General features: G+C 36.3%; 76 protein-coding genes, 2 tRNA genes and 3 rRNA genes (2 of these 81 running past the window's edge). 37 read left to right on the forward strand and 44 right to left on the reverse strand.

The features are described 5' to 3' along the window. The 3 genes from rpoB to NBT05_RS10565 form a co-directional block, all read left to right on the forward strand. A protein-coding gene (gene rpoB / locus NBT05_RS10555; protein WP_265769828.1) for a DNA-directed RNA polymerase subunit beta crosses the window boundary here: on the forward strand, positions 1-1680 show its final stretch. It extends 2130 nt beyond the left edge of the window; 1680 of the gene's 3810 nt are visible here — the last part of the coding sequence; its start codon lies beyond the left edge, outside the window; it ends in the stop codon at positions 1678-1680. Positions 1681-1817: 137 nt separating this feature from the next. Next, positions 1818-6119, forward strand: coding sequence for a DNA-directed RNA polymerase subunit beta' (gene rpoC, locus NBT05_RS10560; protein WP_265769829.1), 4302 nt, complete (start codon positions 1818-1820; stop codon positions 6117-6119). A 77-nt stretch (positions 6120-6196) separates the two neighbouring features. Next, positions 6197-6517, forward strand: a complete 321-nt coding sequence (locus tag NBT05_RS10565) for a DUF3467 domain-containing protein (protein WP_265769830.1) — start codon at positions 6197-6199, stop codon at positions 6515-6517. A gap of 49 nt (positions 6518-6566) precedes the next feature. Here NBT05_RS10565 and NBT05_RS10570 read toward each other — a convergent pair whose 3' ends face one another. After that, positions 6567-8147, reverse strand: coding sequence for a peptide chain release factor 3 (locus NBT05_RS10570; RefSeq protein WP_265769831.1), 1581 nt, complete (start codon positions 8145-8147; stop codon positions 6567-6569). Positions 8148-8397: 250 nt separating this feature from the next. Between NBT05_RS10570 and NBT05_RS10575 the strand changes: the two genes are divergently transcribed. The 5 genes from NBT05_RS10575 (at position 8398) to NBT05_RS10595 (ending at position 20566) form a co-directional block, all read left to right on the forward strand. Continuing rightward, a complete protein-coding gene (locus tag NBT05_RS10575) occupies positions 8398-16371 on the forward strand; it encodes a gliding motility-associated C-terminal domain-containing protein (protein ID WP_265769832.1) in 7974 nt (2657 codons plus the stop codon). 55 nt (positions 16372-16426) lie between these two features. After that, complete coding sequence (locus NBT05_RS10580) at positions 16427-17383, forward strand: type IX secretion system membrane protein PorP/SprF (protein ID WP_265769833.1); 957 nt, start codon at positions 16427-16429, stop codon at positions 17381-17383. Positions 17384-17428: 45 nt separating this feature from the next. Beyond that, positions 17429-19393: an OmpA family protein gene (locus tag NBT05_RS10585; RefSeq protein WP_265769834.1), complete on the forward strand. Its 1965-nt coding sequence runs from the start codon at positions 17429-17431 to the stop codon at positions 19391-19393. 165 nt (positions 19394-19558) lie between these two features. After that, entirely contained in the window at positions 19559-20092 is a 534-nt protein-coding gene (idi, locus tag NBT05_RS10590; protein ID WP_265769835.1) for an isopentenyl-diphosphate Delta-isomerase, read from the forward strand. A 6-nt stretch (positions 20093-20098) separates the two neighbouring features. Continuing rightward, entirely contained in the window at positions 20099-20566 is a 468-nt protein-coding gene (locus NBT05_RS10595; protein ID WP_265769836.1) for a peroxiredoxin, read from the forward strand. On the opposite strand, the gene NBT05_RS10600 is transcribed toward NBT05_RS10595, so the two are convergent. Together NBT05_RS10600 and NBT05_RS10605 are read right to left on the reverse strand one after the other, a co-directional pair. After that, on the reverse strand, positions 20563-22497 hold the full coding sequence (locus NBT05_RS10600; RefSeq protein WP_265769837.1) for a hypothetical protein: 1935 nt from the start codon (positions 22495-22497) through the stop codon (positions 20563-20565). The genes NBT05_RS10595 and NBT05_RS10600 overlap by 4 nt on opposite strands. A gap of 55 nt (positions 22498-22552) precedes the next feature. After that, positions 22553-23512 carry an alpha/beta hydrolase family protein gene (locus NBT05_RS10605; protein WP_265769838.1) on the reverse strand — a complete coding sequence of 320 codons (960 nt, stop codon included), beginning with the start codon at positions 23510-23512 and terminating at the stop codon, positions 22553-22555. 119 nt (positions 23513-23631) lie between these two features. Between NBT05_RS10605 and NBT05_RS10610 the strand changes: the two genes are divergently transcribed. After that, positions 23632-24411, forward strand: a complete 780-nt coding sequence (locus NBT05_RS10610) for a S1/P1 nuclease (RefSeq protein ID WP_265769839.1) — start codon at positions 23632-23634, stop codon at positions 24409-24411. A 75-nt stretch (positions 24412-24486) separates the two neighbouring features. Here the strand turns inward: NBT05_RS10610 and NBT05_RS10615 are convergent, their stop codons facing one another. Genes NBT05_RS10615 through NBT05_RS10625 form a run of 3 tightly spaced genes read right to left on the reverse strand, consistent with a single transcriptional unit; the run spans position 24487 to position 26312 of the window. Beyond that, a complete protein-coding gene (locus NBT05_RS10615) occupies positions 24487-25071 on the reverse strand; it encodes an alpha-ketoglutarate-dependent dioxygenase AlkB family protein (protein WP_265769840.1) in 585 nt (194 codons plus the stop codon). Continuing rightward, a complete protein-coding gene (locus tag NBT05_RS10620) occupies positions 25071-25427 on the reverse strand; it encodes a MauE/DoxX family redox-associated membrane protein (protein ID WP_322874174.1) in 357 nt (118 codons plus the stop codon). Before NBT05_RS10620 ends, NBT05_RS10615 begins: the two co-directional genes overlap by 1 nt. A gap of 18 nt (positions 25428-25445) precedes the next feature. After that, the gene (locus NBT05_RS10625) at positions 25446-26312 is read right to left on the reverse strand and encodes a DUF6503 family protein (RefSeq protein ID WP_265769841.1); all 867 of its coding nucleotides are present in this window, start codon (positions 26310-26312) and stop codon (positions 25446-25448) included. A 211-nt stretch (positions 26313-26523) separates the two neighbouring features. Here NBT05_RS10625 and NBT05_RS10630 point away from each other — a divergent pair, with 211 nt between their 5' ends. Continuing rightward, complete coding sequence (locus tag NBT05_RS10630) at positions 26524-28824, forward strand: alpha/beta hydrolase family protein (protein ID WP_265769842.1); 2301 nt, start codon at positions 26524-26526, stop codon at positions 28822-28824. Between the two features lie 122 nt (positions 28825-28946). On the opposite strand, the gene NBT05_RS10635 is transcribed toward NBT05_RS10630, so the two are convergent. From NBT05_RS10635 to htpG, 3 genes are all read right to left on the reverse strand, one after another. Next, positions 28947-29447, reverse strand: coding sequence for an IS630 family transposase (locus NBT05_RS10635; RefSeq protein ID WP_265769843.1), 501 nt, complete (start codon positions 29445-29447; stop codon positions 28947-28949). Between the two features lie 10 nt (positions 29448-29457). Then, the gene (locus NBT05_RS10640; protein ID WP_265769844.1) at positions 29458-29775 is read right to left on the reverse strand and encodes an IS630 transposase-related protein; all 318 of its coding nucleotides are present in this window, start codon (positions 29773-29775) and stop codon (positions 29458-29460) included. 112 nt (positions 29776-29887) lie between these two features. Next, the gene (gene htpG / locus NBT05_RS10645) at positions 29888-31774 is read right to left on the reverse strand and encodes a molecular chaperone HtpG (RefSeq protein ID WP_265769845.1); all 1887 of its coding nucleotides are present in this window, start codon (positions 31772-31774) and stop codon (positions 29888-29890) included. 199 nt (positions 31775-31973) lie between these two features. Here htpG and NBT05_RS10650 point away from each other — a divergent pair, with 199 nt between their 5' ends. The 3 genes from NBT05_RS10650 to NBT05_RS10660 all read left to right on the forward strand — a co-directional run bounded on the left by NBT05_RS10650 (position 31974) and on the right by NBT05_RS10660 (position 35357). After that, the gene (locus NBT05_RS10650; RefSeq protein ID WP_265769846.1) at positions 31974-32639 is read left to right on the forward strand and encodes a TetR family transcriptional regulator C-terminal domain-containing protein; all 666 of its coding nucleotides are present in this window, start codon (positions 31974-31976) and stop codon (positions 32637-32639) included. Between the two features lie 33 nt (positions 32640-32672). After that, a complete protein-coding gene (locus NBT05_RS10655; protein ID WP_265769847.1) occupies positions 32673-33980 on the forward strand; it encodes an ABC1 kinase family protein in 1308 nt (435 codons plus the stop codon). 357 nt (positions 33981-34337) lie between these two features. Continuing rightward, positions 34338-35357 carry a 3-oxoacyl-ACP synthase III family protein gene (locus tag NBT05_RS10660; protein WP_265769848.1) on the forward strand — a complete coding sequence of 340 codons (1020 nt, stop codon included), beginning with the start codon at positions 34338-34340 and terminating at the stop codon, positions 35355-35357. A gap of 280 nt (positions 35358-35637) precedes the next feature. Here NBT05_RS10660 and NBT05_RS10665 read toward each other — a convergent pair whose 3' ends face one another. Beyond that, positions 35638-37155 (reverse strand): T9SS type A sorting domain-containing protein, encoded by a 1518-nt coding sequence (locus NBT05_RS10665; RefSeq protein WP_265769849.1) that lies wholly within the window; start codon positions 37153-37155, stop codon positions 35638-35640. A 490-nt stretch (positions 37156-37645) separates the two neighbouring features. Between NBT05_RS10665 and NBT05_RS10670 the strand changes: the two genes are divergently transcribed. After that, on the forward strand, positions 37646-38008 hold the full coding sequence (locus NBT05_RS10670; protein WP_265769850.1) for a CoA-binding protein: 363 nt from the start codon (positions 37646-37648) through the stop codon (positions 38006-38008). On the opposite strand, the gene NBT05_RS10675 is transcribed toward NBT05_RS10670, so the two are convergent. From NBT05_RS10675 to NBT05_RS10700, 6 genes are all read right to left on the reverse strand, one after another. Then, positions 37985-39424, reverse strand: a complete 1440-nt coding sequence (locus NBT05_RS10675) for a sodium:solute symporter (RefSeq protein ID WP_265769851.1) — start codon at positions 39422-39424, stop codon at positions 37985-37987. The genes NBT05_RS10670 and NBT05_RS10675 overlap by 24 nt on opposite strands. A 36-nt stretch (positions 39425-39460) precedes the next feature. After that, positions 39461-40021, reverse strand: a complete 561-nt coding sequence (locus NBT05_RS10680) for a hypothetical protein (protein WP_265769852.1) — start codon at positions 40019-40021, stop codon at positions 39461-39463. A 12-nt stretch (positions 40022-40033) separates the two neighbouring features. Continuing rightward, positions 40034-41908 carry an ABC-F family ATP-binding cassette domain-containing protein gene (locus tag NBT05_RS10685; RefSeq protein WP_265769853.1) on the reverse strand — a complete coding sequence of 625 codons (1875 nt, stop codon included), beginning with the start codon at positions 41906-41908 and terminating at the stop codon, positions 40034-40036. An 84-nt stretch (positions 41909-41992) separates the two neighbouring features. Next, on the reverse strand, positions 41993-43579 hold the full coding sequence (gene lnt / locus NBT05_RS10690) for an apolipoprotein N-acyltransferase (RefSeq protein ID WP_265769854.1): 1587 nt from the start codon (positions 43577-43579) through the stop codon (positions 41993-41995). A 275-nt stretch (positions 43580-43854) separates the two neighbouring features. Then, entirely contained in the window at positions 43855-45591 is a 1737-nt protein-coding gene (locus NBT05_RS10695; protein ID WP_265769855.1) for a T9SS type A sorting domain-containing protein, read from the reverse strand. Positions 45592-46042: 451 nt separating this feature from the next. Beyond that, positions 46043-47146, reverse strand: a complete 1104-nt coding sequence (locus NBT05_RS10700; RefSeq protein ID WP_265769856.1) for a PorV/PorQ family protein — start codon at positions 47144-47146, stop codon at positions 46043-46045. Positions 47147-47272: 126 nt separating this feature from the next. Here NBT05_RS10700 and NBT05_RS10705 point away from each other — a divergent pair, with 126 nt between their 5' ends. Continuing rightward, entirely contained in the window at positions 47273-48040 is a 768-nt protein-coding gene (locus tag NBT05_RS10705) for a CDP-alcohol phosphatidyltransferase family protein (RefSeq protein WP_265769857.1), read from the forward strand. Here NBT05_RS10705 and lptB read toward each other — a convergent pair. From lptB to NBT05_RS10725, 4 genes are all read right to left on the reverse strand, one after another. After that, positions 48037-48777 carry an LPS export ABC transporter ATP-binding protein gene (gene lptB, locus NBT05_RS10710; protein WP_265769858.1) on the reverse strand — a complete coding sequence of 247 codons (741 nt, stop codon included), beginning with the start codon at positions 48775-48777 and terminating at the stop codon, positions 48037-48039. The two genes, NBT05_RS10705 and lptB, sit on opposite strands and share 4 nt — an antisense overlap. Before the next feature lie 410 nt (positions 48778-49187). Further along, the gene (locus tag NBT05_RS10715) at positions 49188-49532 is read right to left on the reverse strand and encodes a carboxymuconolactone decarboxylase family protein (RefSeq protein ID WP_265769859.1); all 345 of its coding nucleotides are present in this window, start codon (positions 49530-49532) and stop codon (positions 49188-49190) included. After that, the gene (gene tatC / locus NBT05_RS10720; RefSeq protein ID WP_265769860.1) at positions 49529-50368 is read right to left on the reverse strand and encodes a twin-arginine translocase subunit TatC; all 840 of its coding nucleotides are present in this window, start codon (positions 50366-50368) and stop codon (positions 49529-49531) included. Before tatC ends, NBT05_RS10715 begins: the two co-directional genes overlap by 4 nt. A 2-nt stretch (positions 50369-50370) precedes the next feature. After that, positions 50371-51336, reverse strand: a complete 966-nt coding sequence (locus NBT05_RS10725; RefSeq protein WP_265769861.1) for a KpsF/GutQ family sugar-phosphate isomerase — start codon at positions 51334-51336, stop codon at positions 50371-50373. A 226-nt stretch (positions 51337-51562) separates the two neighbouring features. Here NBT05_RS10725 and recQ point away from each other — a divergent pair, with 226 nt between their 5' ends. Next, positions 51563-53764 (forward strand): DNA helicase RecQ, encoded by a 2202-nt coding sequence (gene recQ / locus NBT05_RS10730; RefSeq protein ID WP_265769862.1) that lies wholly within the window; start codon positions 51563-51565, stop codon positions 53762-53764. A gap of 111 nt (positions 53765-53875) precedes the next feature. Here the strand turns inward: recQ and rplT are convergent, their stop codons facing one another. The 4 genes from rplT to thrS form a co-directional block, all read right to left on the reverse strand. Then, positions 53876-54220, reverse strand: coding sequence for a 50S ribosomal protein L20 (gene rplT / locus NBT05_RS10735; protein ID WP_265769863.1), 345 nt, complete (start codon positions 54218-54220; stop codon positions 53876-53878). 139 nt (positions 54221-54359) lie between these two features. Further along, positions 54360-54557 (reverse strand): 50S ribosomal protein L35, encoded by a 198-nt coding sequence (gene rpmI / locus NBT05_RS10740; protein ID WP_265769864.1) that lies wholly within the window; start codon positions 54555-54557, stop codon positions 54360-54362. Positions 54558-54617: 60 nt separating this feature from the next. Beyond that, complete coding sequence (gene infC / locus NBT05_RS10745) at positions 54618-55112, reverse strand: translation initiation factor IF-3 (protein WP_265773236.1); 495 nt, start codon at positions 55110-55112, stop codon at positions 54618-54620. Between the two features lie 99 nt (positions 55113-55211). Next, a complete protein-coding gene (gene thrS, locus NBT05_RS10750) occupies positions 55212-57155 on the reverse strand; it encodes a threonine--tRNA ligase (protein ID WP_265769865.1) in 1944 nt (647 codons plus the stop codon). Positions 57156-58191: 1036 nt separating this feature from the next. Here thrS and NBT05_RS10755 point away from each other — a divergent pair. Then, positions 58192-59714: ribosomal RNA gene (locus NBT05_RS10755) — 16S ribosomal RNA — on the forward strand. A 37-nt stretch (positions 59715-59751) separates the two neighbouring features. On the opposite strand, the gene NBT05_RS10760 is transcribed toward NBT05_RS10755, so the two are convergent. Continuing rightward, the gene (locus tag NBT05_RS10760) at positions 59752-59967 is read right to left on the reverse strand and encodes a hypothetical protein (RefSeq protein WP_265769866.1); all 216 of its coding nucleotides are present in this window, start codon (positions 59965-59967) and stop codon (positions 59752-59754) included. 54 nt (positions 59968-60021) lie between these two features. Between NBT05_RS10760 and NBT05_RS10765 the strand changes: the two genes are divergently transcribed. From NBT05_RS10765 to rrf, 4 genes are all read left to right on the forward strand, one after another. Then, positions 60022-60095 (forward strand) — tRNA-Ile (locus tag NBT05_RS10765). 190 nt (positions 60096-60285) lie between these two features. Next, positions 60286-60359 (forward strand) — tRNA-Ala (locus tag NBT05_RS10770). A gap of 340 nt (positions 60360-60699) precedes the next feature. Further along, positions 60700-63561, forward strand: a 23S ribosomal RNA gene (locus NBT05_RS10775). 311 nt (positions 63562-63872) lie between these two features. Beyond that, a 5S ribosomal RNA gene (gene rrf / locus NBT05_RS10780) occupies positions 63873-63981 on the forward strand. The 16S, 23S and 5S rRNA genes sit together here with 2 tRNA genes alongside, the layout of an rRNA operon. 590 nt (positions 63982-64571) lie before the next feature. Here the strand turns inward: rrf and NBT05_RS10785 are convergent. Both NBT05_RS10785 and dinB read right to left on the reverse strand, forming a co-directional pair. Next, positions 64572-67577: a DNA polymerase III subunit alpha gene (locus NBT05_RS10785; RefSeq protein WP_265769867.1), complete on the reverse strand. Its 3006-nt coding sequence runs from the start codon at positions 67575-67577 to the stop codon at positions 64572-64574. Between the two features lies 1 nt (position 67578). Further along, complete coding sequence (dinB, locus tag NBT05_RS10790) at positions 67579-68790, reverse strand: DNA polymerase IV (protein ID WP_265769868.1); 1212 nt, start codon at positions 68788-68790, stop codon at positions 67579-67581. A 394-nt stretch (positions 68791-69184) separates the two neighbouring features. Between dinB and NBT05_RS10795 the strand changes: the two genes are divergently transcribed. From NBT05_RS10795 to NBT05_RS10815, 5 genes are read left to right on the forward strand one after another with little or no spacing between them, the layout of a single operon-like run. Further along, complete coding sequence (locus tag NBT05_RS10795; protein WP_322874175.1) at positions 69185-69427, forward strand: riboflavin synthase subunit beta; 243 nt, start codon at positions 69185-69187, stop codon at positions 69425-69427. Between the two features lie 7 nt (positions 69428-69434). Beyond that, on the forward strand, positions 69435-71321 hold the full coding sequence (mutL, locus tag NBT05_RS10800; protein WP_265769870.1) for a DNA mismatch repair endonuclease MutL: 1887 nt from the start codon (positions 69435-69437) through the stop codon (positions 71319-71321). Position 71322: 1 nt separating this feature from the next. Continuing rightward, positions 71323-72075 (forward strand): rhomboid family intramembrane serine protease, encoded by a 753-nt coding sequence (locus NBT05_RS10805; protein WP_265769871.1) that lies wholly within the window; start codon positions 71323-71325, stop codon positions 72073-72075. 5 nt (positions 72076-72080) lie between these two features. Beyond that, the gene (locus NBT05_RS10810) at positions 72081-72968 is read left to right on the forward strand and encodes a rhomboid family intramembrane serine protease (protein ID WP_265769872.1); all 888 of its coding nucleotides are present in this window, start codon (positions 72081-72083) and stop codon (positions 72966-72968) included. Positions 72969-72971: 3 nt separating this feature from the next. Next, positions 72972-74012, forward strand: a complete 1041-nt coding sequence (locus NBT05_RS10815; protein WP_265769873.1) for an endonuclease/exonuclease/phosphatase family protein — start codon at positions 72972-72974, stop codon at positions 74010-74012. Positions 74013-74030: 18 nt separating this feature from the next. Here the strand turns inward: NBT05_RS10815 and NBT05_RS10820 are convergent, their stop codons facing one another. From NBT05_RS10820 to scpA, 9 genes are all read right to left on the reverse strand, one after another. Continuing rightward, entirely contained in the window at positions 74031-74357 is a 327-nt protein-coding gene (locus NBT05_RS10820; protein ID WP_265769874.1) for a DUF6122 family protein, read from the reverse strand. A gap of 2 nt (positions 74358-74359) precedes the next feature. Then, on the reverse strand, positions 74360-75007 hold the full coding sequence (locus NBT05_RS10825) for a WbqC family protein (protein ID WP_416346193.1): 648 nt from the start codon (positions 75005-75007) through the stop codon (positions 74360-74362). 20 nt (positions 75008-75027) lie between these two features. Beyond that, positions 75028-76593, reverse strand: a complete 1566-nt coding sequence (gene lepB / locus NBT05_RS10830; RefSeq protein WP_265769876.1) for a signal peptidase I — start codon at positions 76591-76593, stop codon at positions 75028-75030. Between the two features lie 70 nt (positions 76594-76663). After that, positions 76664-77368, reverse strand: coding sequence for a 4-hydroxy-tetrahydrodipicolinate reductase (gene dapB / locus NBT05_RS10835; RefSeq protein WP_265769877.1), 705 nt, complete (start codon positions 77366-77368; stop codon positions 76664-76666). A 106-nt stretch (positions 77369-77474) separates the two neighbouring features. Further along, on the reverse strand, positions 77475-78161 hold the full coding sequence (locus tag NBT05_RS10840; RefSeq protein ID WP_265769878.1) for a DUF5683 domain-containing protein: 687 nt from the start codon (positions 78159-78161) through the stop codon (positions 77475-77477). Then, positions 78151-79056 carry a ParB/RepB/Spo0J family partition protein gene (locus NBT05_RS10845; RefSeq protein ID WP_265769879.1) on the reverse strand — a complete coding sequence of 302 codons (906 nt, stop codon included), beginning with the start codon at positions 79054-79056 and terminating at the stop codon, positions 78151-78153. Before NBT05_RS10845 ends, NBT05_RS10840 begins: the two co-directional genes overlap by 11 nt. 6 nt (positions 79057-79062) lie before the next feature. Continuing rightward, positions 79063-79827 carry a ParA family protein gene (locus tag NBT05_RS10850; protein ID WP_265769880.1) on the reverse strand — a complete coding sequence of 255 codons (765 nt, stop codon included), beginning with the start codon at positions 79825-79827 and terminating at the stop codon, positions 79063-79065. 467 nt (positions 79828-80294) lie between these two features. Next, positions 80295-81176, reverse strand: coding sequence for an SDR family oxidoreductase (locus NBT05_RS10855; protein WP_265769881.1), 882 nt, complete (start codon positions 81174-81176; stop codon positions 80295-80297). Positions 81177-81400: 224 nt separating this feature from the next. Further along, a complete protein-coding gene (scpA, locus tag NBT05_RS10860) occupies positions 81401-83500 on the reverse strand; it encodes a methylmalonyl-CoA mutase (RefSeq protein ID WP_416346161.1) in 2100 nt (699 codons plus the stop codon). Between the two features lie 214 nt (positions 83501-83714). Here scpA and NBT05_RS10865 point away from each other — a divergent pair, with 214 nt between their 5' ends. Continuing rightward, positions 83715-83984, forward strand: a complete 270-nt coding sequence (locus NBT05_RS10865) for a hypothetical protein (RefSeq protein WP_265769882.1) — start codon at positions 83715-83717, stop codon at positions 83982-83984. 187 nt (positions 83985-84171) lie between these two features. On the opposite strand, the gene NBT05_RS10870 is transcribed toward NBT05_RS10865, so the two are convergent. After that, entirely contained in the window at positions 84172-84816 is a 645-nt protein-coding gene (locus NBT05_RS10870) for a peroxiredoxin-like family protein (protein ID WP_265769883.1), read from the reverse strand. A gap of 318 nt (positions 84817-85134) precedes the next feature. On the opposite strand from NBT05_RS10870, the gene NBT05_RS10875 reads away from it, so the two are divergent. The 3 genes from NBT05_RS10875 to NBT05_RS10885 all read left to right on the forward strand — a co-directional run bounded on the left by NBT05_RS10875 (position 85135) and on the right by NBT05_RS10885 (position 92836). Continuing rightward, entirely contained in the window at positions 85135-87537 is a 2403-nt protein-coding gene (locus NBT05_RS10875; RefSeq protein WP_265769884.1) for a T9SS type A sorting domain-containing protein, read from the forward strand. A 253-nt stretch (positions 87538-87790) separates the two neighbouring features. Next, the gene (locus tag NBT05_RS10880; protein WP_265769885.1) at positions 87791-90181 is read left to right on the forward strand and encodes a T9SS type A sorting domain-containing protein; all 2391 of its coding nucleotides are present in this window, start codon (positions 87791-87793) and stop codon (positions 90179-90181) included. Positions 90182-90445: 264 nt separating this feature from the next. Next, complete coding sequence (locus NBT05_RS10885) at positions 90446-92836, forward strand: T9SS type A sorting domain-containing protein (RefSeq protein WP_265769886.1); 2391 nt, start codon at positions 90446-90448, stop codon at positions 92834-92836. 104 nt (positions 92837-92940) lie between these two features. Here the strand turns inward: NBT05_RS10885 and mnmE are convergent, their stop codons facing one another. Further along, positions 92941-94350, reverse strand: coding sequence for a tRNA uridine-5-carboxymethylaminomethyl(34) synthesis GTPase MnmE (mnmE, locus tag NBT05_RS10890; RefSeq protein WP_265769887.1), 1410 nt, complete (start codon positions 94348-94350; stop codon positions 92941-92943). Between the two features lie 227 nt (positions 94351-94577). On the opposite strand from mnmE, the gene NBT05_RS10895 reads away from it, so the two are divergent. The 3 genes from NBT05_RS10895 (at position 94578) to NBT05_RS10905 (ending at position 101449) form a co-directional block, all read left to right on the forward strand. After that, entirely contained in the window at positions 94578-96485 is a 1908-nt protein-coding gene (locus NBT05_RS10895) for a trypsin-like peptidase domain-containing protein (RefSeq protein WP_265769888.1), read from the forward strand. A gap of 405 nt (positions 96486-96890) precedes the next feature. Beyond that, on the forward strand, positions 96891-98816 hold the full coding sequence (locus NBT05_RS10900) for a trypsin-like peptidase domain-containing protein (RefSeq protein WP_265769889.1): 1926 nt from the start codon (positions 96891-96893) through the stop codon (positions 98814-98816). A gap of 698 nt (positions 98817-99514) precedes the next feature. Further along, positions 99515-101449 carry a trypsin-like peptidase domain-containing protein gene (locus NBT05_RS10905; protein ID WP_265769890.1) on the forward strand — a complete coding sequence of 645 codons (1935 nt, stop codon included), beginning with the start codon at positions 99515-99517 and terminating at the stop codon, positions 101447-101449. A gap of 115 nt (positions 101450-101564) precedes the next feature. Here the strand turns inward: NBT05_RS10905 and NBT05_RS10910 are convergent, their stop codons facing one another. The 5 genes from NBT05_RS10910 to NBT05_RS10930 form a co-directional block, all read right to left on the reverse strand. Further along, on the reverse strand, positions 101565-102179 hold the full coding sequence (locus tag NBT05_RS10910; protein WP_265769891.1) for a low molecular weight phosphatase family protein: 615 nt from the start codon (positions 102177-102179) through the stop codon (positions 101565-101567). A 363-nt stretch (positions 102180-102542) separates the two neighbouring features. After that, entirely contained in the window at positions 102543-103010 is a 468-nt protein-coding gene (locus tag NBT05_RS10915) for a DUF6428 family protein (RefSeq protein ID WP_265769892.1), read from the reverse strand. A gap of 23 nt (positions 103011-103033) precedes the next feature. Then, on the reverse strand, positions 103034-103366 hold the full coding sequence (locus tag NBT05_RS10920; RefSeq protein ID WP_265769893.1) for an ArsR/SmtB family transcription factor: 333 nt from the start codon (positions 103364-103366) through the stop codon (positions 103034-103036). A gap of 173 nt (positions 103367-103539) precedes the next feature. Further along, complete coding sequence (locus NBT05_RS10925; protein WP_265769894.1) at positions 103540-104808, reverse strand: ammonium transporter; 1269 nt, start codon at positions 104806-104808, stop codon at positions 103540-103542. A gap of 45 nt (positions 104809-104853) precedes the next feature. Continuing rightward, positions 104854-105192, reverse strand: coding sequence for a P-II family nitrogen regulator (locus NBT05_RS10930; protein ID WP_265769895.1), 339 nt, complete (start codon positions 105190-105192; stop codon positions 104854-104856). Positions 105193-105617: 425 nt separating this feature from the next. On the opposite strand from NBT05_RS10930, the gene gltB reads away from it, so the two are divergent. The 4 genes from gltB (at position 105618) to NBT05_RS10950 (ending at position 115153) form a co-directional block, all read left to right on the forward strand. After that, positions 105618-110120: a glutamate synthase large subunit gene (gene gltB, locus NBT05_RS10935; protein WP_265769896.1), complete on the forward strand. Its 4503-nt coding sequence runs from the start codon at positions 105618-105620 to the stop codon at positions 110118-110120. 96 nt (positions 110121-110216) lie between these two features. Next, positions 110217-111680, forward strand: coding sequence for a glutamate synthase subunit beta (locus NBT05_RS10940; RefSeq protein ID WP_265769897.1), 1464 nt, complete (start codon positions 110217-110219; stop codon positions 111678-111680). A gap of 419 nt (positions 111681-112099) precedes the next feature. Continuing rightward, entirely contained in the window at positions 112100-113299 is a 1200-nt protein-coding gene (locus NBT05_RS10945; protein WP_265769898.1) for a choice-of-anchor I domain-containing protein, read from the forward strand. 120 nt (positions 113300-113419) lie between these two features. Beyond that, the gene (locus tag NBT05_RS10950; protein ID WP_265769899.1) at positions 113420-115153 is read left to right on the forward strand and encodes a choice-of-anchor I domain-containing protein; all 1734 of its coding nucleotides are present in this window, start codon (positions 113420-113422) and stop codon (positions 115151-115153) included. Positions 115154-115277: 124 nt separating this feature from the next. Here NBT05_RS10950 and NBT05_RS10955 read toward each other — a convergent pair whose 3' ends face one another. Then, positions 115278-115343, reverse strand: the end of a protein-coding gene (locus tag NBT05_RS10955) for a BLUF domain-containing protein (RefSeq protein WP_265769900.1). Its footprint extends 1383 nt past the window's final position; only the last 66 of its 1449 coding nucleotides appear in the window; its start codon lies beyond the right edge, outside the window; the stop codon is at positions 115278-115280.

Here is a 115343-nt window from a genome sequence, read left to right on the forward strand (position 1 = left end):
GATTCAAAAACCTATAACCTTATTAAATTCCGTAAAACGAATCAAGGAACTTCTATCAACTTAAAACCTATTGTAAAAGTAGGAGATCGAGTAGAAAGAGGTCAGGTGTTATGTCAAGGTTATGCTACCGAAAACGGTGAATTAGCATTAGGTAGAAATATGAAAGTTGCCTTTATGCCTTGGAAAGGGTATAATTTTGAGGATGCTATCGTAATTTCTGAAAAAGTAGTTCGGGAAGATATTTTTACCTCTATTCATATTGACGAATACTCGCTGGAAGTACGAGATACTAAATTAGGAAATGAAGAATTGACAAATGACATTCCTAATGTATCCGAAGAAGCTACCAAAGATTTAGATGAACACGGTATGATCAGAGTGGGAGCTGAGATCAAACCTGGAGATATCTTAATTGGTAAGATTACACCGAAGGGTGAAAGTGATCCAACTCCTGAAGAAAAGCTATTACGTGCTATATTCGGAGATAAAGCGGGTGATGTTAAAGATGCATCATTAAAAGCTTCCCCTTCTTTAAATGGAGTAGTAATCGATAAGAAGTTGTTTGCGCGAGCTGTCAAAGACAAACGTAAACGATCTCAGGATAAAGAAGATATTGCAATCTTAGAGAGATCTTATGATATCAAGTTCGATCAATTAAAAGAAGAATTGGTTGACAAACTTTTCGCCATTGTAGGAGGTAAAACATCGCAGGGGGTTATGAATGACCTGGGCGAAGAAGTCTTGCCTAAAGGTAAAAAGTATACCTTAAAAATGCTAAATAGTGTAGATGACTATACGCATTTAACCCAAGGTACCTGGACTATGGACGACGATTTAAACAAAATGGTTGCAGATCTGGTTCATAATTATAAAATCAAGGAGAATGACCTTCAAGGTAATTTAAGAAGGGAGAAATTTACTATTTCTGTTGGAGACGAATTACCAGCGGGTATTATTAAACTTGCCAAAGTATATATCGCTAAAAAGCGTAAGCTAAAAGTAGGTGATAAAATGGCAGGTCGTCACGGTAATAAAGGTATTGTTGCCCGGATTGTAAGAGAAGAAGATATGCCTTTCTTAGAAGACGGAACTCCGGTTGACATCGTATTAAATCCATTAGGGGTACCATCTCGTATGAATATCGGACAGATATACGAAACTGTACTAGGATGGGCAGGTCAGAAATTAGGTAGAAAATATGCTACTCCGATTTTTGATGGAGCTTCTTTAGATCAAATTAATGAATATACTGATGAAGCTGGAATCCCTAGATTCGGACATACGTATCTGTATGATGGTGGTACGGGAGACCGATTTGATCAGCCAGCGACCGTAGGTGTTATTTATATGCTGAAATTAGGACACATGGTAGATGATAAGATGCACGCACGTTCTATAGGTCCGTATTCTTTGATAACACAACAGCCTTTAGGTGGTAAAGCACAGTTTGGGGGTCAGCGATTTGGAGAAATGGAAGTATGGGCCTTAGAAGCATACGGAGCATCTAGTACCCTAAGAGAAATTTTGACGGTTAAATCTGATGATGTTATTGGTAGAGCTAAAACATACGAAAGTATTGTAAAAGGTGAACCAATGCCGGAACCAGGTCTTCCTGAATCATTCAATGTATTGATGCATGAATTAAAAGGTTTAGGTCTGGATATCAGATTAGAAGAATAATATTTTCCGCGCATGCGGAAAACTCTACTAAAACTATCTTGATTTATACAGTGGAGATAGTTATAAAATAGAGCTAAAAATTCTTCATGGGACGTAAAAAGTCCTACAGTTAATTTTAAAGATTAGATTAGAGCATTATGGCTAGAAATAATGATAAAAATACCGTAAAGAAATTTGATAAAATTTCTATAGGTTTAGCTTCTCCGGAGTCAATATTGGCTGCTTCTCAGGGGGAGGTTTTAAAACCTGAAACTATTAACTATCGAACACATAAACCGGAGCGGGATGGTTTGTTCTGTGAGCGTATTTTTGGTCCTGTAAAGGATTTTGAATGTGCCTGCGGTAAATACAAGCGTATCCGGTATAAGGGAATTGTTTGTGATCGATGTGGGGTAGAAGTAACAGAAAAAAAGGTAAGAAGGGATAGAGTAGGACATATCAATTTGGTTGTTCCTGTAGCTCATATTTGGTATTTCCGTTCGTTACCCAATAAAATAGGATATTTATTAGGGTTACCTTCTAAGAAACTGGATATGATTATTTACTACGAAAGATACGTAGTAATTCAACCTGGTATTGCCAAGAATGAAGAAGGGGAAGCCGTTAAAAAGATGGATTTTCTAACGGAAGAAGAATATCTGAACATTCTGGATAGCTTACCACAAGAAAATTTGTATTTAGAAGATACAGACCCAAATAAATTTATCGCAAAAATGGGGGCGGAATGCCTTATCGAAATTTTGCGTAGAATTGATCTTGATGAATTGTCTTACGAATTAAGGCATAAAGCTAATAACGAAACTTCAAAGCAACGTAAAACAGAAGCGTTAAAGCGTCTACAGGTTGTGGAAGCTCTTAGGGATGCTAATAAAAACCGTGAAAATAATCCGGAATGGATGATCTTAAAAGTGATTCCTGTAATTCCGCCGGAATTAAGACCATTAGTACCTTTAGACGGAGGACGTTTTGCTACTTCGGATTTAAATGATCTTTACAGAAGGGTTATTATAAGAAACAATCGTTTAAAACGATTAATGGAAATTAAAGCTCCGGAGGTAATATTACGTAATGAGAAGCGTATGTTGCAGGAGTCTGTAGATTCATTGTTTGATAATACACGTAAAGCTTCTGCAGTTAAAACAGATTCGAATCGTCCGTTAAAATCACTTTCCGATTCTTTAAAAGGGAAGCAAGGACGTTTCCGTCAAAATCTATTAGGTAAGCGAGTGGATTATTCAGCTCGTTCGGTAATTGTAGTAGGACCCGAACTAAAATTATTCGAATGTGGTCTTCCTAAAAATATGGCTGCCGAATTATATAAACCTTTTGTCATCAGAAAATTGATTGAAAGAGGAATTGTTAAGACGGTAAAGTCAGCTAAAAAAATTATTGATAGAAAGGAACCGGTAGTTTGGGATATTTTAGAAAATGTATTAAAAGGACATCCTGTATTATTGAACCGGGCGCCAACTTTACACCGTTTGGGAATTCAAGCTTTTCAACCTAAATTAATTGAAGGAAAAGCAATTCAGCTTCACCCATTGGTATGTACTGCATTTAATGCGGATTTTGATGGGGATCAAATGGCGGTACATTTGCCTTTAGGTCCGGAAGCAATTCTGGAAGCGCAACTATTAATGCTAGCTTCTCATAATATTTTAAATCCGGCTAACGGTTCTCCAGTAACAGTTCCTTCTCAGGATATGGTTCTTGGTTTATACTATATGACCAAATCCAGAAAATCCACACCGGAACTAGAAATTAAAGGAGAAGGTCTTACTTTTTATTCACCCGAAGAGGTAGTAATTGCCTATAATGAAAAGCAGTTGCATATCAACGCGAATATTAAAGTTAAAACACAGGACCTAGATGAAAACGGAGCTCTGGTATCAAAAATAATCGAGACTACAACCGGTAGAGTATTATTTAACGATAAAGTTCCGGAAAAAGCAGGTTATATTAATGAAGTACTGACTAAAAAATCCTTAAGAGATATTATTGGGGATATTTTAAAAGTAACCAGTGTGCCGGAAACCGCAGCATTTCTTGATGAAATTAAGACTTTAGGATATAATTTCGCCTTTAGAGGTGGATTATCTTTTAGTTTAGGGGATATTATTATTCCTGAAGAAAAGCATACCATGATTGCCGATGCAAATAGCCAGGTAGATAATATTGTAGCTAACTACAATATGGGGCTTATTACAAATAATGAGCGATATAACCAGGTTATTGACATATGGACTTCTACTAATGCAGAGTTAACAGAATTATCTATGAAGCGTATCCGTGAGGATCAACAAGGATTCAATTCTGTATATATGATGCTTGATTCGGGGGCAAGGGGATCCAAAGAACAAATCCGACAGTTAACGGGTATGCGTGGATTAATGGCAAAACCGAAAAAATCGAATTCTGCCGGAGGAGAAATTATTGAAAATCCGATTCTTTCCAATTTTAAAGAAGGTCTTTCTATTTTAGAATACTTTATCTCAACCCATGGTGCCCGTAAAGGTTTGGCAGATACTGCTTTAAAGACGGCAGATGCTGGATATCTTACAAGACGACTAGTAGATGTAGCGCAAGATGTAATTGTTAATGTTGAAGACTGTGGTACCTTAAGAGGTGTGGAAGTCTTTCCGTTAAAAAAGAATGAAGAGGTTATTGAATCATTAAGTGCACGAATTGTAGGTAGAACTTCTTTAATGGATGTCATTGACCCTATAACTCAAGAGGTACTTATTGAAGCCGGACAGGAAATTTCAGATTTAGCCGCCAAAAAAGTGGAAGAGTCAGCGATTGAATCCGTAGAAGTAAGATCAGCATTGACTTGCGAAGCTAAAAAAGGTATTTGCGTGAAATGCTATGGTCGAAACCTTGCAACCGGTAAAACGGTACAACGAGGTGAAGCAGTAGGAGTTGTTGCGGCACAATCTATTGGAGAGCCCGGAACACAGCTTACTTTAAGAACTTTTCACGTAGGAGGTATCGCCAGTAACATATCCGAAGAAAACCAATTGCGTTCCAAATTTGCCGGTAAAGCGGAAATTGAAGAATTAAAAACGGTTAAAGGAGAGGATAGCGAAGGAAATCTGAACGATGTAGTAATATCACGAACTTCTGAAATTAAAATAATTGAGCCGAAGACTAAGATTGTTCTTAGTACCAATTTAATACCTTACGGTTCTCAGTTATTCATCAAGGATGGTGACATGCTAAAGAAAGATCAGGTTATTTGTCAGTGGGATCCTTATAATGGGGTTATAATTTCGGAATTTGCCGGAAAGGTAAAGTATGAAAATGTAGAACAAGGAATTACATATCAAGTTGAAATTGATGAACAAACCGGTTTCCAGGAGAAAGTAATTTCAGAATCCCGTGATAAGAAAAAAATCCCTACGCTATTAGTAATGGGTAAAGGTGATGAAGTACTACGTTCTTACAATTTACCTGTTGGAGCCCATTTAATGGTCGATGATAATGATAAGATCAAAGTTGGTAAAATTTTAGTAAAAATTCCTAGAAAATCAGCTAAAGCCGGGGATATTACCGGAGGTCTGCCAAGAGTAACCGAATTATTTGAGGCACGTAATCCTTCAAATCCTGCGGTAGTATCAGAAATCGATGGAGTTGTATCTTTTGGTAAAATCAAAAGGGGTAACAGAGAGATTATCGTAGAATCAAGAATAGGTGAGATCAAAAAGTACCTGGTTAAACTTTCTAATCAGATTTTAGTACAGGAAAATGATTATGTCCGTGCAGGAATGCCATTATCAGACGGGTCTATTACCCCAGAAGATATTTTAAAAATTAAAGGGCCTTCTGCAGTTCAACAGTACTTGGTAAATGAAGTACAAGAAGTTTACCGATTACAAGGAGTGAAGATTAATGATAAACACTTTGAAGTCGTAGTACGGCAAATGATGCGTAAAGTACGTATTCAAGATCCAGGAGATACTATTTTCTTAGAAAATCAACTAGTTCATAAATCTGACTTTATTGAAGAAAATGATGCTATTTTTGGAATGAAAGTAGTTGAAGATGCAGGGGATAGTGAAAACTTGAAACCAGGACAAATTATTTCACTTCGTGATTTAAGAGATGAAAATTCTATTTTACGAAGAGAAGATAAAAATCTGGTCACGGCAAGAGATGTAACTACCGCCACGGCAACTCCGATACTTCAGGGTATTACAAGGGCTTCGTTACAGACTAAATCCTTTATATCTGCAGCCTCTTTCCAGGAAACTACTAAGGTATTAAACGAAGCTGCGGTAAGTGGTAAAGTTGATAAATTAGAAGGGCTTAAAGAGAATGTAATCGTAGGTCATAGAATTCCGGCTGGTACGGGTATGAGGGACTACGAAAATATTATTGTAGGTTCTCAAGAGGAATTTGATGAACGCGTAGAACAAAGGCAAGAAGTTAATTTTAATTAATAGAATATCGAAGTTGTCTTGATTATCTATTCTTATGGCTAGAGTAGATATCGAGACAACTTTTTTAAATAAAAAACATGGCAGATCAAAAGAAGGATATTAAAAACAATAATCAGTTAAATATTGAATTAGATGAAGCTATGGCAGATGGGGTGTATAGTAACTTGGCTATTATCAACCATTCCGTCTCAGAATTTGTTGTGGATTTTATTAATGTAATGCCTGGTAGGCCAAAGAGTAAGGTAAAAAGCAGGATAATTTTAACTCCTCAACATGCCAAAAGATTTTTAAAAGCATTACATGATAATGTAACTCGTTTTGAAGCTGCTCACGGAGAAATTAAAGATTATGAACAACCGCCAATTCCTATGAATTTTGGTCCTACGGGTCAAGCATAAGTTTTTAAAAAATATTAGAAGCCGAATTGAAAAATTCGGCTTTTTTAGTTTAAAATTCCGAGGTATAGTGAAATTTAATAGAAGTATACTTTTGTTCTGTCATTTGAAGACTAAAAGAGGAATCGGCAAGAAACACTAATTGACCACGTTTATCCTTTGCTAAGAATTTATTTTTAACCCTTTTAAATTCTTTAAACTCTTCATTATCTTCCGCTTCAATCCAACAAGCTTTATGCACGTTTAAATTTTCATAGGTACATTTCGCACCGTACTCATGTTCTAATCGATATTGTATGACTTCATATTGAAGCGCACCTACGGTTCCTATAACTTTTCTTCCGTTTAGCTCCAGAGTAAAGAGTTGTGCAACTCCTTCATCCATTAACTGATCAATACCTTTAGCTAATTGCTTGGATTTCATAGGGTCAGCGTTGTTAATGTATCTAAAGTGTTCGGGAGAAAAACTGGGAATTCCTTTATACAATAACTGTTCCCCTTCCGTAAGGGTATCACCAATTTTAAAATTACCAGTGTCATGTAAACCTACGATATCTCCAGGGTAAGAGATATCTACTATTTCTTTCTTTTCCGCAAAAAATGCATTGGGACTGGAAAATTTTATCTTTTTTCTATGACGGGTATGTAGATAAGGTACATTTCTCTCAAAGGTACCTGATACTATTTTTATAAAAGCTAAGCGGTCGCGATGTTTTGGATCCATGTTCGCATGAATTTTAAAAACAAATCCGGTAAAATCCTTTTCATCTGGTTTTACCAGGCGCGAATCACTTTCTTTCGGTCGGGGTGTCGGTGCAATTTCAATAAAACAATCTAATAACTCCCGAACCCCAAAATTATTTAAAGCTGAACCAAAGAATACTGGTTGCAAGTTTCCTTCTTCATATTTTTTTTGTTCGAATTTAGGATAAATACCCTCTACTAATTCAACTTCTTCACGTAAAGTGTTAGCCGCAATACTTCCTATAAGTCCTTTTACTTTCTCATCCTGAAGATTTTCAATTTTTATAGTTTCTTCAATATTCTTACGACTATTTCCACTAAACAAGTTAATGTTTTGTTCCCAAATATTATAGATTCCCTTAAAGTCGTACCCCATGCCAATAGGAAAACTTAAAGGAGTAACGGTAAGCTGAAGTTTCTGTTCAATCTCGTCCAGTAATTCAAATGCATCTTTACCTTCACGATCCAGTTTGTTGATAAAGACAATGATTGGAATATTACGCATTCTACAAACTGAAACTAATTTTTCCGTTTGTTCCTCAACTCCCTTAGCTACATCAATAACTACAATTACACTATCCACAGCGGTCAGAGTTCTGAAAGTATCTTCCGCAAAGTCTTTATGTCCGGGAGTATCTAAGATATTTATCTTTATATTCTTGTATTCAAAGGCTAAAACCGAAGTAGCTACGGAAATTCCTCTTTGTCTCTCTATCTCCATAAAATCACTGGTAGCCCCTTTTTTGATTTTATTAGATTTAACCGCCCCTGCTTCCTGTATAGCTCCTCCGAACAGTAGTAACTTTTCTGTTAATGTAGTTTTCCCGGCATCAGGATGTGAAATAATACCAAAAGTTCTTCTTCGTTTAATTTCATCAATAAATTTCATAGATAATTTTTAACCGGCACAAAGATAATGCTTAAAAAATATAATATACTACTGTTAAAATATATAGATTTATGGTATTATTGTATAAATTCATAGTTGTATATCGATTAATTGTGTATTATGTCGAAAATTATTGCATTAATATATCTACATATGTTAAATAAGAAAATCAATTACGATATTTACCGGGAATTAAATGAAAATAAGTTTATATCTATTTTCAGTTGAAAATATCCGCAACCTTCAAACTATGAAAAAAAATACGCTCGTTTCTTTTGACTTTACACGTAAAATCTATTTATTTTCATCTTTATTATTCTTATTTGTTTGCAATTTATTACAGGCTCAAACCTGTGGCGTGGTTACTACTTTATATCAAACAGAAGGTCAGGCAACTACCGACGCACGGGTTTTACGTTATAATCCCTTTATTAATGAATATGTTCCTATTGGAGTTTTAGAAGGTGCTGCTTCTGGATCGGCTAATAACTCAGCATACAATATTAATACTCGGTTAGTATATTCAAGACCACCTGGAGCCACAAATAATTTTACGTTGAGAGCATATGATCCAGCTAATAATTTTGAGTTTGTAGGTTCTATTAGTTTAATTAATGTTCCCGGAGGTACGGGAGGCTTTAATACCAATTTATTTGCTCAAAATAATTTTGTAGGAAGGGTAGGAGATAATAATGTATTATTAGTGGATGTTAGCGGACTTACTCTATCAACAACTGCAACAACAAGTGTGGATGCTTCTGATCCCAGTCGTGTACGTATCGTCCCGCTTAACAACGCTAACCCTGGCGCCACTCCTGCGTTTACCAGAGCAAACGATTATTCATATCTAGGTGATTTTATATATGGTATTCGTACAAATCAATTGATTATTATTGATGTAAGTACTAATGCTACAGCAGGTAATGTAATTACAAGAGCAGTAAATTTTGATGTTCCCCGTGCAGGTGCAGGATTTGGAGCTGCCTGGCAAGATAGGGAAGGTAATTTTTATGCCTTCAATAACAATACAGGAAATATCTATCGTATTGCTGATATTGAAAACGCAGTGGCAGCAACTGGTTTACCAACAGATCAAATAAATGCTATTCGAGTATTTACCGCAGCAACTTCAGGAACCAATGACGGATTTGCCTGTGAACTTCAAGCGGACCCTTTTGATTGGGATGGAGATACGGTTCTAGATGATATGGATATTGATTCTGATGATGATGGAATTTTGGATACCGTGGAGAATGGGGGTGAGGATCCTTCGGCAGATGGAGATGGGGATGGCATTCCAGCGTTGATTGATGATGATGATACGGATAACATGATTGGAGATGTAGATGGAAATATTGAAAGAAGATTTGATTTGGACGGTGATAATATCCCAAATGCTTTTGACCTGGATAGTGACAATGATGGAATTATTGATAATATAGAGGCACAGCTAACAACAGGCTATATAGCACCAAGTAATATGGATAGTGACGGGGATGGTCTTGATGATGCTTATGAACCAACCGGAGGTATTACTCCTATAAATACCGATGGTACTTTTACCATATCGGATGTCTTGCCGGACTATTTAGACCCGGATAGTGATAACGACGGATTTCTGGATACGGTAGAGGCTTATGATACAAATGGTGATAATATTTCTGAAATTGCGGCTAGTGGCAACGATGTTGATTTTGACGGTCTAGATGATAATTTTGACCTTGTAAATGGCGGAGCTTCTAATCCGGATGCATCCGATAATTTAAATCAAGTTCCTACCGATTTCCCTGACGATGCTAGTCCTGGTAATGATCGGGATTGGAGGGATCCTTCGGATGTGGATAACGATATGATACTTGATTTTGATGATCTTGATGATGATAATGATGGTATTCTTGACGAAGTTGAATATGAAGCGAGCCTGGATCCATTTGGAGATGAAGATGGTGACGGAATCCCAAATTTCTCCGATAGTATGTCTTCCGGACTAGTTGGTGACGGATCTGTTACGGATTATACGGATGCAGATGCCAATGGCATTCCTGATGTCTATGATTTTGATGGTGATGGTGTCCCAAATCATTTGGATTTGGATTCTGACAATGATGGTATTCCGGATACTGTGGAAGCTCAAAATACAGATGCTCCTTTTTTAGCATATAGTGCCGCCGATGCAAATATGAACGGCTTAGCAGATGTATACGAAAATGTTAGCCCTACAGGTTTAACCCCGGAAAATACAGATGCGGATTCTTTTCCGGATTTTCTGGATACTGATAGCGACAACGATACTTTATCTGATACTGAAGAAGCTGGGATTACACTTTCAAATCCTTTAGATGTAGGAATTAACGGATTGGATGCCAATTCTGAAACTACAGATGATTATTCGGATCCATCAGGAACTATCGGAGCACCCAATACACTTCCGGATACCGATGGTGATGAACCTAATGTAGATGGAGATGTGGATTTCAGGGATACTGACAGTGATAACGACGGTATAGCGGACGGAACTGATACAGATCCTTTGGATCCTAATGTTTGTGCGGATGCGGATAGTGACGGATGCGATGACTGTTCAGTAGGAACTGATGGTTTTGGGCCTATGGCAGATAACTTGGTGGACAATGATGGGACCGATGATGATTTTGACGGTATTTGTAATACAACGGATACAACTTTTAATGACAACGATCTTGATGGTGTTCCTGATGCAACAGATCAGGACGATGATAATGATGGAATATTAGATATTGATGAAGGCCTGTGTGAATTAATTGATAATTCTGATGTAGTAAATACGATTCAAACTACAGATATTACTCAGGTACCAACAAATGTTTCCACTAATAGTACGGCGAACAGTGAAAATCCGTTTCCAAATAATTCGGCTGTAGAATTACTTTATGGTAGAGGTGTAGGAAGAAGGTTAACCGGACTGGAATTTGGTTCCGGAAAAAGCATTGAATCTGTAACCGGAGTACCTCAGGGAACGGTATCTATACGTAGAAATACCGTAGGTAGTAGTAATGATATTGTATGGACTCAAAATGACGAGACTCAAGCTACTAATTCCGATCAGGGTAGAACCTTGTTTTCTGAAGAGTTTTCTTCTTTAGAACAATTAGTATCCCAAGGTTTTACTAACGTAGGAACAGATAACATATTTAACAATGTTTCATCATCAGCTAATAATTCCAATATTGAAAGGGTTGATGTAGTATATGCTGCGGGTATACGATCTAGTATCCCAAGTTCAGAATTCTTTTTGTTTGGAGAGCGTGGAACTAATAATACCATTACGGTTGCTGCCATTCTGGATATAGACCCGGTTACTGAAGAGCCTACTTCTTACGGTCCGCCGGTTGTAATAAATACAACGGATTATGCAATTACTACCAATAGTATACAATTTACGATTTTAAGAAAAGAACCGACGGATGCTACATTTCGGCCATTTGCTGGTAAATTAAATCAAAATGTAGGTATTGCTTTTGTAAGCCTGGCAGATTTAGGTATAACTTCTAATGGAAGTGTTTTTTATGGTTATTCCGTTTTACCACCGGATTTTAATACGGCTAATATTGTTGATTGGAACTCTTATCCTACGGATACTCCTGAAACTATTGGCGGATTGGATCTAGTTCTATTTAATACCTTTTTTAGTTCTTGTACTTCAGTTAATGATACGGATGGTGATGGAATTGCTGATAGTTTTGACTTGGATAGTGATAATGATGGTATTCCGGATGTAATAGAAGCCGGAGGCACAGATGCAGATAGAGATGGTAGAGCAGATGATGCAGATGGTGATCCTACTAATAATAATGGAATACCGGATACTGCCGGAACGGGTATTACCGTACGGGATAGTGATACCGACGGTATTCCTGATCATTTAGATATTGATGCGGATAATGATGGTATTCCTGATAATATAGAAGGTCAGACTTCTGACGGTTATATTGATCCGTCCGGACAGGGAACAGGAATAACCGATGCTAATAACAACGGTCTGGATGATAATTATGAAAACGGGACAATTCTTGGAATAGATCCTGAAAATACTGATGGAACTGATGAACCTGATTATTTAGACGCAGACAGTGATAATGACGGGTTATTAGATATTATAGAAAATGGGGATGTGGAAACTACGGTTTCCGGTAACGATGCGGATAATGACGGATTAGACGATGTCTTTGATAATAATGATGATTCCGGAATTACGGGAGCAACTGTCAATGATGGAACTATAACTCAAACCACTGTTACTACTATTGGTGAGTTAGAAACCGCTTTTGGTGACGAAGATGATGACTTTGATCCGGGTACAGGTGATTTAAATTATAGAGATACTACAAACGATTTAGATACTAACGATAATGATGGTGATGGTGTTGTAGATAGCGTAGACTTAGATGATGATAATGATGGAATATTAGATACTGATGAAAACTGTATCAATTCTGATATTGCAAACACTATTGGTATCTCTAACAGAAATGATAGTAGTATTAAAAATTCTAATATTGATCTTACAGACGGTGTTGATAATGATAATATAATTAGGCTTGATGGTGTTTCTATCACCTATACAGAAAGCGGTAGTGCATTTGTTAGAGGATATGACGCCGGACCTCAAGGTCCTTCTATTCGGATTGGGGGAGCACCTTCTGATACTCCTCCAGATCCTATGGGGAGTTTTGATACGGAACTTTCCGTTCCCATTTATAACGTTCGGTTTAAACTAACTGATTTTGATGATGGCGAACAGTTTACGGTAAGTATTTTTGATGAAAACGGAAATATTTATGATTTGGCTACAACAGACCTGGTCACAGTAGGTAGTTTTATTAGTCAAACCGGTAATACGTTTACTTCTATGGTCTTTACCGAGCTGGTGGATGATCCTGCAAATGATAATTTAGGTTCTTTAGTATTCAGAATTCCAACAGCAGTAACCAGAATTCTTTTAGAATATGAGACTACGCAACCGGGCGGTTCTTCAATCCGTTTTACTCAATTAAATTTCTGTTTAGATTCAGATGGAGATGGGATACCGGACAGTTTTGATTTGGATAGTGATAATGATGGAATTACTGATGTAGTAGAAGCAGGTGGGACAGATACTAATAATGACGGTCTTGCCGATGATAACGATGGTGATACTACAAATGACGATGGTATTCCGGATACTGCCGGAACGGGTATTACCATACGGGATAGTGATACCGACGGTATTCCAAATCATTTAGATATTGATGCGGACAACGATGGGATACCAGATAATATAGAAAGCCAAACTTCTGTTGGTTACGTTGATCCGTCCGGACAAGGGACTGGGATAACTGATGTTAACAATAATGGGCTGGATGATAACTACGAAAGCGGTACGGTACTGGGAATTGATCCTGTAAATACGGATGGTACGGATGATCCAGACTACCTGGACGATGATAGTGACAATGATAGTATTCTAGATATTTTTGAAAACGGAAGTACTACTAATTCTTTATCTGGTACGGATACAGATAATGATGGATTAGATGACGCTTTTGATGATAATGACGACTCCGGAATCAATGGAGCTACAGTGAATGATGGTGGAAATACCAGTACTACAGTAAGTAATGCCACTGACCTGGAAACTGCCTTTGGAGACGAGGATGATGACTTCAATCCGGGAACCGGAGATCTGGATTATAGGGATTCACCTATCATCATTATTCCCAATGACAATGATGGTGATGGTGTTGTAGATAGCGTAGACTTAGATGATGATAATGATGGAATACTAGATACGGATGAAAATTGTATAGATTCTGATATAGCAAATACCATTGGGGTTACAGATAACAATGATAGTCAAATTGGTAATTCTAATATTAATACTACAGATGGGGTTGATAATGATAATATAGTTAACATCAATGGTTTATCTATTACCTATACAGAAAGCGGATCAGGATTTGTAAGAGGTTATAACGCTGGTTTACAAGGACCTTCTATTCGAATTGGAGGAGATCCCGCAAGAACTCCAGATCCAAGCGGAGTTCTAAATACTGAATTTTCCAGTCCGATCTATAATGTTCGGTTTAAATTAACGGATTTTGACGATATGGAAATTTTTACTGTTTTGATTTACGATGAAAATGGTACGGTCTATGACTTAGAAACAACTAATTTCGTAACCGTAGGAAGTTTAATTAATCAATCTGGTAATACTTTCAACTCAACTGTTAATATGGAGATTGATGGCAATGATCCGGCAAATGACGGTCAGGGTTCTCTTGTATTCGATATTCCTGTAGCGGTATCAAGAATTCAGTTGGAATACTCATTTAGTAAGGTAGGCGGTTCTTCAATCCGTTTCACCCAGTTAAACTTCTGTTTGGATACAGATGGAGATGGAATTCCGGACAGCTTTGATTTGGATAGTGATAATGATGGAATTACTGATGTAGTAGAAGTGGGTGGAACAGATACAAATAATGATGGTCTTGCCGATGATAACGATGGTGATACTACAAATGACGATGGTATTCCAGATACTGCCGGAACGGGTATTACCGTACGGGATAGTGATACCGATGGTATTCCTGATCATCTGGATATTGATGCGGACAACGATGGGATACCAGATAATATTGAAAGCCAAACTTCTAGTGGTTACATTGATCCGTCGGGACAGGGGACTGGGATAACCGATGCTAACAATAATGGGCTGGATGATAACTACGAAAGCGGTACGGTACTGGGAATTGATCCTGTAAACACGGATGGTACGGATGATCCGGACTACCTGGACAATGATAGTGACAATGATAGTATTTTAGATATTTTTGAAAACGGAAGTGCTACTAATTCTTTATCTGGTACGGATACGGATAATGACGGACTAGACGACGCTTTTGATGACAATGACGACTCCGGAATCAACGGAGCTACAGTGAATGATGGTGGAAATACCAGTACTACAGTAAGTAATGCCACTGACCTGGAAACTGCTTTTGGTGACGAGGATAATGACTTCAATCCGGGAACCGGAGATCTGGATTATAGGGATGTTACAATTCCGGCTCCAAATTTAGCGCTTATCAAAACAGGTATATATGAAGATAGTAATGCTAATAACCGGGTAGATGTTGGTGATGAAATCGTATATACCTTTACTATTGAAAATAATGGAAATGTAGCGATAAATAATATAACCATCTCAGATACGCTTCTGGTAGCACCAAACGGTTCGATTACCGGAGGGCCTATTACACTAGCAGCTGGACAAATTGACTCAACTACCTTTAGTGGACGTTATAGTATACAACAGTTAGATATTACAAATAATAGCGTAACGAATCAAGCAACTGCAATTGGACAGGATATCACTGGAAACGATGTTACCGATCTATCAGACGATCCGGATGATTTAAATAATGATGATTTAGACGGAGATGGGGATTTTGAGGATTTAACTATTACCTTTTTACAGGGTATAACGGATGCTAATCTTGAATTAATAAAGGAAAGTAGTTTTGACTTGGGAGCTGATAATATTCCTAATACCGGAGATGTGATTACGTACACCTTTAACGTTCGTAATAACGGAAGCGTTCCTATAACCGATATTAGGCTTGAAGATGTATTAGAAGGAATTGAAATTGATGATGCACTTCGTATTGCGAGATTAGAACCTGGAGAGTTAGATAATACAACTTTTACCGCAACTTATCGTATCAATAGTAGTGATTTATTAATAGGAAGAGTTGAAAACCAAGCTACGGTAATTGGAAAAGATCCTTTAGGGATTGATGTTAGCGATATGTCTGATGATCTAAGTGATACGACTAATATTGATAATGATTCGGATGGTGATTTTGAAGATATAACTATTACTCTACTCGTGCCAGAAGACGATATTTTTATCTATACTGGTATTAGTCCGAACGGGGATGGGCAAAATGATGAGTTTATTATCACCGGACTGGAGAAGTTTGAAAATAACACATTAAGAATTTATAACAGATGGGGAGTCTTAGTTTTTGAAGAAGATGGCTATGCAACTGATGGAGTTGAAAATTTTAAGGGAATAAGTAATGGAAGAGTAACTATTGCAGAAGATGAAAATCTACCTGCGGGAACATATTATTATACACTGGATTACCAGGTTAACCCGGGTTCTATCAAGTCTAGAGCTGGTTACCTATATATTAACAGATAATAATTATTTAGAATAACCTATATTTGTTATTCCCTGAATTTAATTTACAATACTGATGAATAAACAACTACAGATAATTTTAGCCTTCGGACTACTATTAGTATCCATCTTAACCTATAGTCAGCAAGATGCGCAATATACCCAATATATGTACAATACTATTAGCGTAAACCCTGCATATGCAGGTAGTCGGGGTGTAATGAGTATCAATGGCCTACATCGAAGTCAATGGGTGGGATTAGAAGGCGCTCCCCGTACACAAACTGTATCTTTGCATACTCCTATCGGAGATAATAATAAAGTCGGTTTAGGTTTAAGCGTAGTAAATGATGAAGTTGGTCCGGTTAACGAATCGTACATCGATGCTAATTTTTCTTATACTATTAGGACTTCAGAGTCCGGTAAGTTAGCTTTTGGTTTAAAAGCCGGAGTACATTTATTAAATATTGATTTGCAAAGTTTAAGCCAGTTTAATCAGGGTGATCAGTTTTTTGCTAATAATATTGATAACAAAACCAGTCCTCAGGTTGGGATAGGGCTATACTACCATACGGATAAGTTTTATGCTGGATTAAGTGCCCCTAATGTTTTAGAAACTGATCATTTTGATGATAGTTCCTTATCAAGCAATAGTGATGGAATTAGTTTTCTTGCTGAAGAACGTATCAATTACTATTTGATCACAGGTTATGTATTTCACCTGAACGACCAGATAAAGTTCAAGCCTGCTTTACTTAGTAAATTAGTTTTAGGAGCTCCTCTTCAAGTAGATGTTTCCGCTAACTTTCTGTTTTATGAACGTTTAATTCTAGGTGCTGCTTATCGATGGAGTGCGGCTTTAAGTGCCATGGCTGGATTCCAAATTTCGGATTCTTTGATGATTGGATTTGCATATGATAGAGAAACGACAGAATTAGGTAATACTTTATTTAACGATGGGAGTTATGAAGTAATGCTTCGCTTTGAACTATTTAGAAAATACAATAGAATGTTAACTCCACGATTCTTCTAAATTATTAAATCAACACCGTTTACTAATACTTTCAATTAGCTCAACATGAAGAAAATTTTACAATACTCTTTATATTTTATCTTTTTTACTACAGGATTTTTTAGTACGATTACCGGTCAGGAGAAAAGACTGGAAAGGGCAAAAAAGCAATATGACAAATATGAATATATCAATGCTCAGGAAACGTACTTAAAAGTAGTAAATAAAGGGTACCGTAGTGCAGATCTTTTTAAAAATCTAGGAAATAGTTATTATTTTAATAGCGAATTTGAAGAGGCGGCTAAGTGGTATAAAGAATTGGTAGATTCGTATCCTAGTGAGGTAGAACCTGAGTATTATTTCAGATATGCTCAAACTTTGAAATCAGCAGGAAAGTATGAAGAGTCTGATAAATATATGATCAAATTTACTGAATTGAAGGGAGATGATCAACGCGCTCAATTGTTTACTAAAGAACAAAATTACCTGGAAAGAATTGATTTTCAATCCGGTAGATTTGAAATCAAAAATATTGCCTTAAATACTGAGTTTAGTGACTTTGGTGGAAGTTTTAATAAGAAACAAGTGGTTTTTAGTTCCTCAAGAGATACTTCTATTGTCAATAGCCGGGTGCATCAATGGAATAATCAGCCTTTTTTAGACTTGTTTATAGCAGAGTTTAATGAAGAAAATGGTGAATTAACCGGCTATCGGGAAATGAATGGAACTATCAATACAAAATTCCATGAATCTTCGGGAATATTTACAAAGGATGGTAATACCTTATATTTTACCCGTAATAATTATGCAAACGGGCAGTACAAAAATGATCAGGAAGGAACTAACAAACTAAAAATCTTCAGAAGTTATAAGAACGCAAACGGAGGCTGGACAACTCCGCAAAACCTGAATATTAATAGTGATGAATTTTCTACTGCTCACCCAGCTTTAAGCCCGGACGAAAGTTTTTTGTATTTTTCATCCGATCGTCCCGGGGGTGAAGGTTTTTCGGATATTTACAAAGTTGCTATCAATAGCGACGGAAGTCTGGGAGAACCTGAAAATTTAGGAAATAGAATCAATACACCGGGGAAAGATACTTTTCCTTTTGTAAGTGAAAGCGGAGATCTTTATTTTGCTTCGGATGGGCATCTTGGATTAGGAGGACTAGATATTTATGTTACTGCGCTTGAACCTTCAACAACTGAAGAAGGCTTGGTAGTTAATATTGGAAAACCAGTAAATAGCCGACAAGATGATTTTGCATTTGTAGTAGATGAAGCTACTAAGCGAGGATTGTTTTCATCTAATAGAGATGGAGGAAAAGGAAGCGATGATATTTATAGCTTTTTACAACTGGAAGACTTAAAAAACTTCTGTCAAATTACAATGGAAGGTTTGATTACGGATGCAGATACCGGAGATTTATTATCCGGAGCTACCGTCTCTCTTTTAAACAGCGAAAATGTTGTGGTAGAAACTGTTATAACGGATGATACTGCCAGCTATTCTTTTGAAGGATTGGATTGTTCTACCAGTTATTTTGTAAGAGCAGAAAAAGAGGAGTATAATACCAATGAAAAATTAGTAACTACGCCGGGAGAGACACAAACTTTAAATCAACCGATTGCCATTGAAAAAACAGTTAAGACTGCTACCATTGGTGATGATTTATCTAAGATTCTTGCTCTTAATATTATTTACTTTGACTTTGATAAATATTATATTAGGGAAGATGCAAAGGTTGAACTGGCTAAAGTGGTTGAAATCATGAAGCAATATCCTAATATGAAAATTGACGTTAGATCTCATACGGATAGCCGAGGAGATGATGCATATAACCTATGGTTATCTAACCAGAGAGCAAAAGCGACTATTAATTTTATTGTAGCGCAGGGCATTGATAAAGATCGATTATCCGGTAAAGGATATGGTGAAACAGAATTAGTAAATGAATGCGGTAATGGTTCACGCTGTACTCAAGAACAGTACGAATTAAGCAGACGAAGCGAATTTATTATCCTGGATTAATAAGTCTGTAATTATTGATGCTTAACATTATAGAGACCGGCTTCTGCCGGTCTTTTTAATATCGATATTTAAGTTGTTTTATGTTGGTTTGTATAATTATAAATTAATTCTTAAGTAGTATAAAAATTAAATGCTAAACCTTAATTTTACTATCTGATTTTTAACATGGAAGAGCGGGTAATACTAGTTGATGAAAATGATAATGAGATTGGCACTATGCCAAAAATGGAAGCTCATGAAAAGGCATGTTTGCACCGGGCATTCTCAGTATTTATTCTAAATGAAAAAGAAGAAGTAATGCTACAGAAAAGGGCCTTACATAAATATCATTCTCCGGGCTTATGGACCAATACCTGTTGTAGTCATCAACGCGTAGGAGAAAGCAATCTTGAAGCTGGAAAGCGAAGATTACAGGAAGAAATGGGATTTACTACAGATCTAACGGATAGTATTTCTTTTATTTACAAAGCACCTTTTGACAATGGATTAACCGAGCATGAGTATGATCACGTGCTTATCGGTAGCTATACAGATAATCCCATTATTAATAAAGAAGAAGTAGCAGATTGGAAGTGGATGGCTATAGATGATATACGACAGGACATTAAAGAAAATCCAAAGACATATACAGTGTGGTTTAAAATAATTTTTGAAAAATTTGACGAGTTTATAACTCTTAATAATACATTAGATAAGTAGTTATATATGGCTAATACAAGAATTCAGGTGGGTGATAAAGCGCCGTCTTTTAAAGGAGTGGTAGAAGAAGATGTTATTTTTGACACATCAGACCTGATCGGTAAAAAGCCTTTTGTTTTATATTTTTATCCTAAGGATTTTACCCCAGGTTGTACAAAAGAAGCCTGTCAGTTTAGAGATAGTTACGAAGACTTTACAGAAGCCGGTGCCGAAGTTATAGGAGTTAGCAGTGACTCGGTAAAATCACATGAAAAATTTAAAGAAAAACACCGACTGCCTTTTATCTTATTATCAGACTTAGATGGTGCTATTAGAAAAGCTTATGGGGTTAAATCCAGTTTATTCGGTTTATTACCCGGTAGAGAAACTTTTGTTATTGACCAAAATGGAATTATACAAATGCAATTTAATAACTTGAATGCTTCTGATCATATGAAGAAGGCGCTTAAAATTGTTAAAAAACTTAAAGATTAATTGTTTAACCATTTCTTTCTGAGTTTATTCTTAAAGACAGTGAGGTTATCTGATAACTGAATGGTTTTTTCGATATGGAAAGCTTGTTCCATGTTTACTTCTTTTTCTTTAATAATACCGTTTCTTTCTATTTTAAAAACGACATGATGTCCTTCTTTCCAGGTTCGGGATGTTTTGATTAATTCAATTATATCTTTTGCATAGTATTTCTTTTCATTTACACTTACTAAAATATCTCCTGGTAGAATATTCTGCTCTTTGTAAAAAGTATTATCCAAACATGCCATTGTAAAAAGCAAAGTTTCATCATCTGATGATTTACGGATATAGCTAAGAGTGTTGTACTGAAAATAGGAAGCAGGAACCTTTTTACGTTCCAGGTCTAGTCCTACTAATTGCAAAATTGATTTATAATCAATAGGTTCGTTGTTAATAATATGCTTTTTAATAAAAGAAGTAATTACCGGAAAAGTTAATTTTTCAAGTTCTTTAAATAGATGATCTTCTTTAAAAGGTTGATTTTGATGCTTATTTGCTAAAATTTGAATGATGTCTAATAAACTTTTTTCTCCACTGGTACGATCTCGTATGAGTAGGTCAAGACACATGGCAACCAAACAACCTTTGGCATAAAAATTAGGATATTCCTTTTTATATGGAGTCTCTAAGATATGCTTACTTATGGTAACTAACGAACTATCTAATTCATATTGTTGGGCAATATTTATTTTTTTAGTTACTATTTGATAAAATTCTTCGGTATCAAGTAGTGCTCCTTGTATTTGAGAGAGTATTGCCATATATTCAGTCACGCCTTCATATAACCAGAGATGCTGTGAGGATAGAAGCGCATTATATCCAGAACCTTCTAATAAATCTGAGTGTAATTGTAACGGGGTAATAGTATGAAAAAATTCATGTGAGATAATACTTTGAAGTTCTTCTTTTATTTTTTCTTCTGTAGCCGCTGCAGGAAGCACGATGGTTGTTGTATTTCTATGTTCCAGGGCACCATAACCTCTACCATTTGTAAAAGAACTATTTGATAGATATAATTGTAAGTGGTAAGTTTGAGGAATATTAAATTCAGATAAAAAATGTTGCTGAACGCTTAGTGTACGTTCTATAGTGGGTATGTACGATTTTAATCTTTGATATTTTATATCACTATGTAATTGAACGGTAGCAGTTAAAGTAGATAATTTAATTGTATCTAGTTTAGAATTGGCAACTATAATAGGGTTGTCCACCATTTCGTTATAGGAATCAAAAGAATAAGTAGTTTCTTTTTTGTTTTCGTATTCAATAGTTTTTTTGTTGATTTCAGCCGAAGAACCTTCTTTCATAAATTTAGGATAGGTAACTGTAACCACATTTCTGTAATTCTCAGAATTATCAACATACCCAATGCAGGCATATAAATTTAGGAGATACGTTTGGTTCTTCTCAAAACTAGTTCCGGTAGGAGAGAAGATAGTTTCATTTTTAGCAGTGTCAAAAGTATCTTCTACTTCATAAGTTATTACCCTGATTTGATTAGCTTTAAGTATTTTCCATTCATCTTTTGAAATTTTTTGAACCGGCAGTGAATTACCATTAATATCCAAGGCTTTTAAATTTTCTAAAAATGTACCGAAATGTTGTACTTGATAAGTTCCCGGGATTAAAAAGGGTATTTTAAAAATCACCTCTTCGGTAGAAATTTGAGGTACTGCAATGCGTACTTTAATTTTGTCTTCTGTTGAGTTTACCAGGTTTATATAAGTTGTAACTATAGGATCTTCTTTGTTTATTTCTTTTAAAGTACCGCAACTAATTGAGAAAAGAAGTATACTTACCACCAGGAAAAAAGGAAAGTGGGAAACGATCTTATGAATTGAGAAATTGGTAATAATCTTTTTTAGTAAAAATAAGTAGTATCCTTCTGGCATAAAAATAAGTCCTACCCTTATTTATTAAACGTTAGTATTTATCATTTTCTTTATGTTATTGCTTTTGAGCATCTGTTTCACTTATAAAATTTGTAATTTTTTGCAAAACTTCGGGCATAATTGGGGTCCAGTGTTCATTATAGGATTTATGATTGGCGATACGACCTGCTTTAGTTTCACGTAAAATGTGATTCATGTCTTTAATAATATGAAGTTCTGCATCAGGATTAGCTTCTTTTAATAAAAAGGCCTGATCCGTACTGACCTGCAAATCTTTATCACCTTGTAGAATGAGTACAGGTATGGATAAGTCTTTAATAATATCAGCGGGATTGAGTTGCATCCAGGTTCGCATAAAAGGTTGAACTTCATAGGCAAAAATAGAAGATAATGCAGGGTCAAAAGTAATAGCTCTCCCTTTTACTTTTAATTCGGCAAAAGCACGTGCTGCATTTTTATCCAGACCGGGTGCTTGTTCCTGTAATTGTGCAATGATTATCTGATCGATAGTATTCGCGTTTCCGCCTATGGATATAAACCCATCTACCTTTTCGGTCATCGCATGCATGGCAACTAAGGAACCCTGTCCGTGACCGGTTAAAATGATACTGGAATATTCGTTGTTTTTATAAAAGTAATCCACCACTGTCTTTACATCATCCGTAAAATTTTGAATACTTAGGTCTCCAATTTGGATTCCTAGTCTATCCATAATCAGTAAGCGCTTATCATACCGAAAGGTAGCGATCCCTTTTTTTGAAAGTTGTACCGCTAATTTTTTAAACGTATCATTACGAGATAACCGATCGTTACCATCTCGATTGATCTCGCCACTATCCATCACAAAAATAACCAGAGGTACAAGACTATCTGAATATGGGGTGACTAAAGTGCCTTCTACAAAACGATTAACTTTAACATTGGTCTCTATATATTCTTTCTCCTGAAAGTATCCGGTAAAAGGTATGAGTAACGTTAAAAAAATACCGATAAGTTTATTATTAGAACTCAACATAAAATTGTACCTAAAAATTTTAAGTCTACCTTTCATCTTTGGGGAATTACTTTCAATAGAAATTAATATATACCTAACATAGCCTTTTATATCTTTGTTTCAAAATATAACTCGAAATTATGCGTAATAAATTTCTTTTTTTTGGTTGTCTTTTGTTTGCATTTCAATTTGTTTTGGGTAGTCCGAAATGGGGAAAGACCGGCCATAGGGCAACCGGTCAAATTGCGACGACTTATTTATCTCCTAAAGCAAAAAAAGAGATTGCTAAAATACTTGACAGACATACCTTAGCCTTTGTTTCTATTTATGCTGACGAAATTAAAAGCGATCATGCTTATGATAAATATAGTCCCTGGCATTACGTTAATTTTCCTTTTGGAAAGAAGTACGGTGATGAAACCCCTAGCGAGAAAGGTGATTTAATCAAGGGAATACAAAAGGCAATCAAAATCCTAAAAGATGATAAGGCTTCAAATGAAGATAAAAGTTTTTATTTAAAACTACTGGTACATTTTATAGGAGATTTACATCAACCCTTACATGTAGGGAGATCAGAAGATAAGGGGGGAAATATGGTACAGGTACGATGGTTTGATGAAGGTTCTAACCTACATAGGGTTTGGGACAGTGATATGCTTAATTATTATGGAATGAGCTATACGGAGTTATCAGAAAACTGCGATGAATTATCTTTAGACCAGATTAATGCTATTGAGAAGGGAACCGTATTAGACTGGGTTTATGAGTCGCAAGACTTAGCAAAACAAGTATATGAAAGTGCAAAAAGCGGAGAAGAGTTGGGATATGCTTATGTGTATCATTATTTTCCGTTAGTTCGAAAACAATTACAAAAAGGAGGCATACGTTTGGCTAAAATCTTAAATGAAATTTACGGTTAGTTCTCGAATATTAATGTTATTATTGTAAAAGTTGTTGGTTAATTTGGTATTTAAAGATTGATTGAATTTTGGCTGTTACTTTATAATTCTAAAGGTTAAATTGATTCTTGGACCTACCTCTTTTTTAGTTTTAGGTATTTGATGCAACCAGTATTTTTGAGTAAGCCCTTTCATCAGTAGTAAACTTCCTGATTCTAGATTAATTTTTGCTTTTTGATCTTTTTGATAGCGATGTTTTAAATGAAATAATCGTGAAGCTCCCAAACTTACGGAAGCAATAATTGGATGTTCGCCTAGTTCTTTTTCGTTATCTGCATGCCAGCCGTTACTATCATTTCCATCTCTGTACAAATTAAGAAGACAGGTTGTAAAACCAACAGGTATGATCTGTTCCACCTGGTTTTTAATAGTAAGAAGCGTAGGGGTAAAAGCTAAAGGTTGCATAGTTAGCGAAGAGTACGAGTATGGCTTATTATTATTAGCATACAATGCAGTTAGCCGGGGTTGTAAATACGTTTTTCCAAAGACTTTGATAGCATCTTGTTGCCAGGGAGTTTCTTCTTTTAAAGTAGTAAATTGTTGTAGTGCTACTTCCGGAAGGATAAAGTTAGGGTAGTAGGTCACATCCGCATCTAAAAGTTGTAACGTATGACTTTCCATTATGGATGCTTTATTAAATAGTACACCCAATAAATACATAGGAATTGCAAGGCTAAACGTGACCAGAGAACATAACCAGGTAAGTTCAGGCTCGCTTTTTTGTTTTGAATCATATATATATGTACTGGTATGAATAATATCAGAAGTATAAGTACTAACCAAAGTCCGATACTTCTTGTAGCTGCTAATAAAAGTAAAATAGCAGCGATAATTTCTATTCCTCCACTTAAATAAACTAAAAACCGATGAAACGGAAGGTATAACGGCATGATCCTCATAAATGCTTTTGGCTTTACAAAATGAAAAATACCACTGGTAAAAAAGATGATACTAATAAGATAATGGGGCCAAAGCATGTAATAAAATTTTAACTATTACGGCATACTTACCTTTTTAGCATTGTCCGGTATTACAAAAGTACCTGGATTTGCTTGTAAAAATTTAATATTTGATAAGGTAGCTTCTCCTAATTCTTTACCTAAACCTTTATCTTCTGACCATTCATAAAATTTCCAGGAAGTTGCGATAGGTATGTTTTCTACCATCTCATAATTGTCGTATACAATGGCATGCGGATCAGCTTCGGCTTTTGCAATATCTCCCTTACTACCAAAGGTTACAATATATACGGCTGCTTTAATTAATTGAGAAGCAGGATCCCGATAAACCAGGTACCAATCATCTGGTGCATCTCCTACACCCTCACCAAAGGTCAATTTGGCCGTAGCATATTCTACATCATCTTTATACAAAGTACGATCTTGTTCCATAGCCCATTTAGTTCCCGGATCATTTAATTTATAAGGTAGTGCAAAAAAATAAGACCAGGTAAAAATATTGAACCGCGCTCCTTTATCTTTAGCATCTTCAGGAGAAAGGTATACTTCTTTGCCATCAAAAAGAACTTGGTCTCCATTGCTTTCGGTCAATATGATCTTTGAAGAATTCGTCAATTGTAAAACAGTACCATTAAATCGTTCTTTACCTCCGAAAGAAATTTTAATATTAAAAGAAACTGCTTTTTTATTTAAAAAGGTCTCTTTTTGATGAGCTTTTTCAATAGTTTTTACAAAAAGATCTTCAACAGAAGCTACACTTTCAGTAGAAGTTACCGGTTCTATGGTCGGAGTACCTTCTTCTACATTGTCAATTGGTTCGTTGTCAACAGAATGATCAGTTTTTTTTTCATTTTTACAACTTATTATAGTGCAGATTCCTATGATTGCCAGAATTCTCTTCATTTGATAGTTTTAGGTTATTAAATAAATGTACTAAATCCCAGTGCATATTTCCCATTTTTAATAAAACTGTAACATTAGTTGTGTTGAAAAGTCCTAAGTTTAAAAGTCATTTTTTCTGTAACAAAATTAGGGTTTGGTATACTAATAGTACGGATGACTTCCCTTTACGCTAAATAGAGGGAAAATTTATTAACATTTTAATTTAAGAAATATGCGCAAACTAATTTACACACTAGCGATCATGTTTATGATTACTACATTTGTTCAGGCTCAGGATATTACCGGAGCCTGGAAAGGAACCTTAACAGTACAAGGTACCGATATCCCACTGATCTTTAAAATCGAAGAAAAAGATAAGGTAATGTCAGCAACTATGGATAGTCCGAGTCAGGGAGCTACCGGAATACCTGTTGACAAGGTTTTATTTGAAAACAATCAATTAACTTTGTCCGTTCCAACTGCGGGAATAAAGTATGTCGGAGAACTAAAAGAAAAACAACTAACAGGAACATTTTATCAAGGCGGCATGGAATTACCTTTGAAATTAGAAAAATCTGAAATTACCCTACCTGGGGATCCTTCATTAGTAACTCCAGAAACAGAACTGCTGGAAATTGCAGCACTAGATAAAGGAGATTACAAGTATAAAGTAGAAGACTATTTTGCAAAGCCCAAAGCAAGAACTTTTCAATTATCTCCTGATGGTATTTATTTGTCTTATCGTGAGAAAGATGATAAGCTAAAGAACCATGTGTACGTAAAGAATACAACTACCGGAGAGGTTAAAAAAGTAATTGAAGAAAAGGACGAACTTATCCGAGGATACGGATGGGCCAACAAAGGAAAACTTATCTATGTCATGGATAAAGGCGGAAATGAGGATTACCACCTGTTTGCAGTGAATATTGACGGTTCTGATAATAAAGAGTTAACTCCATTTGAAGGGGTAAAAGTTAATATTTTAGCCCTTTTAAAAGAGGATAAAGATCATATGATTATTTCTATGAACAAGAATAATCCTCAAAATTTTGAGCCGTATAAAATTAATATCAATACCGGAGCGATTGAGTTGCTTTATGAAAACAAGGACCTAGTGAATCCAATTACGGACTACACTTTTACGAAAGATGGAGAATTAAAAGCGTTTACCAAACTACGGGATGGTGTATTTGTAGATCACTACTACCAACAAGAAGACGGATCTTATAAAATTATTAAAAAATTAAATTGGAAGGATAGTTTCGGAATAATCAATTTTAACTATACTTCTGAAAATAAAGACGATGCTTATGTTGTATCGAATTTAGATTCTGATAAAACAGAAATTTATCTGTATAATCTAAAAGAAGATAAACCCATCAAAAAATTATTTGCTAACGATCAGTATGATATTAGTAATATCTCTCTGTCTCGTAATCGAAATTATGAACTAGATTATTATTCTTACGAAGGGGATAAGGAAATCATAGTTCCAGTGAGTGCATACTATAAAAAGCTACACGATCGTATTACGAAAGAATTTCCGCAATATTCTTATAGTATTATAGATCGTACTGATAATGAAGATCAATTTCTATTACACTTCCAAAGTGATAAAAAATATGGAGTATATTATTTGTATAATGTAGAAAAAGATGCATTTACTTTATTATACGATCTAATGCCTCAGTTAAGGGAAGAAGATATGGCGGAGATGAAACCTATTACTTTTACTTCCAGAGATGGGATTGTACTACATGGCTATATCACTCTACCTAAGAATATGGCTAAAGGTGAAAAAGTACCGGTTATTGTAAATCCGCATGGCGGACCACAAGGAATCCGAGATTCCTGGGGGTTTAATCCGGAAGCACAATTATTTGCCAGTCGTAACTATGCTACTTTGCACGTAAACTTTCGTATTTCCGGAGGCTATGGTCGTAAATTCTTAGAGTCAGGCTTTAAGCAAATCGGTAGAAAAGCGATGGATGATGTAGAAGACGGTTTACAATACATCATTGATCAGGGATGGGTAGATCCGGAAAGAGTTGCTATTTACGGAGGAAGTCATGGAGGATATGCTGTACTAAGAGGACTTACTAAAACCCCGGATTTATATACTTGTGGAGTAGATTATGTAGGAGTATCCAATATTTTTACGTTTATGAAAACCATCCCACCTTACTGGAAGCCTTATCTTAAAATTATTAAAGAAGTTTGGTATGACGAAGATGTGCCGGAAGAGAAAGAAATTATTAAAGAAGTTTCACCAGTCTATCAAATTGACAAAATAAAGAAACCTTTATTAGTCATTCAGGGAGCAAATGATCCTCGTGTAAATATTGACGAATCCGATCAAATTGTAAAAGCTTTAAGAGCTAAAGGATTTGATGTTCCTTATATTGTTGCTTATGATGAAGGTCATGGATTCGGAAAAGAAGAGAATTCTATACCAATGTATAAAACCATGATGGGATTCTACGCAGAGCACTTAAAAAAGAAACCTAAAAATGAAAAAGTAAAAGGACAATAAATCTTTAAACTTCAACCATTACAAAACCCTTCTGTTATTTGAAATCAAATAACAGAAGGGTTTATTTTTTGTAAAATTTTACCTTTATAACAGATTTGATATAGTCAAATCAAAATAAAATGTCATAGTTTGGCGTAAATAAAAAGTTGCTCCGGGGTATAGTTAAACTTTCTTCTAATGCTCTTAGCTTGTGCCCATTTCTTTTCTATAGGGTTTAATTGTGGACTATAGGGTGGTAAGAATTCTAAAGTATGCCCTTGTTTGTCTATAGCTTGTATAGCATCATTTCTTTTATGAAAGGTTGCGTTGTCAAGGACAATAACCGCTTTTTTAGGGGTGTTAGGCAATAATTCCTGAGTGACCCAAGCATAAAAGACGTCTGCATTGATGGTCCCATCAAATAAACATACATTAAATAATCTAAAATTAGTAATGGCACCAATAGCATTTACCCTCCCCCTGGCATGCCAGTCTTTACCAGCATAGCACCTTTGCCCTTTTTGACTATAGCCATGGTTTCTAGGGGCATCAAATGCAAAACCACTTTCATCTAAGTAAACGATAGGGCGTTTCTCTACAAACTCATAACGAAAAATCTTTAGTTGGAATATAAGCTGTGACAACCAATCGGCCTTAGGATGGAAAAGCGTTTTTTTTATTACTAATGTTCAAACGCTTTAAAGCATAGTATATACTACTTTGGGTAACACCAAACTTCTTTGCTCTTTCATATTGATAGTGATCCGGATGATCCGCTACATCCTTGGCTAATGCCCCCATATCTATTTTTGTGGCAGGTTTATTACGCTTAACCTTGGGTTCGATACACTTTTGCCACCTGAAAAGGGTTCGTGTTGTAACTCTAAAACGATCACTGAGTTCTTGGAAGCTGAGCCCTTCTTCTTCCTTTACTTTGAAAACTCGTTGACGGAAATCTAATGAATATGCCATCTTTAAAATTAACTAAAAACTATGACAAATTATAATGATTTAGCTATATCAACAACAAAGCTGCTTTAATACAAGATTAAAACAGCTTTGCTTAGATTATTAAGTAATCAAATTACTTAATCATTTCAAAACTTCTTTGAACAAAATTAGTTAACTCTTCACCCTTTAATAAGTTTTGAGAAAGTCTTGCTAAATCCAGCGACTGTTTGATCAACCTTTCTTTTTTCTTATCAGTTTTAGTTTCTCTGATTTGTCCGATCAATTCATGATTCGTATTTACAATAAGGTTATACATTTCAGGCATTCCCCCCATACCAAACATACCGCCACCGCCGGTTTGCTGCATCTCTTTCATTCTACGCATAAATTCCGGTTGGGTGATCATAAAAGGAGCTGCATTGCTATCCATAGCTTCTAATTGTACCGTATATTTTTCTTTAGGAATTACTTTCTCAAGATCTTCTTTTAAAGCCTCTTTTTCTTCATCAGATAATTTAGAGATAGCCGTATCTTCCTTTTTGATCAAATTATCTACATGATCAGAATCTACTCGTACAAAAGAAATTTTCTCTTTACTGGTTTCTAATTTCTGAATTAAGTGAGAAACAATTGGTGAGTCTAGCAACAGCACTTCATATCCTTTATCCTTTGCCGCACTAATATAGGAGTGTTGTTCATCCTTATCAGAGGCATAAAGAATAATGGTTTTTTCATCTTTGTCAGTCTGATTTTCTTTGATTTTGTCCATCAATTCCTCATACGTAAAGTAGGTATTATCAACAGTAGGATACAATGCAAATTTATCTGCCTTTTCAAAGAATTTATCTTCTGATAACATCCCGTATTCAATAACAATCTTGATGTCATTCCATTTTTTCTCGTAATCTTCCCGGCTGTTTTTGAATAGCGAACTTAATTTATCGGCTACCTTACGAGTAATATAACTGGAAATCTTTTTTACATTTCCATCAGCTTGTAAATAAGAACGAGAGACGTTTAAAGGAATATCAGGAGAATCAATCACCCCACGTAGCATGGTTAAGAATTCCGGAACAATACCTTCTACATTATCAGTTACAAAAACCTGGTTCTGATAAAGTTGAATTTTGTCCTTTTGAATATTCATATCCTGTCCCATCTTAGGGAAATAAAGAATCCCGGTAAGGTTAAACGGATAGTCAACATTTAAATGAATATGAAATAAAGGCTCCTCAAACTGCATTGGGTACAATTCCCGGTAGAAACTTTTGTAATCCTCATCCTTTAAGTCCGTAGGTTGCTTTGTCCAGGCGGGTTCCGGGTTATTAATTATATTATCTACCTCTTGTGTAGGAGCAGGATCTTCTTCTTTTGCATCTTCCGGCTTTGGTAAAGTTTCGGTTTTAGTACCAAACTTGATAGGAATTGGCATAAATTTATTATACTTCACCAATAACTCCCGTATCTTACTTTCTTCCAGGAATTCGACTTCATCCTCTGCGATATGAAGAATAATTTCAGTTCCTCTTTCTTTTTTATCAGACTCTTCAATAGTATAAGAAGGAGAACCATCACATATCCAATGTACGGCAGGTTCCTCTTTAAAGGATTTGGTAATAATTTCCACCTTTTCCGCAACCATAAAGGCAGAATAAAAACCAAGTCCGAAGTGACCGATAATACCTGAATCTTTTGCGGAATCTTTATATTTTTCAAGGAACTCTTCAGCACCCGAAAAAGCAACCTGATTGATGTATTTTTCAACTTCTTCACCTGTCATTCCGATCCCCTGATCGATGACGTGTAGAGTTTTATTTTCTTTATCTATTTTAACTTCGATTCGTGGATTACCGTATTCTACACTAGCTTCCCCTATACTTGTCAAATGTTTTAACTTTAAAGTTGCATCCGTAGCATTCGAAATTAATTCCCGTAAAAAGATTTCGTGGTCAGAATACAAAAACTTCTTGATCAACGGAAAAATATTTTCTACCGATACATTAATACTTCCTGTGGCCATTATTTTTAATTTTTAGAATTATCATTTTCTCGTTAAAGTCAAAAAAAGTACCAATACAACCAATATGACAAACTGACATTTTTGTAAATTATACGTTTCTAAAATCTTGTAAGACAGGAAGAAGTTTAACATTTATTTTGTTTAAGTATTTTTTATAAATATTAAACAAAAACGTATATTTGTATCAAATAATAAGTGAATGGCTGGTACAAAAGCAAAGAAAACGGAAAAGGTTGATAAGAAATGGATTGTTTCTCGTTTTATGCATTTTACCCTGGAGCATGACGGGTATCCATCCTCTGTTTATAAATTTTGTAAAGCAGAAAAGATTGAAGAAGAAGCGTTTTACAAATATTTTGGGAGTATAGAGCGAGCAAAACAAGGCGTTTGGGAAGTATTTTTTACCAATGCCATGGATGTTATGAACGCTAATAAGGAGTATCAGGATTTTTCGAGTCGCGAGAAGATGCTTACTTTTTTCTATACGTATTTTGAACTCCTTACTTTAAATAGAAGCTATATTTTACTGGCTTCATCTCAAGGTGAACAGCCTTTGAAGAACTTAGAGCAATTAAAAACGCTGCGACGACACGTCAAAAGTTTTGCAGCGGACCTAATTGAGGATGATAATCAGGATAAACAATTTGCTTTAATTAAAAATCCGGTTGCCATTTTTTCTGAAGGAGCCTGGTTACAGTTTTTGTTCCTATTAAATTTTTGGAGAAAAGATAATTCTGCTGGTTTTGAACAAACCGATGTAGCCATTGAAAAATCGGTAAATACCATATTTGATGTTTTTGATAATACTCCTTTAAATAATGTATTGGATTTCGGAAAATTTCTCTGGCAACAAAGATCGATGTAAGGAATCAAATTTAATAAGGACTAAAAAGTAAGAATGAAAACTTTAGATAAAATACCAACTTCAAAACTAGGGCGTACTACTGAGTTAGTAAAGACCGGAGTAAAAATAGGTGGAAATTATCTAAAATATTATAGTAAGAAGGCGGTTAACGGGAATGTAAGTAGGGATGAATTAAATGAAGATAATGCTGCTGATATTTATGACGGATTAAAAAACTTAAAAGGAAGTGCGTTAAAGGTTGCTCAAATGTTGAGTATGGAAAAAAATATACTTCCAAGCGCATATGTGGAGAAGTTTTCTTTATCACAATTCAGTGTTCCTCCTTTATCAGCCCCTTTAGTAAGAAAAACATTTAAAAGATATCTGGGTTCATACCCTGAACAAATATATGATACGTTTGCAACTCAATCTATAAATGCCGCGAGTATCGGTCAGGTACATAAAGCGACTAAGGATGGGAAAAAACTTGCTGTGAAAATCCAATACCCCGGAGTTGCAGACAGTATTAGTTCTGACCTGGCGATGGTAAAACCCATCGCCACCAGAATGTTTAACTTAAAAGGAAAGGATTCTGAAAAGTACTTTAAAGAATTAGAAGATAAGTTACTTGAAGAAACAGATTATAATCTGGAACTGAAACAAAGTCAGGAAATCACCGAGGCTTGTTCGATTATACCAAATTTAAAATTTCCTAAGTATTATCCGGAATTGTCAGGGGAGCGAATTCTCACGATGGACTGGATGGAAGGGAAGCATCTTAGTGAATTTGCTGAGAGCAATACGGATCAGGACGCTGCTAATAAAGTAGGACAAACTTTATGGGACTTTTATATGTTCCAGATGCATAAATTGAAAGCAGTACATGCAGATCCGCATCCCGGTAATTTTTTAGTGGATTGTGAAAATAATCTGATTGCTATAGATTTTGGATGTATAAAAAGAATTCCGGATGCATTTTATACACCGTATTTTGAACTGGCGGTAAAAGAAAATATTGATAATCCGGATTTTTTCAGGCAAAAGATGTTTGAACTTGAAATTTTGCTGGAGAATGATTCAAAGAAAGATCAGGAGTTTTTTACCGAGTTATTCTATGAGATGTTGTCATTGTTTACTTCACCCTTTAATAGCGAATTTTTTGATTTTGAAGATGCTACCTTTTGGGATAAGATATCAGAATTGAGTGAGAAATATACGAATGATACCGAATTACGAAAGATGAACGGAAATAGGGGAAGTAAGCACTTTCTCTATATTAACCGAACTTTCTTTGGATTATATAATTTATTACATGACTTGAAAGCAAAGGTTCATGTAAAACAATATCAAAAGTACCTATGATCGGTCACTCGACCGGTTAGGTTGTTTATTTATTGGTTAGGTTGTTAGAAAGGTGTGCTGTGGTTGGCGCACCTTTCGCTTTTTCATGAAGAAGTAAGTTGATTTATTATGCACGCATATATTATCAAGGTATTTTTCTTCAGCAACTCTTATGGAATTTCTATCTTTCACAACTTTATTTAACTATCAAACAATTTAAAGCACCAAGACTTATTTTAAATTTTAATAGCATCTAATCAGTTGAAAGTAAAGAGATTTTACACTTACTATTAGGAAGTGCCTCTTTTTCTCCAAGCTCGTGATTTGATAAGCTAAAATTTATTCTAAGACATTTGTTAAGACTTACTTATAAAATTTATGTTATATACTTCAAGAATAACCGGATTAGGAAGTTACGTACCGGAAAACGTAGTTACTAATGATGATCTATCCAAAATAATGGATACTAACGATGCCTGGATTCAGGAAAGAACCGGTATTAAAGAACGCAGACATATTAAGAAAGGAGATGGCAACAGCACTTCTATTATGGGAGTTAAAGCAGCTAAAATTGCTATAGAAAGAGCAAACCTAACAAAGGATGATATTGATCTTATCATTTTTGCCACACTAAGTCCGGATATGTATTTTCCAGGTGGGGGCGTTCGGGTGCAGGATATGTTAGAAATGGGTACCGTACCTGCCCTGGATGTAAGAAATCAATGTAGTGGTTTTATCTATTCTCTATCTGTTGCTGATCAATTTATTAAAACAGGTATGTACAGACATATATTGATTATCGGTAGTGAAAACCATAGCGGAGGTCTGGATATGACTACTCGTGGTCGATCTGTTTCGGTAATCTTTGGAGATGGGGCAGGGGCAGCTGTATTATCCAGAAATGAAGAAGAGAATGGTAACGGAATTTTATCTACACATCTACATAGTGAAGGGGCTTATGCTAAAGAATTAGCTCTGGAGGGACCAAATACAGGACAATGGGTACCGGAACTGGCAGAAACAATCAATCCTGACCAGGAGCAGATACCTTACTTCCCGTATATGAACGGTCAATTCGTATTTAAAAATGCAGTAGTTCGTTTTACAGAAGTAATTCAGGAAGGGCTTCAAAAAAACCATTTACAGTCTACGGATATTGATATGTTGATACCACATCAGGCCAATCTACGTATTTCTCAATTTGTTCAAAAACAATTTAAACTGTCAGATGATCAGGTATTCAATAATATCCATAAATATGGCAATACTACGGCAGCTTCAATCCCTATAGCGTTGACAGAAGCCTGGGAGGCTGGAAAAATAAAAGAAGGGGATACGGTAGTACTTGCTGCCTTCGGGAGTGGGTTTACCTGGGGAAGTGCTATTATAAAATGGTAAAAAAAAATCGCGAAGTTTTTACTTCGCGATTGGTAACTCCCCGATAATTTTAAAGGCTAATTCAAATTTTTTCTTCGGTTATGTTTCTATATTATAGACGTATCAAAAATGAATTCGTTACAGAATTAATGATATTTTTTTAATTTTTTTGTTATCCTTAAATCCACTTAACAAAATTTTACTAATTAAACAAATATTGTGAAACCATACGTTTTTCAATTATAGGTATTTGTAGATAAAAAAAGCTGCTTTTTCAAACAGCCTTTTTAAAATCGAAAATTTATAGAATAATCTTTTTGGTAGTTACTGCGTTGTTATTTTCGACTTTAATTATATACAATCCTGAAGTTAAATTTACTGTCGAGATCGTTGCTTCTTTAGTTGATATTACAGCGACTCCTGATAAATTGTAAATTTTTGCTATTCCATTAGCATTTGATATGGTAATTATTTTATCATTAGTGTTATAAATAATAGATACTTTTTCTTTTGAAGAATCTATTGGTAGCCTATTTTTTCCAAGCGTATTACATTTTACCGAAACTGGAGACACACCACGCAAACCTTTAACCGTATAGCATCCGGGCCCGTTACAGTTTGCGGTATATCTTAATTTACCAATTGGGAAACCAAGCGCACTTTCTTCATCAGGGTTAAGCTTATTGTTTTCAAATCTATTGATCAAATCCTGAGCTTGATTACAAGGTAATAGTTCAGCTAATTTTTTTCTCAACTGTGCCTTCTTTTTGTTTCCACTTGCTGTCAGACCACTAACGTGTGAATCCGGCGAAAATACTCCAGCATTGTTTTCCGCACTACCTTCTCCGCCTTTTCTATCTACAAATCCGGCAACTATGTTTGCGGCAAAGCCTGAGTTTACAGCAATAATATTTCTAACATCAATACAACCCTGATCAATCCTATGCGGATTTAAAAACAGTGCGGAACTTCCGTTAAAAACCCTGATTTTTCTACCCACCACTTCATCGATGGTAGCTCTTTTTGATTTTATCCCTCCCGGAATACCGGATTCCAGACGAAGCGTGATACCGCCACCGCTATTTAAATTATTGAAGAAAATTCTTTTTCCTCCTCTTACCTGTATAATACCATAGCCTGAATGATTTTTAGTAGACCTTATATTTTCTACAATTCCCCGGTAAGGTATGTTCTCTCCATTTACCCGATCCTCAGCTTCGGTTTGAGTAAATAATAATTCGACGTTACAAAAAGTAGTATTATTATCGCTTAAATTAAAATTACCTACATAAAAGTTTTTAACACTTCTTAACTTTATAAAAGCAATTCTTCTATTTACGGCAACATCCCTAAAATCAACTGTAAACCTACCACCATTAGAGGTAATTTGCACATTTCTAACCTTTTCATTAATGGTTTTTCCCATGGTAAAAATGGTAATTTTTGGATCACTACCTGGTAACAATGGTTTTATAATAACAGATTTATCAAACTTTAAGCTCACATTATCCCTCAAATAAATATCTCTCAAATAAATAACATTAGTTGCTGCTTTGGATTTAATATACAGCGTTCCGCCACCGCTATTACTTTCTTGATCGATTCTATTGTTTAAAGTATTAGAATCAACGATAGTTTCTTTTCCGGTAAGATTGAGTACTTCATTTGCCTTTACCCAATCATCATAAAAATAATGACTTCGATTACCAGCGGGATCTGGTGGGCAGTTTTGAGCACATACGGTGATAGATATAAAGAGTATAAATCCGTAAAATAGGAAACAAGTTCTTTTTAAAGAACCTTTTGTTGTAGTTATCATAATAAGTTGTTTGTGTAGTTATTTATCAAATATAAAAAATAACCATTACTAATTTAACTAAACAACTATCAGTTAAACATCTATACAAGCTTAAAAACCATTTGATCTTATATTCGATAAGTACTCATTTAATTTTTTTAGAGAATGAAGACAATTTTTAACCTAACCAGATAGTCTTACCTGAACTGTAATTAATTTAATACTATAAAAGTTTTCAAATTAGTTTTAATAAAAAAAGACCGCCTTTACAGACAGTCTCTCTTTTTTATAATAATCAAACAATGCTATTAACCATCCACTATAAAAAGGTTTGATTATTATAAGAATTAACTACTAAACTTAAATTATATAAAAAATTATTTCTATTAATATAGACGTAGTTGTTTCTAGTCAATTACACTAAAATGTGATTTTAACAGTTCAACAAAATAATTTAACTTTTGACATTATCTTTAACTTTTTAAAACCAGTATTTTTCTTTTAAAAAAACATGTCGAAGAAAACAGTAGTCCTGGGTGCTTCTTTAAAACCCGAACGATATTCTTATAAAGCTGTAAAAGCACTGTCTAATAATAATCACGAAGTCATTGCCATTGGTTTACGTAAAGGTGAAGTAAACGCAGTACCGATTGTTACTGAAGAGGTTATTGAAAAAGATATTGATACGGTAAGTCTTTACTTAAACCCGGCAAGGCAGGAACAGTATTACGACTATATTTTACAATTAAAACCTAAACGGGTAATCTTTAATCCCGGAACTGAAAATCCGGAGTTGTACAAACTATTAGATAAAAATCAAATAGAAAAAGAGATTGCTTGTACGCTAGTCTTACTTAGAACGAATCAGTATTAGTCCTAAAAAGGTTAGAAATCCATTTAGAATTAAAATAAAAAACCCGAAGTCAAAATCAAATTTGGATTTACTGAAAGTAGAAATTACATAAGATAGTATAGGGGATACAATGGCAACTACTGGTACCCATGTGTCTTTAATCTTCCATTTAGTAAACAGCCCAAAAGCGTATAAACCAAGCAGCGGACCATAGGTGTATCCGGCAAATACAAATAGTTTTGCAATCACACTCTCGTTTTTAATCACATATTTAAAAACAATAATGACCAGGATGAGTATGATAGAGAATAAAATATGAATCTGCTTTCTGATTTTGACCTGATCAGCCTTCTCATATTTTTTTTCAATATTTAAAATATCCAGGCTAAAGGAGGTGGTTAAAGAAGTCAATGCGCTATCCGCACTACTATAAGCAGCAGCAATCAACCCTAAAATAAAAAATAAAGCAATACCAATTCCAAGTCCGCTTTGTGTCGCTATATGTGAAAACAATTGATCCTTTTGTGCATCAATTCCATTAATTTCAGCATAATTGGTAAGAAGTAAGCCTAAACTTAAGAAAACAAAATTTACAATAGTAAGTACAATAGTAAACCAAAACATGTTTTTTTGTGCATCTTTTAAGCTACGACAGGTTAAATTCTTTTGCATCATATCTTGATCCAGTCCGGTCATTACGATTGCAATAAATGCTCCTGAAAAAAACTGCTTCCAGAAGTAGCTTGCACTTTTTATATCATCAAAAAAGAAGATTTGAGATAAATCACTTTCCATAATATATGGTAGTAAATCCTGAATAGAAATTTGTAAATCCACAGATACATAATAGATCGCTACGCCTACGGCAACCAGCATAAATAAAGTTTGTAAGGTATCTGTCCAGACAATGGTTTTTATTCCGGATTTAAAGGTGTATAACCAAATCAGTAAAATGGTAATAATTACGGTTAACCAAAAGGGAACAGAAAGTGCGTCAAAAAGAATACTCTGCAATACATTTGCTACCAGGAACAACCGAAAACTTGCTCCAATCACCCTGGAAATTAAAAAGAAAGAAGCTCCGGTTTTATAAGAATAGTCGCCAAACCGGGTTTCTAAGTAAGTGTAAATAGAGGTGAGGTTCAATCGATAATACAGGGGTAATAAAACAGTTCCGATTACTAAATAACCTAAAATATATCCAAATACCACTTGCATATAACTAAACTGCGAAGCCTCTACCCATCCGGGTACGGATATGAAAGTGACACCGCTTAAAGAAGCCCCAATCATCCCAAAAGCCACTACATACCAGGGAGATTGACGGTTAGCCTTAAAAAAAGCATCGTTTCCTTCATTTCTACCAGTAAGATAAGAGATTAGAATTAATATACTAAAGTATCCGACGATCAGTAGTAATACGTAAATAGGTTGCATGAAACAGGTTTTAAAAAGGAAAATACGAATTTTGACCTAATACCTAACCATAAAATGTTCCTTTACTTGTTGCGGACGTATAAATAGCAAACCTGCATAAAACAAATCAATGGAAACAGTAATTTTAGGCTCCTGAATCCATTCTTGCCATAGCGAATAACTTTTTTTATTTTGATGAATATTATTAACAAAAACAATCTTATTTTCTAAAACCAAATCAGAAAGTGGTATTTCTAATATTCCTGTAACACATTTTTCTCTTAGGTTTAAATAAAAGAGCTCACTTTTTGTAGATGAATTTTGAACATCTACATGAAAACTATTTTGTATATCGTATAAAAATTTTTCGGGGTTTACTAAACCCGAACAAGTTACCGAATGAATTTTAAGGAAGTTAATGGTCTTTACAAACAATTCTAAGCTTTTATAAGGTGTCTTATTATTCTTTGCCAGACTCTTTAAATGTAAAATCTCACTTTTAGCTATGGTTTCAGGATATAATCCTTTAGTAACCAGATCGTACACAAAAGGGGAGTGGATACCATGCTGATTAGTAGAAGCCAAAAGAAATTTTAGATACGAATGAGCAGCAAACATAACCGATTTTTGCTAGGCTTTGTCTGCAAGTTCCATCCATCTCATTTCTTTTTCTTCAATAATATTTGTTATTTTTTGTAGCTCCTTTGATTTCTCCGCAATTTGATTAGGGGTAAGGCCTTCTTCTAAAAATGCGTTTTCTAAAGTAGTTTTTTCAGTTTCTAATTTTTTTAGCTCCCTTTCTATTTTTGAAAACTCTTTTTGTTCATTAAAAGACATTCCCTCATTAGCATCTTTTTTCCAGGTTTTTTTAGCTTCTTTTTCAACGGGCGTAGTAGTTACTTCTTTAGGAGCAACATCGGGCGTTCTACTATTTTGATACACCCGGTAATCCGTATAATTCCCTGGAAAATCTTCAATCTTACCATTTCCTTTAAAAACAAAAAGGTGATCCACAATTTTATCCATAAAATAACGGTCGTGAGAAACTACCAATAAACAACCTGGAAAATCTAAAAGGAAATTTTCCAACACGTTTAACGTAACAATGTCCAGGTCATTAGTAGGTTCATCCAGAATTAAAAAATTAGGATTTTGAATAAGAACCGTACATAAGTACAAGCGTTTACGTTCTCCACCACTTAATTTTTCAACAAAATCGTATTGTTTTTTACGGTCAAAAAGAAAACGCTCTAACAACTGTTGTGCGGATATCTGCCTTCCCTTTTTTAATGGAATATATTCCCCAAATTCCTTAATAACTTCTATGACTTTTTGTCCTTCTTTAATTGTAATTCCCTTTTGTGTATAATACCCAAACTTAACGGTATCTCCTACGATAACCTTGCCTGAATCTGGCTGGATACCGCCGGTAATTAAATGAAGAAATGTTGATTTACCCGTACCATTTTTACCAATAATGCCAATACGTTCGCCCTTTTTAAATACATAATCAAACTGGTCTAGTAAAGTAAGATCAGTAAAAGATTTTGAGACTTTATGCAACTCAAGAATCTTACTCCCTAATCGTTCCATATTAAGCTCGAGCTGTACCGTATGGTCATTACGTCTCTGATGAGCACGCTCTTTTATTTGATGAAAATCTTCAATACGGGATTTAGATTTAGTCGTTCTGGCTTTAGGTTGCCTACGCATCCAGTCCAGTTCTTTTTTATAAAGTTGTTTTGCCTTATCTGTTTCAATTTCCTGATTAGCAATCCGGGCTTCTTTATTTTGTAAGTAATACGCGTAGTTTCCTTTATAACTATATAATTTTCCGTGGTCTAATTCAATAATTTCATTACACACATTTTCCAGAAAGTAACGGTCATGAGTCACCATAAATAAGGTAAAATTCTCCTTTGCAAAGTATTCTTCCAGCCATTCGATCATTTCTAAATCCAGGTGATTGGTAGGCTCATCCAGAAATAGAAGTTCAGGCTTACTTAACAGAATATTTGCCAGTGCCAGTCTTTTTTTCTGTCCGCCGGATAGTTGTTGTACCTTTTGATCCAGCTGCTCTAATTTTAACTTGAATAAAATTTGCTTGTATTGCGTTTCAAAATCCCATGCATTTAAAGCATCCATTTTTTCAAAAGCTAATTGGTAATTTTCAGCATCTTCCGGATTTTCCAGCGCTTTTTCATACTGGTTGATTGCCCGTAAAATTTCGTTATCCGAAGCAAATACCGTTTGTTCAACAGTTAACGTCGGATCTAGATTCGGCTCCTGGGGCAGAAAAGCAAGCTTTACATCTTTACGAAAAATAACCTGACCTTCGTCCGGTTGGTCATCTCCCGCAATAATTTGTAATAATGAAGTTTTTCCGGTACCGTTTTTTGCAACAAAACCTATTTTCTGGCCTTGATTGATACCAAAAGAAATATTTGAAAATAGAATTCGTTCACCAAAAGATTTGGCTACATTTTCAACCGAAACATAATTCATAGAAAGGATCTTATTTTAGAAAAAGTAAAGATATAGCAACTATACCTTCACTCAAAATAAAGCTTGTAAAATAGCACACTCATTTTACAGACCAACTGCTCCTCTCCTTCGGGTTACTGCATATAAGAAAATAAAAACCATCATAAAGATGGCAACTCTGGCCAGATAATCCCCTGCCTTTACATAAAACGTAATGGTATCATTAGTAAATAAAGAACCGGTTAGAACTCCTTTATCTTTATAAGGCAGAGAAGCTACAATTTCACCTTTTTGATTAATAATTGCAGAAATTCCGGTATTGGCGCTTCTGGCAATAGAACGTCGGGTTTCAATAGCCCGTAATTTAGCATAAGCCAGGTGTTGCTGGTGTCCTTGCGTATTACCCCACCAGGCATCATTGGTAATAATAGATAAAAAGTCAGCACCATTACGAACATAACCCGTCACATATTCGCCATAAACACTTTCGTAGCAAATAATCGGGGCAGCACCGATACTATCTCTAGTAAAAAATACTTCTCTGTCATCCTGGGTGGTTTTCTTAGCAACTGTTCCCCCCAGGTCAATCATAGCATCGCCAAGGATAGGTTTTAAAAATTTTTGATATGGAAAATTTTCAACACCTACCACCAGTTTACTTTTATGGTACAATTCATAGGAATAGTCAGGTCGTATAAAAAAAGCCGAATTGTAATCGTCAAAATATACACCTTCCTTAAATTCATTGGTTTGCTTCCTGATTTTTTTTTGGTCAGAAAAAACATCAATCATCGAAATTCCAGAAAGAAAATAAGATTCCTTTGACCCTTTAATAATCTTATTTGCCGTTCGTTTAGCTTTTGAAAATTCAAACTTACGCAACCGGTTATTATCTGCAAAGACAGTTTCTGGCGCAATATAGAACTGAATATTATCTTTAGCCAGTGTATCGGTCATTTCAATTAGTAATTTACCTACTACTTTGTCATTTGTAGCGTATTTTTCAAGGTAAGGATCAATATTAGGCTGTAAAATAGCAACTTGTACCTGATCCCCTTTTTCCTCATAAGAATAAAATAGGAAAAGGGATAGGAGCATAGGTACAATAATAAAAGAACCATTGGTTAAAGCCGATCTTTTAACAATCGATATATCTCGATGCTGTAAATATAAAAGTAGCGATTTAAAAATTCTGAAATTTAAAATAAGTATCCATAATGAACCTCCGGAAACCCCCGTATATTCATACCACTGAACCAGTGAAGTAAAATTGGCAAAGCCATTACCCAGATTAAGCCAGGGCCAGGAAAACTCCCAGTGTAAATGTAAATATTCAAAACTAAGCCATAGACAGCATAAAAAAATAGCGCTCATTTGAAAACTAACCCTTCTGGCTACCACGTGATATAACCAGAATACACTACTCATCAATATAGTATTTGCAATTTCAGCAAACCACATCCCAAAAGCTGTTGAATTATAAATCCACCAGGTAGTACTTACATTCCAAACAAAAAAAGCAATAAACGCATATCCGAAAGCTAGTAAAGCATGTTTTTTAGTATCTCTAATTTGCTTTTCAACATATAATAAAGGGATAAACCCGAAGAATAATAGTAACGGAAACCCATAGGTAGGCCAGCTTAACGCTAAAATAACTCCTGATAAAAGAGAAAGCAGTATGAATCTCATGCTTTAGTAGCCTTTAAGGTTAAGAATAAATTATTAAAAGATTCCATAAATAGATTAGTAAATTCTTTTAGCTTCAACAAAAATAAATATTACCCTATAAGCAACCTAACAAAGTAAAGATAGTTGTGAACTTTAAAACACTTCCAGGCATAAAGTAAAAATGCATCATTTCTAAAAAGAAATGATGCATTTTAAAAAAGCAAACTTAACAAATTTATTGACTTTAAGAATTTCTAGTAATCTTAAAATAAATACGATGCTATTTTTATGAACTGCTAGTTTACAACTAACTTCTTAATAACTGTTTCCTGTGCATTGTTAAACTTAACAATATAATGTCCGGAGCTTAAGCTGGTTAAATTTAAATCATGCGTACCAGAACCTGCACTAACAATTTCTTTTAAAACGCTTTTTCCGGCAAGTGTAAAAAACTCAACGATATACTCACTGTTTCCAATAGTTTGAATAGTAGTAATGTCCGTAGCCGGATTTGGATAAAAAGCAAGTTCGGATAAACTGTCGGTAATTCCATCTTCAGCTATGGCACTTCTGTTAGTACCACCACATCCGGTCAGGTTAGCTCCGTTTAATTTGACGTTGGATTTATTTTTCTTAAACCAGATATCACCTTTAATATTAATTTGACACGCCTTTAAATTATCGTTAATAATAACATTCTTATTTCCTAAATCTCCACGGTTAATTACAATTCTACCAGAACTAAATTTACCAGAATAGGTATTTTTAGCCTTTCCTTTTCCTGCATTACCTACATAGAAATCTTCAGCATCTCTTATTTGAAGTGCTGTTTTCACATTATTTCCTACAGCATTAAATCTGTTCCCATAGATATTGAAATTTCTAGGACCATAGGAATGTACATCACGCTTACAGGTTTTTCTACTTGACATAAAGGGCCTGTTCTGAGTACATCTGGGACTGGCTTCTGCAAACGAATGTGCTCTACCACCCTTATTATCAAATAGCCTTATTGGTGTTTCTGTATATCTCTTATATCCCTCTTTTGCGGCAAAGGCAATTCCAAAAAGTCTTTTGATGTTAAAAGTGTTGTTTTTAATAGTAATATTTGTACAAAACTGTTCAATATGAAAACAAGCTCCACTTCCTTTTCCGGTAGTACCGCCCCCTTCAAAAGTATTATCTGCAAAGGTTGCTCCTGATACCTGAACCATCCCAATATTCCATCGTACGGTAGCACCAAAAAAGTTATTTCGTATAGTAGCATTTAAATCAGTAGATTGTCTATATCGACGTACGCCTTGTTCTCCTGGTATCTTATAAAAATCATTTCCACAATCGGATCGGATAGCAACACTATGCTTTCCTGTAAAACGGCTATTTTCAATAACAACCGGACTAGAAAAGGAAGCAAGTGCATTTTTCTTACCACCTATAAGGTTTCCTTTTCCATCACGTTTGTTAGTTCTCCTGTCAATTAATAAAATTACAGAGTTTCCACTAATGTTACTAAAGTTACAGCCTTTTACAACCAAACCATCCGTATAGTTTGGTATAGATGGTGATCTTGAAGCAATTCCAATTCCGTTAAAATTCCGCATGTCACAGTTAATGAATTGAACGTTCTTAGTGTTATTCACATTAACCAGTATTCCGTAACTATTAGAAGATGTGTTACCACCTCCGTCAATAATAATGTTATTAAAACGAACAACCCTATTTAGTGTGATCAAATTACCAATCCTATTGGAAGTCACTTTTAGAATGGCTTTTTTATTTGAGTTGTTGCTAGTCTTAAAAACGATTCGTTTACCGGCAGGAATATTTAATGTTCCCTTCAATCCATAAACCTTGCCTGGTAAAAATTCGATTTCATTATCCTTTGGAGAAAGTGATTTAATAGCGTTCAGGATTTCCGCTCTGTGGTCTGCATTAGCTCCTTTATAAGGAACTTGTTTTGCATGAACGTATTGAACTGTGACTGCGATTAAGAAGCAGAGCAATACTTTCATTGAGTTGTTTAATTGTGTCATAATATTATAGTTTATAATTATATTTTAAAATTATCATAAACTTTCTTAAAACGACAGGCAGTATGTACTTAAATATAGACTAAATGGTTAAGGATGTATGACAAATGTACTTTTTGTAAAATGCCAATAATCTAGAAATGAATAGGTATATTAAAGATACATTAGCAAAAGGTTTATATTAATTTGAGGAGAAGAATCCCGGTAGACAAGATTAGGATTGACTTTATATGCTAACAATCTGAAAATTTAAAATATTTTACCAACAGATTGAGATATGATTATCTGCTCATAAAGCTATTCAGTGATAGAAATTAAAGATTTGTTATAGAAGGATAATTTCTAATGATCTTAATTCGTAGTATGACAAAAGCTTTATCAAAAAAGTATAGAATTAGAAATATTTATGAAGATGTAAGACTAAGGAAGGTTTGTTTAGAACTTAAAATCATATTTAAAAATTCTTCTTTGAAAAAATACTCCAATCCACTTTTAAAGAAAAAATGTTTGAATAGATAGCAGCACTTTGATCTCCTATGTCTGTAAGAGCATAATCGATAGAAATTCCTTTATAATGAAAACCAACTCCAAAATTCGGTTGAAAGCCAATCTCATTCGTACCGTCGAATTGTTGAATGTTTTGAAAATTACCTACACCGCCCCTTAAAAAAATCAATTTATTGTAATCCAGTTGAAAACCGAAAGCAGGAACCGCACTAAAACTTGAAGTGGATATGATATCATTAGTTTCAGCAAATCGTACGTTCATATTAAGTTCAGCTAATAATTCAAATTTATTGCTGATCTCAAAATATTTTGCTGCCCCAAGTTGTAATTTTGGTAGCGTAATCTCTGTAGTCTCCGGTAATTCCTGATCTCTTAATTGTTCGATTTCTTCTTCATCCGGAGTGCCGTTACCATTTAAATCTCCTATTGCAAAATCTTCTATACTCCAGGTATTATAAGTTGTAGTAACATCCCTGACCATTAATCCAAAACGCCAGGAGTTTACAGCATATTGGATACCAAGGTCAAAACCAAATCCCCAAGCTGAAGCAAAATCACCAATTACCCGTCGAATTACTTTTGCATTAGCTCCATAAGATAATCCGTCCCAACGAGTAGTTCGGGCATAAGAAAAAGTAAAAGCATAATCTGCCGCCGAAAATAAATTAATCCGAGTGTAGTCTATATTTCCATCCGCATCTACCAGGCTGGTTGTATCTAAAATATCATCAACTCCAAACCGAATGATAGAAATCCCCAAAGCACTACGTTCATCTATAGGCATGGCGTAACCCAGGTAATCATAATTGGCAATATTAGCAAAGTATGCCGCGTGCATAAAAGAAATTTGATTATCCTCAAGCAACGTTAAACCGGCCGGATTCCAGTACCCGGAGTTGACATCCTCAGAAGTGGCAACCACAGCATTAGCCATTCCTAACGCTGCCGCATCTACACCAATATTTAAAAATTCGTTAGAATATTTACGAGTAGTCTGTGCGGTCAAAGAATAGAAACAGGTAAGAATAAATATAATCGCAACTTTATTCAACCTTAACAATTTTTTACAAATATCTTACTATTTTTTTATTTTATAAACTTTATTTCCATGTTCATATTGTATTCGACAATGATTTAGACGAAAATTGTTTACTACATTTACTAAAAATTTGGTTTTATGCAATTAAAAAAACAAATTCCTAATTTTATTACTCTTTTAAACCTGTTTAGCGGATGTATCGCAGTATTGTTTGCTGTACAAGGGCAATTGCCCTTAGCTGCTGCATTTGCCCTGTTAGGGATTGTATTTGATTTTTTTGACGGATTGGCAGCTAGAGCCCTGCAAGCCTATAGTGAATTGGGGTTACAATTAGATTCGCTAGCAGACGCCGTTACCAGCGGAGTAGTACCCGGGATTGTGATGTATCAGCTACTAACCCGTTCGTTTGGACAACCGTTCTATATAGATTCGGGAAACTGGCAGGAAGCGCAGGTTTATACTAGTTTTGATATTTCCTATGTATCCTTTTTCGGTTTATGTATCACTTTAGCCTCTGCCTACCGTCTGGCTAAGTTTAATATTGATACCCGACAGACCGATAGTTTTATCGGCCTCCCCACTCCGGCAAATACTCTATTAATTCTAAGTTTACCTTTAATTTTAGAATATCAACCGTCCGCAATAGTCACTAGTATAATAGAAAATAAAATAGTACTTCTATTAATAACCATAATCAGTTGCTATCTCTTGAATGCCGAAATAAAATTATTTGCCTTAAAATTTAAAACCTGGGGTTTTAAAGAAAATGCGATGCGCTACGTATTTTTAATTTTATGTTTAGGTTTATTAATAACACTTAAATTTATAGCAATACCCATTATTATCCTACTTTACATCATATTTTCTGCGGTGTATAGTTTTAGGAATAGGGGAGTAGTAGTTTAAAAATTTAACTTCTTTTTACGTAGTTCGAAGTTTTGCCCCAGGTACACTTTACGTACCATTTCATCTTCTGCTAATTCTTCGGGGATACCTGCTTTTAAGATACTTCCTTCAAACATAAGATAGGTACGATCGGTAATGGCAAGTGTTTCCTGTACGTTATGATCCGTAATTAAAATACCAATATTCTTGTTCTTCAACTGTGCTACGATACGTTGAATATCTTCTACTGCAACTGGATCTACTCCGGCAAAAGGTTCATCCAGCAAAATAAAATTAGGGTCTGTAGCCAGTGCTCGTGCAATTTCCGTTCGCCTGCGTTCCCCACCACTTAGTAAGTCTCCTCGGTTTTTTCGGATATGTCCTAAACTGAATTCATCAATTAAAGATTCCATTTTATGTTGCTGTTCCTTTTTAGAAAGCTTAGTCAGTTGTAACACACTTAAAATATTATCTTCAATACTCAATTTTCTAAAAACCGAAGCTTCCTGAGCCAAATATCCAATTCCATTTTGCGCCCGTTTATACATTGGGAATTTGGTAATATCTGTTGTATCTAGTGAAATTTTTCCGCCGTTAGGCTTTACAAGTCCTACGATCATGTAAAAAGAAGTAGTCTTACCTGCCCCGTTAGGACCCAGTAACCCAACGATTTCACCCTGGTTTACTTCTAGTGAAATTCCTTTAACCACCTTCCGGCCCTTGTAGGATTTCATTAAATTATCTGCCTTTAACTTCATATTTAAAATGACTTATGTTCAAAACCTATGTTACGAATTTACAGTATTAAAAGACAATTCAAGTAGGATAAAAGAGAAGTTCGTTAAGTTTAGTAAATAAGGCAAAAGCCAAAAGTAACTAGTAAAATTTTCTCTCAAAATACTACAACGTTATCCTATGCTGCTTTTAAAAAAAGAATCTCAAAATTCGCAATCTAGCATCTATTTTCCATTTTCCATCAACTATCAACTAACACCTATCAACCATCAACAAAAATCTCAATACTCAATACTAACTACTCAATACTAAAAACCACCAACAACCTCTATTCTCTAGCTTCTATTTTCGAACCTCTATTTTCTAACCTCGATTCTCTATCAACAAACAACCCCAAACAAAAATCTCAATACTCAATACGAACTACTCAATACTAAGAATCACCTTCCAACGCATCCCAAAACTCATACGCCTTACGTAAATGCGGAATCACAATCGTACCACCCACTAACGTAGCAATACCTAAAGCTTCAATCACCTCTTCCTTTTGCAAACCTTCTTTATGACAGGTCTCCAAATGATATTTCACACAATCATCACAACGTAACACCGCCGAAGCAACCAAACCTAGAAGTTCTTTGGTTTTAACATCCAAAGCACCAGGCATATATGCATTTGTATCCAGGTTAAAAATACGTTTGATAATCTTGTTGTTATCTTCCAAAATTCGGGAATTCATTTTCTCCCGATACTCGTTAAATTCTTCTACCATACTCATGTAACAGATACCTTTTTTTGTTTTTTATTATTATTTCGAACTACAATTTTAGAAATCAAAATGCTAACCTCATATAAAATCAATATGGGAATCGCCACAATAATCTGACTTACAATATCGGGTGGAGTGATAATAGCCGAAAGAATTAAAACAATGACCAAAGCAAATTTCCGGTATTTTCTTAAAAATTCAGGAGTAACTAAACCAACTTTTGCTAAAAAATACATGATAATTGGAAGCTCGAAAATTAATCCGCAAGCAATAACGGAAACACGCACCAGGCGGATATAATCATCAACATCAAATTCATTTAATACCAATTCACTTACCTGATAGCTTCCTAAAAAGTTCAAAGAAAGTGGCGTAATTACATAATACCCAAATAAAACACCTAAGAAAAACAATAGCGAACTAATAAAAATAAAACCCTTTGAATATTTTCGTTCGTTTTCATAGAGGGCAGGGGCTATAAACTTCCAGAATTCGTATAATACAAAAGGAAATGCGGCAATAAAACCAGCAGTAATTGACGTCCAAATATGAACGGAAAACTGCCCGGCAACCTTACGGCTTTGTATACTAAAAGGAGATTGTTCAAAACATAAACTATTATCCATACCTGATAATTGGGATAGCCAACATAATCCTCGATACGTAGGAAAGTCTGCGTTTCTAGGGCCAAAAATTAAGACATCAAAAATAAATCCCTTAGCAATAAAAGCTATGATCCCCATAATCAAAACAGCCGTAGTTGCTCTTATTAAATGCCATCGTAACTCCTCCAAATGATCCAAAAAAGACATGGTTTGCGGATCTTTCGTTTTCTTTTTTGCCATAATTATAGAATTCCTTCTCTCATTAAATCATGAATATGAACAAGACCGGTATATACCCCGTTTTCGCTTGCTAACACCTGAGAAATATGATTGTTCTCTAAGACCTCTAGAGCATCAACTGCAAGGGCATCGTTTTCAATTTGCTTTGGATGTACAGACATAATATCCGATGCTTTTAACCCTTCAAAAGATTCAGAAGTTGTTAACATTCGTCTAATATCCCCATCGGTAATAATACCTATTATTTTATTGTTTTCCAAGACTGCCGTAGCTCCCAGGCGTTTTTCAGTAATTTCAAAGATAACTTCATTAATACTTGAATCCGGATGAACTACCGGTTTTTCATTAAGGGCAGTAATGTCACTAACACGTAGGTAAAGTTTTTTACCTAAAGTCCCGCCGGGATGATATTTAGCAAAATCCGTGCTGGTAAATCCTCTTAAATTTAATAAACTGGTAGCTAGCGCATCTCCAATCACCATTTGTACCGTAGTACTGGTCGTAGGAGCCAGGTTATTAGGGCAAACTTCTTTTTCAACATAAGCCTTAAGGACAAAATCAGCTTCCTTTCCTAAAAATGAATCGCGATTTGAAGTAATACCAATAATCTTATTTTTAAATTCCTTAATAAAAGGAACTAGCACCTTTATCTCAGGAGTATTACCGCTTTTTGAAATACAGATAACAATATCATCTTTTAAAATAGAACCCAAATCCCCGTGAATGGCATCTGCCGCATGCATAAAAACGGCAGGAGTACCGGTTGAGTTCATGGTAGCTACTATTTTTGTGGCAATAATAGCACTTTTTCCAATTCCGGTAACAATTACCCTTCCTTTAGATTGATGGATATGTTGTACAACTTCGGCAAACTCGGTGTCGATAAAAGATTCAATGGTAGCAATAGCTTTGGCCTGTTCAAGTATTGTGGTTTTTGCAAAAGAAATTATAGATTCTTGTGTATCCAAAATTTTAGAATTTCGCTCGTTATAATAAAGAATTTGTTATCTTTAAAAGTACAAAGGTAGAGAATACCGTAAGATTATCAGATAAGACAAAAAAAAAGCTTTTAATTTTCGGTATTTTTTATATTTGTACGTTATAAAATACAGAACGACAAACCTTTCTAAATTTTTTATTGGGGAATACAAATAAGAGGGTTGTTAAATATGGAAATTTAATGGAATTGATTGGATGGATGTAACAGAAATGGAATTACAGAAAGCCCTGAAAAAATACTTTGGGTTTGGGCAATTTCGTGGATTACAGGAAGACGTCATAAAGAGTGTTTTAAATAAGGAAAATACGTTTGTAATTATGCCTACTGGCGGTGGTAAATCGCTTTGTTATCAATTACCGGCACTTATGTTAGAAGGTACGGCAATTGTAGTATCACCACTTATTGCCTTAATGAAAAATCAGGTAGATGCCATTAGGAGTATCTCTGAACATAGAGGGGTAGCACACGTACTCAATTCCTCTTTAAATAAATCCGAAGTAAAACAAGTAAAAGAAGACATCCTTTCCGGGATTACTAAATTACTATATGTAGCACCAGAATCTCTAACTAAAGAAGAGTATGTCGAATTTTTAAAAGAGCAAAGTATATCGTTTCTTGCCATTGACGAAGCCCATTGTATTAGTGAATGGGGTCATGATTTTCGTCCGGAATATCGGAATTTACGTAGTATTATTGAGCGAATTGGTCAGAATATACCAATTATAGGCTTAACTGCCACCGCTACACCTAAGGTACAGGAAGATATTTTAAAAAACCTTAGGATGCATAAAGCCAATACTTTCAAAGCATCCTTTAACCGTCCAAATTTATACTATGAAATTCGCCCGAAAACTAAAAATGTAGATGCGGATATCATTCGTTTTGTAAAACAAAACAAAGACAAAAGTGGTATTATCTATTGCTTAAGCCGAAAGAGAGTGGAAGAACTTGCACAAACCCTGGAAGTTAATGGGATTAAAGCAGTTCCTTACCATGCAGGATTAGATGCAAAAACCCGGGCAAAACATCAGGATATGTTCCTTATGGAAGATACGGATGTCGTAGTAGCAACAATTGCCTTTGGTATGGGGATAGACAAACCGGATGTCCGTTTTGTCATTCACCACGACATCCCTAAAAGTATAGAAAGTTATTACCAGGAAACCGGTAGAGCTGGTAGGGATGGAGGAGAAGGACACTGTCTGGCGTACTACTCGTATAAAGATATTGAAAAACTTGAAAAATTTATGAGTGGAAAACCTGTTGCCGAGCAGGAAATAGGGCATGCCTTGCTTCAGGAAATTGTAGCTTTTGCTGAAACTTCTATGTCTCGTAGAAAGTTCATTCTTCATTATTTCGGAGAAGATTTTGATACGGTAAATGGGGATGGCGCAGATATGGACGACAACGTTAGGAACCCTAAAAAACAACAGGAAGCTCAAGATGAAGTTCGTACGTTGCTAAAAATTGTAAAAAAGACCGGAGAAATCTATAAATCCAAAGATTTAGTCAATGTTCTAACTGGTAAAAGCAATGCACTCATTTCTTCGCATAAAACTAATACCCAAAAATTTTTTGGTAGCGGTTCAGATAAAGATAAAAACTACTGGATGGCACTAATCCGACAAGTGTTAGTGGCCGGATACCTTAAAAAAGATATAGAAACTTACGGAGTAATCAGAATAACAAAGGCAGGAAAAAAGTTTATCGACAATCCTGAAAGTTTTATGATGACTGAAGATCATATTTATTCCGAACATAATGATGATCAGTCGATTGTAACGGCAAAGTCCGGAGGTGCCTGTTTAGATAAGGTGTTAATAAAATCCTTAAAAGAATTACGTAAAAAAGTGGCTAAAAAGCTAGGAGTTCCTCCTTTTGTAGTTTTTCAGGATCCTTCTATAGAAGATATGGCTTTAAAATATCCGGTCACGATAGAAGAATTAGGGAATGTTCATGGAGTTAGTGAAGGAAAGGCCAAGAAATACGGTCGAGAATTTATTCATTTAATTTCGGCTTACGTCGAGGATCATAATATAATTAGACCGGATGACTTAGTTGTAAAAAGTACCGGTGCTAATAGTGGTCTTAAACTTTATATTATTCAAAGTGTAGATAGAAAACTTCCTTTGGATGATATTGCTGCCGCCAAAGGTATGGACATGGAGCAATTTCTTAAAGAAATGGAAGTTATTGTCTATAGCGGAACCAAATTAAACATTTCTTACTGGTTAGACGAGATTTTGGACGAAGAGCAACAGGAAGAAATACATGAGTATTTTATAGATGCTGAAAGTGATGATATAAGTCTTGCTATGGAAGAATTTGATGGGGATTATGATGATGAAGAATTAAGAATGTACCGAATTAAATTTATTAGTGAAGTAGCAAATTAAATTGATTTGTAAACTACTATTTGTAATTTAGAAACAAAATATAAATCTAAAAAGCCATCTGAAAAACAGATGGCTTTTTTAAGTGAGAAATATTAATATTAAATATTGTAATTAATTTATTTTATCTACGATTGCTTTAAAAGCTTCCGGATGATTCATAGCTAAATCTGCAAGTACTTTACGATTTAGTTCAATACCATTTGCCTTTACTTTTCCCATAAATTGAGAATAGGACATTCCGTGTTGTCTGGCGCCCGCATTAATACGAGTTATCCATAAAGCACGAAAGGTTCTCTTTTTATTTCGTCGGTCTCTGTATGCGTATGACATAGCTTTGTCAACTGCATTTTTAGCAACGGTCCATACATTTTTTCTTCGTCCGAAGTAACCTTTGGCTTGTTTTAAAACTTTTTTTCTTCTGGCTCTTTTAGCAACAGAATTTACTGATCTTGGCATAATTTTAAATTTTTAGTAGTAGGCGGCCGATAATCGGCACTTGATTTTTTACATAAGATACTGAACTCATAACTCTGAACTCATTACTTCATAAAAGCCTAACTCCTGGGTTTATTAATAAAGTAACCTTTTGAAAATATTATTTAAGGCGTAATTGCTCCTTAATACTACTTTCATCGCTTTTGTGCACTAACGTCATTTTAGTTAATGCAAGCTTACGCTTCTTAGACTTTTTTGTCAAAATATGACTTTTAAAAGCGTGCTTTCTTTTAATTTTTCCGGTACCGGTAAGCTTAAAACGCTTTTTAGCACTGGATTTGGTTTTCATTTTAGGCATTGTATCCTTTTTTAATTCTCACTTATATAATAAAACTTTAACCTATTACAGACTAAAGTATTACTTCGTTTTTTTGGGAGCGATAAACATAATCATACGCTTACCTTCCAGTTTTGGCATTTGTTCTACCTTACCGTACTCTTCTAATTCCTGAGCTAGGCGTAATAGTAAAATCTGACCTTGATCTTTATAAATAATAGACCGTCCCTTAAAGAAAACATAGGCTTTGAGCTTTGCTCCTTCACTCAAGAATTTAACCGCATGTTTCTTTTTAAATTCATAATCATGCTCATCCGTATTGGGACCAAACCTGATTTCCTTAATAGTTACTTTAGAAGCTTTATTCTTAAGAACCTTATCCCTCTTTTTCTGTTCGTAAAGGAATTTTTTATAATCCATTATCTTACAAACAGGCGGTACGGCTTTAGGCGAAATCTCGACTAAATCCAGTTCTTGTGCTTCGGCAAGATCTCTTGCTTTTCTTATGGGATATACCCCAACTTCAACATTATCTCCAACCAGACGCACTTCATCAACCCGTATTTTATGGTTAATTCTATGAGCATCCTCTTTAATAATTCGGGCTGGCTTTTGGGACCTTCTTCTTCTTATTGCTATGGCTTATAATTTTTAATTAAACGTACTATTTATTTTTTAAGGATTAAAAGATTTTAAAGAAGTAGCGATTTCATCTTTGATAAGACTAGAAAACGATTCAACAGATAAAGTACCCAGATCTTCGCCTCCATGCTTTCGTACTGAAATCATACCCTCTTCCTCTTCTTTTTCTCCAACTATTATAATATACGGAATTTTTTTCATTTCCGCCTCACGAATTTTCTTGCCAATAGTTTCATTGCGATGATCCGAGAGGCTGCGAATTTCGTTATTTTCTAACAAATTTAAAACTTTTTCAGCGTATTTTTCATACTTCTCGCTGATAGAGAGTATAATAACCTGTTCGGGCATGAGCCAGAGCGGAAAGTTGCCTCCTGTATGTTCCAGTAAAATAGCAATAAAACGTTCCATACTCCCAAAAGGAGCTCTATGAATCATTACCGGTCGGTGTAATTCATTGTCATTTCCCTTATAAGTAAGGTCAAATCGCTCCGGTAAATTATAATCTACCTGTATCGTACCTAATTGCCAACTTCTACCCAAAGCATCCCTTACCATAAAATCAAGTTTGGGTCCGTAAAACGCAGCTTCTCCGGTTTCAACTACATAAGTAAGATCTTTATCCTTAGCCGCATTAATAATAGCTTGTTCTGCCTTATCCCAATTTTCGGTAGTACCTATGTATTTCTCAGGCGTTTCCGGATCTCTTATAGAAACCTGAGCGGTAAAGTCTTCAAACCCTAAAGATCCAAATACATATAATACCAGGTCAATTACTTTTTTAAATTCTTCATCCAGCTGGTTAGGAGTACAAAAGATATGCGCATCATCCTGCGTAAATCCACGTACTCTTGTTAATCCGTGTAACTCGCCACTTTGCTCATATCGATAAACTGTTCCAAATTCTGCATATCTTTTTGGTAAATCCCGGTAAGACCAGGGACTATCATTATAAATTTCGCAATGATGCGGACAGTTCATGGGTTTTAATAAAAACTCTTCTCCTTCATTAGGGGTATGAATAGGTTGAAAACTATCTTCCCCGTATTTCGCATAGTGACCTGATGTTACATAAAGGTCTTTTTGACCAATATGCGGAGTTACCACCATTTCATAACCTGCTTTTTTCTGTGCTTTCTTTAAAAATTGTTCCAGGCGGTCTCGTAAAGCAGCACCATTAGGTAACCATAAGGGTAATCCCTGGCCAACTTTCTTTGAAAAAGTAAAAAGTTGTAATTCTTTTCCTAATTTTCGATGATCTCTTTGTTTTGCTTGTTCCAGAAGTTCCAGATATTCTTTTAAATCCTTTTGCTTCGGAAAAGTAATACCATAAACTCGGGTCAGTTGTTTGTTATTTTCATCTCCCTTATGATAAGCTCCGGCTACACTCATAATTTTTACAGCCTTCACAATTCCTGTATTAGGAATATGGCCTCCACGGCATAAATCCGTAAAAGTATCATGATCGCAAAAGGTAATAGTTCCGTCTTCAAGCCCTTCAACCAATTCTACTTTATATTCATTAGTACCTTTATAATAAGAAAGTGCTTCGTCTTTAGATACTTCCCGCATTACAAATTCGTGTTTTCCACGGGCAATTTCCAGCATCTTATCCTCTATAGCTTTAAAATCTTTTTCTGAAATTGTTTGATCTTCCAAGTCAACATCATAATAGAAACCATTTTCAATGGCAGGACCCACCCAAAGCTTTACCCCAGGATATATAGCTTCTAAAGCTTGTGCTAATATATGAGCAGATGAATGCCAAAACGCTGTTTTTCCTTCCGGATCTTTCCAGGTAAACAAAGTCAAACTTCCATCCTTGGTAAGTGGAGTTTTAGTTTCAATAGTCTTCCCATTAAATTTTGCAGAAATTACGTTTCTGGCAAAACCCTCACTTATATTTTTAGCTACATCTATTGGAGTAGCTCCGGATTCAAACTCCCGAACAGAAGCATCAGGCAAAGTAATCTTGATCATGTGATTTTAATTAAAGAACGCAAAGATAGCGTAGTCAAAACATCCTTACAATAGGAAATGAGTAATAGTTGTAGTAGATAGAAATACATTACAAAGTATCGAAGGAAAATAGTAATAAGGTTTAAGTTTAAGTCAATATCATAAGTGCAAATCCACGTAGAAATACTTGTTGTAAGTTTTATTGAGATTACTATTAAACATTACTAGTAGAAATAAAATTTTATAGCTTATTAAATAACAAGGTGTTAGGAAGTAAGTTAAAAAAACTTTAAAAAAACGGGTTTAGAATTAGTTTAAGAAGTAAAAAAGGGTTGTATATTTGCATCCGCTTAGCGAGAGGGTATAGTGATATATTCTTATAGTAAAAAGCAAAGTTCATTGACTAGGTAGTATTTTTTGTTTTGGGGGAAAGAAAAGTCCTGGTAAAAACCTTGTAATAGTTTAGTTATAAAGGTTTTAAAGAGGTTAAGAAACTTTCTTCAAAAAAACTTAAAAAAGTTTTGTTTAAAAGTAAAAAGTAGTTGTATATTTGCACCCGCTTTGGGGCTGAGAGGATGGGTTAAGGAGAGGAGCGATAAGGTTCATTTATATAGGTGTAAGAAAGGGTATTGCTTTGGTAAGTAATAGGTAGGGGTTCGATTCCCTGGGTACTCACAGGTAAGTTTCCACGAAGGTGGAAATCTATAGACCTCAAATTAAGTTGGAGGTAGAGATCCTCAACTGGATTGAGGATAAAGTTCATAGACATATTGATTGACAGCGCGTACATTGTTTGTCATTCCTGCAAAGGCAGGAATCCATGACAAATAGTGATACAAATAAGAAAGAAGAATTAAGACTAGCATCATTAGTTTTTTTAAGTTGTAGTTTATTCTTTACGGTAAGTAATTATGGTAAGGATAAGATTATAGTTTAAGAGGACAGAGAAGAGGAAGTATTAGAATTCCGGTTGTATTTTTTGAGAAACATGGTAATTGAAGGGTGCTATTGAGGCACTATGATTATTATCATCCCTGCGCAAGTAGGGAAAGATTATACGATGAAGAGTTTGATCCTGGCTCAGGATGAACGCTAGCGGCAGGCTTAACACATGCAAGTCGAGGGGTAACATAGGTGCTTGCATCTGATGACGACCGGCGCACGGGTGCGTAACGCGTATAGGACCTACCTTTAACTAGGGGATAGCCCAGAGAAATTTGGATTAATACCTTATGTGGTAATGATGTTACATGGCATTATTATTAAAGATTTATCGGTTAGAGATGGCTATGCGTCCTATTAGCTGGTTGGTAGTGTAATGGACTACCAAGGCTACGATAGGTAGGGGTCCTGAGAGGGAGATCCCCCACACTGGTACTGAGACACGGACCAGACTCCTACGGGAGGCAGCAGTGAGGAATATTGGACAATGGAGGCAACTCTGATCCAGCCATGCCGCGTGCAGGAAGACGGCCCTATGGGTTGTAAACTGCTTTTATAGAGGAAGAACGCCCACTACGTGTAGTGGAATGACGGTACTCTACGAATAAGGATCGGCTAACTCCGTGCCAGCAGCCGCGGTAATACGGAGGATCCAAGCGTTATCCGGAATCATTGGGTTTAAAGGGTCCGTAGGCGGGCTTATAAGTCAGTGGTGAAAGTTTGCGGCTCAACCGTAAAATTGCCATTGATACTGTAGGTCTTGAATTATTGTGAAGTGGTTAGAATGTGTAGTGTAGCGGTGAAATGCATAGATATTACACAGAATACCGATTGCGAAGGCAGATCACTAACAATTAATTGACGCTAAGGGACGAAAGCGTGGGTAGCGAACAGGATTAGATACCCTGGTAGTCCACGCCGTAAACGATGGTTACTAGTTGTTTGGATGTAAATCTGAGTGACTAAGCGAAAGTGATAAGTAACCCACCTGGGGAGTACGTTGGCAACAATGAAACTCAAAGGAATTGACGGGGGCCCGCACAAGCGGTGGAGCATGTGGTTTAATTCGATGATACGCGAGGAACCTTACCAGGGCTTAAATGTAGTATGACAGGTTTAGAGATAGACTTTTCTTCGGACATATTACAAGGTGCTGCATGGTTGTCGTCAGCTCGTGCCGTGAGGTGTCAGGTTAAGTCCTATAACGAGCGCAACCCCTGTTGTTAGTTGCCAGCATGTAAAGATGGGAACTCTAGCAAGACTGCCGGTGCAAACCGCGAGGAAGGTGGGGATGACGTCAAATCATCACGGCCCTTACGTCCTGGGCCACACACGTGCTACAATGGTAGGTACAGAGAGCAGCCACAACGTGAGTTGGAGCGAATCTATAAAACCTATCACAGTTCGGATAGGAGTCTGCAACTCGACTCCGTGAAGCTGGAATCGCTAGTAATCGGATATCAGCCATGATCCGGTGAATACGTTCCCGGGCCTTGTACACACCGCCCGTCAAGCCATGGAAGCTGGGGGTACCTGAAGTCCGTCACCGTTAAGGAGCGGCCTAGGGTAAAACTGGTAACTGGGGCTAAGTCGTAACAAGGTAGCCGTACCGGAAGGTGCGGCTGGAACACCTCCTTTCTAGAGAAGCTCTGTAGGCAGGTATAATTGGTAATTGTTAGATGACCGTTATACGTAAAGCCAAAGCAGACAAACGAGAGGTACGATCGGAGGCTTTCTTTTTCTCTTTACTTTTATCTTCTACTAGGTCATTAGCTTTTATAGTTAATTGTTTAAGTAGGGGTAGTGGTAGATGAGTACCTGGTTTTAATTCTTTTAGCTGTCGATTAATTAATTTAAAAAAAGATACAGGAAACAAGAAACAAGAAGACAAGACGTTTTTGTCTTGGGTCTTGGTTCATATGGTCTTGGGTCTATTTTAAAAGACAGTCTCATAGCTCAGCTGGTTAGAGCGCTACACTGATAATGTAGAGGTCGGCAGTTCGAGTCTGCCTGAGACTACTTTATCAATTGAGAATTTTGAATTAAGAATTCGGAATTTTTAGTTGCTGTAATGTGATATAATTTTGAATTCATTATTTAAGGATTCTTAATTAGAAAAAAGTTCATTGTAAAAAAGATTAAAAGGAAATTCTGGGAGTAGGGTATTCTAAATTCATAATTCTGAATTCTACATTCTGAATTAGGGAAAGGGGGATTAGCTCAGCTGGCTAGAGCGCTTGCCTTGCACGCAAGAGGTCATCGGTTCGACTCCGATATTCTCCACTTATATAATTAAGAATTAAGGATTTTGAATTCAGAATTTTTAATTTGTTATTATAATTTAATTCATAATTCTGCATTCAGCATTTTGAATTAAAAAAGTTCATTGACATATTGATTAAGAGAAACGAGAAGGATTGGTTGTTTTGACTTATTTTATTTGGTTGGCTTTACGATAAGGTACGGTATGTTTGTTTTGGTTAAGAAATTACCAGGCAGGTATAAGGTATGTATGATGAGAGTTAGTAAGATAGAAGTAGGGAAAGGATAACTGATCTGAAAGAGAAATAGAATAATAGAGAGATAAAAAAACTAAGAAGAGCGAGTTTAAGAGCAAAAGGCCAGATAAGCTAGATAAGGGCGTATGGGGGATGCCTAGGCTCTCAGAGGCGAAGAAGGACGTGATAAGCTGCGATAAGCTGCGGGTAGTGGCACATACACTATGATCCGCGGATTTCCCAATGGGGCAACCCGGCATGTTGAAGACATGTCACCTGATTTATCAGGGGCGAACCCGGAGAACTGAAACATCTAAGTACCCGGAGGAGAAGAAAACAATAGTGATTCCGTTAGTAGTGGCGAGCGAACGCGGAGAAGCCCAAACCAGTTATGTTACGGCATGACTGGGGTTGTAGGACCACGCTATAAGATATATATTGAACTAGAACACTTTGGAAAGAGTGGCTAAAGAAGGTGATAGCCCTGTATAGGTAAGGTATATTGATTTAGTGGTATCCTGAGTAGTGCGGGACACGAGTAATCCTGTATGAATTAGGCGGGACCATCCGCTAAGGCTAAATACTCCTGAGAGACCGATAGTGAACCAGTACCGTGAGGGAAAGGTGAAAAGAACCCTGAATAAGGGAGTGAAACAGATCCTGAAACCATACGCTTACAAGCGGTCGGAGCTGATATTTATATTGGTAACGGCGTGCCTTTTGCATAATGAGCCTACGAGTTACTTTTACTGGCAAGGATAAGATTTTAAGGATTGGATCCGTAGCGAAAGCGAGTCTGAATAGGGCGCCATGTAGTCAGTAGTAGTAGACGCGAAACCGTGTGATCTACCCTTGGGCAGGTTGAAGCTTTGTTAACCCAAAGTGGAGGACCGAACCCGTTGACGTTGAAAAGTCTTGGGATGACCTGAGGGTAGGGGTGAAAGGCCAATCAAACTCGGAAATAGCTCGTACTCCCCGAAATGCATTTAGGTGCAGCGTTAGTTTAGTTATATAGAGGTAGAGCTACTGATTGGATGCGGGGGCTTCACCGCCTACCAATTCCTGACAAACTCCGAATGCTATATAATGATGACTGGCAGTGAGGGCATGGGTGCTAAGGTCCATGTCCGAGAGGGAAAGAACCCAGACCATCAGCTAAGGTCCCAAAATATATGTTAAGTTGAGAAAACGCGGTTGGACTGCCCAGACAGCTAGGATGTTGGCTTGGAAGCAGCCATTCATTTAAAGAGTGCGTAACAGCTCACTAGTCGAGCGGTCCGGCATGGATAATAATCGGGCATAAACATATTACCGAAGCTATGGATAGTCCCCCCCTTTGGGGGTTATGAGGCTGTGGTAGGGGAGCATTGTAGTTTTGTTGAAGGTGAGGGGTGATCCTTGCTGGAGGGGCTACAAAAGAAAATGTAGGCATAAGTAACGATAAGGGGGGCGAGAAACCCCCCCACCGAAAGACTAAGGTTTCCTGGGCTATGCTAATCAGCCCAGGGTTAGTCGGGACCTAACGCGAACCCGAGAGGGGTAGTGGATGGACAAGCAGTTAATATTCTGCTACCTGCACGGCATTAAAAGCGACGTAGGCGAGAAGTTGGTGCGCACAGACGGAATTGTGCGTTGAAGGGAACAGTAATGTCCTGATAGTACACGGAGTCTTCGGATGAAGTGATAACCCAGCGGATCGACTACCAAGAAAAGCAAGCCGATGCAGCCCGTACCGTAAACCGACACAGGTAGTTGGGATGAGAATTCTAAGGTGCTCGAGAGATTCATGGCTAAGGAACTAGGCAAAATCGACCCGTAACTTCGGGAGAAGGGTCGCCCCCGCTTTGGCGGGGGCCGCAGTGAAGAGGTCCAGGCGACTGTTTATCAAAAACACAGGGCTATGCGAATTAGAAATAAGAAGTATATGGCCTGACACCTGCCCGGTGCCGGAAGGTTAAGAGGAGGGTTTATCCCGAGCAATCGGGAAAAGATCTGAATTGAAGCCCCGGTAAACGGCGGCCGTAACTATAACGGTCCTAAGGTAGCGAAATTCCTTGTCGGGTAAGTTCCGACCTGCACGAATGGTGCAACGATCTGGACACTGTCTCAGCCATGATCTCGGTGAAATTGTAGTATCGGTGAAGATGCCGGTTACCCGCTGTGGGACGAAAAGACCCTGTGAACCTTTACTATAGCTTAGTATTGACTTTGGATAAGTAATGTGTAGGATAGGTGGGAGACTGTGATCATGCATCGCCAGGTGTATGTGAGTCATTGTTGAAATACCACCCTTTGCTTATTCGAAGCCTAATCCCGAATACTCGGGAGACAGTGCTTGGTGGGTAGTTTGACTGGGGTGGTCGCCTCCAAAAGAGTAACGGAGGCTTCTAAAGGTCTGCTCAGTACGGTTGGTAATCGTGCGTAGCGTGCAATGGCATAAGCAGGCTTGACTGAGAGGCATACAGGCCGATCAGGTAGGAAACTAGAGCATAGTGATCCGGTGGTTCCGCATGGAAGGGCCATCGCTCAAAGGATAAAAGGTACTCCGGGGATAACAGGCTGATCTCCCCCAAGAGCTCATATCGACGGGGGGGTTTGGCACCTCGATGTCGGCTCGTCACATCCTGGGGCTGGAGAAGGTCCCAAGGGTTGGGCTGTTCGCCCATTAAAGTGGCACGCGAGCTGGGTTCAGAACGTCGTGAGACAGTTCGGTCTCTATCTACAGTGGGCGTTAGAAATTTGAGTGGATCTGACTTTAGTACGAGAGGACCGAGTTGGACGAACCGCTGGTGTATCAGTTGTCCCGCCAGGGGCACTGCTGAGTAGCTACGTTCGGAGTGGATAAGCGCTGAAAGCATATAAGCGCGAAACCCACCACAAGATGAGATTTCTTTAAAGGGTCGTGGGAGACTACCACGTCGATAGGCTATAGGTGTAAAGGCAGTAATGCAAGTAGCCAAGTAGTACTAATAACCCATAGGCTTACAGGGCCCGGTAAGTCCCCTTTCTAAAAGAAAGGGGCGGATACTTTGCTTTTAAACAAAGCCCCTTTTTAGTTTTTTATCCCTTCTATTCCCTTCCCTTCCCTTCGACAAGCTCAGGGTAAATTAGTATTGCCCTTCGACAAGCTCAGGGCACGGGTACCTGTACTAAGGTAATAAGTTAGTTGACTTAATACTTAGTACATTACACCTAATACTTCCTACTTTACTTCTTCGTTATCTCTACATCTATATGTTGACCGTATACTAATTCATAATTTTGAATTTAGAATTCACATATTAGGATTATAAAAGCTTAAGGTGGTTATAGCATCGGGGCTCACCTCTTACCATTCCGAACAGAGAAGTTAAGCCCGATAGCGCCAATGGTACTACAATCCGTGGGAGAGTAGGTCGCCGCCTTCCTTAACTGCGCTAAAAGCGTGGTTTTACCAAAACCCTTCACATATCCGTGAGGGGTTTTTTGTTTTAAAAAAACTAAACTCAAGGCTAACTATTATCCTTAAATACCCGTGGTAGTGTCGGTAATGTCCATTTTAGTGTGTCTGGCGTTGTTTAGAAAAAGTTTTCAATCAAATTAAAAATACATTTTCCTTACACATAATACTTCGTACTTCTCACTTTGGACTTCAATACCTCATATCGTCATCAAATTTTCACGAAAACAATACGTTTACTAGATCATTCCCTTCGCTTTATAGACGGCTGTAAATATATCTGTATTCTCTTCTTATATTTACATTCAACAACAAACAACATACACAAACTTGATAGCTTTAACTAAAGCTTAGATAAAAAAACCGGATGCTAACTACATTCGGTTTTTTTATGGATGGATATATTTAACGGTTTGATATATTTAATATTGTTATTTTACCTCTTTCTCCGTTACAATAATAGTTTTTTCAAAACTTAACTTTAACCCCAAAAACATAATTTTTTATTGTAAAAGGTAATGTGGTCAAATATAGTTGTTGTTTTTGTAAGTACTAATGCTAGACTTTGATTTTGATAGTCGATTTTTCAGTATCAGCGTAACGGGCATCGGGTATATATGCTTCTTTTCTGAGTTTAAGGACTTCGATACTTATAAAACTAAATTCTTCGGTTACTTTACCGTACAGTCGGTAAATTCCTTTTCCTCTAAATTTGTATTTTGAAGCAACCGGTGGAAAAATAACGGTGTCAAATACTTTACCGTATTGGTCTAAAAAAGTACCAAACATCATTTGTTCTCCTTTATGCATTTTGGTATTTTTAAGGGTGATCAGATAACCGTAAATGTCAATATGATTGTTAAGGTATTTCTGAATATCCATAGCTCCACTACGATTAACGGGCGGGGTTTCTAATAATTTAAAGTAGCCACATAACGGAAAGCCAAAGGCTTCAATTTGCTCAAAAGCAGATTCTAATGCTGATACTTCTAGAGAGGGAAGCGTATAGTCACAACGCTTTTCAGAAAAAAGTAAAGATTGCCGAGTGTCTTTATGAATAGGCACATTTAATTTTACATGTGCTTCCCATAATAACTCATGAATGTTTTTGCCAGTAAATCGAAAACATTCTATTTTAATAAGAATGCTTAGTTGTTCTATAGTAATATGAAGCCGGTCAATAAAATTATCTAAAGAAGTAAAATTTCCGTTGGTATCTCGTTCTTTTAAAATATTATCGATCGTATGTTGATCAAGATTTCGTAACATTTTCAACCCTATAAATACATGATTTTTCTTAAGAATATGATCAAAATCACTAATGTTAATGCAAGGAAGTTCGATAACACCTCCGATCATGGAGATTTCATGTAAGTATATTTCCGAACTATAAAACCCTCCTCCGTTATTGACGGTAGCCACTAAATATTCTAACGGGAAATAGGCTTTAAGGTGTAGACTCTGATAACTTTCTACGGCATACGAAGCGGAGTGCCCTTTTGGAAAGGCATACCCGGCAAAACTAGCTACCTGTTCCCATATTTCATTGGTAACAGCGTCTTCGTAGCCTTCTTTTTTACAATTGCTGATAAATTTTTTATGTACATCTGTAAACTCTTTTCGGGAGCGAAACTTGCCACTCATTCCCCTACGAAGTACATCTGCTTCGTCTAAGGTAAGTTTAGCAAAAATATGGGCAACTTTAATGACATCCTCCTGGTAAACCATAATCCCATAGGTATCATGCATTAATTCCTGTAAAATGGGATGTGAATTTTGAATACGATCGGGATTGTGTACGCGCATAATGTATTCACGCATCATACCACTTTTGGCCACTCCTGGTCGTATAATCGAACTTGCAGCGACTAATCCGGTGTAAGTATCTGTTTTTAGTTTGCTTAAAAGCATTCGCATAGCAGGGGATTCAATATAAAAACACCCCATACAATCCGCATTTCGGATCAGCGCATTTATTTTTGGGTCCTTCTTAAAGTCATCTATGGCATGAATATCAAAATTTGCTTTTTCCGGTTGGTTGTACTTAATAATGTCTAAAGTATCTTTTATTTTGGCAAGCCCTCTTTGCCCTAAAATGTCAAATTTATACAACCCAATATCTTCGGCTATAATCATATCAAATTGTACAGTTTGGAACCCTTTGGGAGGAAGGTTAGTGGCTGAATAGTAGTGTATAGGTTTTTCGCTGATTAAGATTCCGCTGGCATGGATACTGACATAATTAGGCATTCCCTGTATGTACCGTGCATAATTAAGGACTAACCGGTTCATTTGATCCAGATCTTTATAGGTATAACTGCCAATACTAAGTTGATCAATCTCATATTTTGGTAAACCAAATACTTTTCCTAATTCGCGAACGGCCCCTTTATATTGAAAGGTAATATAGGTTCCCAGCAAAGCTACACGGTTAGACTTACCACCAAATTCGTCAAATATAAATTTTGTCATATCCGGTCGGTCTTTCCAGGAAAAATCAATATCAAAATCCGGCGGACTGGTACGATGCGAATTAATAAATCTTTCAAAATATAAGTCCAAATCTATAGGATCTACGTCAGTAATTCGCAAGATATAAGCTACTATACTATTGGCTCCGCTACCTCTGCCTACATAGTAATAATTTTTTTCTCTGGCATAACTTATAATTCTCCAGTTAATTAGAAAATAGGAAACAAACCCCATAGAGGTAATTAAAGAAAGTTCCTTTACAAGCCGCCTAAGAATAGTATAATTAAGGTTTTTATATCGCTCTCGGATTTTTTCTTTACATAATTTTTTTAGTAATTTTTGATCCTCCATGCTACTTTTAGTAAAAGTTGCTTTGTTAAGAGAAGGTCGTTCTTTAGAAAAATTAAAAGTTATGGAGCATTGTTTTTGTAGTTGTATAGTGTTGTTTATGATGTAGTCACATTGATCGTAGTGAGATTTAAGATCTTCTTCGGGTATCATTTTTTCTGAAAAACAGGCTTGCTCTTCTTTAGGCAAACGGCTTAGTAGAATATTGTTGTCAATTGCCCTTAATAAACGATGTGTATTAAAATCCTTTTTATCTCTGAAGGTGACAGGTTGTAAGGCAACCAGTTTTTCATTCGGAAACTTTTGTTTTGAAAAAAGTAACTTGTTAATATCCTTCGTACCAATACCTATATACTCGTGTTTTCTTAGTTCGTTTTTTTTTAGTAAAGAAATATTTTGGTAAGGGTAAATAATAAAGGCATTCTGAAAAGGGTCGGCAATATCCGGAAAGTCCAGTTTTTGTTCCAGATGCCGGGATAAATAGCTATTAAGTTCTCTAAAGCCTTCGTTATTTTTTGCAATCCCCACATATAAGGTACGGGGGCCATTCTTAAATTCAATACCTACGAGGGGTTTTATATTTCTTTCTTCTGCCCTACGAATAAAATTGATGCAAGCTGAAGTATTGTTAATATCAGTCAGCGCCAGATAGGACACCTTGTTTGCTATTGCCAGTTCTAACAAATCGACTTCTGAAAAAGTACCATAGCGTAAACTGTAATGTGAATGGCAATTTATATACATATTACTTTTTTCTGTGTGCTAGTACTACCGGAGGTAATCCGTTAAAGGGATTATGCATCCTGCCTATAGTTTTTGCATCCATAGCAACAGCTCTGACTACACTTCGGTCACCATATCGTTCTCTGATATGGTCTAAGGCTTTGTACAGATTGATTTGTTGTTCACTATCTTCAAAAAGATTAATTTGATAACTACCAGAAACGAGATGGCTAAAACGTATTCCGATTAATCGAACTAATAGTCGTTTCTGGTAAAGTTTATCAAATAATTCTAAAATTTTAGGTATTAAAATATGGTCTGCACTAGAGTAGGGTATCTTGAGTTGTTTTGTGTATGTATTAAAATCCGAAAACTTAATTTTTACCGCGATACAAGCAGTAAGCTTGTTGCCTCTACGAAGCTGATACGATAAATTTTCAGTCATGGCTATTAGTATATTACGCAATCGGGCAATGTCAATAGTATCCCGGTCAAAAGTACGTTCGGTTGAAATGGATTTGCGTTCACAAAAAGCAACAACCGGGGTATCATCGATACCATTAGACCGTTTCCAGATCGTAATACCGTTTGCGCCAAGAACACTTTTCATCGCCTCAACTGGCATTTCCTGGATAGTTCCAATAGTTCTGACGCCCAGGCTCCTTAAGGTTTGATAAGTTTGTCCGCCTACCAAAGGTATTTTACGAATAGATAACGGATTTAGGAATTTTTTTTCATTTCCAATGCTAATTTTCTTTTGGTTATTCGGCTTAGCTTCATTTGTAGCTACCTTGGATACTACTTTATTTTGTGCAAATCCTAAGGAGATAGGAAGCCCGGTTTCAGATATGATTTTTTGACGTAGTTCAGTAGCATATTTATATGCCCCAAAAAACTTATCCATTCCGGAAAGGTCAGCGTAGAACTCATCGATACTGGATTTTTCAAACAAGGGAACACGCTCTTTAATAATCTCAGTTACTATATCAGAATGTTGACTATACGTAGCAGCATTTCCTTTAATTACTTCTGCTTCGGGACATAATTCCTGTGCAATCTTCATTGACATTCCAGAATGCACTCCAAATTTTCTGGTTTCATAACTACAGGCAGCTACGACGCCCCGGTCGCCTAATCCTCCTACCAATAACGGTCTTTTAGCTAATTTACTATCTAATAACCGCTCTACGGAAACATAAAAGGTATCTAAATCCAAATGTAATATTGTTCTCATGGTATAGGAATTATTCCAAAATTATGGAATTATTCCTATTTAATGTATCTTAATAATTTTATTTTATTAACATTTGTACTGTCATTGTTAAAAAGATGTTTTGTCAAATTTTAAATTTCCCTTTTATTTATAAGAGAACTATAGACTATTCTCAGATGTAATCTTAAGGAACTTTTGAATATCAGGATATTGAATATTCAATCTAAAAACTAAAAGATTTTTTAATGTGCTACTATAAATTTTACACGAAATATCTGTGGCATTATCCTTGCTCTTTTCTGCTAAAAATAGATGTTATTGTATACCCAAAAAGCTTTAGTTTATAAAGCATTTTGCCTAAATTTGATTTGTAATGGGAGTTTTTAAAACAAAAAAAAATAAAAAATACAATTATATGCCTAGGTATTGGGAAGGTGAGGGTAGTCCTTTTCAATTAGAACAGCGTTTTGATAAATATCGAAATACCGTAGGTCAAAATAAAAATTTAAAGCAAAAAGTAAACGCTGCTTGGGATGATCTACGCTCTGATTCGGAATATGCTCAAGCTACAAATCGCCGGGTTTTTATTATTGCCATAGTACTGATATTGCTGTTTTTATATCTTATCAATTTTGACCTTTCAATCTTTTTTCCTTAGACTGTAGATGGCTGATGTTATTCAACTTTTACCGGATCATGTGGCAAATCAGATCGCAGCAGGAGAAGTCGTACAGCGTCCGGCATCTGTGGTAAAAGAATTGCTGGAGAATGCTATTGATGCAGGTGCAACTCATATAAAATTAATTGTAAAAGAAGCTGGTAAAACCTTGATCCAGGTAGTGGATAACGGAGTAGGAATGAGTGTTACTGATGCCCGAATGAGTTTTGAAAGGCATGCTACTTCAAAAATTAGTAAGGCCGAAGATTTATTTGCATTGCAAACTAAAGGATTTAGGGGAGAGGCGCTAGCTTCTATAGCAGCCATTGCTCATGTAGAATTAAAAACAAAACAGGAAGCTAAGGAAACCGGAATCCATATTTGCATTGAAGGTAGCCAGGTAAGTTCCCAAGAAGTTTGTGTAACCCCAAAGGGGACTTCTATTCTGGTTAAAAATTTGTTTTACAACGTACCGGCCAGGCGTAATTTTTTAAAATCAAATACTGTAGAACTTCGCCATGTCATTGATGAATTTCATCGAGTGGCCATGGTACATACCAATATCAAGTTTGATTTATATCACAACGGCAATGAAGTATTCAGTCTACCTGTTGCTAATCGCAGGCAACGCCTGGTACATATTTTCGGAGGACGAACGAATGAAAAACTGGTTCCGGTACGTGAAGAAACTGATCTGGTTAAAATTGAAGGTTTTGTTGGGAAACCGCAACATGCAAAAAGAACCCGTGGCGAACAATTTTTTTTTGTAAACAACAGGTTTATTAAAAGCCCTTACCTTAATCATTCGGTAGTCGCGGCATTTGAAGGTTTGATCAAAGAAAAAGAACATCCCAGTTATTTTATTTATCTGAAGGTAGACCCAAAAAGTATTGATATTAATATTCATCCTACCAAGACTGAAATTAAATTTGATGATGAGCATGCGTTGTATGCTATGCTTAGGGCTGCTATCAAACATAGCTTAGGACAATTTAGTGTGGCTCCGGTACTGGACTTTGATAGAGATGCTAGCATGGATACGCCATATGCTTATACTAAAAAACAGGCAACTATTCCTACTATTGAAGTAGACCGAAGCTTTAATCCTTTTCAGGAACCTAATTCGCACTCTGGTTCTTCCAAAACTACCTCAAAAAATCGTGAAGTACCTTTTTCTTTTAAGAAAGAAAAAAGTGCCGGTTGGGATCAGTTATACCAGGGATTAGATAAAGAATTGGAAGATATTGCCATAGCTAAAAATACATTTTCAACGGTTACTTTTGAAAAGGAAGCTGAAACGACGCAACCCGTTTTTAAAAAAGAAGAAGATTATCAAACTAATAACGTTTTTCAATGGAACCGTAAGTACATTATTTCGACTATTAAAAGCGGAATGGTGGTGATTCACCAACATCGGGCACACCAGCGAATAGTATATGAAGAAGTCCTGAAAAATATTACCATGGCTCATGCGGTAAGTCAGCAATTACTGTTTCCGTTACAGTTTAATTTTACCAAACAAGAAGTCCAGTTGTTAGAAACTATTAAAGAGCAATTGGAAAATACGGGATTTGTCTTTGATGAAATTACCCAGGATGAAGTTATCGTCAGTGGTATTCCGACGCTATTGACTAATGGTGAAGTTCCCGTTTTATTTGAGCAGTTGATAAGCGATCTACAACAAGACCTTCCTGAAAATGGCTTTACCCTTACGGACCTATTAGCTAAATCGATGGCTAAAAGTGCTGCTATACGAACGGGAGTAGCCTTGGAAACCGAACAACAACAAGATCTAGTGAATCGCTTATTTGCCTGTACGGAACCTGCTAAAGATCCGAACCAAAAACCAACCTTTATTACTGTAAGTTTAGAGGATTTAGATAAAAAGTTTTAAAATGGGAAGAATTACCGATACGGTTAAAACATTATTAATTATAAACATCATCTTCTTTGTCGGGAGTTTTGGCTTAGGGGATGCTGCTATCCAATGGTTTGCTTTATGGTTTCCTAAGAATGATAATTTTCAGATTTGGCAGATCATCACCCATATGTTTATGCATGGAGATACTACGCATATTTTCTTTAATATGTTTATGCTCTATATGTTTGGGAGCCACCTGGAACAATCCATCGGACAGCAAAAATTTCTATTTTTATATTTTTCGGCGGGATTAGGTGCTGCAGGATTACAAATCCTATTTACATATCTGCAATTTTATCCTGCTTACCAGGTATATATTGAAGCTGGTTTTACTCCGGTAGAAATAACTACCTTTATTGAAGAAGCTATCCAGACCGGTCAATTTCAGATTCATCCTACTATAGATAAAGAAGTGACACAAAATATGATCCGGGCATTTTCAATTCCTATGGTAGGGGCGTCCGGGGCAATATCCGGTGTGATCATGGCGTTTGCTGTATTGTACCCTAATTTACCGTTATACTTATTATTTATTCCCGTACCCATTAAAGCAAAATATTTGATTGGAGTCTATTTTTTAATCGATTTGTACGGAGGGATTACAGGAAATTCTATTTTAGGACCATCTAATGTTGCTCATTGGGCGCATGTAGGAGGAGCAGTAATTGGTTTCTTAACCATGTATTATTGGAAAAAAAATTCGTTTAATCATAATCGCTGGAATTAGAAGAGATGGCAGCTAATAACTTATCATATCAATTTAAAACTGCAAACATTGCCGTAAAAATCATTGTAATTAATGTTGCCGTTTTTTTATTGGCCAGGGTAGGGGCATGGGTGATCGGATCTACGCCTTCAAATTTTATGAGCTGGTTTGTATTACCGGCAGATATAATGAGTTACCTAACCCAGTTTTGGAGTATACTTACGTATAGTTTTTTACATTTTGATTTCTTCCATATTTTATGGAATATGTTGATTTTATACTGGTTTAGTCAGTTCGTACTCAACTTATTTAATGAAAAACGATTTTTAACAATCTATTTATTAGGGGCTATCTGTGGTGGGATTTTATTTTTAACCGGATATAATTTGTTTCCGGTATTAGCAAATCAAAGCGGATTTCTAATAGGAGCTTCTGCAGGAGTATTAGCTATTGTTGTTTTTATTGCAACGTACACCCCTAATGCGGAAGTCAGGATATTTATGTTTACTTTAAAGCTTTGGCACATCGCATTATTTATGGTATTACGAGATTTGATTTCGCTACCAACTTCCGGAAATGCGGGAGGTTTGATTGCGCACATGGGCGGTGCTCTTTTAGGGTATATCTATGCATTGCAGTTGAGAAAAGGTATTGATATAGGTTCCGGATTTGAAAAAGCAATAGACGCTGTGGGGTCTTATTTTACACCAAAGCCTAAGTCTCCTTTAAAAACAGTACATCGCAAACCAAAAACTACCAGGACTACCCAGACAAAGCAACAATCTGTAGTAAGACGAAATAAAACGGAGCAACAGAAGCGTATTGATGAAATTCTAGATAAAATAAGTACCAGCGGTTATGAAAGCCTGAGTAAACAAGAAAAGGATTTTCTCTTCAAAGCAGGGAAAGAATAATATATGAAAACAATTATTCACAGGTTTCTCTTTGTGCTGAATAGTATATTTGCTTTTACCCTTTTACTTTCTTATCTACTTCCTTATATTTCTCCACGTTCCTTTCCGTTGATCTCATTATTAAGTTTAACGGTTTCTCCGCTGATCTTACTTAATATTTTATTCTTAATATATTGGTTGTTAGTGCTGAATAAGAAATTTTTAGTTTCTTTGATTGCATTACTTCTTGGATTCTCACATGTAACTTCGCTATATCGATTTAATTTCTTTACGAATACCACTACGACGGATCATGAGAACGTTTTATCTTTAATGAGTTATAACGTACTTTCTTTTAACCGTTTTTTCTCAATTGATTCACAAACAGTTCCTGAAGATATTTCTAAGTTAGTGCAAAAAAAAAATCCGGATATTATTTGTATGCAGGAATTTCGGGAAGGAATGGAAACGGATTTTGTGCAATTTCCCTATAAATTTTTAAAATACAACGACCGGAAGAAAACGATAGCCCTAACTATACATTCAAAATATCCTATTATAAATAAAGGATCTTTTAGTTTTGAACATACCGCGAATAATATTATATATGCGGATATTGTAGTAAAAAGTGATACTATCCGGGTGTATAATTTACATTTACAATCGCATCAGATTACATCAGAAATTAAAGACTTAAATTCAACAAATTCAAAAAAGGTAATTAAGAATATTCGGTATTCTTTTAAACGACAACAAGATCAAACGGAGGAACTTGTGAGTCATTTAAAGCAAACACCTTATCCGGCTATTATCATGGGAGATTTTAATAATACGGCATTCTCTTATATTTACAATCAAATCATATCCGAAGGTTTTATAGATGCTTTTAAAGAAGCGGGTTCCGGATTCGGAAAAACTTTTAAATTTGATTTGTTCCCGGCACGGATTGATTTTATTTTGGTACCTGAACATAGCCGTATTTTAAGCTTTAGTACTTTAACTGAATATTTTTCCGATCACTTTCCCATCTATGCAGAGATTACATTGCATAGTTCTAAAAGGTAACTGCCATTCAATTTAACCTCAAAAATTAAACGTATAGGACTGCATGATACAATCCAGGCCATCGGTGATGATATGCCAAAGCAAAGCAGCTCCGATAATTCGAGTTCTTTTTAATACGAATAAAAAGAAATAAGCAATACTTGCTATTACAGAATGTAATGGATGAAAACCTATGCTACATCGATTGGGGTCGAATATTGGAACAGCCAGAAGGTGATCGAGGTCAATAACCATAGCTGCTATAAAAATAAGACCGACTTTTTTCCATTGTTTGGGATACCAAAAATACGCAATTATCCAGGGAATGATAAGATGAAAACTATAGTGAATTCCGGTACGTAACATTTTTATACATTAGAAGTATCTAATTTACTCAAACTTTGATTTTGTAGATACGTAATTGCATTAGGTCCTTCATTAAATAAAAGATCAATAATAGATAAATTGGGGATAAAACCGTGTTTTTCTGAAAAAACCTGTACGTATGGTGTGAAGTGATAAATTGTTTCTTTTTTTGCAACGATCAGGTTTCTGGCATCTATACCTCCGTAAAATTCTTTTTGGTAGGTATCTGTTTTAGAGAAAGGAACTTCTAGTTGAAGGCAGCCTTTAACTACTTCAAAGCATTGGTAGTTATAATCCAGTAGATAGGTAAATTTCTTAGCGTATAAAATCTGAAAATCATCTTCGTAATACTCAAAAAAAGGGGAGGTACGGTAGGCGGTTTCTATAGATTTACGATGCTGTAGTTGCCAGTTAAAGTCATTCTGAATCCGTACTTCTTTATATAACCGCCGTTCTTCACCGGAATGTAAAAATGGGACGGTTAATAAAAGTTTACCATTAGCCCCGTAAATATAAGTTCGATTACGATAGGTTTGCTTCTGGTAATTATCACAATCTTCAAAAATAATTTCTGATGCCCTAACAATGGCTACATATTGTGCAATCGAACCCAAATAGGCGGGGTGTAACAAACACAATGCATTTTCCATGTCATTCGCATTCCCTGTCATTAGCCTTTTTTCTTTTTCCGATACAGGCTAAAAGCATACCACCCTGCTACTATAATTAGAAAGAGAAACAGGTAGGACCTGGGTTTTCCGCTTCCGCTTACCGTAGTAAACATACGTTCCCACCTAATTTTATTAAATAATCCTTTAGCATTCGTATCCCAGCTAAACCACACAAAAACAGGTTTACCCACTACATGGTTCGCCGGTACATATCCCCAGGCGCGTGCGTCTTCACTATTATGGCGGTTATCTCCCACCATCCAGTAATAATCTTGTTTAAAGGTATATTCATTTACCACTTCGCCGTTAATTAAAACCTGGGTACCATTGGTAGTTACTTCTTGTGGTATCCCTATTTCCGCACCGTCATATACTTCAATTAATCTTCGGTACAAGTCAATATTGTCAATGGTGAGCGGAGTGGTAGTTCCCTGTTTTGGGATATAAATGGGTCCAAAATTATCAATATTCCAATCCAACTTTCCGGTATTTGGAAAGACCCGAGGGTCTCTAGTACCTTTAGGCATGATAAGCCTTTCCAAACGTACTACATTTGGATGGTTTTTAAATTTTTCCGCAGCTTCAGCCGTGAGAAAAGCAGTTGCATTTTGTCCGTCATATCTAAATTCATCTGGCTTGATTCCATAGCGTTTATATAAATTATCAGGATTAAACCTTCCGCCTTTGGTTTCTACCAGATAATTGAACTGCAATATTGCCCGTTCCGGTAATTGATTTTGTTTTCCATTAATATATACAAATCCATCAACTAACGAAAGGGAATCTCCCGGTACACCTACGCATCTTTTTACATAATTGGATTTTTTGTCAATAGGTTTGTAGTAATACTTTCCGTCACTGTATTGTTGAAAAGCATTTACAGTGTCTACCGGCCAGCTAAATACGACGAGGTCATTTCGCTCAATATTTTCAAAACCTGGAATCCTGAAATAAGGGTATTGTGGTTCGGATAAATAAGACTTGGTACGTACTACCGGAATGGTGTCATGTACCATCGGAAAAGAAACGGCTGTCATCGGAGTACGAGCTCCGTAATGAAATTTACTTACAAACAAAAAGTCTCCCACCAGCAAGGTTCTTTCCAGCGATCCGGTTGGAATCGTGTAGGGTTGCATTACGTAGGTATGTACCAGGGTAGCGGCTACCACAGCAAATAAGATAGAACTTATCCATTCTCCTGCCGCCGTAGGTGGTTTAAGATCACGATCCTTAATATGGGTGACATCCAAAACGTAATTTACATAATAGATATACAAGCCTAAAGTCACAATAACCAACACCGTATCTTTAGTGGTATTTTGCCCGAAACTACGAATTGTTTCTACCCAAATAACAGGAAGCATAATCACGTTGATTACAGGGATAAAAAGTAAGATGACCCACCACCAGGGACGGTGGATGATCTTCATTAAAATCACTGCATTATATACTGGAATCGCAGCTTCCCAAGCTTGCCTACCTGCTTTTTTATAAAGTTTCCAGGTACCGGCAAAATGTATTACCTGTACGACTAAAAAAAATAAAAACCATTCTGTAAATGTCATAAATCTAATTTCTTATTAAGGGCAATGTATTCTCTGCAATATTACTAAATTTAAAATTGTAGCTAAGCCACTAAGATAAGCCTAGCACGTCTTTCATAGTAAAAACTCCTTTTTTGTTATGTAACCATTCGGCGGCAACTACTGCCCCCAGCGCAAATCCTTGTCGGTTATGAGCGGTGTGCCGGATCATAAGGTCATCAACCTGAGAGGTATAGGTAACGGTATGTGTACCGGGTACCTGGTCAATACGTTTTGCATCAATGGTAATACTATCTTTACCTCTTTCTTCAAGCGACCATTGTGTTTTCTCCTTATGCTCTTCAATAATGCCTTCAGCTAATGTGATAGCCGTACCACTGGGGGCATCTAATTTTTGAGTATGGTGAATTTCTTCCATAGTGATATCATAACCTTCTACGGGTGACATCATACGGGCTAATTTTTTATTTAGTTCAAAAAATAAATTGACGCCTAAGCTAAAATTAGAAGCATATATAAAACTACCATTTAATGTTTTACATTGTTGGATCACCTGATCATATTCGGATAACCATCCGGTAGTCCCTGATACTACGGGTACCCCTGCGTTAAAACAGGAAGTTATATTACCTACGGCAGCGGTAGGAACGCTAAAATCAATGGCAACCTCCGCCTCTTTTAGAGTAGAAAGGTCAGTATGTTCATCTGCTTTTAATACCACCTGATGTCCTCGTTCAATAGCAATTTTTTCTATGGTTTTACCCATTTTACCGTAACCCAGTAAAGCAATTTTCATTGGTTAAATTTTATGGTTGTTTGTATGCTGTTTTTTTGTTATGAATACTAATTATTTATTGACCGGGTAATTTATAAAATTATTTTCTCCCTCAATTTTTATCAGATTAAAAGTTAAATCTTAAAGACACTGAATAATTGGGTTTAAAAGTATTATCATCTAGTTTAATATCCGGTTTTAAAGATAAATCTTCATTAATTTCATATTGTTTTAAGTGAGCAGAAACGTTAGCATCAATAATATTTAACGCATAAGCTGCAACGGTTGCCAATAAGGCTAGTTCCTGATCTCTCCTGAAACGCCTTTGACGATCAATTAATTGTTCGTTTGAAAAACCGGAAGGAGTTCCGTCAGGAAGCAGTACTCCGAAGAATTCATCATCGGTAAAACCGGCCAGCCTGCGTTTAAAGGCATCCCGAAACCTATTGTACCGATCATTATTCCAGGTATAGGCATAGATACCTCCGCCGATGGCTCCGTATACTAAAGGAAGTTTCCAATAATTACCTGTATAAATTTGTCCTAATCCAGGTAGGGCAGCTGAGTAGAATGCAGCCCTTGCGGGGGCTAAGGGATCCGTAAATATCTTCCGACTTCTTCTTTTTAACCTTCGTCGTAGTTTACGTTTGCTTATTGTTTTTTCTGCTTCGATGGTGAGATCGTCTGCTTCGGTTTCAATTTTTACGGAAGTGCTATCTTGCTTGACTGATTTTTTATTTTCTTGTCCAAAACCAACATGGAAACCTGTAAATACCAGTACTATTAAAAATATATAAGCTGGTTTACTCTTCACTTTTAATAAGCTTTTTTAAGCGTTTAAAATCTTCTTCGGAAGAAAATGGTATGATCATTTTTCCTTTTCCGTTTGAAGATACTTTAACATCAATTTTAGCTCCAAAATATTCGGAAAAATCTTTAATACCTTTAGCTACATAATTAGGTAGCTGTTTAACCGGCCTGTCAATTTCTTTTGGAGTATCTCCTTTTTGTAAAGACCGAACAATCTCCTCGGTGTTACGTACGGATAAAGATTTTTCTACAATTTGTTGATAAACTTCTAATTGTTGCTCATTCTCCGGTAGATTAATTAATGCCCTGCCGTGTCCCATAGAGATAAAACCATCCCGAATCCCAGTTTGGACAATGGGGTCGAGTTTTAATAAGCGTAAATAATTAGCGATGGTAGAACGTTTTTTACCGACCCGGTCACTTAATTGTTCCTGGGTTAATTCTATTTCATCAATCAGGCGTTGGTAGGACAATGCAATTTCAATCGGATCCAGGTCCTGACGCTGAATATTTTCAACCAGCGCCATGGTTAAGGAATCGTGATCGTTTGCAATCCGAATATAAGAAGGAATGGTAGTTAAGCCTGCCAGCTTGGAAGCACGGTAACGCCGTTCTCCACTCACCAACTGATAGGTATTAAAATCTTTTTTACGAACAGTAATAGGTTGAATAACACCTACTTCTCGAATTGAAGTGGCTAATTCCTGTAAGGTTTCATCATTAAAACTGGTTCTGGGCTGAAACGGATTTACCTCAATACTGTCCAGATCGAGTTCAATAATGGTACCTACTACTTTATCTGCATTTTTATCAGAAGCAGAGGTAATATCATTGTCGGGGTCTTTTAATAATGCGGAAAGCCCTCTTCCCAGTGCCTGTTTTTTTACTGCCTTCGCCATCTTCTGCTAGCCGTTTTTCTTTATAATTTCGTTTGCCAAACTTAAATAATTAGAAGCTCCTTTACTGGAAGCGTCATAATTAATAATACTTTCTCCGTAACTGGGTGCTTCACTTAACCGGATATTACGTTGTATAATAGTGGTAAAAACCATCTCATTAAAGTGTTTTTGTACTTCTTCTACTACCTGATTTGACAATCGCAGGCGGGAGTCGTACATGGTAAGGAGCAAACCTTCGATATCGAGTTGCTTATTATGTATTTTCTGAACGCTTTTTATGGTATTTAGTAGTTTGCCTAAACCTTCTAAAGCAAAATATTCACACTGAATTGGAATAATTACTGAATCTGAAGCGGTTAAAGCATTTAGAGTTAACAGACCTAAAGAAGGGGCACAATCAATAAGGATGTAGTCGTAACTTTTTCGTAAATCGCTAATGGCTTTTTTAAGCATGTATTCTCTGGCTTCTTTATCCACCAGTTCAATCTCAATAGCGACCAGGTCAATATGTGCCGGAATCATATCTACATTAGGCGAAGAAGTCGATACTATGGCATCTTCTGCTTTTATCGTATGTTCCAGTAACTGGTAGGTGCCTTTTTCTACTGTTTCTACTTCAATACCCAAACCCGAAGTTGCATTCGCCTGAGGATCCGCATCAATCAGTAGTATTTTTTTTTCAAGAACGCCCAGTGAGGCGGCAAGATTTACAGAAGTGGTCGTTTTACCGACGCCTCCTTTTTGATTCGCGATAGCAATAATTTTACCCATTGGTAAGATTTGGATTTACAAACGATAAAAATACGATTAATTATAAATAATAAAACTATTCTTTTTTAAAAAGGGTATTTATAACCATTGATGTCCGTTAAAGATTTAAGACCCGCCTGCGGACGGGCAGGTCGCAATCGCTTCTAGAACTAAGAATTAAGACTAATTATTATATAGTGTTTTTAATAATTGACATTATGAAATCCCTTTGTTCAAGTACTTTGACCAAAGGAAGAAATGTACTTCAACTAGTTCAACAAAACTATTGAGTCTTTTAATTAGACTTAAGATGATCAGAATTATAGTCAAAAAAGTTATAGAATCCTGAGTTAAACCGAAGCACTCGATATCTTCGATTAAGTCAAGAACAGGCTATTTTTCTTCATCTTATTACGAAAAAACACTCGAACCTGCCAGTCCGGTCAAGGCAGGTTAATGCTTTTTCCCTAGATGCACCTAGGTGATACTTATTTATTTTTTTTTGCACGTATCATGGCTTCTAACTGATCCCACATTTCCTCAGGGATTTGTCCCAGCATATTAAACTGACCGGCACCTTTTAACCATTCACCGCCATCCAGAGTAACTACTTCGCCGTTTACATAAGCAGCAAAGTCGGAGACTAAATATGCAGCCAGATTGGCCAATTCCTGATGATCACCAACCCTGCCCAGCGGAACTTGCTTTGCCATATCTATTTTATCTTTTAGGTCTCCAGGTAACAATCGGTCCCAGGCACCTTTTGTCGGAAATGGCCCGGGGGCTATGGCATTAAATCGCATCCCGTATTTAGCCCATTCTACGGCTAGCGAACGTGTCATAGCCAGTACTCCCGCCTTTGCCGTTGCACTAGGAACTACATAGGCAGAACCAGTCCAGGCATAGGTAGTAACAATATTTAATACGGAGGTGTTTTTATAGTTGGTATCAATCCAATGTTTTCCGAAAGCCAGGGTACAGTTTTTACTTCCTTTTAATACAATATCAATAATAATATCAAAAGCACGGTGAGATAAACGTTCGGTTGGAGAAATAAAATTACCTGCGGCATTGTTTAAAAGGGTATCTACGGTACCAAATTTATCCAGTACCTGCTTTTTCATAGCGTCCACTTCGTTATAATTACGAACATCACATTGTACGGCATAACAGGTACCTCCGGTAGCATCTTCCAATTCTTTTGCGGTAGTTTGTAGTTTTTCTAAATTACGGGAAGTAATCGCTACGTTTGCCCCCAATTCGAGAAAATATTTAGACATGGATTTTCCCAATCCGCTACCGCCTCCGGTAACTACTATGTTTTTACCTTTTAAAGCTCCTTCCCGAAGCATTTTATCTGTGTATGCCATGTGTGATTTTGTTTTATTTAAGTGGTTTAGTACCTACAGCGAAAGTAAGCAATATATTTAGCATGTACTTACAGGATTCAATATAGTTAATGTTCTTTAGTAAGTAGATATATAGAAAATTATATATGAATATGCTGGCTGCAATAGTGTCCGGAAACTCACTGGGTATTTATAATAAAGATATAAGATTGCTGTAGTTTTCAGAATACAGAAACAAGACCAATTTACTGATTATAAGCACCGATTAAAATTTCAAGTAATGTTACTGCGGCTTCACTTATGACTGTACCTGGTCCAAAAATAGCCATTGCGCCCGCTTCAAAAAGGGTTTCATAGTCATCCGGAGGGATCACACCGCCCACAATGACCATAATATCTTCTCTGGCGTATGCTTTTAATTCTTTAATAATTTCCGGAACCAGGGTATTATGCCCTCCGGCCAGAGAGGAAATTCCAACTATATGCACATCATTTTCTACCGCCTGTCGTGCGGTTTCTTTAGGTGTTTGGAATAGTGGCCCGATATCCACATCAAATCCAATATCCGCATAACCGGTAGCGATTACTTTGGCTCCCCGGTCATGACCATCTTGTCCCATCTTAGCAATAAGGATTCGGGGTTGTCTACCTTCCATTTCTGCAAAGGTGGTGGCTAGTTCTTTAGCTTTTATAAAAGAAGTGTCATTTTCCATTTGTTTTGCATAAACTCCGGTAAAAGATTTGATCTCGGCGCGGTAACGTCCGTATACTTTTTCTAAAGCTTCGCTGATTTCTCCCAGCGTAGCTCTTTTTTGAGCGGCTTCTATGGCTAAAGTTAATAAATTACCTGATTTATGTGTAGCTGCTTCCGTAATACGATTTAAAACTTCGGTTACTACCTTTTGATTACGATTTGCTTTTACCTTTTGGAGGGCAGCAATTTGACTTTCGCGAACTTTCTGATTGTCTACTTTTAAGGTTACTAAGGGGTCTTCTTTTTCCAGTTTATATTTATTTACCCCAACGATTACTTCACTTCCGTTATCTATTTTAGCTTGTTTTTGTGCTGCTGCTTCTTCAATCCGCAATTTGGGAATTCCGGCTTCAATAGCTTTAGTCATACCACCCAACTCTTCAACTTCCTTAATTAAATCCCAGGCTTTTTCTGCCATCTGATAGGTCATTTTTTCTAATTCGTGACTACCTGCCCATGGATCTACCGTTTTGGTTATTAAGGTTTCATGTTGCAAGTATAATTGAGTATTCCTGGCAATTCTTGCTGAAAAATCCGTAGGTAGGGCAATGGCTTCATCTAATGCATTGGTATGTAAACTCTGAGTACCTCCCAAAGCACCAGCGGTTGCTTCAATACAGGTACGGGTTATATTATTAAATGGATCTTGAGCTGTAAGACTCCACCCGCTGGTTTGACAATGCGTACGAAGCATGAGTGATTTCTTGTTTTTAGGCTGAAAGGGCTTTATCAATTTTGCCCATAACATACGACCCGCCCTCATTTTGGCAATTTCTTCAAAATGGTTCATACCGATTGCCCAAAAGAAAGAAAGCCTGGGAGCAAATTGATCGATATCCATTCCGGCTTCAATACCTTTACGAACGTATTCTAAACCATCTGCCAAGGTATAGGCTAGTTCAATTTCACTTGTGGCTCCGGCTTCTTGCATATGATATCCGGAAATGCTGATTGGATTAAATTTAGGCATATACTGAGAGCAATACTTAAAAATATCACTGATAATATACATAGATGGAGTAGGAGGGTAAATATACGTGTTACGAACCATAAACTCTTTTAATATGTCGTTTTGAATAGTGCCTGAAAGTTCTTCTATAGCAACGCCTTGTTCTAGTGCAGCTACGATGTAAAAAGCTAAAATAGGCAATACCGCACCATTCATTGTCATAGAGACTGACATCTGATCCAAGGGGATTTGATCGAACAGTGTTTTCATATCCTCTACCGTATCGATAGCGACCCCAGCCATACCTACATCTCCGGAAACCCGTTCGTGATCGCTGTCATAGCCCCGGTGGGTAGCAAGGTCAAAAGCAACGGATAGGCCTTTCTGGCCTGCCGCTAGATTACGTTTGTAGAAGGCATTGCTCTCTTGAGCCGTAGAAAAGCCTGCATATTGCCGTATCGTCCAGGGTTTCCTTACATACATGGTGCTATAAGGTCCACGTAAAAATGGCGGAGATCCGGCGGCAAAAGCAAGTTGATCCGTATGGATTATCTTAGGTTGATCCGTAAATTCCCGAAGGTTTCCTTTTGGAAGTTGTAAGTGTTGTAAATTTCTACGACTCATCTGTAAGACTGAAAACATAAAAGTACAATAATGTCAGCGAACCAGATTGGTTTCTTTCGTATCAAATATTAGGTAAGTTCATTAATTAGTACGGATAAGCTTATGTTAAAAAGAGTAAAAAAGTGTTTACAGCTCAAATAAACAATGGAAACGGTCAAAGCGATAGTAGGAATTAGTTGAAATTACACTTTGATTGGATGATATTAAACGAGTTCATAAAAAATAAAATTAAATGACAAAGAAAACAGTATCTCCACCTACCTGGAAATCCATTATCGTAAAATGGCTCGGAATTTTTCCTTCTGTATTACTACTGAGTTACAGCTTAAAATGGCTCGGGGTAAAACCCATGCTTTTAAAATTATTTATTGAAACCATTATATTGGTTCCTATGTTAACTTATGTAGTTACTCCCCTGATGAAAACTTTATTTTCTGATTGGCTATATAAAGGAATGGACGTAAAGGAAGAGGATAGAGAAACAGTTGATATTGGGAGTTAGGATCATTTAGGATGAGTTTTGAGGGTGAACTCTCCGTATTTCAATAATTGATCTAAAGGCTTATTGTATTGGTTATATAAAAGTAGTCTTCCGTAGGTTTTAAAAAATTATTTTTTGATAAAATAACCACCGATCCCCTCTACTAAAAGAATGAGATCGGTAATTATTATATAAATGGTACCTACAATTATAAAGCTTTTAATGCTTCTAAAATTTCAGGGATATCGGCACGTTTTGTATAATCTTCATTAAGAAAACGGTATACTACTTTACCTTCTTTACTTACTACAAATGTAGCTGGAATAGGAAGTTCGTTATCTCCGTTCGCATTATGTTTTTCAACATTGATACCAAATTCTTGGTAAATTTTATCTAAAGCCTCCGGTAGTTGAAATACAAGTCCTAGTTCTTTGGCTAGTTTATTATCAATATCAGAAAGTACTTCAAAAGTCAATTCATTCTTTTCCTTAGTAGTTATAGAATTATCAGGAGTTTCAGGCGTAATGGCTAATAAATTTGCACCTTCTTTTTTAAATTTCGGTAATGCATTTTCTAAAGCCTTTAGTTCTATATTACAATAAGGGCACCATCCACCTCGATAAAACGAAATAACAACCGGTCCTTCTTTAATTTTCTCTTGGATATCTACCGTATTTCCACTTGCATTGGTAAGCGAAGCCTGAGGGAAAGTGTCACCCACCTGAATGGCTTGATCAGGAAGCTGTTGAGCAATCAGATCATCTGTGGACTGATCCATAACTTTCAAAAATTCTTCAGGAATTTTGGTGCGGTTTTCGTTGTTAAGTTTTGCTAAGGTTTCTTTTAATGACATGTGTATTAAATTTAATATTTTACTAATGTTTATTTTGGTTTTATAATCACCTAAATAATAGTCGATAAATTGACTATTTCCTTACATGAATTATAGATGCTTTATGATAATAAATAAGAATTTTAACAAGGTCTATGATTGATCATTATAAGCGTAAGAACTTAAGGATTAATAATTAAGGTTAGACCATAGATCAATGCTCTTAACTGCTTTATTTAGCTATAAACTTCTCTTTTTCACTTTATTTTAAGAGATAGTAATAAGTTCCTTATCTTTGCTTATTCAAACTATTATTTAACACGTTATCACTCAACAACTATGCTTAACAAATTCAGAATTTTAACACTGAAGGGTATTGTCATTGCTTCCCTTTTTTCTTTCAGTGTTTACAGTCAGGGTACCATTACCATTAATCCCAGGACACAGCGTTTTGTAAACAACGAGTCTACATTTAATCGAGATAAATATTTTAATATTCATCAATTGACTGATTTAAAAGACGCTGATTTTATTCAATTTAAGAATAGATTTGATATGAAGCCGTCTTATCGAGGCGCCCGAATATTGGATAGTCCTTTAAAAAACCATAATAAAACCGGTAACTTTCCGCAGGTTCGTAGAAATTTTAGTGGGGTTCGACAAGTTGAGAATCGATTTGCTTCTACAAATCCCAAGGAGTTTTTCTATAAAAAGAATGCTGATTATTCTAAAGAGAATATGACTCAGTACATAGATAAGCTTACTAATTATATGAGGGATTACTATCGTTATCAAGAGCCATTAGTTCCTAAATATATTGAGCCTTTAAACGAGCCGGTTATTGTTAACAATCTATTTGTTCCGGGAGGAAATGGATTAAGAGATCGCTTAGAGGTAGTAAATACCAGAATTTTTGAATTACACAGGGAGTTAGGTAAAAAAATCCATGCTGCCCCGGAGTTAAGAAACATGAAAGTGACGGGATTTGCTATGGCATTTCCTGCTTTTGAAGCCGGAAATTTTAGAAATTGGAATTCTACTTATAAAAGGTTTATTGACATTGCCGGAAAAGATGTTGATATTTTTAGTGTACATGTGTACGATGGTGTAGGTGTAAATAATTTTGGAGGACGCAGGTCAGGATCTAATCTAGAAGCAGTACTAGATATGATTGAAACTTATAGTAGTATTAAATTAGGAAAGGTAAAACCAATTGCAGTTACTGAGTACGGACGTCTTATGACAGATCAGCCTGGTTTCTCTCCTGGAAATGGGGTTAGCAACTACAATCCTCTGGAAAATGCTCAGGCCGTACGGTCTCAAATGCATATGAGTTTAGCATTAATGGAAAGAGGTGAGGATATTGAATATTCTATTCCTTTTACCATGAATAAACAACCACCTACCACTACGTTTGTAAAGGCAGCATTGTGGAATAGAGTAAGTAGAAATCCTTTAAGATGGGAATATACGCCCAGACTTAACTTTTTTGAACTTTGGAGAGGGGTAAAAGGAAAAAGAATTGAAATCAACTCTACTAATATTGATGTACAAACCCAAGCATTTTTAGATAACAATAAATTATATGTAGTTCTTAACAATTTAAATGATATTACCCAAACGGTAAATCTAAATTTAGTAAACGGAGCAAACCTTACTAGTGTGAACGTAAGGCGTCTTAAAGTTTTTGAGAAGAAACTTCCGGAAATTACCGAAGTTACCCGAACTACTGCTCCGGATCAGTTTAGTCTGGTTTACGGAGAGTCTGCAGTCATAACCTATACTTTTGCGGCTCCTAAAACTTTTAATAAAAAAGCGACAAGTACTAAATATTACAGTAATAAATATTTGCAACCTATACGGGCGAATACGGCAAATACTTTTACTTTTAATAATGTTAAAACCGGAAAAGGAAAAGCAAAACTTCGATTAGCGGTAGGAAGAAACCTAAAATCTTCATTTAGACCCAAAGTGGCGATCAACGGAACTAATGTAGTGCTACCCAAAGACATTATTAGAGGAGATAATCAAAGTAAGCGCAGAGAATTCTTCGGAACGCTGGAAATACCTTTTAATATTAATTTGCTAAAAGCAGGTGCCAATAATGTAAGTGTAAGCTTTCCGGATAATCTGGGACATATAAGTTCTGTTATTTTAGAAATTGAAACTATTGAAAATGTTGATTCAAATACTAATGTGGATAGCATAGCGTTAGCCTCATTTACCATACCTATGGTGTCTGCTGATCAATATACATTTGATGTTACTTACGAAGCTTCGGAACAACGTGATATTGTTGTTGCTATCTTAGAAGGTAATACGGTTTTTAAAGGATCAGGTAAAATCACAGTAGCTCGGGGATCCGGAAATAAAAAAGTTACAATTACTTTACCAACTGCGTTACCGCCCGGTAAGAATTATATTGTAAGAGCCATGATTAGGGAAAAAGATGGAGACTTTAGTACGAATAAAGATTTATCGCAAGTAACTGACGTAGAGGTGATAAGTAATACGCTTTCAACAATAGATTTTAATTTGGATAAGGAAAATACTTTTTATGTATATCCTAATCCTGTTACAAACGAATTAAACATTAGTCTTGAGGGCAGGTGGTCTATTTCTTCTGTGAGTGGGAGAAAGGTACTTCAGGGAGATCAACAAACGGTTGATGTAACTGCTTTGAGTAAGGGTATTTACTTTTTAAAATTAGATACTAATGTTGTTAAATTTATTAAGGAATAAATATGAATTAACTTCATCTAAACTATAGGTAAAAGTATACCTATAATAGCATATATAAAACTTATTGTACCAGCGCGTATAATAAGTTTTATTCATTTATAGCCTTGCCTTTACTTATTGAATCAATGGGAATAATTAGTTGTTTATGTAAATTTTTTAATAGCGTATTAACAAATATTCAAAAATTAAGCTAATTTATTATTATATTTGTTATAACTAAAACTATTATTTAACACATTATTACTCAACAACTATGTTTAAGAACTTCAAAGTACCAGCATTGAAGTGTGCTGTCGTAGCTTCAATCATTTCTTTTGGTGCCTATAGTCAGGGTACTGTAACAGTTAATCCAAGAACACAACGCTTTGTTAAGCAAGAGTCGGACTTTAAAAGAGATAAGTATTTTCATATCCATCAGCTTACTGATGTAAAGGATAAAGATTTTATTAAGTTTAAAAATGAGTTTGGTTTTGCCCCTTCTTATAGAGGTTCGCGGTTATTGGATTGCGCACTCAAAAACCATAGGCGTACTGGAAAGTTTCCTACGGTAAAGCGAAAATTTACGGGGGTACGTCCGGTAGAAGATCGTTTTACATCTACATCACCAGGTCAGTATTTTTATAAGTCTAATGCGGACTATTCTAAAGAAAATATGACCCAGTATATTGATAGGCTTACTACCTATGTGCGAGATTACTACAGATATGAAGAGGCAAGGGTACCTAAGTATATTGAGCCTTTAAACGAACCTATGATCAAATCTATTGAATTTGTTAAAAGAGGTCCGGGACAAGGGGATCGTATTGATGTAGTAAATACCCGTATCTGTGAATTACACCGTGAATTAGGAAAGAAGATTCATTCGGTTCCTCAACTTAAAAACGTAAAGGTAGCTGGGTTTGGATCTGCGTTCCCAGCTTTTGAGAAGAACAATTTTAATCTTTGGAAATCCAGATATAAGAAGTTTATCGACATTGCCGGAAAAGATGTAGACGTATTTACCGTACATCTTTATGATGGGGTTGGGGTAAATAATGAAGGGGGCCGTAGGTCAGGATCAAATGTAGAAGCCATTTTAGATATGATCCAGACTTATAGCAATATAAAACTTAACACCGTTAGACCAATCGCTATTACTGAGTTCGGACGCTTAGTTGCTGATCAACCTAATTTTCCAAAACCAGGAGTTCGTAATTACGAACCTGTAGAGAATTCTCAAGCTCTGCGTTCGCAGATGCATATGTCAATGGCATTTATGGAGCGTGGAGGAGAAATTGAGTATACGATTCCGTTTACAATGAACAAACAATCCCCCACGGGAAAGTTTTCTAAGTCTTCGCTTTGGAACCGAATCCGAACAAACCCACCGGCTTGGGAATATACTCCAAGGGTTCAGTTCTTTGAAATTTGGAAAGGGGTAAAAGGTAAAAGGGTACAGATTAATTCGACTAATATAGACGTTCAAACCCAGGCACTTGTAGATGGAAATAAAATGTATGTTATTTTAAACAACCTGAACGATAACAGACAGACGGTTAAGTTGAACGTTGGCGCTATAGGAAGTATTAAAAACGTAAAAGTAAAACGTCTAAAAGTGTTCTTAAGGAAACTTCCTGAGCTTACCGAGGTAACACGTACAACACCACCTACTGAAATAGGATTGGACTATGGTGAATCTGCCGTACTGACCTATACCTTTAATGCTCCGATAAAGTTTAATGGAACGGCTACTAGTAAAAAGTATTATACTAAAAAGTATTTACAACCTATCAAAGCAAACGCTGCGACTACCTTTAACTTTAGTAATGTAGCTACCGGTAGGGGAAGTGCAAAACTACGAGTAGGAGTAGGAAGAGCGCTTAAAGCTTCTTTTAAACCCGTAATTTCTATAAACGGAAAAAGAGTAAACCTACCGCAAGATATTATCCGTGGCTATAATCAAAGAACGAGAGATCAGTTTTTCGGAACTTTAGAAATTCCATTTGACATTAACTTTCTCAAGCCTGGTGCGAATACGGTTAATATAAGGTTTCCCGACAACGGAGGGTACATTACTTCGGTCATTATTCAGGCAGAAACCTTAAGGTCAAAATCTAAAGTAATAGGAAATGATTCTATCGAATTTGCTTCACAACCAACCCAACTGGCTTCTTCAAAGTTTTATGAGTTTGATGTAAATTATGAGGCAGCCGCTAAAAGAGATATTGTAGTAGCAATTCTGGATGGTGCTGATTGGAAAGGTACTGGTAGAATTACAGTGAATCCCGGTTTTGGAAAAAAGAAAGTAAGGGTTAATATGGCTACGAATTTACCTCCTGGCAATAATTACCTGGTTAATATTATGATTAGAGAAGTAGGTGGAGACTTTAGCACAAATAAAGATTTGGTACAAGCTAAGAATGTAAAAGTCGTAAAGTCTTTTAACAGATCAAATGACCTTAACGAGGATGACACTTTTATAGTTTATCCCAATCCTGCTGTAAATGAGTTAAATGTCAGCGCTGAAGGTGAATGGTCTATTATATCGGTAAGCGGAAGAAAAGTACTTAGAGGAAACAAACAAAGTATAAATGTAGCTACTTTAGATAAAGGTATTTACTTTATAAAATTGAACAATAAGGTAGTTAAATTTCTTAAAGAGTAAAGTATAAGATAGACCGCTTTCTATGTAAGTACTTACATACGTTATTAATTCTATATGGATAACCCATAAAACGTATTATACCTTAAAGGTATGTTCGTTTTGTGGGTTTATAATTTATACTCTTGATTATGTAAATAGTTGTTTCAATTAATACCTCATATGGTTTTTTTAACGGTTTTTAACAAGTAGTTAAAGAATGAGGCTATATAATTATTATATTTGTTGTAACCAAAACTATTTTTAACACATTATTACTCAACAACTATGTATAAGAATTTCAAAGTACCAACATTGAAGTGCGCTGTCGTAGCTTCAATTATTTCTTTTGGTGCCTATAGTCAGGGTACAGTTACTATTAACCCGAAGACACAACGCTTTGTCAAGCAAGAATCAAACTTCAAAAGAGAAAAGTATTTCCATATCCATCAGCTTACTGATGTAAAGGATAAAGATTTTATTAAGTTTAAAAATGAGTTTGGTTTTGCCCCTTCTTATCGGGGTTCGCGATTGTTAGATAGTGCGCTTAAAAATCATAGGGGTACCGGAAATTTTCCTACGGTAAAGCGAAAATTTACAGGAGTACGTCCGGTAGAAGATCGTTTTACATCTACATCACCAGGTCAGTATTTTTATAAGCCTAATGCGGACTATTCTAAAGAAAATATGACCCAGTATATTGATAGGCTTACTACCTACATGCGGGATTATTACAGATATGAAGAAGCGCGGGTGCCTAAGTATATTGAGCCTTTAAATGAACCTATGATCAAGTCTATTGAATTTGTCAAGAAAGGTCCGGGACAAGGGGATCGTATTGATGTGGTAAATACCCGTATTTGTGAATTACACCGTGAATTAGGAAAGAAGATTCATGCTGCTCCTCAACTTAAAAACGTAAAGGTAGCTGGGTTTGGATCTGCGTTCCCAGCTTTTGAGAAGAATAATTTTAAGCTTTGGGAATCCAGATATAAGAAGTTTATTGATATTGCCGGAAAAGATGTAGACGTGTTTACCGTACACCTTTATGATGGGGTTGGGGTAAATAACGAAGGGGGCCGTAGGTCAGGATCAAATGTAGAAGCCATTCTGGATATGATCCAGACTTATAGCAATATAAAACTTAACACCGTTAGACCAATTGCTATTACGGAGTTCGGACGCTTAGTTGCTGATCAACCTAATTTTCCTAATCCGGGAGTTCGCAACTACGAACCTGTAGAGAATTCTCAAGCTCTGCGTTCGCAGATGCATATGTCAATGGCATTTATGGAGCGTGGAGGAGAAATTGAGTATACGATTCCGTTTACCATGAGCAAACAATCCCCCACGGGAAAGTTTTCTAAATCCTCCCTTTGGAACCGAATCCGAACAAACCCACCGGCTTGGGAATACACTCCCAGGGTTCAGTTCTTTGAAATTTGGAAAGGGGTAAAAGGTAAAAGGGTACAGATAAATTCGACTAATATAGATGTTCAAACCCAGGCACTTGTAGATGGAAATAAAATGTATGTCATTTTAAATAACTTAAATGATAATCGACAAACGGTTAAGTTAAATCTAACTAATGTTGGTGCTATTCAAAACGTTAAGGTAAAAAGGTTAAAAGTATTCTTAAGGAAACTTCCTGAGCTTACCGAGGTAACACGTACAACACCACCTACTGAAATAGGATTGGACTATGGTGAATCAGCCGTACTGACCTATACCTTTAATGCTCCGATAAAATTTAATGGAACGGCTACCAGTAAAAAGTATTATACTAAAAAGTACTTACAACCTATCAAAGCAAATGCTGCGACTACTTTTAACTTTGGTAATGTAGCTACCGGTAGGGGAAGTGCAAAACTACGAGTAGGAGTAGGAAGGGCGCTTAAAGCTTCTTTTAAACCCGTAATTTCTATAAACGGAAATAAAGTAAACTTACCACAAGATATTATCCGTGGCTACAATCAAAGAACGAGAGATCAGTTTTTCGGAACTTTGGAAATTCCATTTAATACTAGTTTCCTTAAAGCCGGAGCAAATGCAGTTACCGTGACCTTTCCGGATAATGGTGGATTTGTTACTTCTGTCATCCTTCAGGTAGAAACAATAAAATCAGATGTTGTTGCCGTGGATTCTATTTTATTTGCTTCCTTACCTACACAACTTACTTCTTCTGATTCCTATGAGTTTGATGTGAATTATGAAGCATCGGTTAATAGGGACGTGGTAGTTGCTATTTTTGATGATGCCGTTTTTAAGGGTTCAGGTAAAGTGACAGTTTCGCCAGGATCCGGGAGCGCTAAAGTGACGGTTAATTTAGGTGCTGACTTACCTCCGGGAACTAATTATATTATAAGAGCTATGATCAGAGAAGTAGGAGGTGATTTTAGTACTAACAAAGATATTGTGCAAGCTACTAATGTGGAAGTAATAGAGAATACATTGTCTACGGAGGATTTTGATGTAAACGGAAAAAATAGCTTCCAGGTTTTTCCTAACCCGGTTACCAATCAACTAAACGTCACTATAGAGGGGGCATGGTCCATTTTCTCAGTAAGTGGAAGAAATGTACTTCAGGGAAATTCAAAAAAGATCGATGTTAGTTCGCTAAGCAACGGCATTTATTTCTTTAAATTAGAAAATAGTGTATTAAAATTTATTAAAGAGTAATTTAGGTAGGTTATTGGTAGTATTACTAGTATTATAAACCTATCTCATAACATAAAACTTATCATGCTTTTTTTGTATGATAAGTTTTATGTTTTTTTATGAGGTTACTTCCCAATACAAAAATTAGCAAAAATGTTACCTAGCAAGTCATCAGAGGTAATTTCTCCGGTGATTTCTCCGAAGTGGTATAAGGCTTGCCGAATATCTATAGCTAGTAAGTCACCGGAGAGTTGTTGATCCATTCCGTATTGTACCTTTTGGATTTCTTCTAATGCTTTTAATAAAGCACTATAATGCCTGGAATTAGTAACAATGGTGTCGTTACTCTGCAAAGCTCCGGTATTTATAAAGGTTAATAGGGTATTTTTTAATTCTTCTATACCCTCCCTGTTTTTCGCTGAGAGTAATTGTAAAACAGTCCCATTTATATTTCCTAATTCAGCTTTTATAGTAGTAATATTTTCTTGAGATAGTATATCTGCTTTATTAACTACAATCACCAGTGGTTTTTGAGGATTTTTGTTTTTTAATTGGTTGATTTCATTAATCATCTGCTTGATATTTACTTTTGAAGTCTTTAAAAAAAGTGTGTTTACCAAATACAATACTACCTGGGCTTGCTTGATTTTTTCGAAAGTTTTTTGAATACCCAGACCTTCAATCGTATCCGTAGTCTCACGTATTCCCGCGGTATCAATAAAACGAAAATTGATACCGTCAATAATGAGTTCGTCCTCTATAGTATCTCGGGTAGTTCCTGCGATATCAGAAACAATGGCTCTTTCTTCTTTTAATAAAGCGTTTAATAAAGTTGACTTACCCACATTCGGTTCGCCGACGATAGCAACGGGAATTCCGTTTTTTAAAACGTTCCCGACAGCAAATGAATCGATAAGGTTTTTAAGCACCTTAGTTATTTTAGTAAGTAGTTGTTGGAACTGTTCCCGATTTGCAAATTCCACATCTTCTTCAGCAAAATCTAATTCTAATTCAATAAGGGATGCAAAATTAAGAAGCTCTTTGCGTAACTGTTTAATTTCGCTACTAAAACCACCCCGCATTTGCTGTAGTGCCAGTTGATGCGAAGCTTTCGAATCAGAAGCAATCAAGTCTGCTACGGCTTCGGCTTGGGATAGATCCATTTTTCCATTCAGAAAAGCCCGTAAAGTAAACTCTCCCGGATCTGCCGCACGACAACCTTTTTTTAGAAATAGGTTGATAATCTCTTGTTGTATATAAGGCGAACCATGACACGAAATTTCAACGGTAGGTTCGCCTGTATAAGAACGTGTACCCTTAAAAAGAGATACTAATACCTCATCATACATCCGATTTTTATCAACGATATAACCCAAGTGGATCGTATGTGATTTTTGCTCATATAGTTGCATTTTACTAGCAGCTTTAAAATGCTGCGAAGCTATAGTAATAGATTCCGGACCTGAAATTCGGATGACGGCAATAGCTCCGGTTCCCGGAGGAGTAGCAAGGGCAATAATCGTATCGTTTATCATGGTAATAATGTACGGAAGAACCTTGTAAAAGTAGTAATAGTTTTTGTTTTACAACTTCTTATGGTAGGCTTGTTAGTAATAACCAAAATCAAAAGACTGCCCTATAATTTGATGATGCTACATTATTTCCCTACATTCATACATTCTAATAAATTGTTATATAGTTGTTTAACTATTTATTGGATTACCTTAAACAAGCTTAATACTTCACATTAAAATCAAGTAAAATGACAAACTCAAACCATGTTCAAAGAGTAATAGGCTCTTTAAAACAATGTAAGCTATGGGCTATAGCTTTACTCATCGGGGGTAATTGCCTTACCGAGATGTCTGCTCAAAATCAATTGCCCAGAGCCTACAAATCTTATGATCTTAAAATGGCAACCGATGCCAGCGACAACAACAAAAGTGCTGTAGTATCAGAGTACATTATTGAAGAAAAAGGAGCTATTTGGCTCCGAATCTTTTTTGATCAGGTACAATTGAATGGTAATAGTACCATTACCCTTACCTCTTTGCTGGATAATGCATCTCAAACCTTTAATGCTCATACTATAAGTAAATGGCAGAATAGTAGTGCGTACTTCAATGGAGACAAGGTAAAAGTAACTATTACTGAAAACCAAGGTGAGAATAGTAGTCTTAGAATCAATAAAATAGGAATTGGGAAGAAAAACAATCTGCAAACCAAATCGCAATGTGGAGCCCAGGATAATCGGATAGCCTCAAATGACGCTGCTATCGGACGAATTGAGCCGATAGGATGCACCGGTTGGATTATAACAAACGGAAGACTGGTGACTGCGGGTCATTGTGCTTCAAGCCGTGCTTCTTTAATCCTGTTTAACGTACCCAGGTCACAAGCAAATGGCACTCGTGTTTTTCCAGGTCCCGAAGATCAATATCCGATCACCAGTATGAATACGCAATACGTACGAGGGAGAGCAGAAACAGATTGGGCGGTTTTTACGGCCGGAGCCAATACACAGACCGGATTAACACCTATACAAGCGCAGAATAAATTTTTTAATGTAGTACGGTCAAATCCGATAGGACCTATCACTATTACTGGTTTTGGTACGGATACTGGTGCAGACAATGCTACGCAACAAACGCATACTGGTCCCTTAGCTAGTTTTGACAATACCTTTGTTCGTTATACTACAGATACGGAGCGAGGAAATTCAGGAAGCCCTATTATTGATGTTGCTACCGGCAATGCAGTAGGCGTACATGCCTATGGAGGTTGTAATAGAAGTGGTGGCGGATCAAATTCCGGCGAACGAAGCACCATTCCTGCCTTTTGGCAAGCTATGGGATTAAGTAATACAACTCCTCCCGATGAAAACTGCGATAATTTAACTTTCAACGCTGCTCAGGTAAGTTCTTTTGCAAATCAGGATAGTTCAGGTGACTTTGGTATTGTAAAAAACAGAAGGGGAATTTCCTTAAGAAATAATACCTGGAAAACAATTCCTTTTTCTTATCAAATTACTTCACAAACCATCTTAGAAGTTACCTTTAGTAGTACTTCAGAAGGAGAAGTTCATGCGATAGGATTTGAAAGTGATAATGATTTGTCTCCAACCTTGTATTTTAAATTATACGGAACTCAAAACTACGGAGTAGCTGACTTTGATAATTATTCAGGTTCGTCAGAACGTGTATATAGAATTCCGGTAGGTCAGTTTTATACCGGTACGGCAAGCACCATGATATTTATCAATGATAATGATGCGGGAAGTGGAAATACCTCTGTTTTCAGTAATATAAAAGTATATGAAGGTTCTTGTGGTAATATCAATACAACCGTGACCAGGGCAAGTGGTACTAATTTATATGAAGAAAAAGGAGTAGTAATCGGAAATGAAGATGAAAATCAAATTGCCGTACAACGATTAACAATTTCACCAAATCCGGTAAGTGATCAATTTGAACTATTTATTAAAGATAATAAGCTAACTAATGCTATTATTTACACCTTATCTGGACAAAAACATTCGGAAGTACAATTACAACCGGGAGCAAATACCTTTTCAGCCAAAAATATGGACCTAACCACCGGAATGTATTTAATAGAGATGTATGGAGCTAACGGATTTACCGAAGTAAAAAAACTAATTATCAACAACTAATAAAGAATAACCAAAGAAGTATTAAGTAGTTTATAAAGCTATTTAAAGGGAATATGCTTACCGATAAGTAAGTTGTATTTCTTTTAAATGGCTTTTTTGTTGAAATACAAATGCTTTACCATAATCATGTAAAGTACCTACCTAAATTTTGTAGATATTGTCTACTTGCTTCATTATGAAGTTACCCCATAAAATCTGTTAAAAGTAAGTAATTGTGTTTGTTTTAAGTCGTTTTGTATCAAAATGATAATAATTGTAAAATGGATGTAATTTCCCTACATAAGTTTGCTATTCAATTCATTAATTTATTAAATTCATAAAGTCTAATTACCTGTTTTATAGTTGTTTAACGGTTTTTAGATAAAACTAAACAAACTTAATACTTCACATCTAAAATTATTTAAAATGAAAAACTCAAAAATTACTTGTAGAGTGGTATGCTCTTTAAAACAGCTTCGGATACGGATAATAGCTCTACTTATTATTGGTACTTCCCTTAACAGTTTAATCGCTCAGGATGAACTACCCAGGTACTATAAACCTTATGATCTTACTCTATCCGCAACCAGCAATAATAATAAAAGTTCCGTAGTATCCGAACAAGTTATCGAAGAGAAAGGTGCTCCCTGGATTCGGGTTTTTTTCGATCAGGTAAATTTAAAGGCTAATAGTACTATTACTCTTACCTCCTTAGAGGATAACGCTTCACAAACTTTTAATGCGCATACCCTACATAAATGGCAAAATAGCAGTGCCTATTTTAATGGGGATAAAGTGAAAGTTACCATAACTGAAAACCAGGGGGCTAAAAGTAGTGTCAGGATTCATAAATTAGGAATTGGGAAGAATGGAAGCAATCAAACTAAATCTCAATGTGGCCCTCAGGACAACCGTAGACCTTCCTTTAATCGAGCTATCGGTAGGCTTGAACCTGTAGGATGTACTGGTTGGATTATTAGAAACGGAAGGATAGTTACCGCCGGTCATTGTGCCACCAGCCGAAGTAGAACGTCATTGATTATATTTAACGTACCCAGGTCAAGACCCGATGGATCGCGCGTTTTTCCAGCACCAAGACATCAATACCCTATCAATAGCCTTAATACAAGATTTGTGAGTGGACGTCCTGAAACCGATTGGGGGGTACTTATACCCGGAGTTAATCCTGGAACCAGGTTGACCCCGATACAAGGGCAAAACAGTTCTTTTAGAGTAGTAAGAGCTAATCCTGTAGGACCTATTACTATTATTGGGTATGGTGGTGATACCGGTTCCAGTAACTTAATTCAACAAATTCATACCGGTGCCTTAGCCGGTTTTGATAATACATTTGTTCGTTATACCACAGATACCGAACGGGGTAATTCAGGAAGTCCGATTATCAATAGATTCGGGAATGCAGTTGGCGTACACGCTTATGGGGGGTGTAGAAGATCAGGTACGGGTTCTAATTCTGGAGAACGAAGTACCATCCCTGCATTTTGGGCAGCAATGGGCTTAGGTAATCGTAATCGTAGTGCCACAGATACCTCTTTGGAAAGTAGCTGTAACGAATTAGCCTTTAGCCAAACTCAGGTAAACTCATTCTCAAACCAGGATGCTTCCGGTAATTTTGCTATAAAAAATAACGGAAAAACAATTTCCTTAAGCGATAATAGTTGGAAAGCTATTCCTTACTCATATAAAATTACTCCTCAAACAATCCTTGAAGTTACCTTTAGTAGTACCTCAAAAGGGGAAGTTCATGCCATAGGCTTTGAAGGTGATACTAAATTGTCACCTAACTTATATTTCAAATTGTACGGTACACAAAATTACGGAATACCTGATTTTAATGACTACTCAGGATCCGGCGAACGTACTTATAAAATTGCAGTAGGTCAGTACTACACCGGTACGGCAAGTTCTATGGTTTTTATTAATGATAATGATGCCAGTGACGGAAACACCTCTGTATTTAGCAATATCAAAGTGTATGAAGGATCATGCGGGAATGTAAGTTTTTCTACGGAAAAAGCAGGTGTAACTGAATTAAAGGTTGAAAAAGGAGTAGTAATCGGAAACGAGGATGAAAATCAAATAGCAGTACAACGATTAACAATTTCACCAAATCCGGTAAGCGATCAATTTGAATTGTTTGTTGAAGATGATAAGCTAACTAATGCTAATATCTATACCTTATCCGGGCAAAAACATTCGGAAGTACAATTGCAACCGGGAACAAATACCTTTTCAGCTAAAAATATGGACCTAGCCACCGGAATGTATTTAGTAGAGATGTATGGAGCTAACGGATTTACCGAAGTGAAAAAATTAATTATCAACAACTAATAAAGAATAACCAAAGAAGTATTAAGGAGTTTATAAAGCTGTTTAAGAGGAATATGCTTACCAATCAGTAAGTTGTATTTCTTTTAAATGGCTTTTTTATTAGAATACAGTTTAGTTGCTATTTAAAATCCTAAATATCTTACAATTTTAATTATTAGTGTCCGGTTAAAACAAATAAAAGTTTAAAAAGCACAGTAAAATAAGGTAATTCCAAACTTTGAACTGTTTGAAGGTTGCTTTTTTACTTTTTAAAATTATTCTATTCTTTAGCGTTAATATTCATTACAAAATTGAATTTCAATACTATAATGGTTAGTCTTAATTCTTGTTTCTAGAAGCGATAGCGACCTTGAATATTTACCTACCTAACAAATCAATAATAGTATAATAATTAGGTTGACGTTAAAGAAAAAACTTATCATTCTAAAAGCTAATTTTAAGTTAAAGCTATTAACATAATTTGGAATTATAAATTTTCCATATAAACACCTTAAAAATAAGTGTTTATCATTAAAATAAACGCTTTTTTAATTATAAGACAATAATAACTCGTAGCTTCATTTTATGTTAGTTTTATTATAATTTAACACTACATTTTCATAAATTTCTCAAATTTTAAAAGCCTAACACACAATTGTTTAAGCAATTATTTGGGAATGTTAAACAAACTTAAAACCTCACACTAAAAATTATCTAAAATGGTAAATTTAAAAATTACTTGTGGAGCGGTATGCTCTTTCGAGCAACTTCGGCTACGCATTATAGTCTCAATTATTACAGTTGCTTCTTTAAACTGCTTAACTGCTCAAGATGAGCTTCCCAGAACTTACAAACCTTACAACCTTACCTTATCAACCACAAACGGTATTACAACTAAAAGTGCTGCAAAATCTGAAAAAATTATTGAAGAAAAAGGAGCGCCCTGGATACGTGTTTTTTTTGATCAGGTACAGTTAAAAGGGAATAGTACGATTACCCTTACTTCTCTAACAGATAATAAATCACAAACTTTTAATGCACAAACATTAAGTAAGTGGCAAAATAGTAGTGCATATTTAAATGGTGATAAGGTTAAAATTACTATAACCCAAAACCAGGGGGTTAATAGTAGTATAAGGATTAACAAACTGGAAATTGGTAAAGTTGGTAACCTTCAAACCAAGTCTCAATGTGGTCCAAAGGATAACCGAATACGTTCTTTCCATCCGGCAGTGGGTAGAATTGAACCTATAGGGTGTACGGGGTGGATTACCAGAAACGGAAGGATTGTAACCGCCGGTCATTGTGTTCCAAATGCACATAGTGCTTCTTTAATCGTATTCAAAGTACCTCTGTCGCAACCCACTGGAGCTCGTGTATTTCCCGGACCGGAAGATCAATATCCGATTAATAGTATTACTACGGGGTACGTACGAGGAAGTGCAGAAACAGATTGGGCGGTACTGATACCAGGGGAGAATAGTCAGACCGGGTTGACGCCTATACAGGGTCAAAACAGGTCTTTTAAAGTAGTACAGGCTAAACCGGTAGGACCTATTAGGATTATAGGTTATGGTAACGATACCGGTCGGAGAAATTCAATTCAGCAAAAGCATACGGGACCCTTAGCGGATTATGATGACAGATTCGTACGTTATGCTACGGATACGGAACCAGGTAATTCCGGAAGTCCGATTATTAACAGGTGGGGTAATGTAGTAGGAGTACATGCTTACGGAGGTTGTAAAGTAACCGGCCCAGGTTCTAATTTTGGTATACGTAGTACGGTTCCTGCATTTTGGGACGCCATGGGCTTAGAAAATAGTGACCAAAGTGTAAATGCAGCTATTACTGCAGTAGAGCATGTTTGCGATGCATTGGAATTTAGTCAAACCCAGGTAAATTCATTCGCAGATCAGGATGCTTCCGGCAATTTTGCTATAAAAGATAATGGAAAAACCATTTCTTTAAGCGATAATAGTTGGAAAGCTATTCCTTACGCTTATAAAATTACTCCTCAAACAATCCTTGAAGTTACCTTTAGTAGTACCTCAAAAGGGGAAGTTCATGCTATAGGCTTTGAGGGAGATACTCAATTATCTCCAAAACAGTACTTTAAATTATACGGTACTCAAAACTATGGAATACCCGATTTTAATGACTATCCGGGATCCGGAACACGAACTTATAAAATTGCAGTAGGGCAGTATTACACTGGTACGGCAAGTACTATGGTTTTTATCAATGATAATGATGCGGGCGAAGGGAATATCTCGGTGTTTAGTAATATCAAAGTGTATGAGGGAACCTGTGGTAAGGTAAGTTTACCTACTGAAAGTGCAGGCGGGGCAGAACTAGAGCTTCGTTCTGAAAAAGGAGTAGTAATTGGTAATGAAGATGAATATGAAACTCAAAGTTTTTCGCTGTATCCAAATCCGGTAAGCGATCAGTTTGAACTATTTATTAAATATAATTCTTCAGTTAAAGCCGTTATTTATAATTTATCCGGGCAAAAACATTCGGAAGTACGTTTACATCCCGGAGTAAATACATTTTCAGCTAAAAACATAAACTTACTAACTGGGATGTATATGGTAGAAATAGCTGCTGATAATGGGTATACGGAGATCAAAAAATTAATCATCAATAACTAAAAAAATTACTAGCAAAGTTTTAAGTGGTTTTATAGGCGGTTTAAAAGGAATATGCTTACAAATTAGCAAGTTGTATTCCTTTTAGACGGCTTAATTTATTCCAAAGAGCAACTTTCTATCTAATGTGTGAAAAAACGTATAACAGTTCCATAGCAATTTGTCGACTGCGTTCTTCGTATTTTTCTAAAGCTTTATCTGTATGATCAAAAGCTTTAGGATCTTCAAAGGTAATTGGAAAACGTTGATCAGCTCCAGGTACAAACGGACATGCTTCATTGGCTTCAGAACAGGTTAAAATAGCAACAAACTTCTTTTTAGGATTAAAAGAATGATCGTATTTTTTTGAAAAAGCAACAACTGGCAAATGAATTTCTCCAAATTTTACAGCATGAACTGGATTTTCTGCCTTATTCAACGCATCAATTTGGAATCCTATGTTTTTTAACGTTGTCAGAACCATAGGATATACTGCCGTAGCTTCAGTACCCCCCGAATATGAAAATACCTTATCTATACCACAATAGGTAGCGATAGTCTGCGCCCAGATTTGCGATAAATGGCTTCTTCGGGAATTATGGGTACAAATAAAGTTAAGGTTGATCAGATCTCCTGCTTTTTGTGATGCCTTTATATACTCACAAAGAGGTTCTAAAAGCTTTTTTCTATCTTCCGAAATGCTTTCGGGTTTTAACTGTTCCAGATACGTACTAATCTGCGGGTATATTTTCATAATAATGGTTGTTTATTTATAGGGAAAAGTATGGATTTGAGTGTTTTTTATTATAAAATGAAAAAATAGCCTGTCCTAAACTTGATTCAAGATATGGAGCTCTTCCGTTTAATTTATGATGATATCATTTTTAATAGTAAAGTCCAAGTAATTTTGATAAAGTTTTATAAAACATAGTGAAATTAGGTGACCCTAGACTTTAAAGTATTTGAAGGCTACTTTTTTTCATTTTCAAAAGTAATTGGTTTTTAAAGTAAACAATTTTATACTATTGATTTTCAATAGTATAATAATTAGTCTTGATTCTTGGTTCTAGAAGCGATAGCGATCTTGAATCTTTACCGGATACCAATGATTTTTTAACTAACAACATCCGCTATTTGGCGAACAAACATTTTGTTGTGCTACGTCAGAAATTCGAATACGAGGTTTTGATTCCAGAACTCCACAGTTTTCTTTAGCCAGGCAATCCGTATGTTTTGAAGTAAGGACAAAATGATCCTTTTCAATCTCTAAACCGAATTTTTGAATGGTAGTTCCCTGAAATTCTACTTCTACTTCATGATCTCCGATCAATAATTTCTCCTCAGAGAGTTCGATAATTTTTAGAAGCTTTTCCGGATGTAAGCGGTGGTTATAGTCATCAGCATTCCATAGTTGAAAGTTAACCACAGCTTCTTCTCTTAGAGTACCCCCACAATCAATAAATCTTTTATGAATACTGCCTACTTCCGTCACATGAAAATGTTCGGGTACAAGACTTCCGTCAGGTAAGTTAAACTGTAAACCTTTACTCGTTTTTAAAAATGCTTTTACTTCAGATAATTTCATAGTATAATTTTTTTAAAGTTGCTTTAACATCTGGTTTTATCGGAAACGTTCGGTTGGTTCAGAAAAGTGCTCATCGCTTTCTTTAAAGCCAACCAATTTTCAGTATGTAAACAATAGCAAACAGAAGTGCCTTCTACGGATCCCTTTAATAATTCCATAGCTTTTAGTTCTTTTAAGTGTTGTGAGATAGTGGCTTGTGCCAGTCCTATCTCCTTTACTAAATCTCTACAAATACATTGGTCTGATTCAAAAATAAATTCTAAAATAGCAATACGTGCCGGATGTGCCAGTACTTTAGCGTAGTTAGCCAATTCATTTTGTCTATTTGTAAAATTTTTAGTTTTAGTAACTCCCATAATCTATTCATTGCAATATTACGATTAATAAGCAAAGAAATCAAGACTAAGTTGAAAATAAATGATGATGTAGGCTATTGGAAAGAGTTTAAGCATCTTCTACTCTAATAAAAAAGGAGCAAACGGTTGTTACCGTTTGCTCCTAACTTTTTAGAAAATAATCTTATGTGATTTTAGATTTCCTTTCCGTATACGTTTACTCCGTGTTCGTGTACATCTAGACCTTCAATTTCTTCTTTTTCAGAAACTCTTAAACCTATGGTACTTTTTAATATAAATAGGACTATAAAACTAGCTAATACGGCCCAACCGATCATAGATAAAGAACCTAAAGTCTGTACTCCTAGTAAACCAGCACCACCACCATAAAGAAGTCCGCCATCCGTTGCAAATACACCTACAAGTACAGTACCTAAAAATCCACAAACTCCGTGAACAGAAACAGCTCCTACCGGATCATCAATTTTTAATTTTTTATCAATAAATTCAATAGATAAAACCACCACTATACCAGAGATAATACCGATACAAATAGCTCCTACAGCACTTACATTACCACAACCTGCAGTAATACCTACAAGACCCGCCAAACAACCGTTTAAAGTCATAGAGATATCTGGTTTTCCGTATTTCATCCAGGTAAAGAATAGTGCGGTGATAGCACCAAGTGCCGCAGCAAGATTAGTATTGATAATAACACTTCCGGTAGCAATAGAATCATCACCTCCGAAGGCTAATTGAGATCCTCCGTTAAATCCGAACCATCCTAACCAAAGGATAAAAACACCTAACGCTCCGTATACCAGGTTATGCCCTAAAATAGCTTTTACTTTTCCATCCTCGTATTTCCCAATACGCGGACCTACTAATTTAGCAGCTACCAGACCTGAGAAACCTCCTACAGCGTGTACAATTGTAGATCCTGCAAAATCTATAAAGCCCATATTATTAAGCCATGCCTGATCGTCAAACGGCCATAACCAGCTTCCGGAGATTGGATAGATAATCGTAGTTAAAACTGCCGAAAATATAAGGTACGTTGAGAACTTTGTTCTTCCCGCAACAGCACCAGATACAATAGTAGCGGCAGTTGCACAGAATACAGTTTGAAAGAACAAATTATGCCAGTCATCCTGGTTAAACATTGCCAGGTCAAACGGGTCTCTCATAAAACCACCCAGAATAGTTGTTCCTCCGTACATAATAGAGTAACCCACTAGCCAAAACATTAATGAACCTACGGCAAGGTCCATAAAATTTTTCATTATAATATTACCTGCGTTCTTACTTCTTGTAAAACCGGTTTCTACCAGGGTAAACCCGGCTTGCATAAAAAATACTAAAATGGCAGCAATAATAATCCATAATATGCCCAGGTCTGCATTCACCGATTCAACGGCTGCATCCACTGCTTTCTGTATTTCTTCTTGTTGTGCGTTCATAAGTGTTAATTTATAATTTACTTTTTTTTAGTTGGTACTTGAAATTTAATTTATGGTAGCCCCACCTTTTTCAGATGTTCGTATACGATATGCCTCGCTAATGTCAGAAACAAAGACTTTACCATCACCTACATCTCCTGTTTTACCTGCAGTGAGAATAGCCTGAATGGCAACTTCTTCAAATTCGTCATTCACAACAATGGATAAATACCTTCTTTGAATATCAGAGGTGCTGTACGAAATGCCACGATATACGTGTCCTTCTTTTTCGTTTCCGACTCCGGTTACATCCCAATACGAGAAAAAGTTAATTCCTTTGTCGTGCAAAGCCTCTTTAACAGCTCGATATCTTGATCTGCGGATAATAGCTTCTATTTTTTTCATAAAGCCTTAAAAGTTAAAATTAATGTTAATTCCAGATCAAAAGTATGTTAATTAGAAAGAAACATCCAAATTTTAAGAGGTAAAACCTGAATTTTTACGATTTTTCAGCAATAACCCCTAAAAAATTGGGGGGTGTGTATTTTTAATTCAAAATTTTGATAATTCCATACTGAAACCGTCATTAAATTTATCTTTTGTTATAAAATTGGGTAAGTTTTAATAAGAAATTGAATTTATGCCAAATTCATTGCGAAATACTATTATGATATTCTCAAAAACAAAAAGAATTTTTAAGAGAAAAACAGTAAGATATTAGTTTTGTTGAACAAGTGCGAAATTTATTTTATTTAACAGCACTTTTCTTTTAACTTACTTAACATTGTGTTAATTTTAAATGCTGGAATAGAAAATTTTTTAAAAGATTTATGAAAAAACAAGGAATGTATCTTCCCGAGTTCGAACATGATGCATGTGGAGCTGGTTTTATATGTAGTTTAGAAGGAAAAAAGTCTAATGATATTATACATAAGGCTTTAGAGATTTTAGAAAAACTGGAACATAGAGGTGCGGTAAGTGCCGACGGAAAGACGGGGGATGGTGCCGGAATATTAATTGATATTCCTCATGATTTTTTTATGAGTAATTGTTCCTTTGACCTACCGGCCGAAGGTGAATATGCAGTGAGTAATGTGTTTTTACCAAAAAAAGAAAATCAACGTCAGTACTGTATTGAAACACTGGAAAAAAATATTGAAGAACAGGGTTTAACTTTACTAGGTTGGAGAGATGTTCCGGTAGATACGATACACCTGGGAGAAATTGCTGCTTTTACTGAACCTTTTGTAAAACAGGTTTTTATAGGAAAAGGAAATAAGAAAGATTCTACCTTTGACTTTAACCGAAAACTATTTATGGTCCGTAAGATTTCGGAACACACCATATTTAGTTCCAAATTATCAGAGAGTAAATTCTTTTACATACCAAGTTTATCCACAAAAACCTTAATATTTAAAGGGCTTTTGATGCCCGAAGATATCAAACTATACTATACGGATTTAATGGATCCGCAAGTGGTGACCCGACTTGCACTTGTACATCAGCGATTTTCTACTAATACCTTTCCTACCTGGGACCTGGCACAACCTTTTAGGTATATGTGCCATAATGGGGAGATCAATACGCTTCGCGGAAATGTGACCCGAATGCGGTCTCGCGAAGAATTATTGAAAAGTGATTGGTTCGGAATCGAAATAAAAGAGATTTTACCGGTAGTCCTTCCCGGAAAATCGGATTCTGCCTCTATGGATATGGTCGTAGAGTTATTATTAATGACAGGCAGGTCTTTACCCGAAGTGATGATGATGATGGTGCCGGAAGCATGGGAAAAGAACCCGGATATGTCCGAAGCTAAAAAAGCCTTTTACGAGTTTAACTCCTGTATGATGGAGCCCTGGGACGGTCCGGCTTCCATTCCGTTTACAGATGGTACTTTTATCGGTGCCGTATTAGATAGAAACGGATTACGTCCTTCTAGGTACACGGTGACTAAAGACGGATACGTCGTAATGTCTTCAGAAACCGGAGTTGTTGATATTGCACCGGAGAATGTGGATTTTCACGGACGTCTGGAACCAGGTAGGATGTTCCTTGTAAATATGGAAGAAGGCCGGATTGTAAACGATGCCGAAATTAAGGAAGAAATTGCATCAAAACATCCCTATAGAAAATGGCTGGACAATAATTTGGTTCATTTAAGAAATATACCTTATAATGACTGTCCGTTATTTTTAGGTGAAGAATCTATAGAAAAACGAAAAGAAGTTTTTGGGTATACCCAGGAAGATATTGATATTATCGTGGTACCTATGGGGCAGCAAGGGAAAGAGCCTATTGGATCTATGGGGTCTGATACGCCTATCGCAGTTTTATCAGAGCGCCCACAATTAATTTATAACTACTTTAAACAACTGTTTGCACAGGTAACCAATCCTCCTTTGGATGGAATCCGTGAAGAATTGATTACCGATATTAGTCTAACTCTAGGGTCAGATCAAAATATTTTTGACATTAATCAAAAACACTGTCAGAAATTAAAAATTCAGAACCCAGTGATTTCCAAAGAGGATTTGGATAAAATCAAAACTTTTAAGGACGATGGCATTAAAACCAAGTCCGTATCCATGCTTTATAATGTAAGTCGCGGTTTAAATGGTTTGGAAGATGCCCTGGAAGAATTGTTGACTAAAGTTTCTACAGCAATTGATGATGGAAACACTATTATTATTCTATCTGATAGAAATGTAAGTAAACACAGAGCTCCGATTCCTGCTTTACTAGCCTGTTCGTACGTAAATAGCGGATTACAAAGGTTAGGAAAAAGATCAAAGGTTAGTATTATTATAGAATCAGCAGAACCAAGAGAAGTACATCATTTTGCGTTATTATTTGGTTATGGTGCCAGTGCAATTAATCCGTATATGGTGAATGAAATTTTACTGGAGCAAGTAGAAACCGGTATTATTACTGATTTTACGGCAGAAGAAGCCATCTATAACTTTAATAAGGCCGTTGGTAAAGGGGTACTGAAAGTAATGAATAAGATTGGTATTTCTACCTTAAATTCATACAGAAGTTCGCAACTTTTTGAATGTATCGGGATTAATACTAAAGTCGTTGATAAATACTTTCCAAATACAGCAACTCGTATACAAGGAATAGGTTTGTATGAAATAGAAAAAGAAATTTCAAAACGACATAAAAAAGCCTATGTAGAACGTGATATTGATGCTGTATTAGACCTGGAAGTTGGCGGTCAATACCGATGGAGACGAAACGGAGAAAAACACCAGTTTAATCCAATGTCCGTAGCAAAACTGCAACGTTCCGTAAGAGAAAATAACCCGGACACCTATAAAGAATACGCTGATCTGATTAACGAGCAGTCCAAGAATTTAATGACGATTCGTGGTTTGTTAGAATTCTCTAATTACGATCCGATACCGTTAGAAGAAGTAGAACCCTGGACCGCAATTGTAAAGCGTTTTAAAACCGGAGCCATGTCCTATGGGTCTATCAGTAAAGAGGCTCATGAAACCCTTGCTGTAGCCATGAACCGAATTGGAGGTAAGAGCAACTCCGGTGAAGGGGGAGAAGATCCAATCCGTTTTTATAAAGATGTGAATGGTGACTGGAAAAATTCCGCCATTAAGCAGGTTGCATCGGGTAGGTTTGGAGTGTCTTCTAATTACCTGACCAATGCCGCTGAAATTCAGATTAAAATGGCACAGGGAGCAAAACCCGGAGAAGGCGGACAGTTACCAGGCCCTAAAGTAAATGCCGAAATTGCAAAAACGCGAAATTCTACGCCCTACGTAGGACTCATTTCGCCACCACCGCATCACGATATTTACTCCATTGAAGATTTATCACAATTAATATATGATTTAAAATCAGCCAACCGATCCGCCCGGATTAATGTAAAGTTAGTTTCGGAAGTAGGAGTAGGTACGGTTGCGGCAGGAGTTGCCAAAGCAAAAGCAGATGTAGTCTTAATTTCAGGTTTTGACGGAGGAACCGGGGCATCGCCCTTAACTTCTTTAAAACATGCAGGATTACCCTGGGAACTTGGCGTAGCAGAGGCACAACAAACCCTGGTGGGTAATAATTTAAGAAATAGGATCGTACTGGAATGTGACGGACAATTAAAAACCGGTCGTGATGTTGCCGTAGCTTGTTTATTAGGAGCCGAAGAATTTGGTTTTGCCACCGCACCTTTAGTAGCTTCCGGATGTATTATGATGCGTGTTTGTCATCTAAATACCTGTCCGGTAGGAATTGCGACCCAAAATCCTGAACTACGTAAAAAGTTTAAAGGGAAGCCGGAACACGTAGTAAATTATATGTATTTCGTTGCACAAGAGTTACGCGAAATTATGGCAAAACTTGGGTTTAGAACCGTTGATGAAATGGTAGGGCAGGTACATAAACTGGACCGTAAAAAGGCCATTGAACATTATAAAGCTGCCGGAGTGGATTTATCACCGATTTTACACGAAGTAAAAACACCGGCAGGCACTAAATTATACAATACGGAGATTCAAGATCACGGGTTAGGAAAGTCCATAGATTTTGAAATTATAGAACAAGCGCATCCCGCTTTATTCCGAAAAGAAAAAATTACACTTGACTTTAATATTGTCAATACGGATCGTGCGGTAGGTGCTATTTTAAGTAATGAAATATCCAAAATTTACGGAGCGCAAGGTTTACCGGATAATACGTTAAAGTTGAACTTTACCGGAGCAGCCGGACAAAGTTTTGGGGCTTTTGCTACCAAAGGTTTGACCATGATAGTGAATGGTAATACTAATGACTATCTGGGAAAAGGATTATCCGGAGCTAGGTTAATCATCAAAGTCCCGGACGAAGCTACTATTGTACCGGAAGATAATGTAATTACCGGTAATGTAACATTGTACGGAGCTACAGATGGCGACGTGTTTATTAACGGAAAAGCGGGAGAACGTTTTTGTGTCCGTAACTCAGGGGCAAGAGCCGTAGTCGAAGGTATCGGGGATCATGGTTGTGAATACATGACGGGTGGTATCGCGGTAGTATTAGGCGAAGTTGGCCGTAACTTTGGGGCAGGAATGTCAGGAGGAATTGCCTATATCTATGATGATAAAGGAACTTTTGATAAAAATTGTAACAAAGAAGCTTTAAACCTGGATCCGGTTACTACGGATAAAGATAAAAAGGAGTTAAAAGACCTGATAGAAGCACATTACAATGCGACTCTAAGTCCGCTAGCTCAGCGAATTTTAGAAAAATGGGAGAAGGAGTTGCCTAAGTTTATTAAAATTCTTCCTGAAGAATATAAGCAAGCGTTAAAACGATTGGAAGAAGAACGTTTAGCTTTTGAAAACTAAACCTGGCAATTGGACTAATAATTATTAATTTATAAAAATAAGATCTTGACTATTTGTAAAAGTTATAGGTCAGTATATAGAAAGTATAAATAGACAATGGGAAAAATAACGGGATTTTTAGAATTTGACAGAGAAACCGAAGTATACGAACCTGTTACCGAAAGAATAAAGGGATATAAGGAGTTTACCGTTCCTATGGACGAATCCAAACTTAAGAATCAGGGAGCACGGTGTATGGGCTGTGGTATTCCGTTTTGTCATAGCGGATGTCCGCTGGGTAATTTGATACCGGATTTTAATGATGCGGTTTATAAAAACCAATGGCAAAAAGCTACGCAAATTTTGCATGCTACCAACAATTTTCCGGAGTTCACCGGACGTTTGTGTCCCGCACCTTGTGAAGAAGCTTGTGTTTTAGGGATCAATGAAGATCCGGTTACTATAGAAAATATTGAAAAAAATATTGCCGAAAAAGCTTTTAGCAACGGATGGGTTAAAGCACGTCCTCCTAAAGAGCGGACCGATAAAAAGATTGCTATTGTAGGATCCGGACCTGCTGGTCTGGCCGCAGCGCAGCAACTAAATAGGGCAGGGCATAAGGTTACCGTATATGAACGAGATGAAAAGGTAGGTGGATTGTTACGTTATGGTATTCCGGATTTTAAAATGGAAAAACATGTAATTGACCGCCGTCTGGCTATTCTGGAAGAAGAAGGGATAACCTTTAAAACCGGGGTTCATATAGGAAAGGATGTAGAAGCTACAACTCTTAAAGAAAACTATGATGCCGTATTACTTTGTACGGGAGCTACGGTAAGACGAAGTTTACCAATTAAAGGTGCGGATTTAAAAGGAGTGGTACAAGCCATGGATTTCTTACCACAGAACAACCGAAGAGTGGATGGTTGTAAAGACTTAGGTGAAGAAATTCTAGCCACAGGCAAGGATGTGATCGTAATAGGAGGGGGAGATACCGGCTCAGATTGTATTGGTACTTCCATTCGACATAAAGCTAATTCAGTTACGAATTTTGAAATTATGGGGAAAGGTACGGTAGACCGACCTGCTAATCAACCCTGGCCGTTTTGGCCTATGCGTTTACGAACTAGTTCTTCTCATGAAGAAGGAGCTGCAAGGCAATGGAGCATTTCTACCAAAGAATTTCTAGATGACGGAAAAGGAAATCTAAAAGGACTGATTACCGTTCATGTAGAATGGGTAAAAGAAAACGGAAGGTTTACTTTAAAAGAAATACCAGGTACTGAAAAAGAATGGAAATGTGATTTGGTACTATTGGCTTTAGGTTTTACCGGTTCCGAACCTACTATCTCAGAACAATTAGGGGTTCAGATGGATGAACGTACGAATATCAAAGCTACCGAAAACACTTATGCAACCAATGTAAAAGGGGTATATGCAGCCGGGGATACCCGTAGAGGGCAATCTTTAATTGTATGGGCAATTTCCGAAGGAAGACAAGCAGCCTATCATATTGATACGTATTTAATGGGATCTTCTAATTTACCCTTAAAAGGAGAAGGCGATCTTCCGAGAGTATAATTTCAGTTGTATTTTAAAATATAAAAGCATCGATCCGGAGATCGATGTTTTTTTTGATCTGAATTTAACCTAGGTAAAAGGATTTAGGGGTAGCGTCTACTTTAATACACCGATGCTATTGTAAATTATAGCCGTTAGTCTTGATTTTTGGTTCGGGAAGTAATAGCGACCTGCCCGTCTGCAAGCAGGTCTTAAATTTTTATCAAACACTAATAATTCATTTTAGATGTTATTGAATGTTTTATAAATTAATCAAGGTATAAAACTGGATACAACATCATCTTACCATATTAAAAGTGAATGAATTAACACTAAGCTAAACTTTAGCAACTATACTTTTTAATTTTATAAAGATCGGGTAACCCTGAGACAACTTTAGCATCGTTTCTTTATCAATCTAATTACAAGCATTCACTTTTATGAAACGATCTATATTTTCTAGCATATTAGCTATATTCTATTGTGTCATTTCTTCAGCCCAGGTTCAGGAGTTACTACATCTTTCCAGTTATCAAACCGATATGGAAGACGCTGCCGAGACGGTAGCCTATAGTTCGTTTAAAAAAAGAGCTTATTTTACCAGTTCATCGGACAACAGTCTTTCTATCTTGGATATTTCAAACCCTGTAACTCCGGTTTTAGTTCAAAAGATCGATCTTTCCCCTTATGGCGCAGGACCAAATTCCGTAGCTGTTTTTGAATCCCTGGTCGCCGTAGCTGTCGAAGCCGAAGTGAAACAGGACAACGGAATGGTGGTTTTCTTTGATACCGATGGTACATTTTTAACTTCTGTGGTCTGTGGTGCTTTACCGGATATGTTGACTTTTACCCCCGATGGTACTAAAGTGTTAGTGGCCAATGAGGGAGAACCTAATGATGCATATACTAATGACCCGGAAGGATCAATAAGCATTATTGATATAAGCCAAGGTGTTGCAACGGCTTCAACGACAACTATCAATTTTGAAGTATTTAATAATAAAAAAGCAGCACTTCAAAATAAAGGAGTGCGGATTTTCGGAAATTCCAATACCGCTACCGTAGCACAAGACTTAGAACCGGAATTTATAACGGTAACGCCAGACGGTTCCAGGGCCTATGTCAATTGCCAGGAAAATAATGCGTTGGTAGTTATCGATCTCTCAACTAATGAAATATTGGATATTCTTCCGTTAGGATATAAAAATCATTTGTTAGGAACTCCGTCAGTTACATCATACGTTTTAAATCAGGAGATTGAAGATTGGCCGGTTTTAGGTACTCCAGTGTATGACAATGGACAACCCGAAGTGTTGTTAGGAGGTTTTTCGGGATTATACTATGATGCAAGTGAGTCTACAGATAGCGAAATGGTTTTTTATACGGTTCCGGACCGGGGGCCTAATGATAGTACTATAAGTAAAAGTGAAACTACGCCACCTGCCCCTCAAAATTTACGTCCGTTTAAATTACCGGATTATCAGGGTAGAATTGTAAAATTTACTATCAATACAAGTACCGGAGAAGTAAGCCTGGCTCCGGATATACTATTATTTAGAAAAGATGGTCAAACTCCGATTACCGGTAAAGGGAATATTCCTGGATTCGATGAAGTACCGGTAACGTATACGGACTCATAAACCCCGTATCCTAACGAGGATTACCTAGATACAGATGGTGAAGGCTATCATGCTTTAGCTTATGACAAATACGGAGGAGATTTTGAAGGGATTCTTAAAGATAAAGACGGATTTTTCTGGTTGTGCGATGAATACCGCCCGTCTCTTTATAAATTTAAACCTGATGGTACTTTGGTGAACCGATATGTTCCTAAAGGTACTTCTATGTTAGGTACCACAGCTCAGCCCGTTGGTACTTATGGTGAAGAAAGCCTCCCTGCTGTGTACGCTAAACGAAGAGCAAATCGCGGTTTTGAAGCTATTGCCTACGATAAAGAAAGTCATGTTATTTACGCTTTTATACAATCGCCTTTATACAATCCTTCTAATATCACTAAAGATAACTCTGATATCATTCGGATTTTAGGAATTGATGCAACTACCGGCGAACCGGTTTCAGAATATGTATATGTTCTGGAGCAAAATAAATTTGGGGGATATGCTACCTCAAGGGTTGATAAGATCGGTGATGCAGTTTATAAAGGTAATGGTAAGTTTTTAGTAATTGAACGAGATTCCGAAGACCCGGAAGTATCAGAAGGTAAAAAGTATATTTTTGAAATCGATATCAACTATGCAATTAATCTTCTTGCGGAAGCTGTTGATTTAGAAAAGGAATTAGAAGAAATGACCGCAGATGAATTACTAGAAAAGGGAATTATAGCTGTAAATAAAGTAAAGGTGACGAACCTTCCTTCTATTGGTTATCAAAGTTCGGATAAACCAGAAGGACTGGCATGGTTGCCTAATGATCAAATTGCAGTACTTAACGATAACGACTTTGGGCTAGCCGGAGCAGGAGTAACGGATGATAGTGTTTTAGGGATTATTTCTTTTGCAGATGATTACGGATTTGATGCGTCCGATAAAGATGGTATTATTCGGATAACAGCTCATTCTACCTTAGGAATGTACATGCCTGATGCCATTGCCAGTTATGAAGTTGAAGGAGCCACTTATATCCTTACTGTCAATGAAGGGGATGCCAGGGATTATGATGGATATTCTGAAGAAGTCAGGGTAAAAGACCTGATATTAAACCCTTTGTATTACCCTGATGCTGCAGACTTGCAAACCGATGAAAATTTAGGACGTCTAAAAACTACAGTAGCAAATGGAGATTATAATAACGATGGAATAACCGAACAAATTTATTCGTATGGCGGACGTTCTTTTTCTATTTTTGATGCCTTTGGAAATTTGGTTTTTGATTCCGCTGATATTTTTGGGAGAACTACTGCTGCTGAAGAACCTAATTTGTTTAATGAAGATGATGGGGAATTTGACGGTAGGTCTGATGATAAAGGCGTAGAACCGGAAGCTATTGCTGTAGGAGTAATAGGAGACAGGGTTTATGCATTTGTCGGATTAGAGCGTCAGAGTAGTATTTTGGTTTTTGATATTACTAACCCAAGAGAGGTTGAATTTATAACGTATTACAAAGGAAACCGCCAGACTGGGGATATTGCACCGGAAATCATACAATTTATAGGAGCCGACGTTAGTCCGAATAAAAAAAACCTTTTGTTAGTTGGATACGAAGTAAGTGGTACTGTAGGAATCTTACAAATTGAAAATGAACTTTTACAAATCAGTGAAACGGTGTCTAATAATAATTTTAAAATGTATCCGGTACCAGTGAACCAGGGTAAGCTAAATTTTAATAAAAAGATTTCTGCTGAAATTTTTTCTGTTAATGGGAAATTAGTAGACCGCTTTGAAGATAAAGATACTCTGGATGTTACTAACCTCGAACCCGGTGTTTATATTCTTAAAACAAAAAAGCAGGGCAGCAAACGCTTCTTAAAGTGGTAAATAAGATCCGCAAGAACATTTATTTCATAAATATTAGAACGGGATTAACGGTGCACTATAAATTGTACCAGATATCCCGTTTTCTATAAAGAATTTGTCTCATTCAATATATCACAAGCTTTAATTAACCGGACACTTTAATAATATTTCGTATTCTTCTCCAAAAAACGTCAGACGCAGTGGTGTTTTG

It is taken from the genome of Aquimarina sp. ERC-38, assembly GCF_026222555.1.
Lineage (GTDB): Bacteria > Bacteroidota > Bacteroidia > Flavobacteriales > Flavobacteriaceae > Aquimarina.

Coding starts and splice junctions, on each gene's coding strand:
- rpoC (WP_265769829.1), top strand. CDS start 1,818: ATGGCTAGAAATAATGATAAAAATACCGTAAAGAAATTTGATAAAATT.
- NBT05_RS10565 (WP_265769830.1), top strand. CDS start 6,197: ATGGCAGATCAAAAGAAGGATATTAAAAACAATAATCAGTTAAATATT.
- NBT05_RS10570 (WP_265769831.1), bottom strand. CDS start 8,147: ATGAAATTTATTGATGAAATTAAACGAAGAAGAACTTTTGGTATTATT.
- NBT05_RS10575 (WP_265769832.1), top strand. CDS start 8,398: ATGAAAAAAAATACGCTCGTTTCTTTTGACTTTACACGTAAAATCTAT.
- NBT05_RS10580 (WP_265769833.1), top strand. CDS start 16,427: ATGAATAAACAACTACAGATAATTTTAGCCTTCGGACTACTATTAGTA.
- NBT05_RS10585 (WP_265769834.1), top strand. CDS start 17,429: ATGAAGAAAATTTTACAATACTCTTTATATTTTATCTTTTTTACTACA.
- idi (WP_265769835.1), top strand. CDS start 19,559: ATGGAAGAGCGGGTAATACTAGTTGATGAAAATGATAATGAGATTGGC.
- NBT05_RS10595 (WP_265769836.1), top strand. CDS start 20,099: ATGGCTAATACAAGAATTCAGGTGGGTGATAAAGCGCCGTCTTTTAAA.
- NBT05_RS10600 (WP_265769837.1), bottom strand. CDS start 22,497: ATGCCAGAAGGATACTACTTATTTTTACTAAAAAAGATTATTACCAAT.
- NBT05_RS10605 (WP_265769838.1), bottom strand. CDS start 23,512: ATGTTGAGTTCTAATAATAAACTTATCGGTATTTTTTTAACGTTACTC.
- NBT05_RS10610 (WP_265769839.1), top strand. CDS start 23,632: ATGCGTAATAAATTTCTTTTTTTTGGTTGTCTTTTGTTTGCATTTCAA.
- NBT05_RS10615 (WP_265769840.1), bottom strand. CDS start 25,071: ATGGAAAGTCATACGTTACAACTTTTAGATGCGGATGTGACCTACTAC.
- NBT05_RS10620 (WP_322874174.1), bottom strand. CDS start 25,427: ATGCTTTGGCCCCATTATCTTATTAGTATCATCTTTTTTACCAGTGGT.
- NBT05_RS10625 (WP_265769841.1), bottom strand. CDS start 26,312: ATGAAGAGAATTCTGGCAATCATAGGAATCTGCACTATAATAAGTTGT.
- NBT05_RS10630 (WP_265769842.1), top strand. CDS start 26,524: ATGCGCAAACTAATTTACACACTAGCGATCATGTTTATGATTACTACA.
- NBT05_RS10640 (WP_265769844.1), bottom strand. CDS start 29,775: ATGGCATATTCATTAGATTTCCGTCAACGAGTTTTCAAAGTAAAGGAA.
- htpG (WP_265769845.1), bottom strand. CDS start 31,774: ATGGCCACAGGAAGTATTAATGTATCGGTAGAAAATATTTTTCCGTTG.
- NBT05_RS10650 (WP_265769846.1), top strand. CDS start 31,974: ATGGCTGGTACAAAAGCAAAGAAAACGGAAAAGGTTGATAAGAAATGG.
- NBT05_RS10655 (WP_265769847.1), top strand. CDS start 32,673: ATGAAAACTTTAGATAAAATACCAACTTCAAAACTAGGGCGTACTACT.
- NBT05_RS10660 (WP_265769848.1), top strand. CDS start 34,338: ATGTTATATACTTCAAGAATAACCGGATTAGGAAGTTACGTACCGGAA.
- NBT05_RS10665 (WP_265769849.1), bottom strand. CDS start 37,155: ATGATAACTACAACAAAAGGTTCTTTAAAAAGAACTTGTTTCCTATTT.
- NBT05_RS10670 (WP_265769850.1), top strand. CDS start 37,646: ATGTCGAAGAAAACAGTAGTCCTGGGTGCTTCTTTAAAACCCGAACGA.
- NBT05_RS10675 (WP_265769851.1), bottom strand. CDS start 39,424: ATGCAACCTATTTACGTATTACTACTGATCGTCGGATACTTTAGTATA.
- NBT05_RS10680 (WP_265769852.1), bottom strand. CDS start 40,021: ATGTTTGCTGCTCATTCGTATCTAAAATTTCTTTTGGCTTCTACTAAT.
- NBT05_RS10685 (WP_265769853.1), bottom strand. CDS start 41,908: ATGAATTATGTTTCGGTTGAAAATGTAGCCAAATCTTTTGGTGAACGA.
- lnt (WP_265769854.1), bottom strand. CDS start 43,579: ATGAGATTCATACTGCTTTCTCTTTTATCAGGAGTTATTTTAGCGTTA.
- NBT05_RS10695 (WP_265769855.1), bottom strand. CDS start 45,591: ATGACACAATTAAACAACTCAATGAAAGTATTGCTCTGCTTCTTAATC.
- NBT05_RS10705 (WP_265769857.1), top strand. CDS start 47,273: ATGCAATTAAAAAAACAAATTCCTAATTTTATTACTCTTTTAAACCTG.
- lptB (WP_265769858.1), bottom strand. CDS start 48,777: ATGAAGTTAAAGGCAGATAATTTAATGAAATCCTACAAGGGCCGGAAG.
- NBT05_RS10715 (WP_265769859.1), bottom strand. CDS start 49,532: ATGAGTATGGTAGAAGAATTTAACGAGTATCGGGAGAAAATGAATTCC.
- tatC (WP_265769860.1), bottom strand. CDS start 50,368: ATGGCAAAAAAGAAAACGAAAGATCCGCAAACCATGTCTTTTTTGGAT.
- recQ (WP_265769862.1), top strand. CDS start 51,563: ATGGATGTAACAGAAATGGAATTACAGAAAGCCCTGAAAAAATACTTT.
- rplT (WP_265769863.1), bottom strand. CDS start 54,220: ATGCCAAGATCAGTAAATTCTGTTGCTAAAAGAGCCAGAAGAAAAAAA.
- rpmI (WP_265769864.1), bottom strand. CDS start 54,557: ATGCCTAAAATGAAAACCAAATCCAGTGCTAAAAAGCGTTTTAAGCTT.
- thrS (WP_265769865.1), bottom strand. CDS start 57,155: ATGATCAAGATTACTTTGCCTGATGCTTCTGTTCGGGAGTTTGAATCC.
- NBT05_RS10785 (WP_265769867.1), bottom strand. CDS start 67,577: ATGTATATAAATTGCCATTCACATTACAGTTTACGCTATGGTACTTTT.
- dinB (WP_265769868.1), bottom strand. CDS start 68,790: ATGAGAACAATATTACATTTGGATTTAGATACCTTTTATGTTTCCGTA.
- NBT05_RS10795 (WP_322874175.1), top strand. CDS start 69,185: ATGCCTAGGTATTGGGAAGGTGAGGGTAGTCCTTTTCAATTAGAACAG.
- mutL (WP_265769870.1), top strand. CDS start 69,435: ATGGCTGATGTTATTCAACTTTTACCGGATCATGTGGCAAATCAGATC.
- NBT05_RS10805 (WP_265769871.1), top strand. CDS start 71,323: ATGGGAAGAATTACCGATACGGTTAAAACATTATTAATTATAAACATC.
- NBT05_RS10810 (WP_265769872.1), top strand. CDS start 72,081: ATGGCAGCTAATAACTTATCATATCAATTTAAAACTGCAAACATTGCC.
- NBT05_RS10815 (WP_265769873.1), top strand. CDS start 72,972: ATGAAAACAATTATTCACAGGTTTCTCTTTGTGCTGAATAGTATATTT.
- NBT05_RS10820 (WP_265769874.1), bottom strand. CDS start 74,357: ATGTTACGTACCGGAATTCACTATAGTTTTCATCTTATCATTCCCTGG.
- NBT05_RS10825 (WP_416346193.1), bottom strand. CDS start 75,007: ATGGAAAATGCATTGTGTTTGTTACACCCCGCCTATTTGGGTTCGATT.
- lepB (WP_265769876.1), bottom strand. CDS start 76,593: ATGACATTTACAGAATGGTTTTTATTTTTTTTAGTCGTACAGGTAATA.
- dapB (WP_265769877.1), bottom strand. CDS start 77,368: ATGAAAATTGCTTTACTGGGTTACGGTAAAATGGGTAAAACCATAGAA.
- NBT05_RS10845 (WP_265769879.1), bottom strand. CDS start 79,056: ATGGCGAAGGCAGTAAAAAAACAGGCACTGGGAAGAGGGCTTTCCGCA.
- NBT05_RS10850 (WP_265769880.1), bottom strand. CDS start 79,827: ATGGGTAAAATTATTGCTATCGCGAATCAAAAAGGAGGCGTCGGTAAA.
- NBT05_RS10855 (WP_265769881.1), bottom strand. CDS start 81,176: ATGGCATACACAGATAAAATGCTTCGGGAAGGAGCTTTAAAAGGTAAA.
- scpA (WP_416346161.1), bottom strand. CDS start 83,500: ATGTTTTCAGTCTTACAGATGAGTCGTAGAAATTTACAACACTTACAA.
- NBT05_RS10865 (WP_265769882.1), top strand. CDS start 83,715: ATGACAAAGAAAACAGTATCTCCACCTACCTGGAAATCCATTATCGTA.
- NBT05_RS10870 (WP_265769883.1), bottom strand. CDS start 84,816: ATGTCATTAAAAGAAACCTTAGCAAAACTTAACAACGAAAACCGCACC.
- NBT05_RS10875 (WP_265769884.1), top strand. CDS start 85,135: ATGCTTAACAAATTCAGAATTTTAACACTGAAGGGTATTGTCATTGCT.
- NBT05_RS10880 (WP_265769885.1), top strand. CDS start 87,791: ATGTTTAAGAACTTCAAAGTACCAGCATTGAAGTGTGCTGTCGTAGCT.
- NBT05_RS10885 (WP_265769886.1), top strand. CDS start 90,446: ATGTATAAGAATTTCAAAGTACCAACATTGAAGTGCGCTGTCGTAGCT.
- mnmE (WP_265769887.1), bottom strand. CDS start 94,350: ATGATAAACGATACGATTATTGCCCTTGCTACTCCTCCGGGAACCGGA.
- NBT05_RS10895 (WP_265769888.1), top strand. CDS start 94,578: ATGACAAACTCAAACCATGTTCAAAGAGTAATAGGCTCTTTAAAACAA.
- NBT05_RS10900 (WP_265769889.1), top strand. CDS start 96,891: ATGAAAAACTCAAAAATTACTTGTAGAGTGGTATGCTCTTTAAAACAG.
- NBT05_RS10905 (WP_265769890.1), top strand. CDS start 99,515: ATGGTAAATTTAAAAATTACTTGTGGAGCGGTATGCTCTTTCGAGCAA.
- NBT05_RS10910 (WP_265769891.1), bottom strand. CDS start 102,179: ATGAAAATATACCCGCAGATTAGTACGTATCTGGAACAGTTAAAACCC.
- NBT05_RS10915 (WP_265769892.1), bottom strand. CDS start 103,010: ATGAAATTATCTGAAGTAAAAGCATTTTTAAAAACGAGTAAAGGTTTA.
- NBT05_RS10920 (WP_265769893.1), bottom strand. CDS start 103,366: ATGGGAGTTACTAAAACTAAAAATTTTACAAATAGACAAAATGAATTG.
- NBT05_RS10925 (WP_265769894.1), bottom strand. CDS start 104,808: ATGAACGCACAACAAGAAGAAATACAGAAAGCAGTGGATGCAGCCGTT.
- NBT05_RS10930 (WP_265769895.1), bottom strand. CDS start 105,192: ATGAAAAAAATAGAAGCTATTATCCGCAGATCAAGATATCGAGCTGTT.
- gltB (WP_265769896.1), top strand. CDS start 105,618: ATGAAAAAACAAGGAATGTATCTTCCCGAGTTCGAACATGATGCATGT.
- NBT05_RS10940 (WP_265769897.1), top strand. CDS start 110,217: ATGGGAAAAATAACGGGATTTTTAGAATTTGACAGAGAAACCGAAGTA.
- NBT05_RS10945 (WP_265769898.1), top strand. CDS start 112,100: ATGAAACGATCTATATTTTCTAGCATATTAGCTATATTCTATTGTGTC.